The organism is Priestia megaterium (genome assembly GCF_041941685.1).
Classification (GTDB): Bacteria; Bacillota; Bacilli; order Bacillales; family Bacillaceae_H; genus Priestia; species Priestia megaterium_C.
The window spans coordinates 1,906,787-2,022,129 of record NZ_CP130958.1 but is presented as its reverse complement, the minus strand read 5'-3'; the positions used below and the strand labels follow the sequence as shown (position 1 = coordinate 2,022,129).

Annotated in this window: 95 protein-coding genes and 11 pseudogenes (1 of these 106 cut by a window edge); 22 read left to right on the top strand and 84 right to left on the bottom strand. The window is 36.1% G+C overall.

The window, feature by feature from the left end; translation table 11 throughout:
• Window positions 1–283 precede the first annotated feature (283 nt).
• The 5 genes from Q5794_RS10360 to Q5794_RS10340 form a co-directional block, all read right to left on the bottom strand.
• Window positions 284–712, bottom strand: a complete 429-nt coding sequence (locus Q5794_RS10360) for an SMI1/KNR4 family protein (protein ID WP_053487199.1) — start codon at window positions 710–712, stop codon at window positions 284–286.
• A gap of 5 nt (window positions 713–717) precedes the next feature.
• Window positions 718–2,322 (bottom strand): pre-toxin TG domain-containing protein, encoded by a 1,605-nt coding sequence (locus Q5794_RS10355; RefSeq protein ID WP_374989071.1) that lies wholly within the window; start codon window positions 2,320–2,322, stop codon window positions 718–720.
• A gap of 44 nt (window positions 2,323–2,366) precedes the next feature.
• Window positions 2,367–2,843, bottom strand: a complete 477-nt coding sequence (locus Q5794_RS10350) for a T7SS effector LXG polymorphic toxin (protein ID WP_374989070.1) — start codon at window positions 2,841–2,843, stop codon at window positions 2,367–2,369.
• Between the two features lie 553 nt (window positions 2,844–3,396).
• On the bottom strand, window positions 3,397–5,553 hold the full coding sequence (locus tag Q5794_RS10345) for a DNA topoisomerase (RefSeq protein ID WP_374989069.1): 2,157 nt from the start codon (window positions 5,551–5,553) through the stop codon (window positions 3,397–3,399).
• A gap of 116 nt (window positions 5,554–5,669) precedes the next feature.
• Window positions 5,670–6,968 (bottom strand): GIY-YIG nuclease family protein, encoded by a 1,299-nt coding sequence (locus tag Q5794_RS10340; protein WP_214987200.1) that lies wholly within the window; start codon window positions 6,966–6,968, stop codon window positions 5,670–5,672.
• A 121-nt stretch (window positions 6,969–7,089) separates the two neighbouring features.
• Here Q5794_RS10340 and Q5794_RS10335 point away from each other — a divergent pair, with 121 nt between their 5' ends.
• A complete protein-coding gene (locus Q5794_RS10335) occupies window positions 7,090–7,320 on the top strand; it encodes a helix-turn-helix domain-containing protein (protein WP_057273015.1) in 231 nt (76 codons plus the stop codon).
• A 149-nt stretch (window positions 7,321–7,469) separates the two neighbouring features.
• On the opposite strand, the gene bshA is transcribed toward Q5794_RS10335, so the two are convergent.
• Together bshA and Q5794_RS10325 are read right to left on the bottom strand one after the other, a co-directional pair.
• Window positions 7,470–8,615, bottom strand: a complete 1,146-nt coding sequence (gene bshA / locus Q5794_RS10330) for an N-acetyl-alpha-D-glucosaminyl L-malate synthase BshA (RefSeq protein WP_211080016.1) — start codon at window positions 8,613–8,615, stop codon at window positions 7,470–7,472.
• Between the two features lie 247 nt (window positions 8,616–8,862).
• Entirely contained in the window at window positions 8,863–9,747 is an 885-nt protein-coding gene (locus tag Q5794_RS10325) for a LysR family transcriptional regulator (RefSeq protein ID WP_214987201.1), read from the bottom strand.
• Between the two features lie 91 nt (window positions 9,748–9,838).
• Between Q5794_RS10325 and Q5794_RS10320 the strand changes: the two genes are divergently transcribed.
• Window positions 9,839–10,750 (top strand): DMT family transporter, encoded by a 912-nt coding sequence (locus Q5794_RS10320; RefSeq protein ID WP_214987202.1) that lies wholly within the window; start codon window positions 9,839–9,841, stop codon window positions 10,748–10,750.
• Between the two features lie 153 nt (window positions 10,751–10,903).
• Here Q5794_RS10320 and Q5794_RS10315 read toward each other — a convergent pair.
• Window positions 10,904–12,060 (bottom strand): IS3 family transposase gene (locus Q5794_RS10315; protein WP_374989068.1). Its coding sequence is split into 2 segments (ribosomal slippage): window positions 10,904–11,790 and window positions 11,790–12,060, totalling 1,158 coding nucleotides; the frame shifts between segments, so codons are not numbered across the junction.
• A gap of 388 nt (window positions 12,061–12,448) precedes the next feature.
• On the opposite strand from Q5794_RS10315, the gene Q5794_RS10310 reads away from it, so the two are divergent.
• On the top strand, window positions 12,449–13,120 hold the full coding sequence (locus Q5794_RS10310; protein ID WP_214986884.1) for an NAD(P)H-dependent oxidoreductase: 672 nt from the start codon (window positions 12,449–12,451) through the stop codon (window positions 13,118–13,120).
• A gap of 381 nt (window positions 13,121–13,501) precedes the next feature.
• Here Q5794_RS10310 and Q5794_RS10305 read toward each other — a convergent pair whose 3' ends face one another.
• The 3 genes from Q5794_RS10305 to Q5794_RS10295 form a co-directional block, all read right to left on the bottom strand.
• On the bottom strand, window positions 13,502–13,861 hold the full coding sequence (locus Q5794_RS10305) for a hypothetical protein (protein ID WP_214986885.1): 360 nt from the start codon (window positions 13,859–13,861) through the stop codon (window positions 13,502–13,504).
• Between the two features lie 446 nt (window positions 13,862–14,307).
• Complete coding sequence (locus Q5794_RS10300; protein WP_285229687.1) at window positions 14,308–14,442, bottom strand: hypothetical protein; 135 nt, start codon at window positions 14,440–14,442, stop codon at window positions 14,308–14,310.
• Window positions 14,443–14,934: 492 nt separating this feature from the next.
• Window positions 14,935–15,480 (bottom strand): DedA family protein, encoded by a 546-nt coding sequence (locus tag Q5794_RS10295; protein ID WP_214986886.1) that lies wholly within the window; start codon window positions 15,478–15,480, stop codon window positions 14,935–14,937.
• Between the two features lie 745 nt (window positions 15,481–16,225).
• On the opposite strand from Q5794_RS10295, the gene Q5794_RS10290 reads away from it, so the two are divergent.
• Window positions 16,226–16,426 carry a hypothetical protein gene (locus Q5794_RS10290; RefSeq protein WP_214986887.1) on the top strand — a complete coding sequence of 67 codons (201 nt, stop codon included), beginning with the start codon at window positions 16,226–16,228 and terminating at the stop codon, window positions 16,424–16,426.
• Between the two features lie 221 nt (window positions 16,427–16,647).
• Here Q5794_RS10290 and corA read toward each other — a convergent pair whose 3' ends face one another.
• A complete protein-coding gene (corA, locus tag Q5794_RS10285) occupies window positions 16,648–17,607 on the bottom strand; it encodes a magnesium/cobalt transporter CorA (protein ID WP_374989067.1) in 960 nt (319 codons plus the stop codon).
• Between the two features lie 1,346 nt (window positions 17,608–18,953).
• Here corA and Q5794_RS10280 point away from each other — a divergent pair.
• The 4 genes and pseudogenes from Q5794_RS10280 to Q5794_RS10265 all read left to right on the top strand — a co-directional run.
• Window positions 18,954–19,520 (top strand): membrane-spanning protein, encoded by a 567-nt coding sequence (locus Q5794_RS10280; RefSeq protein WP_214986889.1) that lies wholly within the window; start codon window positions 18,954–18,956, stop codon window positions 19,518–19,520.
• A 20-nt stretch (window positions 19,521–19,540) separates the two neighbouring features.
• Window positions 19,541–20,113, top strand: coding sequence for a hypothetical protein (locus Q5794_RS10275; RefSeq protein WP_214986890.1), 573 nt, complete (start codon window positions 19,541–19,543; stop codon window positions 20,111–20,113).
• A gap of 213 nt (window positions 20,114–20,326) precedes the next feature.
• Window positions 20,327–22,018: pseudogene (locus tag Q5794_RS10270) on the top strand (DUF6044 family protein).
• Window positions 22,019–22,030: 12 nt separating this feature from the next.
• Window positions 22,031–22,954: pseudogene (locus tag Q5794_RS10265) on the top strand (glycosyltransferase family 2 protein); the annotation flags it as partial.
• A 58-nt stretch (window positions 22,955–23,012) separates the two neighbouring features.
• On the opposite strand, the gene Q5794_RS10260 reads toward Q5794_RS10265, so the two are convergent.
• From Q5794_RS10260 to Q5794_RS10225, 8 genes and pseudogenes are all read right to left on the bottom strand, one after another.
• Entirely contained in the window at window positions 23,013–24,194 is a 1,182-nt protein-coding gene (locus Q5794_RS10260; RefSeq protein WP_374988656.1) for an IS256-like element ISBame1 family transposase, read from the bottom strand.
• 603 nt (window positions 24,195–24,797) lie between these two features.
• Window positions 24,798–25,076, bottom strand: a complete 279-nt coding sequence (locus tag Q5794_RS10255; protein ID WP_374989211.1) for a GtrA family protein — start codon at window positions 25,074–25,076, stop codon at window positions 24,798–24,800.
• Window positions 25,077–25,491: 415 nt separating this feature from the next.
• A complete protein-coding gene (locus Q5794_RS10250; protein ID WP_374989066.1) occupies window positions 25,492–26,265 on the bottom strand; it encodes a TerC family protein in 774 nt (257 codons plus the stop codon).
• Window positions 26,266–26,458: 193 nt separating this feature from the next.
• The gene (locus Q5794_RS10245; protein WP_214986894.1) at window positions 26,459–27,004 is read right to left on the bottom strand and encodes an undecaprenyl-diphosphatase; all 546 of its coding nucleotides are present in this window, start codon (window positions 27,002–27,004) and stop codon (window positions 26,459–26,461) included.
• Window positions 27,005–27,227: 223 nt separating this feature from the next.
• Window positions 27,228–27,779, bottom strand: a complete 552-nt coding sequence (locus tag Q5794_RS10240) for a YhcN/YlaJ family sporulation lipoprotein (RefSeq protein ID WP_214986895.1) — start codon at window positions 27,777–27,779, stop codon at window positions 27,228–27,230.
• Between the two features lie 212 nt (window positions 27,780–27,991).
• A pseudogene (locus tag Q5794_RS10235) lies at window positions 27,992–28,382 on the bottom strand (DUF2238 domain-containing protein).
• A 282-nt stretch (window positions 28,383–28,664) separates the two neighbouring features.
• Complete coding sequence (locus tag Q5794_RS10230) at window positions 28,665–28,838, bottom strand: hypothetical protein (RefSeq protein ID WP_214986896.1); 174 nt, start codon at window positions 28,836–28,838, stop codon at window positions 28,665–28,667.
• Between the two features lie 919 nt (window positions 28,839–29,757).
• Window positions 29,758–30,228: a hypothetical protein gene (locus Q5794_RS10225; protein WP_251034089.1), complete on the bottom strand. Its 471-nt coding sequence runs from the start codon at window positions 30,226–30,228 to the stop codon at window positions 29,758–29,760.
• A gap of 409 nt (window positions 30,229–30,637) precedes the next feature.
• Here Q5794_RS10225 and Q5794_RS10220 point away from each other — a divergent pair, with 409 nt between their 5' ends.
• Complete coding sequence (locus Q5794_RS10220) at window positions 30,638–30,967, top strand: four-helix bundle copper-binding protein (protein WP_192997767.1); 330 nt, start codon at window positions 30,638–30,640, stop codon at window positions 30,965–30,967.
• Window positions 30,968–31,112: 145 nt separating this feature from the next.
• Here Q5794_RS10220 and Q5794_RS10215 read toward each other — a convergent pair whose 3' ends face one another.
• From Q5794_RS10215 to Q5794_RS10205, 3 genes are all read right to left on the bottom strand, one after another.
• Window positions 31,113–31,706 carry a YdhK family protein gene (locus Q5794_RS10215; RefSeq protein ID WP_192997766.1) on the bottom strand — a complete coding sequence of 198 codons (594 nt, stop codon included), beginning with the start codon at window positions 31,704–31,706 and terminating at the stop codon, window positions 31,113–31,115.
• Window positions 31,707–32,033: 327 nt separating this feature from the next.
• A complete protein-coding gene (locus tag Q5794_RS10210; protein WP_192997765.1) occupies window positions 32,034–32,363 on the bottom strand; it encodes a ferredoxin in 330 nt (109 codons plus the stop codon).
• Window positions 32,364–32,367: 4 nt separating this feature from the next.
• A complete protein-coding gene (locus tag Q5794_RS10205; RefSeq protein ID WP_192997764.1) occupies window positions 32,368–32,529 on the bottom strand; it encodes a hypothetical protein in 162 nt (53 codons plus the stop codon).
• A 369-nt stretch (window positions 32,530–32,898) separates the two neighbouring features.
• On the opposite strand from Q5794_RS10205, the gene Q5794_RS10200 reads away from it, so the two are divergent.
• Window positions 32,899–34,128: an IS110 family transposase gene (locus Q5794_RS10200; protein ID WP_374989065.1), complete on the top strand. Its 1,230-nt coding sequence runs from the start codon at window positions 32,899–32,901 to the stop codon at window positions 34,126–34,128.
• Between the two features lie 147 nt (window positions 34,129–34,275).
• Here Q5794_RS10200 and Q5794_RS10195 read toward each other — a convergent pair.
• From Q5794_RS10195 to Q5794_RS10165, 7 genes and pseudogenes are all read right to left on the bottom strand, one after another.
• Window positions 34,276–36,692 (bottom strand): annotated as a pseudogene (locus Q5794_RS10195) (heavy metal translocating P-type ATPase).
• 82 nt (window positions 36,693–36,774) lie between these two features.
• Complete coding sequence (gene copZ / locus Q5794_RS10190) at window positions 36,775–36,981, bottom strand: copper chaperone CopZ (protein WP_192997762.1); 207 nt, start codon at window positions 36,979–36,981, stop codon at window positions 36,775–36,777.
• Between the two features lie 17 nt (window positions 36,982–36,998).
• Entirely contained in the window at window positions 36,999–37,331 is a 333-nt protein-coding gene (locus tag Q5794_RS10185; RefSeq protein ID WP_226897699.1) for a metal-sensitive transcriptional regulator, read from the bottom strand.
• 153 nt (window positions 37,332–37,484) lie between these two features.
• Window positions 37,485–38,327, bottom strand: a pseudogene (spoIIP, locus tag Q5794_RS10180) (stage II sporulation protein P); the annotation flags it as partial.
• 184 nt (window positions 38,328–38,511) lie between these two features.
• The gene (locus tag Q5794_RS10175; RefSeq protein ID WP_374989064.1) at window positions 38,512–38,994 is read right to left on the bottom strand and encodes a TVP38/TMEM64 family protein; all 483 of its coding nucleotides are present in this window, start codon (window positions 38,992–38,994) and stop codon (window positions 38,512–38,514) included.
• Window positions 38,976–39,656, bottom strand: a complete 681-nt coding sequence (locus Q5794_RS10170) for a response regulator transcription factor (protein ID WP_214986902.1) — start codon at window positions 39,654–39,656, stop codon at window positions 38,976–38,978. Before Q5794_RS10170 ends, Q5794_RS10175 begins: the two co-directional genes overlap by 19 nt.
• 1 nt (window position 39,657) lies before the next feature.
• On the bottom strand, window positions 39,658–41,034 hold the full coding sequence (locus tag Q5794_RS10165; RefSeq protein ID WP_214986903.1) for a cell wall metabolism sensor histidine kinase WalK: 1,377 nt from the start codon (window positions 41,032–41,034) through the stop codon (window positions 39,658–39,660).
• A 194-nt stretch (window positions 41,035–41,228) separates the two neighbouring features.
• On the opposite strand from Q5794_RS10165, the gene Q5794_RS10160 reads away from it, so the two are divergent.
• The gene (locus Q5794_RS10160) at window positions 41,229–42,848 is read left to right on the top strand and encodes a multicopper oxidase family protein (protein WP_374989063.1); all 1,620 of its coding nucleotides are present in this window, start codon (window positions 41,229–41,231) and stop codon (window positions 42,846–42,848) included.
• Between the two features lie 80 nt (window positions 42,849–42,928).
• Here the strand turns inward: Q5794_RS10160 and Q5794_RS10155 are convergent, their stop codons facing one another.
• The 5 genes and pseudogenes from Q5794_RS10155 to Q5794_RS10135 all read right to left on the bottom strand — a co-directional run bounded on the left by Q5794_RS10155 (window position 42,929) and on the right by Q5794_RS10135 (window position 46,797).
• Entirely contained in the window at window positions 42,929–43,417 is a 489-nt protein-coding gene (locus Q5794_RS10155; protein ID WP_214986950.1) for a PCYCGC motif-containing (lipo)protein, read from the bottom strand.
• Between the two features lie 151 nt (window positions 43,418–43,568).
• A complete protein-coding gene (locus Q5794_RS10150) occupies window positions 43,569–43,868 on the bottom strand; it encodes a hypothetical protein (protein ID WP_374989062.1) in 300 nt (99 codons plus the stop codon).
• A gap of 669 nt (window positions 43,869–44,537) precedes the next feature.
• Window positions 44,538–44,867: pseudogene (locus Q5794_RS10145) on the bottom strand (DNA topoisomerase III); the annotation flags it as partial.
• 265 nt (window positions 44,868–45,132) lie between these two features.
• Entirely contained in the window at window positions 45,133–46,431 is a 1,299-nt protein-coding gene (locus Q5794_RS10140; protein WP_374989061.1) for an arsenic transporter, read from the bottom strand.
• Between the two features lie 15 nt (window positions 46,432–46,446).
• Entirely contained in the window at window positions 46,447–46,797 is a 351-nt protein-coding gene (locus tag Q5794_RS10135; protein ID WP_374989060.1) for an ArsR/SmtB family transcription factor, read from the bottom strand.
• A gap of 462 nt (window positions 46,798–47,259) precedes the next feature.
• Between Q5794_RS10135 and Q5794_RS10130 the strand changes: the two genes are divergently transcribed.
• Together Q5794_RS10130 and Q5794_RS10125 are read left to right on the top strand one after the other, a co-directional pair.
• Window positions 47,260–47,769: a hypothetical protein gene (locus tag Q5794_RS10130; RefSeq protein WP_214986906.1), complete on the top strand. Its 510-nt coding sequence runs from the start codon at window positions 47,260–47,262 to the stop codon at window positions 47,767–47,769.
• 72 nt (window positions 47,770–47,841) lie between these two features.
• Window positions 47,842–48,543 carry a hypothetical protein gene (locus Q5794_RS10125; RefSeq protein WP_214986907.1) on the top strand — a complete coding sequence of 234 codons (702 nt, stop codon included), beginning with the start codon at window positions 47,842–47,844 and terminating at the stop codon, window positions 48,541–48,543.
• A 144-nt stretch (window positions 48,544–48,687) separates the two neighbouring features.
• Here Q5794_RS10125 and Q5794_RS10120 read toward each other — a convergent pair.
• The 6 genes and pseudogenes from Q5794_RS10120 to Q5794_RS10095 form a co-directional block, all read right to left on the bottom strand.
• Window positions 48,688–49,462, bottom strand: a pseudogene (locus tag Q5794_RS10120) (YibE/F family protein).
• Window positions 49,459–50,451 (bottom strand): YibE/F family protein, encoded by a 993-nt coding sequence (locus Q5794_RS10115; protein ID WP_214986908.1) that lies wholly within the window; start codon window positions 50,449–50,451, stop codon window positions 49,459–49,461. Before Q5794_RS10115 ends, Q5794_RS10120 begins: the two are co-directional and overlap by 4 nt.
• Window positions 50,452–51,168: 717 nt before the next feature.
• Window positions 51,169–51,489 carry a 2Fe-2S iron-sulfur cluster-binding protein gene (locus Q5794_RS10110; protein WP_214986909.1) on the bottom strand — a complete coding sequence of 107 codons (321 nt, stop codon included), beginning with the start codon at window positions 51,487–51,489 and terminating at the stop codon, window positions 51,169–51,171.
• A 74-nt stretch (window positions 51,490–51,563) separates the two neighbouring features.
• Window positions 51,564–51,743, bottom strand: coding sequence for a hypothetical protein (locus Q5794_RS10105; protein WP_057243893.1), 180 nt, complete (start codon window positions 51,741–51,743; stop codon window positions 51,564–51,566).
• A gap of 292 nt (window positions 51,744–52,035) precedes the next feature.
• Entirely contained in the window at window positions 52,036–53,343 is a 1,308-nt protein-coding gene (locus Q5794_RS10100) for an MFS transporter (protein WP_374989059.1), read from the bottom strand.
• A gap of 383 nt (window positions 53,344–53,726) precedes the next feature.
• A complete protein-coding gene (locus tag Q5794_RS10095; protein WP_328245025.1) occupies window positions 53,727–54,284 on the bottom strand; it encodes a YdhK family protein in 558 nt (185 codons plus the stop codon).
• A 228-nt stretch (window positions 54,285–54,512) separates the two neighbouring features.
• On the opposite strand from Q5794_RS10095, the gene Q5794_RS10090 reads away from it, so the two are divergent.
• Window positions 54,513–54,941: a hypothetical protein gene (locus Q5794_RS10090; protein WP_129708364.1), complete on the top strand. Its 429-nt coding sequence runs from the start codon at window positions 54,513–54,515 to the stop codon at window positions 54,939–54,941.
• Window positions 54,942–55,079: 138 nt separating this feature from the next.
• Here Q5794_RS10090 and Q5794_RS10085 read toward each other — a convergent pair whose 3' ends face one another.
• The 17 genes and pseudogenes from Q5794_RS10085 to uxaC all read right to left on the bottom strand — a co-directional run bounded on the left by Q5794_RS10085 (window position 55,080) and on the right by uxaC (window position 76,517).
• Window positions 55,080–57,497, bottom strand: a complete 2,418-nt coding sequence (locus Q5794_RS10085) for a heavy metal translocating P-type ATPase (protein ID WP_374989058.1) — start codon at window positions 57,495–57,497, stop codon at window positions 55,080–55,082.
• A gap of 85 nt (window positions 57,498–57,582) precedes the next feature.
• A complete protein-coding gene (copZ, locus tag Q5794_RS10080) occupies window positions 57,583–57,789 on the bottom strand; it encodes a copper chaperone CopZ (protein ID WP_214986913.1) in 207 nt (68 codons plus the stop codon).
• A gap of 14 nt (window positions 57,790–57,803) precedes the next feature.
• Window positions 57,804–58,136 carry a metal-sensitive transcriptional regulator gene (locus Q5794_RS10075; protein ID WP_013056612.1) on the bottom strand — a complete coding sequence of 111 codons (333 nt, stop codon included), beginning with the start codon at window positions 58,134–58,136 and terminating at the stop codon, window positions 57,804–57,806.
• Between the two features lie 112 nt (window positions 58,137–58,248).
• A complete protein-coding gene (locus Q5794_RS10070) occupies window positions 58,249–58,929 on the bottom strand; it encodes a response regulator transcription factor (RefSeq protein ID WP_328245021.1) in 681 nt (226 codons plus the stop codon).
• A gap of 1 nt (window position 58,930) precedes the next feature.
• A complete protein-coding gene (locus Q5794_RS10065) occupies window positions 58,931–60,307 on the bottom strand; it encodes a sensor histidine kinase (RefSeq protein ID WP_374989057.1) in 1,377 nt (458 codons plus the stop codon).
• Between the two features lie 379 nt (window positions 60,308–60,686).
• A complete protein-coding gene (locus Q5794_RS10060) occupies window positions 60,687–61,106 on the bottom strand; it encodes a universal stress protein (RefSeq protein WP_214986916.1) in 420 nt (139 codons plus the stop codon).
• A gap of 226 nt (window positions 61,107–61,332) precedes the next feature.
• A complete protein-coding gene (locus Q5794_RS10055) occupies window positions 61,333–61,530 on the bottom strand; it encodes an IDEAL domain-containing protein (protein WP_013056608.1) in 198 nt (65 codons plus the stop codon).
• A 380-nt stretch (window positions 61,531–61,910) separates the two neighbouring features.
• Complete coding sequence (locus tag Q5794_RS10050; protein ID WP_374989056.1) at window positions 61,911–63,407, bottom strand: CoA transferase; 1,497 nt, start codon at window positions 63,405–63,407, stop codon at window positions 61,911–61,913.
• Window positions 63,408–63,650: 243 nt separating this feature from the next.
• Window positions 63,651–63,896, bottom strand: coding sequence for a DUF2164 domain-containing protein (locus tag Q5794_RS10045; protein ID WP_192997742.1), 246 nt, complete (start codon window positions 63,894–63,896; stop codon window positions 63,651–63,653).
• A 118-nt stretch (window positions 63,897–64,014) separates the two neighbouring features.
• Window positions 64,015–65,379, bottom strand: coding sequence for a glycoside-pentoside-hexuronide (GPH):cation symporter (locus Q5794_RS10040; RefSeq protein WP_214986918.1), 1,365 nt, complete (start codon window positions 65,377–65,379; stop codon window positions 64,015–64,017).
• 84 nt (window positions 65,380–65,463) lie between these two features.
• The gene (locus Q5794_RS10035) at window positions 65,464–67,419 is read right to left on the bottom strand and encodes a beta-galactosidase (protein ID WP_374989055.1); all 1,956 of its coding nucleotides are present in this window, start codon (window positions 67,417–67,419) and stop codon (window positions 65,464–65,466) included.
• A 608-nt stretch (window positions 67,420–68,027) separates the two neighbouring features.
• Window positions 68,028–69,425, bottom strand: a complete 1,398-nt coding sequence (locus tag Q5794_RS10030) for a glycoside hydrolase family 28 protein (protein ID WP_374989054.1) — start codon at window positions 69,423–69,425, stop codon at window positions 68,028–68,030.
• A gap of 42 nt (window positions 69,426–69,467) precedes the next feature.
• Window positions 69,468–70,957, bottom strand: a pseudogene (locus Q5794_RS10025) (UxaA family hydrolase).
• A 12-nt stretch (window positions 70,958–70,969) separates the two neighbouring features.
• A complete protein-coding gene (locus Q5794_RS10020; RefSeq protein ID WP_374989053.1) occupies window positions 70,970–72,433 on the bottom strand; it encodes a tagaturonate reductase in 1,464 nt (487 codons plus the stop codon).
• A gap of 116 nt (window positions 72,434–72,549) precedes the next feature.
• On the bottom strand, window positions 72,550–73,563 hold the full coding sequence (locus Q5794_RS10015) for a LacI family DNA-binding transcriptional regulator (RefSeq protein ID WP_374989052.1): 1,014 nt from the start codon (window positions 73,561–73,563) through the stop codon (window positions 72,550–72,552).
• 102 nt (window positions 73,564–73,665) lie between these two features.
• Window positions 73,666–75,048 carry a glycoside-pentoside-hexuronide (GPH):cation symporter gene (locus Q5794_RS10010; protein ID WP_214986922.1) on the bottom strand — a complete coding sequence of 461 codons (1,383 nt, stop codon included), beginning with the start codon at window positions 75,046–75,048 and terminating at the stop codon, window positions 73,666–73,668.
• Window positions 75,049–75,095: 47 nt separating this feature from the next.
• A complete protein-coding gene (gene uxaC, locus Q5794_RS10005; RefSeq protein WP_214986923.1) occupies window positions 75,096–76,517 on the bottom strand; it encodes a glucuronate isomerase in 1,422 nt (473 codons plus the stop codon).
• A 511-nt stretch (window positions 76,518–77,028) separates the two neighbouring features.
• On the opposite strand from uxaC, the gene Q5794_RS10000 reads away from it, so the two are divergent.
• Both Q5794_RS10000 and Q5794_RS09995 read left to right on the top strand, forming a co-directional pair.
• On the top strand, window positions 77,029–77,223 hold the full coding sequence (locus Q5794_RS10000) for a twin-arginine translocase TatA/TatE family subunit (protein ID WP_057243906.1): 195 nt from the start codon (window positions 77,029–77,031) through the stop codon (window positions 77,221–77,223).
• A gap of 109 nt (window positions 77,224–77,332) precedes the next feature.
• Window positions 77,333–78,424, top strand: coding sequence for an AI-2E family transporter (locus Q5794_RS09995; RefSeq protein WP_016763781.1), 1,092 nt, complete (start codon window positions 77,333–77,335; stop codon window positions 78,422–78,424).
• A 334-nt stretch (window positions 78,425–78,758) separates the two neighbouring features.
• Here Q5794_RS09995 and Q5794_RS09990 read toward each other — a convergent pair whose 3' ends face one another.
• Complete coding sequence (locus Q5794_RS09990; RefSeq protein ID WP_214986924.1) at window positions 78,759–79,109, bottom strand: VOC family protein; 351 nt, start codon at window positions 79,107–79,109, stop codon at window positions 78,759–78,761.
• Between the two features lie 365 nt (window positions 79,110–79,474).
• Here Q5794_RS09990 and Q5794_RS09985 point away from each other — a divergent pair, with 365 nt between their 5' ends.
• The 3 genes from Q5794_RS09985 to Q5794_RS09975 all read left to right on the top strand — a co-directional run bounded on the left by Q5794_RS09985 (window position 79,475) and on the right by Q5794_RS09975 (window position 82,942).
• Window positions 79,475–79,735, top strand: coding sequence for a hypothetical protein (locus Q5794_RS09985; protein WP_374989051.1), 261 nt, complete (start codon window positions 79,475–79,477; stop codon window positions 79,733–79,735).
• 422 nt (window positions 79,736–80,157) lie between these two features.
• A complete protein-coding gene (locus Q5794_RS09980; protein ID WP_374989050.1) occupies window positions 80,158–80,904 on the top strand; it encodes a hypothetical protein in 747 nt (248 codons plus the stop codon).
• A gap of 898 nt (window positions 80,905–81,802) precedes the next feature.
• Window positions 81,803–82,942 carry a hypothetical protein gene (locus Q5794_RS09975; protein WP_374989049.1) on the top strand — a complete coding sequence of 380 codons (1,140 nt, stop codon included), beginning with the start codon at window positions 81,803–81,805 and terminating at the stop codon, window positions 82,940–82,942.
• Window positions 82,943–83,516: 574 nt separating this feature from the next.
• On the opposite strand, the gene Q5794_RS09970 is transcribed toward Q5794_RS09975, so the two are convergent.
• From Q5794_RS09970 to Q5794_RS09945, 6 genes and pseudogenes are all read right to left on the bottom strand, one after another.
• Window positions 83,517–84,221, bottom strand: coding sequence for a FadR/GntR family transcriptional regulator (locus Q5794_RS09970; RefSeq protein WP_013056598.1), 705 nt, complete (start codon window positions 84,219–84,221; stop codon window positions 83,517–83,519).
• 219 nt (window positions 84,222–84,440) lie between these two features.
• On the bottom strand, window positions 84,441–85,814 hold the full coding sequence (gene gudD / locus Q5794_RS09965) for a glucarate dehydratase (protein WP_374989048.1): 1,374 nt from the start codon (window positions 85,812–85,814) through the stop codon (window positions 84,441–84,443).
• Between the two features lie 35 nt (window positions 85,815–85,849).
• On the bottom strand, window positions 85,850–87,223 hold the full coding sequence (locus tag Q5794_RS09960; RefSeq protein ID WP_192997785.1) for an MFS transporter: 1,374 nt from the start codon (window positions 87,221–87,223) through the stop codon (window positions 85,850–85,852).
• A 119-nt stretch (window positions 87,224–87,342) separates the two neighbouring features.
• Window positions 87,343–88,808, bottom strand: a pseudogene (gene gucD / locus Q5794_RS09955) (alpha-ketoglutaric semialdehyde dehydrogenase GucD).
• A 39-nt stretch (window positions 88,809–88,847) separates the two neighbouring features.
• Window positions 88,848–89,780, bottom strand: a complete 933-nt coding sequence (gene kdgD, locus Q5794_RS09950; RefSeq protein ID WP_041816538.1) for a 5-dehydro-4-deoxyglucarate dehydratase — start codon at window positions 89,778–89,780, stop codon at window positions 88,848–88,850.
• Window positions 89,781–89,936: 156 nt separating this feature from the next.
• Entirely contained in the window at window positions 89,937–91,856 is a 1,920-nt protein-coding gene (locus tag Q5794_RS09945; protein ID WP_214986928.1) for a sigma-54-dependent Fis family transcriptional regulator, read from the bottom strand.
• Window positions 91,857–92,065: 209 nt separating this feature from the next.
• Between Q5794_RS09945 and garD the strand changes: the two genes are divergently transcribed.
• A complete protein-coding gene (gene garD, locus Q5794_RS09940; protein WP_328246578.1) occupies window positions 92,066–93,601 on the top strand; it encodes a galactarate dehydratase in 1,536 nt (511 codons plus the stop codon).
• A 69-nt stretch (window positions 93,602–93,670) separates the two neighbouring features.
• Here garD and Q5794_RS09935 read toward each other — a convergent pair.
• The 10 genes and pseudogenes from Q5794_RS09935 to Q5794_RS09890 all read right to left on the bottom strand — a co-directional run bounded on the left by Q5794_RS09935 (window position 93,671) and on the right by Q5794_RS09890 (window position 105,463).
• A pseudogene (locus Q5794_RS09935) lies at window positions 93,671–94,704 on the bottom strand (DUF3231 family protein).
• A gap of 339 nt (window positions 94,705–95,043) precedes the next feature.
• Complete coding sequence (locus Q5794_RS09930) at window positions 95,044–95,622, bottom strand: HTH-type transcriptional regulator Hpr (RefSeq protein WP_192997734.1); 579 nt, start codon at window positions 95,620–95,622, stop codon at window positions 95,044–95,046.
• 232 nt (window positions 95,623–95,854) lie between these two features.
• A complete protein-coding gene (locus Q5794_RS09925; RefSeq protein ID WP_214986930.1) occupies window positions 95,855–97,069 on the bottom strand; it encodes a cystathionine gamma-synthase family protein in 1,215 nt (404 codons plus the stop codon).
• Window positions 97,070–97,525: 456 nt separating this feature from the next.
• Window positions 97,526–98,575, bottom strand: coding sequence for a 2,3-butanediol dehydrogenase (locus Q5794_RS09920; RefSeq protein WP_098314579.1), 1,050 nt, complete (start codon window positions 98,573–98,575; stop codon window positions 97,526–97,528).
• A gap of 54 nt (window positions 98,576–98,629) precedes the next feature.
• The gene (locus Q5794_RS09915; RefSeq protein WP_214986931.1) at window positions 98,630–100,507 is read right to left on the bottom strand and encodes a sigma-54-dependent Fis family transcriptional regulator; all 1,878 of its coding nucleotides are present in this window, start codon (window positions 100,505–100,507) and stop codon (window positions 98,630–98,632) included.
• Window positions 100,508–100,771: 264 nt separating this feature from the next.
• On the bottom strand, window positions 100,772–102,067 hold the full coding sequence (gene lpdA / locus Q5794_RS09910; protein WP_374989047.1) for a dihydrolipoyl dehydrogenase: 1,296 nt from the start codon (window positions 102,065–102,067) through the stop codon (window positions 100,772–100,774).
• Window positions 102,064–102,162, bottom strand: coding sequence for an FAD-dependent oxidoreductase (locus tag Q5794_RS09905; protein ID WP_374989046.1), 99 nt, complete (start codon window positions 102,160–102,162; stop codon window positions 102,064–102,066). Before Q5794_RS09905 ends, lpdA begins: the two co-directional genes overlap by 4 nt.
• 4 nt (window positions 102,163–102,166) lie before the next feature.
• Complete coding sequence (locus Q5794_RS09900) at window positions 102,167–103,393, bottom strand: dihydrolipoamide acetyltransferase family protein (RefSeq protein ID WP_374989045.1); 1,227 nt, start codon at window positions 103,391–103,393, stop codon at window positions 102,167–102,169.
• Window positions 103,394–103,417: 24 nt separating this feature from the next.
• Window positions 103,418–104,452 carry an alpha-ketoacid dehydrogenase subunit beta gene (locus Q5794_RS09895; RefSeq protein WP_374989044.1) on the bottom strand — a complete coding sequence of 345 codons (1,035 nt, stop codon included), beginning with the start codon at window positions 104,450–104,452 and terminating at the stop codon, window positions 103,418–103,420.
• Between the two features lie 18 nt (window positions 104,453–104,470).
• Window positions 104,471–105,463 carry a thiamine pyrophosphate-dependent dehydrogenase E1 component subunit alpha gene (locus Q5794_RS09890; RefSeq protein ID WP_374989043.1) on the bottom strand — a complete coding sequence of 331 codons (993 nt, stop codon included), beginning with the start codon at window positions 105,461–105,463 and terminating at the stop codon, window positions 104,471–104,473.
• A gap of 474 nt (window positions 105,464–105,937) precedes the next feature.
• Here Q5794_RS09890 and Q5794_RS09885 point away from each other — a divergent pair, with 474 nt between their 5' ends.
• A complete protein-coding gene (locus Q5794_RS09885) occupies window positions 105,938–107,272 on the top strand; it encodes an ArsB/NhaD family transporter (protein ID WP_192997783.1) in 1,335 nt (444 codons plus the stop codon).
• Window positions 107,273–107,352: 80 nt separating this feature from the next.
• Here Q5794_RS09885 and Q5794_RS09880 read toward each other — a convergent pair whose 3' ends face one another.
• From Q5794_RS09880 to Q5794_RS09865, 4 genes are all read right to left on the bottom strand, one after another.
• Window positions 107,353–108,729, bottom strand: a complete 1,377-nt coding sequence (locus tag Q5794_RS09880) for an NCS2 family permease (protein ID WP_374989042.1) — start codon at window positions 108,727–108,729, stop codon at window positions 107,353–107,355.
• Window positions 108,730–108,818: 89 nt separating this feature from the next.
• On the bottom strand, window positions 108,819–109,016 hold the full coding sequence (locus Q5794_RS09875) for a ferredoxin (RefSeq protein WP_214986935.1): 198 nt from the start codon (window positions 109,014–109,016) through the stop codon (window positions 108,819–108,821).
• Between the two features lie 170 nt (window positions 109,017–109,186).
• Window positions 109,187–109,513 carry a Na-translocating system protein MpsC family protein gene (locus Q5794_RS09870; RefSeq protein WP_214986936.1) on the bottom strand — a complete coding sequence of 109 codons (327 nt, stop codon included), beginning with the start codon at window positions 109,511–109,513 and terminating at the stop codon, window positions 109,187–109,189.
• A gap of 37 nt (window positions 109,514–109,550) precedes the next feature.
• Complete coding sequence (locus Q5794_RS09865; RefSeq protein ID WP_214986937.1) at window positions 109,551–110,987, bottom strand: NAD(P)/FAD-dependent oxidoreductase; 1,437 nt, start codon at window positions 110,985–110,987, stop codon at window positions 109,551–109,553.
• Between the two features lie 391 nt (window positions 110,988–111,378).
• On the opposite strand from Q5794_RS09865, the gene Q5794_RS09860 reads away from it, so the two are divergent.
• Window positions 111,379–112,281, top strand: a complete 903-nt coding sequence (locus Q5794_RS09860) for a heme A synthase (protein ID WP_192997725.1) — start codon at window positions 111,379–111,381, stop codon at window positions 112,279–112,281.
• A 45-nt stretch (window positions 112,282–112,326) separates the two neighbouring features.
• Here the strand turns inward: Q5794_RS09860 and Q5794_RS09855 are convergent, their stop codons facing one another.
• The 5 genes and pseudogenes from Q5794_RS09855 to Q5794_RS09835 all read right to left on the bottom strand — a co-directional run.
• The gene (locus Q5794_RS09855; protein ID WP_035335612.1) at window positions 112,327–113,211 is read right to left on the bottom strand and encodes an SDR family oxidoreductase; all 885 of its coding nucleotides are present in this window, start codon (window positions 113,209–113,211) and stop codon (window positions 112,327–112,329) included.
• 348 nt (window positions 113,212–113,559) lie between these two features.
• Window positions 113,560–114,054 (bottom strand): universal stress protein, encoded by a 495-nt coding sequence (locus Q5794_RS09850; RefSeq protein WP_053487177.1) that lies wholly within the window; start codon window positions 114,052–114,054, stop codon window positions 113,560–113,562.
• Window positions 114,055–114,201: 147 nt separating this feature from the next.
• Entirely contained in the window at window positions 114,202–114,498 is a 297-nt protein-coding gene (cyoD, locus tag Q5794_RS09845) for a cytochrome o ubiquinol oxidase subunit IV (protein WP_374989041.1), read from the bottom strand.
• Window positions 114,499–115,098, bottom strand: coding sequence for a cytochrome o ubiquinol oxidase subunit III (gene cyoC / locus Q5794_RS09840; RefSeq protein ID WP_214986939.1), 600 nt, complete (start codon window positions 115,096–115,098; stop codon window positions 114,499–114,501).
• Between the two features lies 1 nt (window position 115,099).
• A pseudogene (locus tag Q5794_RS09835) lies at window positions 115,100–115,343 on the bottom strand (cbb3-type cytochrome c oxidase subunit I); it runs 1,669 nt beyond the window's last position.

The following is a 115,343-nucleotide window of genomic DNA, read 5'->3' as shown; positions in this document are numbered from 1 at the left end:
AAACATATTATAAAACTCCAGAAAATTTCATTTTCCACGCTGACAGTGTTGTAAACTACATAAATTGGAGTGTTTTTATTTCTCGTTAATTTATTTAAAAACGCTATATCACGGACTATTTTTCTACATTTGAATATAATGAATTTATATTCTTGAAATGAATAGTTCGTCTTCCTAAGAGTGAATCTTCTTAACAATATCTACCTAAAAAAACCATTGGCTAAGGCTTAGCCAATGGTTTTTTTGTTGGGTTCTTTATTTTACCTATTATTTAAGCATTGTATTATTCTAAATCAATGTAATACTCATTATCATTAATAAATTTCTTTAAAAAATCCTCTAATGAGTCTGCTATCTGAGTGTCAAAATAAAAAACTGGATTATTGGGCAATTTTAAATCTAACGATATATATATCCCCTCATTCACTTCAAAGAAAATAAGTTTATCTTCTTCATCCAGTTCCTCTAAATCTGGATCGAATTCAAAAACTCCTTCTCGTAATTTGACATTTGCTACCGTTCCTGGTCCCATAATTCTATTGATTGCATTATTACTTGGCTCTTTAATGAACCCATATCCAACTTCTAAATATAACTGTCTTAAATCATCGGGAAAACGGATACCCATTCTGTCTTCCGCTTTTAAAATCTCCTCTTCAGATAAATTATAAATTTTATTTTCTCCATTATTAATAAACTTAAAATCCGCCATTATTATTACCTCCTAGGGAATAACATTCTTGATGGTGCTCCTTTTCCATGAATCCCCTGCTGATGCTCGTCAGGGTATTTAGCAGGATGAATATTCCACCATTCATGAGGACCAGAAAAATTGTTTTCTATAAGATGATGAGCATCGTATGGTTGACCAATATGTCTAGCAATTTCTCCACTTTGATCATATACTTCCTCTGTATATCGTGGCCACTTTTGATTGGTTTTTTCTTCCCATTCTTCAATTAACTTGTTTTTTAGGCTTGTAGTAAATCTACCTCTATGCTTAGCTGTTTCTTTAGGTGTTAATTTTTCAAATTTATTATTTCTTAAGGATTCTTTTAGAAATTCCACCTGTATTTTGTGAACCTTTAACCTTGTTTTGGATTCAACATCCTTTAAATATGCTTTTACTAAATCAGGATCAAACACTGACGTACCCTTCATTGAATCATTCTGCTTATTAACTGTAACTGATTCTACTACCGGTACTTCCAAAGCTTGAACGTTCCCGCTTCCAGCTTCGTGAACAAGATTTGGACCACGAGTAAACTGCCCTGTCTCTTTATTTCGATAACGTTTAGCGTCTTTATCATACCAAATTTCAATATCATTAATAAACTGCATGGTGTTTTTCGCTGTACTCTTCAAAACATCTCGTACAGTTTGCTTAGCAAATTCTGTACTCACACCAACTGGTACTTCCTGTGGCAAAAATCTTGGTACTTTTGTATCTAATACAGCATCATACATCTTTTTAGCTTTATCAATACCGACTGCTGGCATTTTTCGTATTGCAAGGTGATTGTCTTTTCCATATTGAGTCACTTTACTCGTACGAACAACGTTGCGCATATCATTGAACTTTTTGGTGACTGCCTGTGCACCTTTTTCAACAAGCTGAGTGGATACCTTAGAAGTAAGCACACCTCCTGCTGCAATTCCAAATGCTTGAAACAAACTAGTTTGCTGCTGCTCTTTTGTAAGTTTATTTCCTAATACGTCTTTTCCGGTTGTATATTCGTACATTCCATTCGTTAAGACAAGTCCATACAGCCCTTTTTCCGTTTGTTCAAGTGTCTTAAAAGCTTTCGGTGTTTGGTAAATGGCCATGGCACGATGCGCAGCACTCATTCCTTTTGCAGTTTTATAGACAACACTGCCACCTTTTATAGCTCGTCCTGCCCAGCCTACGAAAGGAATAAATCCAGCTGCCGCCATGGCTCCAGCTGTCACTCGTTGTGTAGCAGACAGTTTTTTGTGTGTAACCGGATCGACTCCTTCTGTGGCACGTTTAAAATCATAGTATCCCGTAATTTCTTCTGCAATGTCTAATCCTTTTTCATACCATGGTTTATTGGCTTGAATTTGTCGTTGCTTTTCAGCTTCAATACCTGCTTTTCTTTGTTTAACCTCTTGTTTTTGTTCAGCTTTTCCTTCTACATAACCTGAAGCTACTTTATCAATTTGCTGCTGTGTTTTGTATGCCTCGCTATTTTTGTAAGCTTTGGCATCAAAAGTGAGCTGATAAGCACTGCCGCCTTGAGAAGTTAGCTGTTCCAACCCAGTTACGCTGAATTGCACAGATTCATAGAGGTGATCTAACATTCCATATTCACTTGAAAGCTGATTATCTAGTTCTTGTACTGCGGTTATGGTATCTGTTCTTTTTTCTCAGCTGCACTTAAATCTTCCTCAAAACTATCTGTGGAAAACGGTGTAATATGTATAATATCTTCTATACTGTTTAAAATCGTTTCAAGCTCAGCGTGCTGCTGTTCAACCATTTGCTTAGAGCGATCATTAGCAACAGTTAGCTCCTGTTCTAAAAACGATACATCTACAACTGTATCTCCTTTTAATTTAGCTTGCTCTGCATAATCTGCAATACTATTAAAATAGGCTTGATGTGACGACACCAGGTTTCTCCAATGTGTGACAATATCCACTTGTAATGTATAAAATCCTTTGATACTATCGGCACCGTTCCCTTGAAATTCGTTATCTAGTGTAGCCGCAGCATGAAGAGCTTTTTTTAATTCATTTAGCTGCTCATCAAATGCTTTGTACGCCTGGACCCTGTCTTTTGCATAAGTTAAAAGCGTACTGGCTTCATATACTTTTCCCATTATATACCCTCTTTTATCTCATGATTAATGCATCTCTAATGCGAATTTTTCCTCTATTATCCATTATAAAATTACCAATAAACTATCTAAATAGGATAATAAGCCCTTTTAAGAGTTTGTTGATGCATTAAAAAGGATATAACTGCAAAATAAAAGAGGATAGTCATAGGTATAAATGTTTATCTTAAATTTATATCACGCATAAAAATATTATAAAAAAGACTTGGGGCGTAATCAGTATATTTTTTTAGCTTTATAACGATAGATGCGATGTCATTTACTCGCTTCTTAACCATTTTAAAACATCAATAAAATTCCTATTTAATACCTGTTATGAGCTTTTTCACTATTAGGTGGATAATTTCCTTAGTTAAATAGGTACAAAAATCCTGCATTAGGATTCGCTATATAGTTAAATAGAATCCTACCCAGTTATAAAAAATTTATTTTCTATTTTTCACGTAATCAATGGTATATAAAGGAGAAAAGAATCCTTTTAACTAAAGGATTCTTTTCTTCTTGAGCATACCTTACCATGGGGGATGGGATATAATTATTTATCAAATTCCATCTTCCAACTAAAATACTCATTATCAGCATTTTTTTCATATCTTAAGTTCGCATCAAATTTGTTTCCTTTTTTACTAGTCAAGCCTTTCACAGGAGCAATACCATTCTTCAATAATGTCTTTACCATAGTCTTAGTAGGCTTCTTTTTCATTGTTGCTAAGAACTTGTCATTCTTCCAAATAACAAACTTGCAGCCATTTTTCCAATTACTACAGCCAAATCCTTTTTGGCCCTCAATTACAGCATGACCGCAAACTGGACATTTGCCCATTATTTCGTTCGGTTTACGCTGAGAAGCTACTTCGTTAATTGTAACTTCTTTCTCATTTTTGATTGTTTCTACCGCCTTTGTAGTAAAATCAAAAATCAACTGTAAGAACTCATCTTTTGTAAAGCTTCTTTTCTCAATATCATTCAATGATTTTTCAAGACGACCTGTGAACTCAAGATTAAATAAATCTTTTATAGGGAATGTTTCTATCAACTTTCTTCCAAGCTCCGTACAAAGTAAATTCTTATTCTGCGTTGTTATATAACCAACATCTTTTAATTTTTTTATCGTTTCAGCTCTTGTTGCAGGTGTACCGATACTAAATCCACTTAAAATCGCATTTAGGCTTTCTTCATCCGTACCTTCTCCATCGTAGTTCTTTCCACATGTCTCCATAACTCGAAGCAGCGTTCTTTCTGTATGCTGCTTAGGTGGCTTTGTCACGTGTGTAGTGATTTCATGCTTCACTAAATCTACGTCATCATTAACTTGTACAAGAGGCAGAATCGTATCCTTAGATTGAACTTTCTCTACTTTCTTCCATCCTTCTACGAGCTGAACTTTTCCTTTAGAGATAAATAACCCTTTTAAATCCGCACCAGTAATTTTCGTCTCAATTCTTGTTTCCTCATACTCAGCTACAGGCATGAATTGCATAATGAATCTATTTTTAATGGCTTGATAAACTTGTTCTTCATCAGTTGATAGCTTTTTAGGTTTCAAATAAGTAGGTACAATTGCACTATGGCTCTCTACTTTAGAGTTATCAAAAATTCTTTTTGATTTAACAAACTTCACTTCGTCTTTGTATGGTAAATCTTCTGTTAGCGTTTCTAGAACCTTTGCGGTCTTACCTACCAGGCTTTCTTCTAGAGCTACACTAGCCGTACGTGGATATGTGATGAATTTTTTCTCGTACAGAGATTGCGCTACTTTTAACACTTTATCAGAAGTCCAACCCTTGTATTTATTCGTAATATAACCTTGTAAGTTAGATAAATTGAATAAAAATGGCGGATATTCCTTCTTTTTTTGTACCTGCTTATCGCTTACAATTCCTGATTTATCAATCAATTTTTGTTGAATCTCTTCTAAGGTTTCTTTACTTTTAAATTTTTCTTCTTTACCTTCAATATATGTTCCTTCATACTCTTGTTCATCTTTTGTCTTAAAGGTTACTTGGAGTTTATAATAGTTCTCTGGAACAAAATTTTCAATTTCTTTATCTCGATCATAAATGATTTTTAAAGTTGGCAATAAAACTCGACCAATGTTTAAGGCTTTCCCTTTACCTTTCTGGTATTTGAGAGTAGCAACTGATGTTAAGTTAATCCCAATAACCCAATCAGCCCATTGACGGCTAACACCAGCGTCCTGTAAAGGTCTTAATTCTGTATTTAGCTTAATATTTTCTAACCCATTCATAACCTCAGCCGGTGTCCATTCGTTTAATAAAAGTCTATAAACAGTTTTATCGGTCTTCAGATTATAGATAATACTATCTCCTATGACTTGACCTTCACGATCATAGTCACAAGCCGAGATAATTCCATCAACATCAGGTCTCCTCATCAAGCTTTGGATGATTTTCAGCTGTTTTTTAGCACCTGTATCAGGCTTTTCTCTATCACGAGGATTGCTTTTCACTTTATACTTAAAGACTTGCGGAATAAATGGGAAGTTTTCCATTTTCCATGTGGACATCTTATCGTCATAATCTTTTGCATCATATAATTGAAGTAAATGTCCAAATGCCCATGTAACAATGTAGCCATTTCCTTCGAAGTAACCGTCTTGTCGGCCTTTTATTTTTAGTGCATCTGCAATGTTTTTCGAAACAGATGGTTTTTCTGCAATAATTAACTTCATTTAATTAATCACCTTACGTTTAAAATTTCCAAAATAAACTTACTCAGTTTTATCATTTTATCATATAAAAGCTTATAGCAATATAAATGGGTAGAAAAGTACTCTAGGTGAGGTAGTTACACATCTAATTTGTAATTAAGTATTTTCATAAAATCAGCATCATTTTTATATTCGTCATTTGTGAAGTACTTCAATTCAGATTTTGTAAGTAAAAACCATTCTGTAGAATTAAAAAGTGGGTGGCGTTGTTGTTTGAATTTTCTTTTTAGATATGATTCCAAGTTAAGAGCATTTAAGCTCTCTATTACTTTTATTTCATTAAGCTTTTTCGTAGGAAAATGCTCATTATAACTTTCTGTAGCTTTTAGATATCTATTGGCTAAATTCTGTTTAGTGACCCCTACTTTAACCGTGTTATTTTCAGGGCTGCCATACACATATAAAAGATGATACATACCATGTGTCTTTATTAATTTAAAGTTATACTCTATCTGATTAAATGACCTAAGCATTGTATAAATTTCACCAGGAAAAATTCTATTGATAATAAATTTTTCGAAATTAATATAATTTTGTTTAGCCATTACTTTCATCTCATTATGAAATTTCCTAAATGAATAATTTCTTTGTATTTTCTTTTTATTTTTTAATATTTGATAAAGAGTCCCCACCTCTACAATTCTTTCGTTGTACTTTTCAAAACGCTTATATAAGCTAACATAGTGCAATTCCTGCAGAAGACCTTCAATATATCTCACATCTCCAACCTCAATGGCTCTTGCATTCCAGCTATACCCTTCATAAAAATTCTGCCATTTTTCAAGATACAAACCAATCTTTTCAAGAATTCTCCTTGCATCAAAATCTAATTTAAAATTGTTTTTATAGAAACAACTTTCGTACTCAGCTAACTTCTCTTTAATCTCATAAATGATCTTCACTCTTCTAACCTTTTGGTTTCCCATAACGAGTAATTTCTTAATCAGTAATAGTACCTTTTCCACAATGTTTATTATGTATTTTCTATGTTTATATTTAAAATCATTTTTACTTGAACTGTAATACTCAGTAAGAACCATTAACCTCGATAAATCTTTTCCTTGATTGTTAATTCTTTCAACATATGAACGATTTAAATTAATTAAACGATCATTTTGATATTTTAATCTATTTAATTGCTCTATAAAATTTTCATTTTCTACTTTATATATAGTTAAACTTTTGTTTACTTTTTCATATTCCTTCTCTATATTACTAACGTCTACTTTTAATTTTTCATTCTTTATTTCTACCTGACTAAGTTTATTTTTTGCAATGTTTAGCTCGTATCTAATTAAATCCTTGGCTGTTTTCTCAGTTAAAAACCTTTCCTGAAAATAATTAATGGCTTCTTTCATTTTTCTATAAAGATGCACTCTACTAACCCCCTTCTATTACATATATTTTATAAAAAAACGCTTATGTAGACTATAGTCTGTAGAACAAAACTTACTGCTCTTTAAGAATAGTTTTATAGACTTTTAGGAGCGTGGTTTCTTGGACATTGAGCAAGCATTTGGAATCGTAATAAAGAAATATCGTCTAGAACGTTCCATGAGTCAGGAAAAATTGGCTTTTGGATCAGATTTAGACCGTACTTTCATAAGTCTTTTAGAGAGAGGAAAAAGAAAGCCTACCATTAATACATTGTTTTCCATTTCAAATGTATTAGAAGTGAAACCATATAAAATAGTAAAAGATGTAGAGAATCTTTTGCAGAAAAAATAAAATTCAAACTGACGACTTATTAATAAAATAAAAAGAAGCAGCTACTGGAAGCTGCTTCTTTTTATTTTTTAAAACTTTAATGCAATTTATTTCACACTATTAGCTCTTCCTCTTCAAACTAAAGAGGCGTTGCTTTTTCAGAAAAACTACTATACTTGTTCACTTCGTCTAATTAAGTTGAAATAAAGATCTTCATATTGCTTTACGATGAGGTCGGCTCTAAATTTTTCATTTGCAACTTCAATAGATCGGTCTGAAAAACACTTATGTATATTGTCATTCGTTAAAATATAAATGGCTTTATCGGCAATGGTATTTATATCGCCTAGCTCACAAATAAACCCAGTTTCTCCATCAATAATAACCTCTGGTATTCCTCCAATATTGGTACCTATGCAAGGAACCCCACAAGCCATCGCTTCTAAAGCAACGAGTCCGAAACTTTCTTTTTGAGAAAGAAGTAGCATTAAATCACTCATAGAATATAGTTCTTCCACGTTACTTTGCTTACCAAGGAATAGAACCTTACCTCTTAAGTTTAGTTCACTAACGAGGTCACAAATAATCGTCACTTCTGGTCCGTCTCCAACAAGTAAAAGCTTAGCTGGTATGCTCTCTGCAATTTTTGCAAAGGTTTTTATAATATCAGTAACACGCTTTACTGCTCTAAAATTTGACACATGAATAATGACTTTCTCTTCTTGTGGGATACCATATTCTGCTTTCAAATAAGTTGAATCTATTTTTTGATAAACTCGTTCATCAATGAAATTATATATAGCTTCAATGGGCTTATCAGGCTTAATTAGATCATAAGTTTGGGAGATTAATGATTTAGAAACAGCTGTTACAGTATCCGATTTTTCAATTCCAAATCTAATAGCGTCTGTTAGAGATGGATCCTCTCCTAAAACAGTAATATCTGTGCCATGTAAAGTTGTCACAATTTTCACATTTCTCCCACTTATTTGCTTAGCTAATATAGCACAAACTGCATGAGGAACAGCATAATGAACATGTAAAATGTCTAATTCTTCTCTATTAATAACCTCAGCCATTTTATTGGCTAATGCAATATCATAAGGTGGGTATTGAAATACAGAATATTGACTGACTTCAACCTGATGATAATAAATATTACAATTTCTTTCCTTTAATCGAAAAGGGAGACTAGAAGAGATAAAATGAATTTTATGTCCTTTTTCAGCTAACATTTTTCCCAACTCGGTTGCGACTACTCCTGAGCCACCTACTGTTGGATAGCATGTAATTCCAATCTTTAGTTTCATATTCATTTTGCTCCTCCTATTTACTCTTTTATCAATTTATTTCATAAAAAGCTCTTTTGGCTTTAGGAAATCGATTTATATTTTATTTCATAATGAATTTTAGAGACATCATTAAATATATATATGAATGATGTTTATTTATATAACTCAGTTATGGATTAGTGAACATTCATTTTTTTCTTACACCTCTAGCTCATGCAGAACTAACTTGACCTTTTAATATGGAAGATTTATATGTATATCCCCTACGAATCTAGTTAACATAATGAGAATCATAGGAAGAGACCATGATGTTAATGAACTCCTTGGTTGCAGGTGTTACTTCATTAAAAGAGTGTGTAATTATACCAATATGGCGAGTTATTCTTGGACTAATTTCTTTTATGATTAAATTATGAGACACAGAGGAGAGTGTGAAATTTGAAATAATCCCTATGCCTAAATCATTTTTAACCATACTGATTAAAGTTTCAGCACTTTGAACCGTTAAGCTTTCTTTAAGCTTAATATTATTGTTTTGGAATACTTTTGAAATAGCAATCTCGTGTCCTCCTTTACAAAAGATGATATCAGCTTGATATTTTTTCAAATTAACCATTTTTTCTTGACTTAAGTTATGATTATCTGGAATTATTGCCACCATATAATCTTTGTTTAGTATTTTATATTCATATGGTTCAAAAGGAGATGCAACTATCCCCATATCAACAGTTCGATCTTCTACCCATTTTTTTATTTGATTGGAAGTCCCTTCAATTAATTCTATATTTACAAGTGGATATTTTGCCCTAAATAACGCAAGAGTCTTAGGTAAGATATTTGTAGATGCAGCAGGGAACGAGCCCACTTTAATTTTCCCACTAAGAAGTTTATTTTCTTGATTAGCGACTTGATATATTCTGTTCTCGATACCTTTCATTTGTCTAGCCAGTACCAAAATTTCTTTTCCTACTTCAGTAAGCATTAATCCATTTTTTTTATCCCTGATAAATAACTTTATATTTAAGTATGTTTCTAAGTTCTTTACTGCTTTACTTACGGCTGGTTGTGAAATAAATAGTTCTTTAGAAGCTTCTGTAACACTCATTTTTTCTGCGACTTTCATAAATAATTCTAGATTGTTCATGTTCATAACCATTTAGTTATCACCTTATTAAAAATAATGTATTAGAGTTATATTTGATTGTACCATATTATGTAATTACATATAAAAGAAAGGAGAGCATATAATGTTTAAAGTTTTTTTGGGAATAATCTCTGTTACTCTTATTTGGGGATATACATGGGTTACAATGAAAATAGCAATTAGCGATATCCCACCATTTTTATTTTCATCTTTACGTTTATTAATAGGGGCAATTCCCTTGTTTATCATTTTAATTATTCAAAGAAAAAGACTCTTTATAGATAAAGGGAATTTTAAGAACTACTTGATAATGAGTTTGTTAATGTCTTTAGGATACATGGCAATCCTGACTTATGGTATGCAATTTGTAGACTCGGGGAAAACGTCTGTTTTAGTCTATACAATGCCTATATTTGTCACAATTATTAGCCACTTTAAATTAGATGAAAAAATCAATATTTATAAGATGGTTGGATTGATATTTGGACTACTAGGTCTTTTATTTATTTTAGGGTTAGAAATTACTAATCCTGATTCAAAAGTGATATTCGGTGAATTATTAATTTTAATGTCAGCTCTTAGTTGGGGATTAGCAAATGTTTTTAGCAAAATTAGATTTAAAAACATAGACGTTATTCATATGAATGCTTGGCAACTTATTATAGGGGCATTATTTTTATTCGTTCTCTCTTTAATATTAGAACCAAACTATCCAGTCGAATGGTCTAATAAAGCATTATTATCATTATTATTTAATGGTTTGTTTTCAACAGCTTTTACTTTTGTAGTTTGGTTTTGGGTACTAAAAAAAATAAATGCTTCGAAAGCCTCAATGGCATTAATGTTTGTTCCCCTGTTAGGTATTATATTTGGATCGCTACAACTCGGGGAAAATATAACAATTAGTATTGTTGTTGGATCATTTTTAATATGCGCTGGTATCTTTATGAATACTTACAATTTTAAAAATACTAGAAAGATAAAGAAAACAAAACCGTTGAAAACTGAATCTTAATTAAGTAAAGTGTCTATTTTGAATAACACTCAATTATTTGAGCAAACTACTCAAGACGCCACGAGGCATCTTAAGATCCCTATTCTTTTAGCAGAAAAAACTACTGACTCCAGGGACTGACCCCTGATTTCGAGACAGGGATCAAAACATCTTTTAAACAGCCAGTTGTCGGTATTGTACCGGTGACTGGTTGTTTAGTTTCGTTTGAATACGGATATGGTTATAATAAGTAATGTAGCTTTCGACAGTTTGTTCTACGATGGCAGTCGTAGTACATGTTAACTCGTCGAGGTAAAACGTTTCAGACTTTAGGCTGGAATGAAACGATTCAATGGAGGCATTATCTGCAGGTGTCCCTTTGCGGGACATACTCATGATGATGCCTCTTTCTTTGACTTTTCGTTGATACGCATATGATGTGTAAACCGAACCTTGGTCGCTATGCAACGTACATCCCTGAGGTAAAGAAGGGAGTTGACTTAATGTATCTAAAACAAACTCTACGTTTTGACAATCACTCACTGAATACGCAATGATTTCGCCATTAAATAAATCTTGAATACTTGAAAGATACAACTGTTTAGGTCCAAAAGGCAAGTAGGTAATATCGGTAACCAGCTTTTGAAGAGGGCGCTCTGCTCGGAAATTACGGTTTAACACGTTTTCTGCAACCTGATAAGGTTGTCCTGTTTGTTTCCGTTTCTTCCTTTTAACTCGGCATTGCCAACCGTATTTCTGCATGACACGCTGCACTGTTTTATGGTTGATATGCATGGTTTGATTGAGTAACGCTGTAATTTTTCGATAGCCATATCGAAATTTATGTTTACGGCACTGTTCACCAACTTTTCCTTCTATCCATTTCTTTCTCTTTGTCTCTTCTCCTTGCTCATTTTTCCGCCAACGATAATAAGTTGATCGAGGAATACTCAGACACTGACAGATTTGAGAGATAGGCAGTTTCTCTTTTAATTCTTCTACTAAGTTCAATACAACTTCTGGTACCACTCCCTTTCCAACTCTTTGTACTTTTTTAAGACTTCAATCTGTTGTTTTAAATATCGATTTTCAGCTTCTAACTTTGATGGAGTATCTTGAGAATGAGCCCCTTTTCGAGGGGTGTATGTTTGCCCAACGGGCTGTGCCAGGCGATAGGATTCTCCATTTCTATGCCACCTCATCCATGTTTTGAGCTGTGTATAGTTGCGGATCTGTAAAGTTTCCATAACTTCTCTAATTGGTACTCCTGCCAATCTCATTTCAATTGCTTTTAATTTCACTTCTACTGGATAGCTAACTCTTCTTCCCATAGAAAAAACACCTCCAAGTTATTGTTAGGTACTACATACCCGTTTTTTACTTAAAGGTGTTTTTTTATTTGTCTCACTCTATGGGGTCAGTCCCTCCAAGCAGTAGTTTTTTCTCTTTTTAGGCTGTATATCATATACAAAGTTAGTTACCATAATGTGAATTCTAGGCACAAAGATAAGTAACACCTTACTATAAGGCGTTATTTATGGTAAGTGACAAAAAAGTCGTTTGAAAAATAATAAAGTTGTTAAAAAATGCGGATTATTCTCTTCAACAATCGGGTCATATAAAGAAATAAAGATTATTGAACTAACTGGCAGGGTAATAAAATGCTTTTGGAGAAATATGGTTTGGTAAAGTATTACTAAAAAGGAAGGATGATTCTACATGATAGGAATAGAGAGTAAAAAACAGGAGATTTTAAAAGCTTACCAGTTCAGACATGCTTGCAAGGAATTTGATACCAACAAAAAGATTTCGGATGAAGATTTTCGCTTTATTTTGGAGACAGGTAGATTGTCTCCAAGTTCAGTTGGTTTAGAGCCGTGGAAGTTTGTAGTGATCCAGGATGCAGCGCTTCGCGAAAAATTAAAACCTGTATCCGGCGGTGCCCAAGGACAACTTCCTACTGCCAGCCATTTTGTAGCTATATTGGCCAGAGGAAAAGAAGGCTTAAGACATGATTCCGTTCACGTAATCAAAATGATGAAAGACATTCATCACATGCCTGAAGAAGTTGTACAAAATCTTTCCGGTTTCTACAAATCCTTCGTCGAGACAGAACTCGAAGATAATGACCGTCTCATTTTTGAATGGGCAAGCAAACAAACGTATATAGCATTAGGAAACATGATGACAGCTGCAGCTCAGATCGGTATTGATTCCTGTCCAATAGAAGGTTTTGATAAAAAGCAGGTAACCACTATTTTGCAAAATGAGGGTATCATTGAAGGCAACGATTTCGGTGTAGCCTGTATGGTCGCTTTCGGATATCGGAAAGCGAATCCAAAACGTCCAAAAACAAGACAAAATCTTGATGAAATTGTTGAGTGGCGATAAAACTGTAGATGATACTTCTCAACATCAGGGGACATGTTCAGAAGGCATGTCTCTTTTAATGTCATTTTAAAATAAGTTGAAAAATATCCATAAAATGAAAAATGGAACGGAGAGCGAAAATATCCTACGCATTTTAAAGATACGCATCTAAATCGTGTTTAATAAATTGTTCCATATTGTATATATGCCTTAAAGGCTATAAGAGCAGGCTTAAGCCTGCTTTTTCTTTTATTCATGAAACAAAATGTTTCAAATTTTAAACATAAACGTTTCATAAGCTATGAAATATTAGAGAACACCATGTTCACTTCTACTTAACATAATTCATGTTACAGGAACCTTTACTGTAAACAAATCATAATAAGTCTTAAACCTCTATACTTATGAAAGATTTTCATTTAGGAAAGATAGTTCTCGATATACTTTTTTTCTCAATGCGTTATATTGTTGTAAATTTGTATCTGCAAAGGCTTCTTCTCGGCTAGAAAGAATATCATCATATTCAATTACTTCGGGAAATTGTTCTTCTGTAAAGTCATACCGTATACCCTTGAGTTTATTATAAAAATGCCAACCACCTATACAATTAGTTTTTACTATTTCTCCCCCCAATAAATCATTTACTACTAAAGCAGTTACACCGCATTGTCCATTTGCCGGGTTTTCTCTCGTCCACTTGGAGCTAGATTCAAGTGACCAAGACCTATGTAATGCAACTCTTATATTTTCAATACTCATCATGATTAAGGTATCTCCTTTAATAAAAATTTAACTAAAATTATATAACAAGAAACCCCTGTTTTAATCAACATAATGTACCTTATCGGAAACCAATAACAAAAAACCTTTAGATACTTATTTCTAAAGGCTTAAAGGTACATTTTTTATTTTTTTTACTTTACTACCATGTTATTTCTTCTTTATCTGTTAGTTTTACAAGAAACGGAAAAAAAACAACAAAGAGTATAGCAACTATTCCACTTAAGTAGCCTATTCCTATTAAAGGGCCAGCATCTTTAAAAGAAACAAATTGTCTTGTATTACATTTAGGACACTTCTTACCGTTTTTAGAAAAGCCCAGTAACCATATGCTCTTGGCATTCCATTTTTGTTTACAATGATTGCAACAAGCCATCTATATGTACCACCATTCTCTTAAAATCACATTCCTATGTACAAAGATCTTATCAGTTTTTATTAAAACGCTTATTTTGTTTTCTAACATTAATAGCTTTCCAAACAAACAAGCCTATAGAAACTAATAAAATTAACCAAAAAATTTGGAAAGATATATCTGCCCAATTAATACTCGATGTATTCATATTATCCCCTCCTGATAATATATACGAATGAGTTCCATAAAAGTTACATATTTACATTATTTATACAAATATATCTTTAAAAACCTATTGTATACTACATTATTGTTAACATAATCACTCTTCAAGGAAGCAAGAAAGCAAAAGAACCCTTGTGGCAGTAAGGGTTCTCGATGAGGATATTTTCTCGTTCATGCAGCTTTTTATACATCTTTGACATACTAACGCTTTAGTAGGAGACGAACGAGAAAAAAATGTATAAAAAGCGCATGTTTTATACATATGCTATTCCTTATAAAAATATAATACTATTTGTTTGCTAAAGTTTTTCATATTTAAAGAAAGTTTGAACCTTAATAAAAAGTTAGATCTTACTCTAGGACATTCTAAAATCCTCTATAGACTTTTTATAATTTTACCTTATTCAGTATTTCATTCAATAGATAACTTAACTGAAAGGGAAAATAATTGAGAACCTTTCGTTCCTCTAGCCAATCATCTCGCTTTTAGAATCTTTCTTTTTTGACGGCGACTACGCACTTTCCAGCCTACATATCCAGCAGTAATCATTACAAAGCCAATAAGAATTGGCGATTGATAGCCTGCAATTGTTTCAATTATGAGCTCAGGATCGCCACTATAAAAATGACCGATACTCAAAAACAGAAAGGTTGTCGGAGCAATTCCAATTATGGTTAATAACGTATATAAGCGAAGATTCATATTTGACATACCCGCTAAGAAAGGAACAACATTCCCTAAATGAAGGGGGCTTGAAATTGCTACACTCCAGATACCATATTTGCTAAAATTAGCTTTAACTTTTTCCAGTCCTGCTTTTTTCGCGGGACTTAACCTATTCTCCAAGGAATTTCCTAATTTAAATCTAATAAAATAAGGAATGTAACTACCTACAGCATATAGGAAGCTTCCTAATAGCGAAATTCCACCAATTTCAAACCAGGACAAATCTAAAATAAAACCTACTGTTACAATAAAAAATGTGCCAATAAAGGGAAATGCACTCCCTTCAATAAACATGGAAAGAAGCACACCACAGATACCCCAATCTTCTACAAGGCTCTATATTGTTTCCATCATACTTTTCACTCCAACTATTTTTGTATGTATTTAATTAATTATAGAGAAGCCTTAAATGTTCAAACAGCCACCTAAGAAGCAATTTTAGCTACTTCTTAGGCCGTAGAAGGAGGTACACAAAAACTTGAACCATGTACAGTTATAGGAATGCTCAAGATCTTTTTTGCTCAAATACACAAATAAGCTCTCTCAAATATCATGTATACCTGTTGTCTGTCTGCTGAAGACGAGGTGTTCATCTACAACAACTAGTTCATCTAACCAAGTTGCGCGCGTATTCTCCATATCGTCTTTTATATGTTATGAAGTTGAATTTTAGCGTGGATTTCGGATTCTATAACCTAATTCATGGACTATGACATAGTCTAAAAAGTTGTACCTTTTTAGATAAACAGTAAAAACAAGGTAATTACCCATTAGTTATCAATTGACTTATAGAATCGATTTACGTTACCATTGAACAAACATAATACTCTAAAGGGGAGTAGCTGTACAACAAAAGTCGTCATTACGAAACAGGATGTTTCCGGCTTTGTTGGCAATCTTAATTGTTAGCAAGACCTTTGCCTACGTTTTTAGTTAGGTGAAGGCTGTGTTTATACATCAAGCGCTTTTATCTACTGAAAAGATAAAAGCGCTTTTTGTTATTTATAGATTTAAAATGATTATGAGGAGTGATTAAATCATGTTCAAGAAACTATTTGATTCACTAATGAATAATAAACATAAGCGTTATAGTAGCAGTGATTACAAAAGAGGAAGATCAAAACCTTTTAAGAGTTATAGTAGTAGCGATGATTATAGAAAAAGCCGTGATCATCATGGAAGTTATGGACATCATCATTATAAAAGAAAAAGAAAGAGTGGAAGTTTCTTCAGTAGTTAAATAAGAGAAAGATACAACTGGGAGTATTATATAAAAAGAATAAAGACAAAAACCACATCTCCAAGAGATGTGGTTTTTGTTTCACTTTATAGCTCAATACATAAAGTAAGCAAATTGATAACCATTGAGTACATACTAGCATAATGAAAAAGCAGTGGCAAATCGTAGATGGCAGCTTTTTATTTTTAAAAATTTTTAGAAAGGCTTCCTTCTAGCCCTTCCTACTTATTTACATTAAACCAGCCTTTTTGTTTAAACCATAGAATCATACCGATTGTCATTAGAGTCATAATTCCTAAAACAATATAATATCCGTAGTGCCAGTGAAGTTCAGGCATATGATCAAAGTTCATCCCATATAACCCTACCACAAAGGTGAGAGGGATAAAAATAGAGGAGATAATTGTTAATGTCATCATAATGGAATTCATCCGATTGGCGTTAAGTGAAAGGTAATTATCTCTCATATCTGATGTCATATCTCGATTGGCTTCTACCATGCTTGTTAATTTTATCAAGTGGTCATAGATGTCATTGAAATAGGCTTTCTGCTCCGCAGGTATATATAAACGTTCAGAATTAATAATTCGATATAGCAAATCACGCATAGGGAGAATGGTTTTTCTGAGCTTTAATAAATCACTCCGGATATCAAAAACATCATTCATTAGTAAAGCAATTGATTTTTTAGCATCTCTGCTTTCAATTTCATTTAATTTATCCTCAATTTCATACACAATCGGGAAGTAATCATCCACTAATTGGTCTAGAACCGCATAAGCAATATAGGAAACTCCTTTATTAAATCCATTAGGATGTTGTAAAAGGCGTTGTCGTACTGTTTCAATACTGAGTACTGGTTTAAAGTGAAAGGTCACTAAATAATTTTCTCCAATAAATAAGTCTACTTCTTCAACATCTAACGTGTTGCTATTTAAATAATGAAGAACTAAAAAGCTGTAACCCTCATAATAATCAAGTTTAGGACGTTGTAATAAGTGAAGACAATCTTCGATAGCTAAAGGGTGAAAGTGGAAAAATGTCTCTAACACTTTTGCTTCCTCTTCAGCTGGAGAGGCAAGATCTACCCAAAACCACTTAATTGAAGGGTCAGATAATTGATTAAGGGGTACATCTTCTTTGACGTGTAAGTCTTGTGTAATAGCGATTGTTCGAATCATGCTGCTACCCTCCATGTGATTAATGAGACTATACTGTATATTATGTTACATAAAATAAACGATTAATCCCACTGCTAACAAGGTAATGAAATCTTTCTGATATTTTCTTTTCTTTTCTTCACTTGTATTTTTATTTTTTCCAAAATATTTATCTGTAAAAATAATAAAATAAAGGAGGAGGAAACTAAGGATGATATCCAGTATTAAGAAATGATTGAGGATTAAATAAAATTGTAAACAAAAGACACTGATTAAGAGCCAGTGTCTTTTGTTTATGTAAGGAGATTAAGTTTGTAGTATTGCTAAAAGAATTCAAAGGTCTATTAGAAATCCTCTTATGTACCATTCATATACTTTCCTAAAAATCTTTATTTAGAAGATAAAAATTATTCTCTTTAAAAAAACTGTAAGAGGATATAAACCATCCATAAAAAACAGGCCACAATAACTTGTTTTTCTATGCAAAGAATAATTGTCCATAGTATCACTAAAATTAAAATAGGAATAGATAACTTTCTTATCATCCACACCTTACCTTTCTTCACTATTCTCTTATCTATATTCATGAAAACGTAGTGAATTGCCTTTTTTGTGCAAAAAAAGGACGCCTATTATGGCGCCTATATCCAACGAAATAGTTTGGAAAAGGGTAAAGCTGTTAACTCTAAGAATTAACATGATCTTATTTGGTTTTTCCCCTTTTTATATGCCTTCCCTTATCATCAGAATAGCATGATTTAAATAGATCTATCCGACATTTCATGCACAATTGCGTAGGTTTTTCTCTTTCCACTTCATAAGTTCTTGCGAATTTGAGTAAACTACGTAAGACGCTGTGAAGCTTCTATTTGGAAATCCTCACTACTTCTTGAGTTCACAACATGCTTCATGAGAAAGCTACTGATCCCTGTTCAGTAGCTTTCTCTTTTAAGTTGAATATAATATACATCTTTAGTTAACATAATGGTGTTTTTTGGAATATATCAAATATCTATGCAAAAAAATATTGCAAATTTGCTATGCAAAGGTTGCATAGCTGCTGCAACCTTTGAGTAAACTACTCATGATGTCACAAAACATCGTCCAAACAATAAATGTAGCAGAAAAACTCCCTTCCAATCGAAGGGAGCTTTTCTGCTTTTTAAGCTGTTATTTTCTCTTTTGACATAAAGAATGCTCTTTTGTTCTCCATCCATTCCAGTACAACTTTTAAAGTTTTTTCAATAAGAGTATATACATTTATTATTTATCAAAAAATATAGAGAAAACTGGATTCCTTGTAGCTTAAGAGCTAGCTATATAGTTTTTATTCGAAGAAGAACCTTTTTGACAAATGGGGTGGAAATTTGAAATCAAAAATAATCTTAATTCTTAGTATATCTTTTATTGTATTTATGATTTTTTTACTCTTTTTTTATCTAATCAAAGGAGATTCTTCTCGTTGGCAGGTAGCATTAGGAGGCGTATTGGTAAGTGCATTACCAATTTTTTTGTTATTTACGAAGGTTAATCCTTTCCCAATTTCTCTTATAGTTGGATATTATATTTTTCTTTTTAGTTCACTATTTTTAGGATCAATTGAAGACTTTTATAATCGCTTTAAATGGTGGGATGCTGTTCTACACTTTTACAAAGGAATCTTCATGGGATTCGTAGGGATTTCTCTTTATAAGCTATTTATAGCTACACGGATACAAGCTAGAATTTCCAAATGGATTATCTTTTTATTTGTGCTTTCAATCTCAGTAAACGCTACAGTTTTATGGGAAGTTTACGAATTTTTGGGTGATTTAACTTTTACTCACACTATGCAATCCGGAGGAAATACAGATACTATGTATGACATCATTCTAGGTATGATATCAGGTCTTTTAACTGCTATTTATTCTATGAAACGAAGAGAAAAACTATAAATAATATAGGAGGTGTTGAAATGAAACGTAAGTTGGTTATATTATTTAGTTTGATTTACGTCATTTTCATGGGATGTTTAGCAGTATTTTACTCTTTGAGTGATGAATCCTTTAAGACCCTGGTTTCGATAGGTGGTTTTGCATGCGGATTAATCCCACTTTTATTAGCTTGTTTTACTAAGCTCAAGTTTAACTTGCCTATTATTATTTCCTACTTAGTTTTTTTATTTTGTTCACAGTACCTAGGTTCAATTTTAGGTTGGTATGGATTAGGATGGTGGGATACATTTTTACACTTAATAAGTGGAGCTATTCTTGCTTTTGCAGGAATTGCTTTATATGAACGACTAATATATCGAAGTGCAGGAGAGTATATATCAGCATGGTTTGTTTTTCTATTTACCTTTTCTTTTGCTGCACTTGGAGGCGTCATTTGGGAAATTTACGAATTTAGCTCAGATCAACTTTTCGGAATGACTTTACAAGGCGGTGGAAATAAAGATACGATGATTGATTTAATTGCAGATACTTTAGGAGGCCTTCTTATAGGAGCAGGGGCAGGATGGCACACAAAGATAAAAAGGTCTAATTAAAGTTAACTAAACGTCAAATATTCTATGCATATGGTAAAACTCCTTAAGGATTAAGGAGTTTTATTCGTATGGTCTCATGATGATTTCAAAATCTTTCTCTAACATACATTTTCGTTATAAGGATGGGAATATTAACAAACAAATATTTTGGATGAGTAGAATCGCCAAAAAGAATCAATACGCTTTAAAAATAATTCAATGGATGTGTAATGGATGTCAGTTGCTACAACAGGAAAGAGAAAAGAGAAAATTTATATCATTAGTGCACTTGTACTACTTTTTCTTTATTTTCTTCCTATGTATGTATTAGGAGAAAATGCTCACATACGTGTTCATGATAATTTAGATTCTAATATTGCCTGATATAAGGTGCTAGCTGAAAGTGGTCAGATACTTGGGGGCCTTCACTCTATAATCCCTCAGGTTATCAATGGATTACCGCGTGATGCGTTCGGGACGGCATTCAGTGGAATTGTTTGGCTTCATGCTCTCTTTCCTTCCATGACTGCTTACGCTTTAAGCCAAACGATTACTCGGTTAGTTGCTTTTTGTGGAATGTATTTACTATTGAAGAAGCACTTTATTAAACACGAAGATGCCCACTTTGTTCGTATTGGTGTTTCACTTGCATTTGCACTTACTCCATTTTGGCCTTCAGGCATGTTAAGTACATTAGGCTACCCTCTTGCTTTATGGGCATTTTTGAATATTCGTTTGGGAGATTTTTCATGGAAGGAATGGGTGGTTCTTTTCCTTTTACCCTTTTACTCAAGCTTTGTACTTGGCTTTTTCTTCTTTTTAGTAGCGATTTCTTTTTTATGGATTTATGACTTAATTAGAAAGAGAAAGTGGAATTGGCCATTTCTATTTAGCCTTATTTTTATGACATCCCTTTACCTTTTAATTGAGTATCGCCTTGTCTATTCAATGATTATCTCAGAACAGCCAAATCATAGGATGGAATTTATATCTTCTCGACATGATTTTTGGCACTCTATGCGCCTTTCCCTTAAAAACTTTCTTATAGGGCATACACATGTTATGACTGTTCATACGCATGTTATTCTCCCAATATTATTTTTGACCCTTATTTTATTAGCTTTTAAGAGGAAGATAAAACATAACAAAATATTTATTTTTTTATTTCTTTTAAATGTTGCTTTATCGATATGGTACGCTTTTTGGTTTAATAATTTATGGATCCCTCTCAAAGAAAAGATCAGCTTTTTAAATACATTTAACTTTGCGAGGTTTCATTTCTTACGAATTATTGTTATTTACCTTAGTTTCAGCTTAGCCTGTTACGTTCTATGGTCATTAGGAAAGTTTTGGAGGCAACTAGCTACTTTAGCAATTATAAGCCAAATCATAACACTTCTCCTGTTTAACGAAGAACTTCTTTATGGCCATTACTTTCACTCTCCTTCTTTTAGGGAGTTTTATGCTACAGAACAATTCAACGATATAAAAGAATATATAGGGGATCCTCAGGGTTCGTATCGCGTAGCAAGTATTGGAATTCATCCAGCTATTTCACAATACAATGGGTTTTATACCCTAGATACTTATAACAATGTATATCCCCTTGAATATAAGTATAAATTTCGAAAGATAATAGCCAAAGAGTTAGACAAAAATAAGCAGTTAAGAAAATATTACGATGAATGGGGAAGCCGTTGTTACCTCTTTGTTGATGAACTTGGTAAAACATACGAGTTCAGAAAAGATCAGAAAAAAGAAGTACGTCATCTGCAGTTAAACACCACTCAATTTAAAGAAATGGGTGGTCGTTATATCTTTTCATCGGTCCCTATTTTGAACGCGAAAGATAATAATCTTTCGCTCTTGAAGGAATTTAATCATAAAGAATCTGCATGGAAGATTTACTTGTATCAAGTAATATAGGAGGTATAAAAATTGAAGCCAACGCTGCCCTTAGTAACCATAGTGGTTCCATGTTATAACGAACAAGAAGTATTAAAAGATACTATTACGCAACTATCCTCTGTTTTAGATGATTTGAGGAAAGAAGAGTTAATTTCAGCTCATAGCAAGATATTATTTGTAGATGACGGTAGTAAAGATCGTACATGGTCATTAATTGCGATGGAGAGTACAATTAATAGCTATGTAACAGGACTAAAGCTATCATGCAATGTAGGAGGACATCAGAAGGCGCTTCTTGCCGGACTCGAAAAAGCTACAGCTAAATCGGACTGTGTCATTTCGATTGATGCCGACCTGCAAGATGACGTTTCTGTTATTCGAAGTTTCCTCTTAAAGTATCATGAGGGGGATGAAATTGTATATGGTGTACGCGATAGCAGGGAAACAGACACTTTTTTTAAACGAAATACCGCGTTATGCTTTTATCGCTTTATGCAAAAATTAAATATTAACCTTGTTTATAACCATGCAGATTATCGTCTAATGAGCAAGCGAGCTATTGAAGAACTTTCGCGTTATAAAGAAGCAGATTTATTTTTAAGAGGAATTGTTCCTTTGATTGGATTTAAATCCTCAAAAGTGACATATAATCGAAAAGAGCGTCTAGCCGGGGAAACCAAATATCCTTTGAAAAAGATGGTTTCATTCGCCTTTAATGGCCTCACCTCATTTAGTGTAGTTCCAATCCGAGCCTTTACTTTTTTAGGTTGCGTGTTATTTTTTATAAGTGTGATGACAGGTTGTTATGCGTTTATTCAAAAGTTATTAGGTAACACGAGTATAGGCTGGACCTCTCTAATTATCTCTATTTGGTTGTTAGGTGCTATACAGTTAATAAGTATTGGAGTAGTAGGAGAATATATTGGAAAGATATTTATGGAAGTAAAAAAGAGACGGGACCGTCAATAATTTTGTGTAAATACGAATTTCCTTTTCTTATAGACGTTACTCACTAGTTTGTTTTAAACATCATTTGTAGCTCTGCGCGAGCTTGATCAAAACCAATGTGACATCTTGTGGCAAAGCGCTGATTATACTGGTCAAATTGAGAAACGAGGAAGCGTTCAAGTGACTCTTCGTTTGGGAATTGTTCCTTACGCTTACTATATTTCTTGATTTGTTTATTAAAAGATTCAATGAGATTGGTCGAATAAATACTGCGCCAAATAGACTTAGGAAAGTGATAAAACGTGAACAAATAAGGGTTATTGAGCAATGGTTTTGTCACTTTTGGATACTTAGATTTCCACTTTTCAATAAACGAATGCAGGGCCTGTTGGCCCATTTCAAGGCTTTCTGCACGGTACACAGATTTAAAGTCTTCACAGATTTCAGCTCGATCGGATACACGAACTTTATGAGCAATCGTCCGTGAAAGATGGACGCAGCATGTTTGATAAGAAGAAGCTGGATAGATAGAAAAAACACTGTCTGAGATTCCTTTTAACCCGTCGGAAATAAACAACAGAATCTCCTCTACGCCACGAGATTTGATGTCTTCTAAAAGTTCTTTCCAGACAAAGGCGGATTCGTTAGGAGCGATTGTATAGCCAAGCACTTCTTTTGAACCGTCTTCGCGAATGCCAACGGCAATATAGACAGCTTCTTTAGACACTGTATCCCGTTTTAAAGCAATATATGTAGCGTCTAAATAAACGCACGCATAGCGTGCACACAACGTTCGATCTCGGAATGCTTCTACCTGTTCAGACATCACCTTTGTCATATTTGAAATGGTTTGAGGTGTGTAATGGTGACCATACATGCGCTCCATCAAATGGGCAATTTCAGCAGTCGTTACGCCCTTTTGGAACATATGAATAACAAACGCTTCAAGCGTATCATTGGCTCTTTTATAAGGAGCCACCGTCTGTTGCTTAAAGTCGCCATTCCGATCACGAGGAATAACGAGATGAAGTTCTCCAAACTCTGTGTGCAGTGTGCGTTCGTACGAACCATTTCGTGAATTCCCGGTATTAAATCCAATACGGTCATATTTTTCGTAGTCCAAAAAAGCTGTCAATTCGCTCGCTAAGAGCGTATTAACCGCATTTTCTAAGTGAGAACGGAAAATTTCCGTCACATCTTCTTTTTGGACTAGAGCTTGAACAAGATCTGTTGTAAACTGATTCATAGGAAGACCTTCTTTCTTTGAATTGGTTGTGGTGACTTAATTCTACAAGAAAAGGTCTTCCTTTTTGTATTTATTCATTTACACAAGATATTTTACGCTCTCAAAGAGACCTCCTTATGCGGTTGATATTGACTTATATACAGAAAGATTAGGAGTGTCAACGTTCGCAGAAGAAAGTTTATTAAATAAAGAAGAGTTCAACTAAATCAGCTTCTTTATAATAAAGTGTATAGATTATATATACCCATTCCACTTCTTTCTTTTTTATAACTATTTTTTGTGTTAATTTCTCTCTAATATGATATTTTTTATTTTTACGTCACAATTTGATACCATGGATTTTTAGTTTCATTCTAGGTTTTGTTTTAGCACTTATTAAATAATTTGTATTAATCTAAGACAAACAAGCACTTCTACAAAGATATGCTTGTTTAGTTATGCAATGAAGCTCCTATCTGTTTATAAAAAATTAAAGTATAGCTATTTTACTGTATCTTACATTTTTTCCTTTAGACTACGTTAATCACTTATTTTATCTTTTTAATGGTTTAAAAACCCAAAACCTAGTACCTATATAGTTTAATCCAACGCTTACAAGCGTTACTAAAATCTTGCTGTAAGGAAGTGGTATATTAAATTTAAGTGAAACAAAGTTAATAAGAAAGATGTAACAATTAAAGTAAAAGCATTCAGCAAAGTAAACTTGAGAAATTCATGCCTCTTTCTTTTCCCCTGTTGTTGAAACGTCCATGTTCTATTTAGAAGATAACTGTTTAGTACACCGCACCCATAAGATATGCATTGAGCTATTATATAATATACGCCTAAATAAGATAAGAAAGAAAAAACGAAAAAATCAATAGCTGTATTTAATCCCCCCACGATACAAAATTTTAAGTAATGAATGCTTTCTTTATTGGCAACTTTCAAATTAAAGAGACCTCCCTTACTTTAAATTTATATGGAACTTTAACCTTAACTTATTTCTATAGTGCATACTAACTCCAAAAAAAGCTTTAATTCAGTTTATAGAATTTAATTACCCTTCTTCTTTTGTGCAATAATTCCAATAAAAAAGTGCATTAAGCCTGTTTAGGTTAACGCACTCTATAGCCACATATGAACTACAAAAATCCACTTTTTTTATAGAGCGCGAACATGCTTTTAAATGCTAACACTTTAGCTCTTTTTGGTGTAAAAAAGATAATTGATGATATATGCTTCTCATAAGATGATGAAACATAATAATGCCTAATAGAAATCTGGTCTATGTCTGTACATTGTTCTTAATTATGTTCTAAGCTGAAGGTTTCTTTAATGACTTATTGCTTGGGGCAAACCAACCGAATAGAGCTATGCCAACTAATACTCCATAGAAGATTAGTGTCCAGATCGTACTATGTGGAAAATGAGGGTCTAGAACACCTATATCCTTATGTGCAAGAGTAATAACAGCAAGTTTGACACCTACCCAGGCGACAATGGCGTAAGCCGTAGTTTCTAATGCAGGACGCTTTTCAAGAAGTTTCACAAACCAGGTCGCTGCAAACTTGATTAAAATAAGACCTGCAATACCTCCAAGAACCACAACTGCAAACTGTCCTCCATCCATACCACCGATTTCACCAAACTGTGAATCTGGAAGACCAAGGGCTAGAGCGACCGCAGCTAAAATCGAATCAATTGCAAATGCGAGATCAGCTAACGCAATTTTTCCTACTGTAGGCCAGAACCCTTTTGCAGCAGCCTTCTTTTCATCATCATTATGAATATTCTCATTGGTTTTCCCAAACCGAGCCTTAATGATATGCTTTAAGCCTAAATATAGAAGATAAGCTGCTCCTACCGCCTGTATCCACCAGACGTGTGCGATAAATGAAATGGCAAAAAGAGCTGCAAATCGAAAGATAAAGGCCATAAGAATTCCGTAATTAATCGCTCTTTTTTTCTGATTGTCGGGTAAATGTTTGGCTATAACTGCTAGTACAAGAGCATTGTCGGCTGATAATAAGCCTTCTAAGCCGATTAGAATTAACAATGCCCAAGCGTATTCGAGCCATATAGATTCCATCCACCTTCCTCCTTTCTAAAACGCAACCTGTTATGCTAAAGGTTTTTTCTACAATAGAATGACCATATATGCCAGAGATAATCCTAAAGAATAGGACTTTCACTATTTTAACACTACTCCTCTGTAAACGAGTTATTAAAATCTCAACAAAAAACCAGGTTCTTGAATTTTTGTATATAGCTTTAGGAATTTATCATTTACGTATTAGAGCATAACACTTTTGGGTCTTTCGGTTCATTATTTTTAGAGAACCAAAAATTTTCTCAACGATAATACTTGTCAAGCTACCAACAAAGAGGCTTCGGATAATATCAGAAGGATAATGATGCCCTACCCAAATCCTTGAGAATCCTGTTAACAATGATACTACCCACATAACTGACCCAATGACACGTTCATGTAGAAAAATAGAAGTGGATACAGCAGTTGCAAGCAACGTATGTTTACTTAAGAATGCGGAGTTCATCTTTGAAGGAATAAGGATACCGACACGGTGCTTTATAAAAGGACGAGGCTTAAAATAAAAACATTTAATTAACATGTCAATCAACAACGTAAAGGCCGCAGATATTAAGGCATATCTGATCACTTTTCTTTGCGAATCGCCTCGAAACCACATCGACATTAACACAAAAGCGAATAGATAACGTACCTTATTTGAAACTAATATCATCAGCATATCTAGTACAGAATAGCGACCAGCCAGTTGATTAATTCTCCTGAATATTTTATAATCCATCCTGATTTTCTCCTTCAATTTTAGATAGACAGACTCTTCTCTCCTAATGAAGAATCCATTACATGATCAATGCTTTTATAACAGCAAAAAGGAACCAAAAAAATAACTATCAAGTTATTTATTACAATAGAGACAGAAGCATAGATGAAACCTCCTTAATCTATAAGGAGGCCTCTCTTTTTAAAACATAAAAAATTGCTTTTTTATATCTCATCATTTTTATTTAACGATTGTTAGGGAATACTCTTCGAACGGTTTCAGTAAAGTCTTCAAATAGACCATTTCTTGTTGCATCTTCATTAATTCGGTTTCCGTACCCTTCCATACGATTTACGAAATCAGGATCGGATGACACATACACATTTCGAATATCTCGATCTGTAGCTTTTACTTGATCTGAAATTTTCTTTTTTAAAGGGTCGGTTACTTCTCCGTTTGCTTCATTCTTTAAAACAACAGCCACGTATGCATTTCGGTTTGTAACAATCACATTCGCAGTGTCTACTTCATTTAATTTAGCAATACGATCTGCAGCTTTATCAGCTACCTCTAATCGTGATTGATTATTATTATCTACATTATTATTCTCATCACCGTCGGGTTGAAATCCCACGTCTCGTAGATCATTGTTGTCACGATTATTTTGAGATTTTTGTTCAGACGGTTCTTCAGTTGGATCAGGCTCAGCTTCATCTTTTTTATCATTACAACCAAAAAGAAATCCTACTGATAAAATAGCTGATAAGAGTCCCAGGACATATTTTTTTGTCTTCATTCTTTCTTCACTCCTTCTAATAGTAATATATGTATTAAGGTTTACATTGTTTTTTAAATAATTACAGGAAATACCTTGAAAATCCAAGGAGGAATAAACTTTTGTATATTGAGCAAACTACTCATGATAGTAAGGTTTCACTCTTGAAAGTTTTATACGTAACAGAAAAAACCACTAATTAGTGGTTTTTTCTGTTTTTTAATTAAATTCTTTTAGAGACGGTTATGTAGCTTTAAAAGGATAAGTAAAGCAAGAGTTTTACCAACTAAGGTAAGAGGCACATTGTGCATCACACATGTCACCTTGCATACCTAAAAAGCGTTTAGTTATTTTTCCTTTCCTTGTTATTTTAGAAGATAACCATTCGATGATTTCGTACAAGGAGGCGATCGCAAATGAAATACTTGTAGAGATGATATAAGAGAGAGTAGTGAGGCGAAATTTATTGTATGTTGCAAAGACAATCATTAATCCGATAACGGCAGGGCTAACTTTCAATATCCATATCAAATACCATGCAAGCTTGATAAATGATCAAATAAAAACTGCAGTGACAATCAATAGTAAAAATAGATGAAGTGTTCTATTTTTGTCTCTTCTCAATTTTTTCACTCCTACAGAGAGAGTTTTTACTTGCAGTATTTGAAAAAAATAATTCTATATACAGAGTACTTAGAGCTATTTTTCTTAGAGATGTAGAGACAGTACCTCTAATAATGAAATTACCACCTCTGACCATATGTTCATCTTTTACATTGCATTTAATTTTACCTGGTTGCAACTTAAAAGGATTTCCTCGCCTTCATTTTATAAGAGAGAAAATCCTTTTATATTGTATAATCCTTTATTTTACGTAAAAGGATAGAAACAAATACTGAAATTCAGTTATTGACCATTTGTTGTCGATTGAGAGCTTTGGCTCTTCATATCTTGACTACCCATACCAGAGAGAGGAACCATATTTTGAAGTTGTCCACCACGCCCTGTCATCATACTATAAGCAGCTGCACCGATTCCGATAGAAGCAATTATAGGCAATACTTGTATGTTATTTTTCACGATCTAATCACCTACTTTCATTAAATTAAACGTATGCGCATCTATAGGTTCTCTGCTTTTACCTTTTTTCACACTAGCAAATCATTCATGCTTTTGCACCAATTAGTAAATGCTCATCGATTTAGAAGGCCAGAAAATTCATTGAAAAAAGGACACAATGGTGGATTGGAGATATAATGTTGGTTTCTTACTAGAAAAGTTTCCAAATATAGATGTGGAACTTATAGAGAACAGAAAACATCATTTATTAAATGAAGAAGAGCTGATAAGAGATAAAGTGTTTTTTTTCTATCCATCGCTACTTAACAGATGATGTGTAAACGATGATTCCGAGAACAATGAATGTGCTATATATATATTATTGGAAAGAAAGGGTTTTTATTTTGTTATCGATAATAATTACTCTAACATCTTGTAATAGATTTAAATATCTCGTCCGTAAAAGTATACGTTTGCGGACTTTTCTTTCGGATAGAAAATCTATCATTATCATCGTTCATTTAAGTTTAAAATTAAATTACGAACGTCTACTAAAAATCACACACTTTTACGAACTTTTTAAATGGAATAATAGTGAGCGAAACACATACAGGAGGACTGATTTCAGTCCTCTTTTATTAGATTTCCATCTTTGCCCATCCAAGGCGGTATTTGCTGTTTTTAGGACTGTAAGTTAGTTCACTTAACAAATATTTCGGGTTCAAAAATAAGTAAAACCCCCTTTCAAAAAAATATTCTTTTGAAAGGAGGTTTTTATATAATTAGAAGATCGATCAATAAGCAAAGTATGGCTAAACTTATGTGTGTGTTTAAACACGTATATTATATATTTATTTATGGGACAAGAAATAAAATCTGTAGATTAAAGAACTCTACGGATCTTATTTTTTTAGGTGTTTAATAAAAATTCCCCATAGATTTATAATCTTTCTAACTGCTTCCACCAAGTATCAATAAGCCCATGCCAATTGTAAAAGAGAGTACTTCGTGGAGCCCTTGAAATCCGACCAAAATCAGGTTCATTAAAAACTTCACTACCTATTACATGAATGGCATCATGAAGGGATGAAGTTTGTAAAAAGCGTCCTAGCCCATCAGATGAATTGAAGGATGACAGGTTTCTAACAATTCGATTTTCAGCATCTTGAAGCTCTCTTGTCCATTCAGGATGTCGTTTTATTGCAGAAGGAATTGAACGCCAAGGTTCTACGAATCTTGGATTTAACCCTTCGTTACTATACCATTCTAAAGCCACTTTTATAAAATTCCGGTGAAATGAAAGAAATTCTACTCCATCACCTGAACGCAATTGTCCCATATTCATATGTTGCCTATGCCATCTAGCATGTGAATCGAGGAAAATTCGTGGAAAATTCTGTATGATAGTCATTGTTATCTCCTTTATTCAATAGTCTTCTATATAATATGTGATTATAATGTAAAGGTTTGTATCATTTAACTATTATTAAATAAAAACAACAGGATAAACTAGCTGGATGATAGGGTGTTACTATAGTCGTTTTATAAGTTATTGTTAACATTTTCCTACGTCCTAGATAACTTGCCTAAATTCTATTTTTTATTCATTAACAAGTGTATTTACCAAAGGAAGCTTTTAAGAAGTGGATGGCTCATTTATTGTGTTTGATATAAATAGTACATTGTTCAAAATAAAGGTTTTGAAATATTGTATTACCTCATAGATAGCTTTCACAAAACAATATACCCTACCATGGTTTAATAAATTAAACATTAGTCTATTGTAATAAAGAGAGAAATTTTAAAGGAGGAAGTTTAATATGTCACATGAAAATTACCAATCAGTTATTAAAACATTACATGAATGCATGACTGCATGTAATCATTGTTATGATGCATGTTTGAAAGAAGAGAATGTTAATATGATGGTGGATTGTATTCGTCTTGATCGTGAATGTGCAGATATTTGTGCATATTTAGAACAAGCCTTAGGAAGAGGAACCCCTTTTGTTTCTGAATTAGCTCAAGTGTGTGCTCAAATTTGTGAAGCATGTGGAAATGAGTGCAAAAAACATGATCATGAACACTGTCAAAAGTGTGCGGATTCTTGTTTAAAATGCGCAGAAGAATGTAGAAAATTAGCAGCATAGAGAATAGAGGAAATTAACGATAGTTGTTTCCCCTTTTATTTTAAATTAAAGATGTAAAGAGCAAAAAACTGCCCCTAAAAACCGTGTTTTTAGGGGCAGTTTTTATACCAGATATATCTTACATTTAATAACCTTTGAGTATATTTTATTTAGCTGAAAGTTCACTTTCTGTAACCCACTTGTGATTTGTTACTTTTTCTCCACCAGTTGTTGGTGTGTAATCGACCATATAGACAGTAGTTTTTTCAGCTGAATCGATAGTAGCCTTGGCACCTTTCATACCTTCCATGTGATCTGCTTCTAGAGTAACTTCATCTCCTTGTTTGAACGTTTTACCATCAGCATCTTTAATTTCCTCATGAATGACCCATTTATGGTTTGTGACTTTTTTTCCACCAGTTGTTGGTGTATAAGAAACTGTATAAACTGTGGTATCGTAAGCCCCAACAATTGTTGCTTTCGCTCCATTCATACCTTTCATATGGTCTGCTTTAATAACTGCTTGGCTTCCTACTTTATATTTTGGGTCCTTAGCTTCTTGTAATCCTTCAGGAACTTCACCTGAAGTAGAATGATTCATTTCTGAGTGATCCATTTCTGACTTATTCATGTTGGAATGGTCCATTTCAGATTGATGTGATTCCTTCTTAGAATCTGAATCACTACCATTGGAATTATTTCCACACCCACTTAGTCCTATAATTGTAGCTACACCAAGAATAAAAAGTTGCTTTTTCATTGTGATCCCTCTTTCTGAGCAACAGAATTTGCTCTTTAATAAAATAAAGATATACATTGGCAGATGTAAGACTAAAAGAAAAATATATAGATCTTTTAATAACTAATTTATCTTTTCTTACATCCCCCTACATTCATTAATCTATATCAAATATAATGAGCCGATTTTTATAAAAAGCTCATTTTTCACATTGTTTCTTTAGCATAAATAAATTTTGTGCAGTTTTTGTGCAGTTTTTATGAAATTTATAATAAAATTAATGACTTTTCCTTTTCTAAGATGTAAATAAAAAAAGAGTTTAGCTAGAGAAAAGCTAAACTCCTTTTGCTATTCTGTTTTCTTTTCAATAAATTGGTTGTCTTTATAATCTAAAAGGAGCTTTTCCTCTAGAGGAAGAGGATTATTTATCTCTTGAATGAGCTTTCTTCCAGACTCTTCATCCATTTCTTTATACCAGATACCATCTGGATACAAAATTGTAATAGCTCCATTTTTACACTGACCGTTACATAACGTTTTAGTAGTATGAATGGACTTAGTACAACCACTTTTTTTTATCTCGTCACGAATTGCGTCTGCAACTTGTTCTCCACCATTCTTGATACAACTTTTCCCATTACAGATTAGCACATGTTTCTGTACTCCTTGCATGTTCATTCCATCACACCCTGACGTCATCTTTTTTTTCAATCTGTATCGGGTGAGAAATCGATTGATGATTTTGATGTTCACCCATTGGTTCCTTATTGAAACTCGCCCAAATATTATAAGCAGCTATGACAACAAGAAGGTATAGGATGGCTGAAATAATCCATTTTTTCATTTGATTACACCCCTCGTATATTATATTTAAGCTCTATTTCAAGCTTAGACTTTCTCTACAATGAGAGCCATTTAAATAAAACGCTTGGACGTCTCAAGATATTTCTAGATAATGATCTTAGGATCATTTGGGACAATTCTTCTCGCCCCTGTGGATCTACCACATTATAAAGAGTGTTTCTCAGTGAACGCGCGGGACATCCTACTCGCAGGCTGAGCAACCTGACCCTCGAACCTAGATGATAGTGGCTCTAGGGCGGCTTTCGATTCAGGATAAGCTCTTATACACGAGGTTGTTGGTCGGCGTACACACTAGAGATATCTCGAGACGTCCAAGAAAATGATTCTAAATCGAAAGGAGGTCTCTTACGTGAGATTATTTGTTGGTCTAGATGTAAGTTCGTTTGATATGAAAGTTTGCTTTTTGAATGAAGAAGGAGACAAAATAGATGCTTTTTCGGTCAGTAATGACTTACCAGGAGCTACCACACTAAAAGAAAAATTATTACAGTGTGTCACTGGTAAAGAGGTAGAAATGCTTAAAATAGGCCTAGAATCAACATCTGTTTACAGCTTTCATCCTTCTATGTTTCTTCATCACGATACAGACTTACAGCGCTTTGGAGCAAAGGTATTTCTCCTAAACCCTAAGCAAATCGCAAACTTTAAGAAAAGCTATTCTGATATGGATAAAACAGATGAGCTTGATGCCTTTGTCATTGCCGATTATTTACGATTTGGACGTAATCAAATGTCAATCGTGAAAGAGAGCCAATACGTGGCGCTGCAGCAATTAACAAGAACTCGCTATCAACTCGTAAAGATGTTAACAAAAGAAAAGCAGCACTTTCTTCAATATCTAAGTTTTAAATGTAATACATTTTCACAAGAAGTAGATTCTTCTGTATTTGGCAACGCTATGATGGAACTATTTCTCGAGAAATTCAGTTTAGAGGAACTCGCCAATATGCCTTTAGAAGAACTCGCTGAGTTCCTACAGGAAAAAGGCAAAAATCGCTTTGGTGATCCAAGATGTATAGCATCGTCCATTCAAAGAGCTGTAAAAGCTTCTTATCGTTTGGATAAGGTAGTCGAAGATTCCATAGATGTCATTTTAGGTACATCAATCACAGTTATTCGTACGTTTCAACAGCAAATCAAGGAATTAGAAAAGTCTATTAAGAAAATTATGGCTGGATTAACACAAACACTTGAATCCATTCCTGGAGTGGGTCCTGTATTCGCTGCCGGTATCATCGCTGAAATTGGTCAAATCGAAAGATTTGAAGATGAAACCAAAATCGCTAAATACGCCGGAATATACTGGAGGAAACATCAATCTGGTCGTTTCACAGCTGAAGATACTTCATTATCTCGCACTGGTAATCACTACTTGCGTTATTACTTAGTTGAAGCCGCCAACTCAGTAAGAAGGCATGTATCAGACTATCAAGAATATTACATAAAAAAATATAATGAAGTACCAAAACATCAACACAAACGTGCACTCGTTCTAACCGCAAGAAAATTTGTGCGATTGGTGGATGCGCTACTACGCAGTCACCAACTCTTTACGCCAGAAAGGTGCGTGAAAATATGACATAAAACTTGTCATCGCTACCTTTCAAATTATTTCCAGTAAATTACATTAGTTACTGGTCTAGTTTCGTGATGCTTTTTTTAAGTAAAATGCCCTTTGATAACTTTAGATTCTTTTATTTTTCAATTGACATAATACCGCAGGTCTTTATAATTTCACTCTTTGTAATCTTAGTGCATTCAGAACGACAGAAACAGAACTAAAAGCCATTGCTGCGCCTGCTAACCAAGGAGCTAATAAACCAATCGCAGCAATCGGTATACCTAATGTGTTATAACCAAATGCCCAAAATAAATTTTGCTTAATGTTTTGGATTGTCTTTTTACTCATAAAGATCGCATCAGCAATGCTATTTAAATCTCCACGCATTAGCGTAATATCAGAAGCTTCCATTGCTACATCTGTACCTGTGCCAATAGCCATCCCTATATCTGCTAAAGCTAAAGCAGGGGCATCATTGATTCCATCTCCAACCATTGCTACTTTTTTACCTTGTTGTTGGAGTTTTTTCACTTCTTCTGCTTTGCCTTCAGGCAATACTTCAGCGATTACATGTTCAATACCTACTTGTTGAGCAATTGCTTGGGCCGTTTGCTTATTATCTCCTGTAATCATAATCACTTCTAAGCCCATCTCTTTTAATCGAATCACAGCTTCTTTTGAAGTTTCTTTGATGGTATCGGCTACAGCAATTAATCCTGCATATTGACCATTAATAGAAACCAACATAGCTGTTTTTCCTTTACGTTCTAACTCAATCATGTTTTCTAAATCATGATTAATTTGGATATTATTCTGGTTCATTAGTTTACGTGTCCCAACTAATAACTCTTTCTCATTTACGACAGCTTTGATTCCAAAACCGGGAATAGCTTCAAATGCTGAAGGATTAACGAGTTCAATTCCTTTCGCCTTTATTCCTTCAACAATTGCTTGAGCAAGAGGGTGCTCAGACTGTCTTTCAGCTGAACCTACTAACTCTAAAAATTCCTGTTCTTCAAATCCATCTGCTACAAATACATCGGTCAATTCAGGGGTACCGTTTGTGACTGTACCTGTTTTATCTAAGATAATGGTATTAATTCTATGAGTAGTTTCTAAGTGTTCTCCACCTTTAAACAAGATACCAAACTCTGCTGCACGACCTGATCCTGCCATAATAGAAGTTGGAGTTGCTAACCCTAATGCACATGGACAAGCAATTACTAATACTGCGATTAATTTTTCTAGTGCTGAAGCAAAATCACCTGGTTGAACCCAGATATACCAAATTAAAAAGGTTACAATTGCAATACCAACTACAATTGGAACAAATATGCCGGAAATTTGGTCAGCTAATCGTTGAATAGGTGCTTTTGAACCCTGAGCTTCTTCCACTACTTTAATAATTTGCGCTAAAGCTGTATCTCTTCCGACCTTTGTAGCTTTCACTTTTAAAAATCCATTTTTATTAATGGTTGCTCCAATAACTGTATCTCCAACCGTTTTGTCTACTGGAACACTTTCTCCTGTCAACATGGATTCGTCTAAAGCAGATTGACCTTCTACAATTTCTCCATCTACCGGTACCTTTTCACCCGGTTTTACATACACGATATCTCCTGATTGTACTTCTTCAATAGGAATTTCAACTTCTTCACCATCTCGTAAAACAGTTGCCGTTTTCGCCTGTAGGCCCATAAGTTTTTTGATGGCCTCAGAAGAACGGCCCTTAGCACTTGCTTCAAATAACTTACCTAATATAATAAGCGTGAGTAATACGGCACTTGTTTCATAATAAAGTTCAATCATTGGAGCGTTTGAACCTATTGATTTGATTGAAACATATAAACTATAGAAATACGCTGCACTCGTTCCTAAGGCGACGAGAACATCCATATTGGCACTTTTATTACGAAGCGCTTTGAAAGCCCCCACATAAAATTGTTTACCTACAATAAACTGCACTGGTGTTGCTAGAGCTAATTGAACCCAAGGGTTCATTAACATGGTTGGCAATGGAATAAACGAAGTAAACGAAAAGTGACTAACCATTGCCCATAACAAAGGGAAACTTAGAATAAGTGAAAACCAAAACTTCCCTTTTTGCTTTGCAATTTCCTTTTCTCGATGATTCAAACCCTCTTCTTTTTCTTCTGACTTTAATGTAGCACCATATCCAAGCTTCTCTACTCGCTGAATCATGTCTATTGTACTTACCTGGGAGGGGGTATATTCTACAGTAGCTGTCTCTAGGGCAAAGTTAACTGTTGCTTTTGAGACTCCCTCTAATTTATTTAATCCTTTTTCAATTCGGTTTGCACAAACTGCACAAGTCATACCTGTAATACTAAATTCATCTTTTTCATTTACAACGTCATAACCCAACTTTTGAATTCTTTGCTCAAAATCTTGAGTAGTTGCTTTTGATGGATCGTATATTATAGTTGATCTTTCTAACGCAAAATTTACGTTAGCATCTTGAACACCTTCAATTTTTTTAATCCTTTTTCGATACGATTTGCACAAGCTGCGCAGGTCATGCCACTAATTTGTAAAGTGGTTTCTTTTTGCTGTTCGCTCATTTTATAACCTCCTATTATACCCCTACTAGGTATATTCGATACCTAAAGGAAGCGTGCGTAAAAATTCGCACGCTATTTTAATTTAGGCTACTTCATAACCTTGGTCATCAATCGCTTCTTTAATTGACTTTAAAGATACTTTGTTTTGATCAAATTCAACAGTTACCTTTGCTTCGCTTAAATTTACTTCTACGTGTTGGACACCATTAAGTTCACCAACACTACCTTCAACAGATTTCACACAATGACCACAAGACATTCCTTTTACTGATAATGTTACTTTTTCCATTATTAACATCTCCTCTTTTATTTCATTAATCGTTTAATTGTAGTTAATAGTTCATCTATTACTTCTTGATCGCCCTCTTGAACGCGCTCGACTATACAGTGTTTAAGGTGTCCTTCAAGTAATATCTTACTTACACCATTTAAAGCAGATTGTACGGCTGCAATTTGAGTAATTACATCATCACAATAAGTATCTTTCTCAATCAATCCTTTGATACCTCGGATCTGTCCCTCGATACGATTTAGTCTACTTGCTAGGTTTTTCTTAACTTCTGGTGAGTGATGACTTTTACGTTCACTATTTATAGAGCAACAACTATCATTGTCAGTAATTTTCTCTAATTCATCCATTCAATCAACTCCTTCTTAATTATATTATACAGTACCCCCCTACCCTATGTGAAGGGGTAAACGCCCTTTTTTTAAAAAAATTTAAAAATACCCTGAAAGTGAGGTAAAAGATTTCCAGGGTAGGGCGTAATATTATTATAAAAAATATCTATATTATTGATTCGTAACAGCTTCTGCTTGCCAGTAATAATCTGCTATTACTTCTGCTAAAGCATCTGTTGTCCGATACATTTCTTCCATGGTATTATCAACTCCACCAACTTCTATAATAATGGAGTGGGTCGATAAATCCTGATTATATACGCCATTTCCTTGAGTTTTATTTTTTTCAAATATACCTCTGGATATCCCAGGATAATTCTTCTCTAAAAGAGTATTTAATCCTTTAGCAAACTGTAGGTTTTTTTCATAGTTCTTGTATTCCGTGCCAATAATAAAAAATAATCTCGCATAGTTTTTACCGTTAATTTCTTTTGTTGTTATTGATCTTCTTTGCGAATCCCGATGTAAGTCAAAAAAGAAAGTTAAATTTCTGTTTTGATTAGTGGATGTTTGTAAAATTTCTCGAGTCATTTTATATGAGCTACGATAATCCAACCCTTTTGATTCTAATTCTTTTACAACATCTGTTGTATTTACTTCCGTTCCAATCCCCTTTTGTTCTAACTGTTCACCTAATTTTTTGCCTACCAACATAATATTCACTTTAGAGTCATGAGCATTATCTGGGTTGTCTTCTCCTTTTAAATAAGGCAAAAAAGATTCGCGGCTATGTGTATGATAAATGAAGGCTACTTTCTTACCTTCTGTAGTCTTTAAAGGCTCTTTGTGTTTATAATCAGTACTTTTGTCCGTTTTTTCTATTTCTTGTAGATCTTCTTTAGATAATTCTCTCTCTTTTAATAATACATCCATAGGAGGAGAAGATTCGACGGGAAGGTTACTGTAGTTTGTTCCTTCACCCGCGACTATTATCTTTGTATCAAACGTTTTAAAGCCAGGTACTTCATGGGTTTAAAATTAATATTGCTATTAGAAATAAACAAATTGTAATAAAAGCAGCTACTGATCGCTTTGTGTACCGATCTGGTCGATCTAATGCTCTTCTTTTCCTACTGTTTTTCATGAACATCCTCCAGTACATTAGGATTGTTCTGTTAATCTAAGGAGCAATAATAATTTATCTAGTTGATTTTTTACACCTTACAACATAGAAAATTAAAATTAGTGCTAATGCTGCTAAAATTACTTTTCCTTCTAACGTTAGGTTTACTACTTGATATGTTGAATAGGATTCTAAGACTATGGCAGGGACCTTCCCCAATGTACTGGCTAAGAAGAATATTAAAAAGCTCATATTTCCAACAGCTGAAAGGAATGTAACCAATCCGGAAGGTATATAAGGTAATAAGCGCAGACTTATGACTAAATAAAAAGCTTCTTTCCCTGTAGTTAATAAGAGTTTATCTAGTTTATGGTGATTCTGCGTTTTGTTTCTTAACCAAAAACCAAATATTTTCAAGTTTGCAGCTGTTAGAAACACGCTAGGTATAACGTCTAAAACACTTATAACAATGTTTAGGGACAGGCTAATTAATATTGCTGTAAGTTCATTTGTAGATAACCACTCAACAACAACTTGCTCTAATTGCTGTCTACCCATTTATAGCCTAATCCCCACACAGTTTGAAGATGGTCATCTACAGGAAAGTTTGCTTTACGTAGTTTATCCCTTACATTTCGTACATGTGAATCGATTGTTCTTCCTTCAGTTTCAGCATCGTATCCCCATACTGAAGTTAATAAATCTTCACGACTAAACACTCTATTTGGGTATTGTAAAAGTAATCCTACTAATTTAAACTCCTTTGGAGTCACTTGTATTTCTTGATTTTCATATTTTAAAAAGTGATTTTCTCGACTCCATAACAACCCTTTATAGTTAATTTCTTCACTTTCTGTTGAAACTCTCCTTAATACTGCTCTAAGACGAGCGATTAGTTCTCCTTCACTAAAAGGTTTAACGATATAATCATCAGCTCCTGTATTTAAACCCTTTATTATATCAACGGTTTGATTACGTGCGGTTAGCATTATTACTGGAATTTTGGAACTACTTCTAACTTCCTGGCATATCTCCCATCCATCTTTATCGGGCATCATAATATCTAACAGCATTAAGTCAGCTTCATTTCCTTCTTCTAGATAGTTTAATGCTTCAATTCCAGAATCAAATTTAATACATGTAAAACCATTTGGAGTAAGATAAAGTTCAAGTAAATCTAACATCCTTGATTCGTCATCAACTAACAAAATAGTTGGCATTCTAAACATCCTCTCTTAACAAAATTTCAACCATAGTGCCTTTTCCTACTCCACTTTCTAATGTGACTGCGCCTCCATGAGCTTCCACAATTTCTTTTACAATAGATAATCCTAAACCATAACCTCCACTTTTCCTTGAGCGTGATTTTTCTACTCTATACAATTTATCAAAGACATAAGGAAGATCGGCCGAAGGAATTCCTATCCCTTGATCTTTAAAGGTAATCGTAACTTTCTTAGGTAGTTCTCGCACTATTACTAAAATTTCGGTTCCATTGTCAGAATACTTCAATGCATTATCTAACAAGTTAACAACAACTTGCTGGAATCTTTCAGGGTCAATATTTACCTCAATTTCTTGTGGGCAATTTAAATGCAGTTGAATATCCTTTTCTTTTAAGGCCAAATCAAAATGCTGAATTATATGATGTAAATAGGAGTATAATTTTACATTCTGTTTTTGAATTAAAAATGTATGTTGATCAAGTTGAGCAAGTTGAAATAGATCTTTAACTAGTTGAGATAACCTTTGTGCTTCCTCTTCAATGATATTAAGGTATTTATTTCTTTCCACTTCACTGTTTGATTGGCGTTTGGCTACATCGGCATACCCTTTTAAGTACATAAGGGGGGTTTGTAGTTCATGTGATATGCTACTTAAAAATTCGTTACGTTCTTCCTTTAAACGATGTAGTTCATTAGCAAGGGTTTGAATGGATGTTCCTAACTGGCCCAATTCATCCCTTGAATGTGCACCCAGCTTAACAGAAAAATCTCCTTGACTAAGCTTTTGGGTTGCCTGTTTCATTCTTATAAGAGGAAGTGTTATAAATTTAGACAACGCAAAAACAGTGATAATTGAAAATAACACTGAAATAACTCCGACTATATAAAAATGATGTTGAAGCCTAGCTATCATGTCCTGTATATCTTTAGTATTTTCGAACATGTACACAGTTCCGACATTTTTTTTATTTAGTCTAATCGGAGAGGCAGTTGCAATATAGGGTTTGTTTTTCCAATTTCCTTGCATAATTTCCCCTTTATACCTAAGCGAATAGCCTTGCCATTGTTCTACGGCTTCTCTAGCTCCTTTTACTAAAGGAGTAGAAGTCCGTATGATTTTTCCATCTTCATCTGTAATAATTACATCTGTCTCTGCTTCTGATTCCATCAAAGCGACATGGCTTAGGGTAGCAGAATCATGGTGTTTTTCTAATACTTCACGATGGCTGTTCCCTCGTAGTCTTAAACTTTCTAATTCCTCTGAAATTCTCGTGCCAGCCAGCCCAGTATATAGATAAAAAAATAACCCAACCTCAATCAATAGAATAAAGACTAGAAACAATAAGCCAAGTTTTATTGAGAGTCTATTCATGTTTTCACGTCCTTTAACTTAGCCTTCAATAAATTTTAGAGAAAATATGTGAAGAAAGTGTGCAGATTGGTTATTACTTCAAAATTATCTTTAGACAAATTTCGTAAGCCATTAATTATTTACAATATCTGCAAACATTCTGCACAATTATAAATTACATTATAGACATATTAAGTTATTATGGAGGTGCCGTAGTGAAAAAAATATGGCTGACTTTAATGTTTTCGGTATTAGTTGTAATTGGAGTGGCGTGTTCTAATAGTGAAGGCAGCATGAAAGAGCATGACATGTCTAATATGAATGAAGAAGACATGAGCAATCACGATATGTCCAATATGAATACGGGCAAGGGAGAAGAGAGTAAGAAAGAAAAACTTCCTTCTACTCAAGCAACACAGATAAAGACAGGAAAGGAATTTACACTAACAGCTAAAGAAGCTACACATGATTTTGGTAATGGAACGAAACTACCTGTTTGGACATACGATGGCTCCGTACCTGGATCTCAAATTCGGGTTAAACAAGGTGATAAAGTTAAAGTTAACTTAAAAAATGAATTATCTGAACCTGTAACCATCCACTGGCATGGGCTTCCTGTACCAAACAGTCAAGATGGTATTCCAGGGGTCACCATGAACGCTGTACAGCCTGGTAAAACATTCACTTATGAATTTACAGCTTTTATTCCGGGAATATATTGGTACCACTCTCATCAAGATAGTGTAAACCAGATAGATAAAGGCTTATACGGGACGTTGATTGTAGAAGGAAAAGATGAAGAAAAAGTGGATAAAGATTACACACTTGTATTAGATGAATGGATTTCATCAGGTGTGAGCAGTATGGAAGGTATGGATCATAGTTCCATGACAAGTGAGAAAGATACCAAAGGTACAGATGACTCAACTGAAAGCATGGATGGGATGAACATGAACATGGAAGATGACATGAGCATGTACGATCTTTATACCATTAATGGAAAAAGTGCAAAAAATATGGAAACCCTAAAAGTTACAGAGGGAGACACTGTGAAACTTCGTTTAGTAAATGCAGGATATATCTCTCATAAGATACATGTGCATGGATATGACTTTAAAATTGTCTCAACAGACGGGCAACCAATTAATGACCCTGCTATTATAAAAGATCAAACGGTGACAGTTGCTCCAGGTGAGCGATATGATTTAGTATTTAAAGCTAACAACCCTCGAACATCGTATATTGAATCTCATGATGATACTGATGCTGCTAAAAATATGGTTGCTAAAATTGTTTATAATAATTCAGAGAAGACAAACGATAAGCAAAATCCAAAAGAGTCTTTACCAAACATTGATATCACCAAATACGGCAAAACAGCAAAAGGTGATTTTTCTCTTGATAGCAAATATGACGTTGATTATACAATGAATCTTGGTACAGCGATGAAAGACAATAGCATGGTTTATACCATTAATAATAGAACCTATCCTAATACTGAACCACTAGATGTAAACGAAGGCGATTTAGTTAAAGTAACGTTGAAAAACACATCTAAATCAGCTGATCATCCAATGCATTTACATGGACATTTCTTTCAAGTGTTGAGTAAAAACGGAAAGCCAATAGAAGGTTCACCACTGATGAAAGATACGCTTAATGTTAAACCAGGTGAAGAATATGTTGTAGCATTCAAGGCTGACAATCCTGGAAACTGGATGTTTCACTGTCATGATTTACATCACGCTTCTGCCGGAATGGTCACAGAAGTAAAATATAAGGGCTATAAATCTTCTTTCATACCAGATTCAAATGCAAATAACAAACCCGAATAAAAGAATCCCCAGGCAGCAATATTGTCTGGGGATTCTTTTATGATAAATCATAATATTGTTTATTATAGAGGAACTCGAACTTAAATTTCAGGAGTAGGTGTCGGTTTTGCATATCCACTTTTATATTTTTCATCAATCGATTGACGAATTTGTTTAATTGATTTGCCGGATTCTAAATCAGAAACTGACTGCGCTGCAATCTCAAGACAAACCCCACATTTTGTTCCATGGTCATCCCATACTACCTTTCCATCTTTTTTATTCTCAAGTATGAAGCAATCATAGTTATTTTTATGTCCTGCCGATTCCCCACAGCCACAGTAGCATGGAATATTCTCTAGTAGCTCTTTATTTTGAGCAGCATTTGCATAAATGGTTTGCATCTCTTCTGGTTTATCCTTCAAAAATTTAGGTAAAACCTCATTACTTGCTGTTTCTTCCCTAATGTCACCACTAACGTGTTCGGAATGTTGTTGATGCTCTTTCTCTATAGCATTTGTTTTTTCCTTACTAGCCGTTTCTTCACTTGAACTTGAACAAGCTGTAGAAACTATGCTTACTATTAACATGATTAATACAACTAAAGACTTTTTATGCAATTAAGACACCCTTTCCTACTATTATATTAGTAACTAACTCTATAATAGTAAGGAAAAGTTCAACCTACAAGGTATATCCATCATTCTTGTCCTTTTTAAAACAACTCATAACAAAATCCCTTTAATGACCGTGAAACAGTGAAAGGGAATACTGATAAAAGTAAATAATTAATACTCCTAAACCTATAAGCATCCATACATGTAGACGTCTAAAATGAGTTATAGCCTTGCCTATTACTTCATGAAAGCTAACGAAGGACAATGTACCGATTGCTCCCCCAGTCGATAAAGCTTGTAATTTAAGTGAGGAAGCTTGTACGCTTTCTCCAATTAATAAACTACCACCTAAGGATAGAGATAAGAAGGCTACAATTAGTAAAAAGAATAATTGAGGTACTTTTGCTACAGAAAGAACAGTCATGATTGCCATGCCCTCTGGAATCTGGTGTAAAATGGTGGCTACAAACACAGAAGTTGTCTGAAACAGACGTTGTTTCTATTACGCTTTTTTCCTTCTCTCTTTTCTGAATACATTTCGTTTTAATATGCGGTGCTGTATCAGCTGTAACATTAGCATAATAGCAAGAAACAGTATCTGAAATTGTTTCGTCCTCAGTGTGCTCTAAATCGGTTACTACATACCTTTCATGATCCTGTATCGCTTCGATAATCCGTATATCATTAAATTCCTCAAAGCCTTTATCGCCTCCACGAACAATTAACAGGATATGATAACTTAGATCTGCTCTTTTAATAGCAACAGCTATATCTTCCGGTTCTGAGAGATTACAATTAAATACTGTGCAAAGCTCAAACTTTCATTTATAAGTAATCAAAAAATACTTAAAATTATATTTTTTTGTTTCCATTTTTTAAATTTATTAAACCTTTTATGGAAGCGAATTTAATTTTATTATGGATTGGAGGCTTACACTCTCTTCTGCTAAATTTTAAATTTATATTGGAATCTGATGAATAATGTACGCCTCTAACAATTATGTACATGAAGAAAACAGTAGATAACCTTTTATTTTTCAAGAGATTGGATAAAAATATTAATTATGTGCATCTATATTTATAGAGATAAGTCTGAATCTCCCGCATGTATAATTTCTGTGACCGTGGGCTTTTTAAGCAGCTTTTTTACCACTTGAAACTGCTTCGCTTTTGAGCGCGTCACTTCATATTGAAAACGGTCTGGAATCATCGGCAGCGTGTCAATTGACCACTTTTTCCACTCCGGCTTATAATCTTCCGGACTCACAAGCTGACATAAATGCCCGACTGCCCACGTTACATATGCTCCGTCTGTAAACACTTCATTCGGTGGAATCTCTAAATAGCCCTCGTGACGCTTCGGCTTAAACTGTGAAGCTAGCGTCGATCCTTGATCCGGCTTTTCTGCAATAATTAACTTCATGTATCTAATCACCTTACATTTCAAATTTCCATGTAAAACTTATTCACTTTTATTATTTTATCATAGAAAGAGCTGTTGGAGTATGAATGAGGAGAAAAGTAGTTTAGATGAGGGATACCTATCTCATTTTAAAAACGTGTCGCTATCCGTTATACCTTTTCAATAAAAAAGCTGTAGATCATTTTCTACAGCTTCGATACACATCTGAATTTTTCTGGCAACAGCCATTATCATATCGACTAAAACAAATCTCCTTTAGGACGTGCTATGAAATAATCAATAACCAAATATACAAACCAATAAGCGTAATAAACAATGTCGGAATCGTTAAGATAATACCTGTTTTAAGATACGTTCCCCATGAAATCTTCACGCCTTTTGTTGAAAGAACATGAAGCCATAAAAGCGTCGCTAAAGACCCAATCGGGGTAATTTTCGGACCTAAATCCGATCCAATGACGTTTGCATAAATCAATGCTTCCTTGATTGTTCCAGCTACGTGTGTTGCATCGATTGCTAGTGCATCAATCATAACGGTTGGCATATTGTTCATAATCGATGAAAGAATAGCCGCAGTGAATCCCATACCAATTGTTGCTGCAAACAGTCCATGACCAGCCGTTGCTCGGATCACGTCAGCCAGAATTTCTGTTAAACCAGCATTACGCAAGCCGTATACAACAACATACATGCCGATAGAGAAAAAGACAATCGCCCATGGAGCTCCCTGTAACACTTTTTTTGTATGAACCGCTTGGCTTTTTTTGGCCATCATCAAAAACAGAATAGCAATAATACCTGCAATAATCGAAACAGGGACGCTAAAGAATTCTCCAATTAAATAGCCTAGCACTAACAAAACCAAGACAATTCCAGATAACCGAAACATCTTTTCATCTTTGATGGCATCCACTGGCTTCTGCAAATCTGCTACATTGTACTTCTTAGGAATTCTTTTGCGGAAATACAGATATAAGACCATAATACTTGCAAACAGAGAAACCAAATCTGGAACAATCATGCGTGATGCAAATTCAGAAAAGCTAATACCAAAGAAGTCGGCTGATACGATATTTACTAAGTTACTAACAACTAGGGGCAGCGACGTTGTATCTGCAATAAATCCACTTGCGATAATAAACGGAAAAACCATTTTATCGTCGAACTTTAATGCCCGAACCATGGCTAGTACAATGGGTGTTAAAATCAACGCTGCTCCGTCATTAGCAAATAGCGCTGCTACAACGGCTCCAAGAAGAGACACGTAAACAAACATACGCACGCCGTTCCCTCCTGCAGCTCTAGCCATATGAAGCGCTGCCCATTCAAAGAAACCAATTTCATCTAAAATTAAAGAAATAATAATAATAGCAATAAACGTAAGAGTCGCATTCCACACAATGCTGGTTACCTCAAGAACGTCTTGAAAATCAACAACGCCTGCCAGTAAAGCAAGCATAGCCCCCCCGCAAGCCGACCAGCCGATTGATAAATTCTTCGGCTGCCAAATGACAAAAATTAATGTTACTAAAAAAATCAATGATGCTAGTACAACTGATGCCACTTTTTAAACCTCCAATTATTCACAACAACTAATACGCAGTCCTTGTTTTTCCAGCTCTTTTAAACGTTCATCCTGACTTGGTACAGATTTAAGTACGCCCAGAACAAACTCATAGTACTGGCTTTCTTTATTAAGAGAATAAAAAACCCATTGCCCTTTTCTTCTTTCCTTCACAAGTTCAGCATCTCTTAATTTTCGTAAATGCTGACTAATTGACGGTTGGCTAGCTTGATAGATATCTACGAACTCACACACACAGCATTCATTGTTCTCTATTAATTTCACCATCGAAAGCCTTGTTTTATCTCCCAATAATTTTAAGATTTGGGCTGCCTTTTCAATACTATCTATAGGTTTTGTGCTCATTAATGAATACCTCCTACTCCCTTTCAGTTGATAGATAATAATGTGCTTATGTATTAATGCTCATTACTATAATTGATTTCTAAATGTTTTACAATTTTTTAGTAAACTAAAAGTGATTTAGTAGTTGTCTAAGGATTTAAAGAATTTATTTTTTCCTACTAATCTAAACCAAATCTAGCACACAATACTATAAGTATATTTTCTCGTAAAAACGCTCCTAATGTCCTTGGACAAACATACATACTTATTTTGTCTATTAGCATAAAATATAAAGAAAAATAAGCAAGGATGATGATAAAAAAACATTATTCCTATTATAACCCGCAAGATGGTAAATATTATGTAGACAAGCCTTACTCTCTTAGAGACAATAAAGTATCTCCCTCTGCTTCCCCTAAAATCCCTTTGAAAAACACAGCCGACAGAGCTTTTAAAATCCCTGTATTCCTCAGCCACCCTTCTATGCTTAATGCTACCCAAACAAAATTTCTTAATCGTTTAATTGATGAAATTGAACGTGCTCTTCTTTTCCCTCGTACACTGCCTGATACAGAGCAATATCCTAATAAAACGATCACAAGCGTTCGCCGAATGATACTCTCTAGCTATGAGTTGATCGCGGTGAATATGCAGCAAGTCTTCGCCAATTATACCATGACGAATATTCCCGGCGGTACACCTCCGCCACCATCATGGGAAGGTGCCCCTTTTTTACAAATAGAGCCAAGCATGGGTTACCAACGAGGCCTGCCTTTACTTCTTATCAAAGAATCAGGTGTCAATAGTATAGGCGTCTGGAATCCATCAGTAGTTCCTTTCTTTATTATTGAATGGGATTCTGCAAAGCCGCTTGATGAGTTTTTTAACCGTGTTGAATGGAAAGAAATATTTCAAAACTGGGTGGCTCAAGTGCGAAATGGCTACTTTATTCAAACACAGCCTTCCTATCGATACGGCCCGGATGATCTATAGAAATCACTTCAAACGAAGAGCACTTTCGAAAGCTATTTCTATAAAACAAGTTGGAATGCGAGGTGAATATAATTGACTTTAATTAATAGTGGGACATGCGTAGGAGTTCTATATCGAGCTAATGCCGGTGCATCATGCAAAAACGGGTATTGTGTTCATAATGGAAGATTAGTAGGCGGCGTCATAAGCTCAAATGCTGGCACCTTAACGGTTACAAGAATCATCGATAACACAAAGTTACAGACCTATAATGATATTCTTCTGAGTCACCGAGCCGTAAACAAAACGACAGGGCAAGTCACGCAGCAATATTTGTATTTTAGAAGAAATCAATTGGAAAAGGTAGAAGTCACGCCTTATACGCAATATAGTGACCCTAGCTGTCAAAGAGAGAATCATTATAATATCCCTGATGTTATCTATCCTGGTGAATGTGTAGGAATCAGATATCGGATAGGAGATGAATGGCATATAGGAAATGGGCGATATCTATATTGGACAGGCCAAGTGAATCACTGTATATTTGATGAACGTCCGCAAAGTACAAATAGGCAATTTTTACGGCAGATTTGGTATGCACATTGGATACTCGATCCAAAAAATGAACGAAATATTATACACCAAAAAACTTCTCGAGGACCTGGATCTCCAAGAGCTGAACGTAGAATTTATGTGTTTAAAAATCTGCTTCCTGCAAACGGTGAGACCGTCCTTGTAAAAGCTGCTTCTCCTGTAAATTCTGCTTCCTGGCCTTTTCGTATTATCTATCAGTGAGAAAAATAGAGAATAATCCTTCGTTCAACTATAACTTCCAGCCTCCATCAAGTTTTTTTCAACATTCCACAAATATTGTGAATGCCCATCCAAATATTACTGACTACCAGTTGGATGGGCATTTTCTTATAATTTTTCTATTTTTTATTTGTACATATGGTTCGCTTTTCTCTTTTTTGTAAGAAAATAGAGGCACTAATCCACGAAGTAATTGGAATAATAATGGCTACACCAATGCCTCCGCTTAAGATAGAAATGACTTCTGCACAAAAGGTTTTTGAATTGATAATATCTCCAAACGAATACGACAATCTCTTAAACCATATAATTAAAGTTAAATATCCCCCTACAAATGCAAAATACAGTGTATTGGTTGTGGTGCCTAAAATATCTCTTCCGATTTTCAGTCCTGAATTGAAGAGATTTTTTTAGTTACGGACGGATCATGAACAAATAATTCATTCATAGAAGATGAAATAGATAGCGAAATATCAATGATCGCTCCTATGGCTCCCATAATAATTGTACAAATGGCTATTTTAGCAAAGTCAATTCCAACGTAAAGTGAAAAAGCGTTAATTTCTTCTTCTTGTTCTTCTCCAAACCCTTGAATCATGGCATGATGTTCAATGATAAAAATAAAGAGTACTAAAACGGCTAAGGTAATAATCGTTGAAACAAACGCAGCAATCGTTTTATGATTGAATTTATTAATATAAAATAAATTAATGCAGCTAATGATTGTACAAGCGATTAACGTAACAATAATCGTATTTTTTATAGACAGCATAAAGAGAATGGTTAGAAAAATAACGCCAAAATTCAAGAACAAAGCAAGGAAAGATCTAACCCCTTTTTTTCCGCCCACAATACTCATAAGAATAAATAAAATAAGAGCAAGCAATAGTAAAACGTTCACTTTCTGTTCCCCTTCCTAAAAATAAAAAGAATCGAAAGATAGAGTGTAATTGGAATCGTTAGCACAATGCCAATACTGCCAGTAAGAGCACGGATTAACTCTAACGAGAAATTCATCGAAAACGTGTATCCTAAAGGAGAGCCGTTTTTTAAATAAAGAAGAACCATTGGAATTGTTCCACTTATATATGAAAAAAATAAAATATTCGTCATGGCTCCCATGATGTCTCCGCCAATTTCCTTGCCCGATTTTAGTAAGTCTTTGTGCGCTATCTCTTTATTCTTTTCATATAGTTCATAGACAGAAGAAGTAATCGTAATAGCTACATCCATGACAGCTCCTAAAGATCCAATTAGTACCTCACTCATAAATATTTTTTGAGGAGGAATCGTCACAAACTCCATTCCTTCATAATGAAGACCATTAGAATCTGTTAGCTGCATGACGATGTATGCAATTAACAGAGAAACAAACGTACCTATTAAAGTTGAAATAATTGCTACATGCGTTTTTTCTTGATTACCGCTTACTAATAACAAAGAAATAACCGTAAAAAGAACGACAGCTACAATACATACAGCTAGCAAGCTCACATTCCCTAGTGCTAAATATACATTGAGGGCCCCGATTAAAAGGACAATATTAATAAATAAGCTAATGATTGAATAAAAACCTTGCTTCCTTCCAATAGCCAGCAAACTTAATATAAATAAACCCGCGACAGCGGTAACCTGCTTGTCCCGCTTTACTCCTTCAATCGTCCCATTTAGAGCATGCTGTGAATTCTTTTCTAAGGAGACAAAAAGATCTGTTCCGACAGTATACTTTTGATCATAAGCACCTGAGTATGAGTACGTGTTCTCTAAATGAATAAGCTTCCCTTTGTATTTTCCGTTCATGATTTTAGCAACAATTTTTTGAGAATATACGGTATCTTTGTTGTGATTTAAATCAGTAGATTTATTATGTTCTACAACATTCGTCTTCACTACCTCCGCTATCGGTTTTTTATAAAGCGAATAATTGTGGTTTGTTACTATTAGCGCTATACATAAACAGCAAATTCCTAGTATATAGAGAAAGATTTGTTTACGAGATAATTTATTAGACTTTTGCTTCGAAAAAAGATTCCTTATATGCTGGGAATACAGAGGTGACATCACATAATTCCTTTCTGGTTATTATTTGAACGCCGGGCTTTTGAACATGAAGAGACTGCAAAGAGATCTAAATTCTTTGCAGTCTTTTCATTCGTTTATCGTGAGCGCTATACAGCAAGACATACTGCAGGTACACAAGACGCTCAAACCTACTGTTTTTTCATTCTGTACTGTACCAGAGAAAAATGAAATTATAGTGAAAACATAGAACGATTTATCCAATTCACTAATTTTTTATGACGATCTTATATAATTATAGGAGTATACAAGCAAATAGAAATGGACCATTCCGGATTAAGTACTATAAGGAGTATCACATTCACAACATATGTATAAATGACGATTAAAAAATGCCTTCATAATCACTCTTTTGAGTGATTTACTACTTCTCTTACAGAATGCTAAAATTTAAAGGAATCATTCCGTAGGTATTTTACTTGAACAAGAACAGCTTTTTCTCCCCGCAGCTGTTCTTGTTATTTTTTAATAAAAATGAAAAAAGCAGCGTGCTGGACATTCCACACGCTGCTTTTTGCGATCACAGGACTACTCTGCGGGTCGAGGTCCTGCTTCTCGTCCTGAGTTCTCTACCGTTAATATTGGCCGAACGGTGATATCTTCATTTACACGAATTTGACATGATAAGCGCAAGTGATCTTCAATTGAACTTTCTGAGTATGCATTTTTCTCTACGTGTGTTAAATCACAATATTCACCTTCAAGCACTTCTACCCTGCAAGTCGTGCATTTAGCTTTCCCGCCGCATCGATGAAGAATATTTATACCGTTGTCTTCGAGTGCCAAGACAAGCTTTTTTCCTTTTGCCACTTCAAAACTTCCGTATCCTAAAACGGTTACTCTTGGCATGTATCTCCCTCTTTCCCTCTACTGTGTACAAGCGATTTAAATTACACTATATGCAGTTTCTTTTTATTGCATGCCTAAATCCAATTAAGAAGACCATCGTTTTGTAATATGGCAACTAAAACGACAATCCCAAGTATAATAACAGGTATCAGTGCTTTTAAAATTTGATACTTAGATAATTCTATACGTTGAGGCTCCTTTAACAAATGACTTTGATTTAACTCAGTATTGTTTTCACTTTCTTTATGATTCATGTTCCTCTGCCTTTCTATTTTTTATAGTGCGGTTCATATCTACTTCTGCTGACATCACAAAAATAGACACAGAATTTCTTCATAAAAACCATCTTAACCTTTTTAAGAACATGCTATACTAACAATTCTATTTTAAAACAAGTCCCTTCATATGTTTCAAACAAACAAATTCATCTTGTTTCTCCTTTTAATAGCGTCAGATCAGAAGATTAGACTTTTTCACATCACTAAGTGCATGAGCAAGGTCGTTATTTATAATCAAAAGTAAAATCCCATAACGAGTCATGGGATTTTACTTCGTACGTTGGTTTTTTGGAATTTTAATTTGTTTAATATCTCCCAGCACATAAATATAGAAAATTAAGCCTAGCAACAATACAATTCCTGCTACAATAAAGCTTAGATTAAAAGAACCAGTTTTATCTAATAGATATCCCGTTAAAGCTGTAGCTATAATTCCACCAAACAAATTATTAGCTAAATTAACAATAGAACTGAGAAGAGAAATAGAGCCTGCAGGCGCAATTTCAGCAGAAATTGACCAGCCGATTGGTGCCGTTGCAGATATACCTGCCAGCCCAATCGAGATACAAATCATCGCTACTACAACACTATTAGTTAAAATAGAGCCTAAAAAAACAAACCCTAAGCATAATCCTACAACAATGATCGTGCGATATACTTTTTGACTGTTATATCCTTTTTTTATGAGGTAATCAACAAGCCAACCGCCAACTAAAATGCCAGCAAATGTAGCAATTAGCCAAGGTACTGCCGTAAGCAGACCCGATGACATGATATCCATACCGTATTTTTCTTTTAAAAAAGTTGGCAGCCACGTTAACAGTAAATTAAACGTATATCCATAGCCTGTAAACCCAATCGTTAGCCCCCAAACTTTTCGATTCGTAAATAATACTTTTAAGGTATGTAAAAATTTTGATGTTTGTTCATCGTTCGCATTTAAATTATTTTCTTGAATATACTTCAACTCATCATCTGATATGCGTCTGTGCTTTTCTGGTTTTTCGTAATAAAACCAAAACAGCAGCGTAAACAGCACGTTTATAATTCCAATGGATAAAAATGCTGTGCGCCAATCAAATTTAGTGATGAGAAACGCTACAAGAGGCGCGCCAAGTACATTTGAAAATTTGGCCGCTGAATCAAACAAAGAATTTGGTAAGCTTCTTTCGTTTGGAGGAAACCATAGAGACGTAGCTTTTGACGCTGCTGGAAAAGCTGAAGCACTCATTATTCCTATTAAAAACCGGACGATATAGAGAAGAAGTTTTCCTTGCAAAAATGCCATCGACATCGTTAATAAACTCCAAATCACCATACCCACTCTTGTTACCCATGCTACTCCGAACCGATCAAGCAAGCTTCCGGCAGGTATTTGCATGATCGTATAAGAATACGTATAAATAGAAAAGACAATTCCGAGCTCTGTTCCCGTTAAGTGAAATGCATCTTGTATTGCAGGAGCGGCCACTGACACCGCTACACGATCAAAATAATTTAAAATAATCATACTGCTTAACAAAGATGAAATGAACCATCTTGTGCGTCCTGTTCGCTTTACTGTATGTTCACTCATAGCTAGCTCCTTTCATCAGTAGTTTGTTCGTTTTATTACCGTAGCATTCTACTTAATATCACAACTTCTTTTGAAAGAAACATGCGTTTTCTTCATCCATCATGTAAGAAATCCCTCATGATAAAACATAAAACAAGAAGTAAACAAAAAGAGATTGCGTCATAACTAAATCAATCCAAACTATAGACAAACAGATAGGGGAAAGAAGATCTTATGAACCACTGGTTATACCGCTAGAAGCCATCACCTACATGAAACCTGCGTTCACCATAACAATGAAAAAATCCGAACGAGTTGGATTCTCAATCAAGAATCTCGATTCATCGTTCGGATCTTCCTTTACCTAAAATACTTTTGTACCAGCCTCTTTTTTCGCTAACAGTCTATTTGGCTGAAAGTTCACTTTCGGTTACCCACTTGTGATTTTTTACTTTCTCTCCGCCTGTAGTCGGTGCGTAGTCTACCATGTATACCGTTGTTTTTTCGGCTGAATCAATCGTTGCTTTTGCCCCTTTCATACCTTTCATATGATCTGCTTCAAGCGTTACCTCGCTACCTGGCTTTAACTGCTCGTTACCCGCATCTTTTATTTCTTCTTGAATAACCCACTTATGATTTTTCACTTTTTTTCCGCCAGTCTTTGGCGTATACGAAACGGTATAGGCCGTGGTGTCGTAAGCACCAACAATCGTTGCTTCAGCCCCGTTCATGCCTTTCATATGATCTGCTTTTATAACGGCTTTATCTCCAACTTTATATGTTGGATTCTCAGTTTGCTTTAATCCTTTTGGAACCTCTCTTGAACTAGAGTGATTCATCTCTGAGTGATCGTGCATGGATTCGTTTTTGTTAGCTGAAGGCTTTTCATGACTAGAGTCGTTTCCGCATCCGCTTAGTCCAATAATGACAGATGCACCAAGAATAAATAGCTGTTTTTTCATAACAGTCCCTCTTTTCCACATAATAAATTTTAAAATAAAAATCATTTAATCACTAGAAACAACTTATCCTTGCCTGCTCTTCTTCTTTTCTTTATTGTAGCCAGACTTTGTGCAGATTTTGTGAAGATGAAGGTAATTGGGTACGAAAAATTCCTGTGCCTAAAAAAGGCCTTCGTATGAAACACTTACCACAAGGAAAAAGTATAAAAATAAAAGGAGGAAAGAAACATGCTAAAAATACGCTTTGCTCTATCCTCACTCTTACTTACGTTTAGCTTGGTGATGGGAGCCCCCTTTGCTTCCGCACACTCCACGCTCTCATCTAGCGTACAAAAGATAGAAGTAACGTCCATTAAAATGAAAACGCTCAAAACATTTATCGATGAACAAGATATGAATGCATTCACCAATAGTATAAAAAAGGCACAGCATATGAAAATTCTCTTAGATGAAGAATCTGCTGGGAGCATTGATTGCAAAATGACCATTACCTATGGAGATGGTTCTAGCCGTCATTATTTCATTTGGATTATGGATGATGGACGTGATGTATTAATTGCTCAGCAAAAGCATCCAGAAGACCTTCATCTTAAAGGGTATGAATTGAATCAAAAAAATTCCTTGCACCTAACAAAGCTGCTAAAGAATATTCTTTAGCAGCTTTGCTTTTAGATCACTTTCACCGAGAATGGCTCGATGACTCTAATATTTTTTAGTTTATATTGCCCACATAGCATATACTGCTATGACTGCGAGCACGTACAAAATAGCTGAGACGATCCACTTTTTCATATCTTATAGCCTCACTCTCTGCAATCGCAGTGCATTTAATACAACCGATACAGAACTAAAGGCCATCGCGGCTCCAGCGACCCAAGGGGCTAACAGCCCAACTGCTGCAATTGGAATACCAAGCGTGTTGTAACCCATTGCCCAGAATAAATTTTGCTTAATATTAGAAATCGTTTTTCTACTCATTTCAATCGCATCTGCAATGCTCATCAAGTCTCCTCGCATCAGCGTAATATCAGCGGCTTCCATCGCTACATCCGTTCCTGTTCCGATGGCCATTCCAATATCAGCTAACGCAAGTGCAGGCGCATCATTAATACCGTCTCCCACCATTGCGACTTTTTCACCTTGCTGCTGAAGCTTTTTCACTTCTTCTGCTTTGCCTTCTGGCAACACTTCTGCTATAACGTACTCAATACCCGCTTGCATCGCAATAGCCTGAGCTGTTTGACGATTATCACCTGTAATCATCATCACTTCTAAGCCCATTTCTTTTAACCTGGAAACTGCTTCTTTAGAAGTCGCTTTGATGGTATCTGCAACAGCAAGCATGCCGGCATATTTTCCGTCAAGAGCAACGAGCATAGCCGTTTTTCCTTCTCGTTCTAAATTTGTCATTTCTTCTAAGGCTGTATCAATATTCACTTTATGTTGGTTCATAAGCTTTCTTGTTCCCACTAACAGCTCTCGCTCTTGTACAGTTGCTTTTACTCCATACCCTGGAATAGCTTCAAAAGATAACGGATCTTGAATCTTTATACCTTTATTTTTTATACCTGCTACGAGTGCTTGAGCTAGAGGATGCTCCGACAAACGCTCAGCCGATGCAACTAACTGTAATAGATCATTTTCTTCGTAGCCTTGTGCAATACGTACATCGGTTAACTCGGGGGTTCCATTTGTAACAGTTCCCGTTTTATCTAAAAGAATCGTATCGATTTTATGCGTTGCTTCTAAATGCTCGCCGCCTTTGAATAAAATACCAAATTCTGCTGCGCGGCCCGACCCCGCCATAATGGAAGTTGGAGTAGCTAAGCCCAACGCGCATGGACATGCAATCACTAGTACGGCAATAAGCTTTTCTAAAGCCGGTGCAAATTCGCCAGGCGCAATCCAAATATACCAAACAAAGAAAGTAAGAAGAGCAATTCCAACTACAATTGGCACGAATATACCTGAAATATAGTCAGCTAATCGCTGAATAGGAGCTTTAGACCCCTGCGCTTCTTCTACTACTTTAATAATTTGCGCAAGCGCCGTCTCCCTGCCAACGTTTGTAGCTTTTATTTTTAGAAAACCATTTTTATTAAGTGTAGACCCAATTACTTTATCTCCAATGTTTTTATCTACCGGTACGCTTTCACCTGTCAGCATGGACTCATCTAAGGCCGATTGCCCTTCAATAATCTCTCCGTCTACAGGTACTTTTTCACCAGGTTTAATAAAAATAACTTCGCCTTTTTGCACTTCTTCCACTGGAATTTCAACTTCCGCTCCGTCTCTTATTACAACGGCCGTTTTAGCCTGTAAGCCCATCATCTTTTTAATTGCTTCTGAAGAACGGCCTTTGGCATTTGCTTCAAATAATTTTCCTAAAAGAATAAGCGTAATCAATATAGCACTCGTTTCATAGTAAAGTTGAGCTGTATGAGCAGGTGAGCCAAGCGATTTAAGAGAAGAGTATAGACTGTAGAAATAAGCTGCGCTTGTACCTAGTGCTACTAAAACATCCATATTGGCGCTTTTGTTACGCAGAGCTTTAAATGCGCCTACATAAAATTGCTTCCCTACCACGAATTGAACAGGCGTAGCTAAAGCGAGCTGAACCCATGGATTCATCAGCATATGAGGTAAAGGAATAAACGATGTAAACGTAAAATGGCTAACCATTGCCCATAATAACGGTACGCTTAAAATAAATGCAAACCAAAACTTTCCTTTTTGTTTACTGAGTTCTTTTTCTCGGTGGCTTTGCTCTTCTTCTCTTTCTTTCGACTTTAGCTTTGCTCCGTATCCAAGCTTTTCAACTCGCTGCGTTATATCTTGCGGAGCTATTTGAGAAGGGCTGTATTCGACAGAAGCCGTTTCTAAAGCAAGGTTAACACTTGCCTTTGTCACGCCTTCTAATTTGTTTAACCCTTTTTCAATACGAGTCGAACAAGCGGCGCACGTCATGCCCGTAATAGCAAACTCCGCTTTTTCACTTACAACTCCGTACCCAAGCTTTTTAATTTTTTCTTCAAAGGCCTGTGGACTTGTTTTAGACGGATCAAATATGACAGTAGATCTTTCTAAAGCCAAATTCACGTTTGCTTCTGTTACACCTTCTATTTTTTTTAATCCTTTTTCAATTCGGTTAGAACACGCTGCACATGTCATACCCGTAATTTGCAAGGTGGCTTCTTTTTGTTTATCACTCATCACGTTTCCCCTCCTGTTATATACCCATAAGGGGTATATATTTTTCCTAAATCAAGCGTGCGAAGGTATTCGCACGCGATGCTGTTTATGCTACGTCATAACCTTGGTCATCAATAGCTTCTTTAATATCTTCAATCGTTACTTGACTAGGATCAAATGCAACTGTTACTTTTGCGTCTTCTAAGCTTACTTCTACGCTTTTAACGCCATTAAGTTCGCCTACGCCACCTTCAACAGCTTTGACACAATGACCGCAAGACATTCCTTGTACTGATAATGTTACGTTTTCCATTTCTAGCATCTCCTTTATTTCATTAATCGTTTAATGGTTGTTAATAATTCATCTACTACTTCTTCATCACCATCTTGCACACGTTCTACAATGCAATGCTTCAAGTGACCTTCAAGCAAAATTTTACTTACACTATTTAAAGCAGACTGCGCAGCTGCGATTTGAGTAATCACGTCGTCACAATACGTATCTTTTTCAATTAATCCTTTAATTCCTCGAATTTGTCCTTCAATTCGATTTAATCGGCTTGTTAGATTTTTTTTCACTTCTGGAGAATGGTGACTTTTTCTTTCACTATTTATCGTACAACATTTTTCTTCACTATTCATGTGATTCGCTTCGACCATCTAACATCCTCCCTTCATGACTTCACCATACTATACCCCCTACCCTATGTAAAGAGAAAAGGTGGCTTACTTTATCTTTTCACCAATTTCGATAGCTATGCTCATATCATTTTCAACTAACATCAACCCACTTATAGCCTATTCCCCATACGGTTTGCAGGTATTCGTCTACAGAAAAACCCGCTTTTCTAAGCTTATCCCTAACATTTCGCACATGGGAGTCAATAGTACGATCTCCAATCTCCGCCTCATATCCCCACACTAACACAAGCAAGTCGTCCCGGCTGAACACACGATTTAAATGCTGAAGAAGTAACCCCACTAATTCAAACTCTTTAGGCGTCACTTGAATGTGCTGATTTTTATATTGTAATACGTGGTCTTCCTTGTTCCATACTAACCCTTTATAGGTGATTTCATTCTTTTCTTTTAAGGAACGTCTAAGAACCGCACTGATGCGTGCAACCAATTCTTCTTCGCTAAACGGTTTAGTAATATAGTCGTCTGCCCCTATATTTAATCCTTTTACTACATCTAACGTTTGGCTGCGGGCTGTGAGCATAATGACCGGTAGATCAGACATTTTCCTTATTTTTTGGCAAATCTCCCACCCATCTTCGCTTGGCATCATAATATCTAATAACATCAAATCTGCTTTGTTACCTTCATAAAGATAGCGCAGCGCTTCTGTGCCTTTTTCAAATTTTATACATGTAAATCCGTTTGGTAGCAGATAAAGTTCTAGTAAATCCAGCATCCTTGCTTCATCATCTACTAATAAAATAGTGGTCATCCTATCCATCCTCTCTTAATACAATCTCTACAGTCGTTCCTTTTCCCATCTCGCTTGTGATTGTTATTTCTCCTTCATGAGCTTCTACAATCTCCTTTACAATTGATAAGCCTAATCCGTAACCTCCGCTTTTTCTCGAGCGAGATTTTTCCACTCGATACAGCTTATCAAATACGTAAGGCAGATCTTTTTCTGGAATGCCTATTCCTTGGTCTTTAAGAGTTATTGTCAATGATTCAGCTGATTTTTTTACAATTAAATCAATTTTAGCCCCTTCTTTTGAATATTTCATTGCGTTATCAAGTAAATTGATAATCACTTGCTGAAATCTTTCAGGATCTAGTGAAAAGTAAAGGCCTTGAGGGCAGCTTATGTCCAGCTCCATCTCTTTTTCTTTTAAAGCTAAATTAAAATGCGCGCATATGGTGTGCAAATACGTAGCCAGTTCTACTTTTTGTTTTTGAATAAAAAATGTGTGCTGATCCAGCTGCGCCAGCTGAAACAAATCTTTGACTAACTGTGAAATTCTTTCCGCTTCTTCTTCCACAATGGCAAGATATTTATCACGTTCTTGCGGTGTATTAGAAGGCCTTCTCGCTACGTCTGTATAGCCCTTTAAATACATCAAAGGAGTTTGAAGTTCATGTGAAATGCTGCTTAAAAATTCATTTCTCTCTTTTCTTAACCGCTGCAGCTCATTCGCTAGCGACTGAATGGACATTCCTAATTGTCCAAGTTCATCTCTTGAATGAGCACCAAGCTTTACAGACAAATCTCCTTGACTCAGCTTCTCCGTTGCTTTTTTCATCTTGATTAAAGGAGCGGTTATAAATTTAGACAGAGCAAAAATGGTCACAATCGAAAATAAAACGGAAACAGCTCCCGCTACGTAAAAATGATGCTGTAGTCTCGCAATCATTTCGTGAATATCATTTGTGTTTTTGAACATATAAACCGTGCCGAACTGCTGACGGCCTTTTTCAATAGGTGATGCTGTGGCGATATAAGATTTGCTTTTCCAGTCGCCTTGCATAATTTCACCTTTGTATGTAAGAGACTTTTCTTTCCATTTCTCTACTGCTTTTCTTGCACCTTGAATTAAAGGCCTGGACGAACTGATAATTTTTCCTGTTTTATCTGTTATGACAACATCAGTTTCTGCTTCAGATTCCATCAGTGCAACATGGTTAAGCGTAGCCGAATCATGATGCTTCTCTAATACTTCCCGGTGACTGTTTCCTCTTAAACGCAAACTTTCTAATTCCTCCGAAATTCGTGTGTTGGCAAGACCGCTATATAAGTAAAAAAAGAGAGCCGCTTCAATTAGTAAAATGAACATTAAAAATAAGAGTCCGAGCTTAATAGAAATTCGATTCATTTATTCACATCCTTTGCTTTCATTATAGAAGTAATAATTGAAGAAACTGTGCAGAATAAAGCATACATGATTAAATAACCATTATTCTCTGACAGTTTACCACAGGTATCTGACAGCTTAGCGTATAAAATACGTTTATCATACCGTAAATTCCGAACTCGCTAAGCACGCAGCACTACATAATCCAAAAACAAAAAAAAGATGGAGACATAACAAAATCCCTCCAATCCAAAGCTAGAAGCATCTATATAGAGGAAACCTACGTTCACCATATCAATAAAATCAACAAAAAATCCGAACGAGTTGGATTCTCTATCAAGAATCTCGCTTCATCGTTCGGATTTTCCTTCAACTAAAATACTTTTGTCCCAGCCTCTTTTTATTTAACAATGATAACAGGACATTCTGCGGATTGAGCAACTTCGTGACTTACACTTCCTAAAAATGTCTCTTTAACAAAGCCCTTTCCTTGACTTCCTATTATAATGACGTCTTGTTGATTGCCATGTGCGTATTCGATAATTTTCTTTGAAGCGGTGCCTTCTAAACCGTATGCCTCATATGGAATACCTGATTGAGTTAAATGATTGTGAGCTTCAGATAAAATATCGCGGTTTTCTTCTTCTATCAGTGCGTCTAAGTCAACGCTAAAAACAGGCTGCTGCAAGTGAATTCTTTCCTTAATATGTACAATTGTCAGCTTATTAGCATTTACGCTTTTAGCTAGTTTACTTGCATGTTGAAGAGCACGAATAGAAGGTGCCGAACCGTCAAAGGCGACTAAGATTTTGTTATACATATAAAGAACCCTCTCTCTTTTTGTTCTTTCATGATGCGTTACCATCTAGATGCTGTAGATGATAAAGCAAAAAATAATAAAGTAAGAGACTTCTTGATTTTTGCTTTATCATCCATACTATACTTTTACCGCTTTCAGAAAAAACAAAACATTTATCCGTTTTTCCTCATATAAAAAGCCTTTGCTCACTAGAAGCAAAGGCTGATTGTTTATGTTAGTAGGTTATTTAACAAACTTCTTTTAACTCTTCAGTTAAACGTAAAAAAGTTTCTTTATCTCTTTTTTCTAAAGACTGATCAATTTGTAGTAAAAGCTGTGCTTTTTTAAAGTCACGAAGAGATTTGTTTAGCACTAGTTGAGCTGCTGTCGCGTCTGATACTTTTACTTCTTCTTGTGTCATTTTGCGGGACGTATAGTTTTCCATTACAAGTCAACTCCTCATCCTTTTCGCTATTATATAAGAAATCATATAATTATTCAAATATTTTTTCTTATTTTTCATTTTAAATTTGCCTCTCAAAATGAGGTTTGGACATACCCAAATCATTTTAATCCAAAGGCGAGCGAATTGGATTGAATTGATTTCCGTGCAAGGCTTCGCTTTCCGCGGGCGGCCGGTGAGGCTTTTCCCGCAGGAGTCTTCGCCTTGCCCTCCAATCAACAGCTAGAAGCAACAGAATATACAAAATCCACGTTCACCATCACCATGAAAAAATCCGAACGAGTTGGATCCTTTATCAAGAATCTCGATTCATCGTTCGGATTTTCCTTCAACTAAAATACTTTTGTCTCAGACTCTTGATATCACAACCACTCTGGACATGAAGAACCTCGAGGAACCAGAACTGTCTTATATTTCCCTGGAGTTTCCGACATTTCGATTTGTTCTGTAAGCCCTTGGTACAATCCTAAAGGTGTTTGGGCTGTAAAGAGATCCGGTGCAACGTACTCATGCTTCTCTGACGAACCAGCTGTTTGATGAGCGTACGCTTTCTCATAGATGCCCATTGATAAAATCCATAAAGATACGCGATCCAATGATACACGCACGCGGTAGCTGCCTCCTTCTTTTGCTCTTCTTTCTAGTGCCATTAAAGCACCGACTTCAAGCAGCCAAGAAACCGCATAATCATTTACCACTACAATAGGAGGCAGCTTAGGATTTTCTGGCGATCCTTCTAACGCCATGACTCCCGTTACGCTTCCCGCTGTTTGGTCAAACCCATTTCTTTTCGCCCAGTCTCCTTGCGTTCCATGCAGGTTAACGGTGCAGTGGATGATTCCAGGTTTTAATTCTGCACACTCTTCAGCTGTTAGACCGTATCTCTCTAGAAATCCGTATCGACGGTTCGCAAAAAAGATATCTGCTCCTTGTAGAAGTTCAACCATTTTTTCTTTTCCTTCTTTTTCACCGATATCGAGCGTTGAAGAGCGCATACCTACATTAGATGTAGCGTAAATCGTATCATGCTCCCAATCAGTTGGCTTCCAAATATTTAAGACGTCCGCACCGTGTAAAGCGAGAGCTCGACCAAATCCTGCTCCTGCAATAACATGACCAAGACCTAATGCTCGAATACCATCTAGCGGCGTTTTAGGATCTTTTGAAAATGGAATCGGCTCACTTTCTCCAATCTTTTCAATTTCAATTAAAGGAAGCTGTGCTACTTCATCATACCTAGGCTCTTTCATAAACTCTTCAATTGTTCGCACAACAGGCATGATAACTCCTCGCTCTGCTGCAGCTTTTTCTAACTCTTCTGCATTCCATCCGCGAATAGCTTTTGCAACTGCATCAGGGTCTTCTATACAATTTAACAGCTTTAACGTTTCATGTTTAGAGCGCGGATAGGGATTCAGCGGCATTACCCATTTGTCATCTTTTGTTTGATAAAAGCGAAAGCCTAATGGATTATAAGGATCATTTGCTTTACTCGGGGCATACCCGTTAAGTTTTTCCCATTTTTTATCGTAAAAAGGTGATAATCTTCGGATTGCTTTTCGCAGATCTATATGAATATCTTGACCTTTTCCTCCGCGTATTCTCCAAATTTTTGAGAGAGCTACTGATTTAGCAACTAGTGCAATAGCTGCTGCTGAGGCAAGGCGCAGCGTACTAGGAACAATCGGATCTTCTCCGTAAAACGTAATGTTTCCTCCGCTGTCTTTTGCTGATAAACCGACTCCTTGAAGCACATTTTCCAGCTCTTGATAGAGATCAAAATCCCTATTATCCGTTAAACGATTTTCATTTGCTTTCACAATAGATTTTGTTAGCTGATCTTTCGTAATGTTGCTCACGTATAGTCCCTTCTTTCCTAATATAATTACCTCATTATGTCCCTGCTTGCCGAAGTTATGCCCTCATCGAGTTAAATCAAAACACTCCAAACTTAACCTTTACGTTAACGTTAATATTATCTTAAAACGAATGTATCATATATCACCTATGCGAACAAATAATTTGTTTCATAGACAAACAAAAGCGCTTTATGTTTTTGTACATAAAACGCTTTTGTCCTACTTCAAATTTTCTTTTTTGAACTACTTTTCGATTGGTTTTTTTAATGCATGTAAATTTTCTTCTCCAGAAAGCATGACTTGGTTCATAATATCTTCTGCATCTTTAATTGCTTGGTTATAAAAGTGAGGGCCGATATGTTCTTTAATAAACTCTAATACATTTTCTGCTGCAAATTCACTGATTTCTTCATCTCGTTCGTTATAAAAAAACGTTTGAATTTCATTGAGCATTTTATCTTTATCTTCTTTTGAAAAATTAATAAACATAAACAAAACTCCTCTTTACATTGATATCTGTCTACCTGACATCATAGCAAGAGGAGCTGAGAAAATGCAGTCTTTTTTTCTTGTTGTTTTTGTGTACAATGCTTATGCTAATTTTTAATTAGCTAGACACTTTCATAGCCAGTTTTTCTTTTATGCGGCTTGAGCGCTTTTTCATATCCTGTAAAATTTCTAGATATCTCTTTTCCGTCAACTCATATTTTGCAAGTGGGACAAGTGATAACAAGCAAAGAATCCCGGGAATGATTGTAAAGATTAAAGCAATCCAAATAAGTGTGCTGTGTGACTGAATTTGATTTGGCACGTATCCTACCGCTGAAAGGATGTACCCGCCTACTGCTCCACCCACTGCTGAAGCAACCTTTGTTTTGAAAATATTTGTAGAAAAAACCATTCCTTCTGCTCGGTTCCCCGTTTTCCATTCGCCATATTCTACACAGTCAGCGAGCATAGATGTTTGAGCAATGTTGCTAACTCCACCGCCGAAAGAAGCTAAAAAGCTTAAAATCATCACCGGCATAACGTGAAAACCGGTTACAAACATTGTAAGAGTGGCTACAGCATTTAGCGCAATTCCCCCTATTGCTGCACGTTTCTTTCCAAATTTATTTGAAATAAAAGGAGACGCGATCGCCCCTACAATTTGTGCTGTAAAAAATAAGGTTAAGTAAAGAGACGCGATGTTCTCTGCATTTAAATTATATTTAAAATAATAAATAGAAAACGTGGTTCGAATTGTTAAAATCGTTTCAACTAAAAGCATTGAGAAAATCAAGTAGCGCAACGGTTTATTTTGAATAAATAAGTTCCAAACTGCTTTTGGCGTCTGCTTTTCCTGTCTTTTTACGGTATAGTTTTCTTTTACTCCTGAAAATGTGATGATCATTGTAATCATTAAGATACACGCATAAATAAGACTAAGCATAAACCAGTTTCCAAAATAATGAGCTAGTGGAAGAGTTAATAAACTAGCAAACAAGGACCCTACTGCTGCAATGGTTCTAGGAAAAGCTACTACTTTATTTCGTTCTTTTACATCTTGTGTAATCGTTGCTGAAAGCGACCAATAGGGAATATCCATGATAGCAAAACTTGTTCCCCACGCGATATAAGTGATATAAGCATAAATTAATTTTCCTGTATGAGAAAGATCAGGACTAATAAAACACGCGACTGTAGCAACAGATGCAAAAAATCCGCCTATTAACAGGTAAGGCCTAAACTTACCAAATCTCGTTTCTGTATTATCAACAATCATTCCGATAATAATGTCTGCAATTCCATCCCATATCCTAGCAATAAGAAATAAAGTTCCTACGGCTGCAGCATTTAATCCTACGCTATCTGTATAAAAAATCATTAAATATGTACTTGTTAATGCATAAATAATATTGTTTCCAAAACTCCCCATTCCGTATGATAATACGGTTTTTAGAGAAACTTTTGACTGTACCCCCATGCTCATATAACTTAACTCCCTTCTCCTATAAAACGCTTTCATATCATTGGTGACTAGAATCTCATTGCTTTATGAGATTCTAGTCTTCTATTACGGCTGTATATTTTCCACAATTCGACTTTCGTAAGGCTGCAGAACAATATCTTTAAATACTTTTACTTCGGGCGTATGGTTCATAAGGAAGTAATAACTCTTCTCTCCAAGCTTGCGAGGATATACTTCAATTCCATCTTCACTTTCTCTATGCTCAATATGCTGTTGTTTTACAATATCAAGCGCAATTTTTTCAAACGTTTGCTCCTCAATTCCACAGCCTACATAATAAACCGTTCCGCGACCAAACTGATTTTTTGTTACAGCCGCTTGATTATAAAATGGATCATCATACTCATACAGCACTTCAGCTGTTACAGGTGTGATAATGTCTCTCCACACGGAAGCTCTTGCTTGTTCTCCTTCATACAGTCCTACCCCTTTAATAGCTGCTTTTTGAGTAGAAGACAGTGCTTCCACTTCATGAATTTCAATCCCTGTTATTTCTTTTACATATCCGGGCAGTGTCTGCTTAAAGTGAATGTTATTTTGTTTATCTTTAATACCGGTTCTAAAAGTAAAAATAATCACGCCGCCGTTTTCAGTAAATTCAGTAAATCTCTTACCTAATTCTTCATCAATTATTTGCAAAGCCGGAACAACCAGTACTTTATAGCTTGAAAAATCTCTTGCAGCAGGAATAACATCAATAGGTGTATTCAGCTTATAAAACGGTGTATATCCTCTAAGAAGCTCTTGCGTAAAGTCAAATCCTTCACTTTGCTGCTGAAAGCGCCATGACCATATATTTTCATAGTCATACAAAACGGCAACATCGGATTTAATATCAGACTCAAGTACATGTTCGTAATGAACGATTTCACTAAATAACGACTGAACTTCTTTGTAGCGTCTTCCATAATGATTATCATGACCTACAACTCCATAGCAGTACTGCTCGGCTCCTCTTGTCATTCCGCGCCAACGGAAATACAGCATATTCGTACATCCATGAGCAAACGCTTGATAAGACCACATTTTTGCCTGATTAGGTCGCGGAAGATAACCGATGACATCATGACCTTGAGCGCCCATTAATTCCTCTACAATCCAGAAGTTTTTATGTAACAAACCTCTATTAAAATCATGCCCTAGTGCAATATGAGCCGGGGTAATCGGCTCAGTTTGACCGCCCCATACCGGATAATTATCATAAGATACAAAGTCCATTACTTGGAGGTTTTCTTCATGATCAAACCATTTATCAAAAAACCCTCCTGATACGTTCGTTGTCAACAGCTGGTGATCACCTTTATATTTCTTCACAATCGCTGTTTGTTCGTGAGCATATCTGTTTAATGAAAAAGAGCGAAAGCGCGCCCAGTCTAGCTTTAACGAAGGGCTGTGTGTCGTAATTGTTTTTACAGGCATGGGCACTTCAGTAAACTCGTTATATGTTTGTCCCCAGAAAATAGTGCCATACTTTTCATTTAGCTCATTAATATCTTTATATTTTCTTTCCAAAAACTGCTGAAACTCTTTATGACATTGTTCGCAGTAACACAAGTCACTGCCTTCATGGCCAAATTCATTGTCAACTTGCCATGCTACGATTGCTTCTTCTGAGCAGTAGTGCTTTACGAGTTGTTCTGTAATCTGGGCGCTATACTTCCGGTAAAGAGGCGAATTAAAACAATATTGACGTCTTCCTCCAAAGGCTCTGACCGCCCCGTTTTCATCTTTTGATAAAATAGAAGGATGCTGCTTCGCAAGCCAAGCCGGAAAAGTGGCAGTAGGCGTACCAAACATAACATCAATATTCTGTTTTTTAAGCTTATTGATAACGCTATCAAAAAAGGAAAAGTCATAGTGCCCTTCTTTAGGCTCCATAAGGTGCCAAGCGAACTCTCCTATTCTCACCATGTTTGATCCTAGCTCTTTAATACCTTGGATATCTTCTTCTATCATATTCTCTGGCCAATGTTCAGGATAATAATCGACACCGATGTACATTTTTCTCTACTCCTATCTATTTCTTTGTTTCATTAAATGAACGATTTGCTGTTAACTGTTAAGGTCTACTCGGAAACGGTGATCAAAAGCAAAAAAATCACATTTATTTTCTTCATAAATAAATCTCTGTTCAACTTTCAAGATACATACTTCCTAATCTTTTAAAACGCTTACAAGTTTATTTTATGAACTTTATTCAAAATATTCAATGGTAAAAATTTAGAGAAAAACATCCTTTTTTTGCTCTTTATTAAAATAAAGAATAAAACGCTTACAAAGACAAATGTTTTTATAATTCTTTTATATATCTTCCCTCACACTTCCCATATCCACATTTAGGTAATAAATTGCTTAGAAAACAATCGTCAAAAGTCATTTCTTTCATACATGTTATCTATCAATTAGTAAGAGTCATTTGACTTATCTATAAAATAGTAAAAATTACAGGGCAGGTTTTTACCATTATTAACACATTAAACCTACGTTCGCCATCACAACAAAAAAAGACCGCACAATTAATCAATAATCTCGATTAATTGTGCGGATACTTCTTCGGCTAAAATACTTTTGTTCCGCCTTTTACTTGCAGCTGATTATAAACACACATTTTACCGGTTTGTGTTCATGCAGCTTCCATTTATACAAAGCTCTTCAAACACAGGATCCTTTACATTTTCCATTAATAATGGTGTTGCAACATGCTGGAAATTAGAATGACGAATCGTTAGGTTTGTGACCGGAGAACGTTCATAGGCTCGAATCCATAAGCCGTATTTGCCTCCGTTGCTTTGCAAATTTTCTATGTTGATATTACGAACGACGGGCGTAAAATTCCCTGTGTCTCCTTCTTCATAGTACATGTCTATTTGAATCACTTCACTGCCTACGCTTTTGACCGTATTGTTGCTAAAGTGGATATCTTCAATCGTTCCGCCGCGAACTGAATTTGTTTTAATACGCAGCGCCCGGTCTAGATTGGGACTGTCCATAACATTGTGCTGAGCAAATACGTTCTGGACGCTTCCTGATATTTCGCTGCCGATCACAACGCCCCCGTGGCCATCTTTCATTTCGTTTCCTTCAATAATAATATTTTCACTTGGTACGTTGATTCTTCTTCCATCTGCATTACGCCCCGACTTAATCGCAATACAATCATCTCCATTGTCAAAATAAGAATCTTTAATAAGCACATTTTTACTCGATTCAGGGTCTACTCCATCATTATTAGGACCGAGACCTATAATTTTTACATCATCAATTAAAATGTGCTCGCTTAAGACGGGATTGATTTGCCACATTGGCGAATTTAAAATGGTTACACCTTTTATCATGATATTTTTACTGTGATAAGGCTGAATAAAACTAGGTCTCAAATAGTGCTCCTTACCAAATACGCGCTCTTTAACAGGAACTTTCTCTTCTGCCATTTTAAACAGCAAATCGCGATCTTGCTGTTGATTCGGCTCGCCTTCTTTCCATCCAAACTCCTTTTTTCCTTTCCAGGGCCACCAATGTTCGTTATCCCCCTGTCCATCTAACGTACCTTCTCCTGTAATCGCAATATTTTTTTCGTTGTAAGCATAGATAAGCGGTGAATAATTATATAGCTCCACGCCTTCCCATCTTGTTAAAACAGCAGGTAAGTATTTTTCAGGATTTTGACTAAACTTAATCGTAGCTTTTTTCATTATATGAAGATTTACATTGCTTTTTAAATAAATCGCACCGGTAACATAAGTTCCTGGTGGGACAACAACGCGCCCTCCTCCTGCTTTGTTAGCCGCTTCGATTGCCTTTTTAAAAGCAGCCGTTGAATCAGACTTTCCATTTCCTGCTGCTCCGTACCGCTTAACATTGAACGTACGGTTTGGAAATGAAGGAGGCTGAATTTGTTCTTTAACTGCTGTTATTTTTTCACTTGCTGAAAGAGCTTCCCCTTGGGCAGAAAAAGGTAAAGCAAGCATAAGAGTCATCACAAACAAAGAAAGCACATATTTTTTCACTAGCTCTTCTCCTTTCGTTTAACAATCTAATAACCAACTTATTTATAAAGTAACGCCTGTTTTAAAAATGGCCATTTCTCTAAAATCATTTTTTTCATTATTTACAAGCTCTCCGCTAGAAACTCCAATCATGTACTCAATAAAGTTTTCTAACGTAGCCTCTTCTGTTTCGCCTTCAACCAGCACTCCTCCATTAAAATCAATCCAGTGCGGCTTTTTGTTATAAAGAGCGGTGTTTGTGGAAATTTTCATAGTGGGCACAAACGTTCCAAACGGCGTTCCTCGTCCCGTTGTAAACAGTACAATATGACACCCTGAAGCGGCTAAAGCAGTTGAGGCAACTAAATCATTTCCAGGAGCACTTAGTAAATTTAAACCGTTAATTTGTAAACTGCCTCCGTACTTTAACACGTCTACGACTGGGGCCGTGCCTGCTTTTTGAGTGCAGCCAAGTGATTTATCTTCTAACGTCGTAATGCCGCCTGCTTTATTCCCGGGAGAAGGATTTTCATATACGGGCTGGTTATGATTGAGAAAATATGTTTTAAAGTCATTAACCAAATGAACAATTTTATTAAAAGTTTGTTCATCAACCGCTCTTTCCATGAGCAGGGTTTCCGCACCAAACATTTCAGGCACTTCTGTTAAAACTGTTGTGCCTCCTTGAGCAATAAGCCAGTCGGAGAATTTGCCGAGCAGCGGATTTGCTGTAATACCTGATAACCCATCTGAGCCACCGCATTTAAGACCTACTTTCAGCCTTGAAATATCAACGTCTTCTCTTTTATCGTCTTTAGCAGCAGCATAAATTTCTTTTAGCAAAGCGACTCCTGCCTCAACTTCATCTTCGACGTCTTGAGATTGTAAAAACTTCACTCTGCTTTCATCAATTGTACCTAGCGCTTGTTTAAATTCTGTTAAGCTATTATTCTCACATCCAAGTCCTAATACTAAAACTCCTCCAGCGTGTGGATGCTGTACCATTCTCGCAAGCATGGTTCTTGTATTAAGGTGATCGTCACCGAGCTGAGAACATCCGTAATTGTGTTTTAGAACGGTTACATGCTCAAAAGGCGAGAGATCCCCTATTTCTTTTTGAAACTGTTTAATCATTTGTTCGGCTATACCATTGACGCATCCTACCGTTGGAACAATCCAGAGCTCATTTCTAATTCCAACATCTCCGTTTTTGCGGCGATATCCTTTAAACGTTAGCGATTGTTTTTTTCTTTAGGAGTTGCTAACTTTTGATGAAATTCATATTCGTTAACATTATTTAAATTTGTTTTTGTGTTATGCGTATGCACCCATTCACCAGGTGAAATAGAGTGAGTCGCATGCCCGATTGGAAAGCCATATTTTATAATGTTGCCGCCCGCTGAAATTGACGTAAGAGCTATTTTATGGCCCCGTTTCACTTCTTCTTTTAGAGAAATTTCTTTTCCATCAACCATAAGGTTCTCTTGTGCTAAAAAATCTCGTAAAGCTACTGCTACATTATCTTCCTGATGAATACGAATTACTTCTTTCATATGCTTCACCTCTTACTGTTTAGTTGCGGTTACATGGAGAATTTCTTTCATTGCCTGTTTCATTCCAAAAGTTTCAATAGCTAAGACTCCATTTGTTACGGCTCCTGTTAAGCTAGGAATCATATTTAAATCCTCTCCCCAATGCTCTTTATATCCCAGCACTTCTTTTACAATGTAAGAAATGCTTTTTTCAGTACCGTCATACGTATTCCAAAGAGATTCATACATTTCTAGAACTGCAGGGTCATCTGATAGTTCAATTTTTTCTCCTTCTCTTTTCCCTTTATAAAAAGAAATGAGGGCACTGAGAGAAAATGTAAGCAAGACAGGCAGCTCTCCTTTCTTTTCAACGTACTCTTTAAGAGTTGGGATGTTTCGCGTTTTAAACTTTGTCATGCTGTTCAAAGAGATGCTCATTAATTCGTGATGAATAAACGGATTTTGAAAGCGTTCTAATGCAGATTTAGCAAATGACAAAGACTCTTCTTCCGAAACTGGTAAACTAGGAATAATTTCTTCATATAGACACTTTCGAATAAACGTTCCAATTTCTTCATCTTCGACTGCTTCTCTGACCGTATTTAGTTCCGCTAAATACGCAACAGGCATCATAGCAGTATGAATACCGTTTAAAATTCTGACTTTCTGCAGCGCATACGGTGCAATGTCGTTCACAAATTTCACATGTAAACCAGCTTCTTCCGCGGGAAACTCCTCTTTCACCCACTCTGGTCCCTCAATAACCCATAAGTAAAATGGCTCTGCAATCACAAAAAACTCATCTTCATAACTCAGTTCATTGAGCGTATTTTCATCATTTGGATAACCTGGCACAATTCGATCAACAAGCGTGCAGCAAAAAGCGTTTGCTTCGTGTATCCACTCGGTAAACTTCTTTTCTAAATTCCATTTGTCGGCATAGCGTAATACTATTTTCTTTAACAAATCCCCGTTTCGCTCCACTAATTCACAAGGAAGAATAATAAGCCCCTTTGTGGGGTCTCCTTGAAAAGCTTTAAACCGCTTATATAGAAATGCCGTGACTTTACCTGGAAAACTCTTTTGCGGTGCATGTTCCAAGCAGTCTTCTTCTAAAAATGCGATACCTGCTTCTGTTGTATTAGAAATAAGAAATCTTAGCTCTTCTTTCTCCGCTAATTGCATATACGCCTCATAATCTTCATATGGATTTAGACCGCGGCTAATAGATTCAATTACTTCGTGTTCTTTGACTGCTTTACCGTCTTGAATTCCTTGAAGAGAAGCCGTAAACAAACCGTCTTGCTTATTCAATTTACCTGCATTTCCCGTGATTCTTGGATTGACAGCTACTATACTGCCTTTAAATGCATTGCGTTTGTTCATTTGATGAATTTGCCAATCAGCAAACCCTCTTAGAAATACGCCTTCTCCAAACTGCAGAACTTTTTCTGGGTATATACGTGTGTTAGCTTGCACCTGACGGTTTAACTTCATGTTAGCATCTCCTTCTTTGCACGCATTAACATTGTTACTTTTATAGCTTTTTATATTATTTTAATTCTAAAAATGTTAACGTTAACATTTTTGGGCCGGTTATACTAAATAACCGGCTACATAGATGAGCGTGACTTTACAGACTGGCGAACCATTAATTCGGTATTAATTAAAACTTTATTTTGCAGCATATTTTTGTCATCTTTGTTCATTAATGATAAAACTGCTTCTGCTCCGGTCATGCTGATTTTCTCGATTGGTCTTTTAACGGTTGTAAGTGAAGGAGTAGTGTATTTGGCTAATTCAATATCATCAAATCCAATAATTGAAATATCATTGGGTACGTTTAGCCCAGACTCGAATGCGGCATTCATAGCACCGATTGCCATATCATCATTTGAACAAAAAACAGCAGTAGGCGGTTGCTTCAACCTTAACAGTGCTTTCATTCCTTCATATCCGCTTTGCATATCGTAATTTCCTTGAATCATATACTCTTGGCGAATGGAAACATTATGATCAATTAACGAGTTAAGAAATCCTTCTTTCCGCTGCTGAGTTGATTTGAAGCCTTCTATTCCTTCTATGATTGCAATATGTCTGTGACCTAATTCAACCAAATACTCGCCGGCTTTGTAGGCTCCTTCTTTGTCATTAGACAAAATATTAATAATTGATGAATCGTCAACTTGGCGGTTGAGCACAATCAACGGGATGCCTTTCTCTACTACGTTATATATAAAAGTGTTATCACGGTCGCTTTGACTCATTAAAATAATCGCATCAAAGCGTTTATTATTGATATACGTATAATCATCATAATCGTCAATACCTCTTACAAATAAATTATACTGAACATCAATTACTTTACTTACCCCTCTAATACTATCCACTAAAAAACTTGGTGACGTACCGTTTGCCATGCTCGTAAAAAACAGTCCAATTGTATGAGATTTTTGAAGTACTAAATTTTTAGCATGATAATCAGGAATATAGTTAAGCGTATTTGCAATATCCAAAATTTTCTTTTTTGTTTTTTCTTTAATAAGCGGACTATTGTTTAATGCACGTGAAACCGTTGTATGTGATACGTTTGCTAGTTTTGCAATATCCTTAATTGTAACACCCATTTCATTTACCTTCCTTTAATGAATCAGTATCGATTTTTATTATAAGGATATCACAACTTAGTAGGAATAATAAGCAAATGGTGAATGTTATGACAGTTTTGACTAAGACCTAGCATGAATATCTTGGACAATCTCCGCGTGTTTCTTATCCGTTAGCTTATACATAAAACCAATAATCACTGCAGCAATGGATAAAGCAATAGCAGGATATAGTAACAGCAAACTTTTAATCCCCACTAATGTACCTGCCTTTTGTGCCACGTTTGGGATATAGCCAACTAACCCTAAACCAATACCTGATAAGAAGCCGGATAGCGACTGAGCGAGCTTTCGAGAAAAGTTGAACAGTGAATACGTTGTGCCTTCTTTTCTTTCGCCTGTTTTCCATTCACCATAATCAATGATATCTGATACAAATGCCCATGTAATCCCGTTAGGAATGCTGATACCTATAAAAGCAATACTTGCTAAAATCGTAAAAATTACGACGTTAGAAGGCATAAAGAAATTTACTGTGTCCGCTGCAATACTGATTCCTAAGCCAATCATTGCCGCCTGCTTTTTTCCAAATCGGCTAACAAGCTTTGGCAGCATAATGACTCCTAGAAAGGATGAGCCAATAATAATAAAGTTCATGTAAGCCATCAGTTTAACATTTCCTAAATTATATTGTGCAAAGTAAATAAGCATAGCTGATTTAATATTGTAAGCTGAAATGGTAAATACCGTCATAAATACTAAAATTAAAAGAGGTTTGTTACTTACAAACGTTTTAAAAATAGACTTGGCTGATAATTTTTCTTTTGGACTCTCTTTTACGACAATGCGTTCTTTGCAATTGCGATAACATACATAAAAAGCGATGATTCCAATGACCGACATAATTCCCATGACAACGGGATAACCGATTTTTTCATTTGGAAATAACAGAATGAGCGGTACAACAGCAATACTGGTTACAAACAGTGCACCTAATGATCCTGTTTGACGAAAAGCAGCAAGAGACGTGCGATCAGAAGTATTTTGAGTCATGGATGCGCCTAGCGATCCGTATGGAATATTGACAAATGAATAGCCAATTCCCCAAATCATATAAGAAGCGTACGCATAAATTAATTTACCCGCCGGTGAAAGGTTTGGAGAAATAAAAGTCAGTATGGTTAAAATGGCCAACACCATACTTCCGAACAGTAAATACGGCCGGAATTTCCCTTTAGCACCTATGTTTTTTCGGTAATCAATGGACGAGCCAACAATTGGGTCACAAACTGCCGCAAATAACTTACTTACTAGAAAAATTCCTCCCGCAGCTGCGGCAGGGATGCCTGCCACATCTGTAAAGAACTTCAACAAATACAACTGCCCTAAATCAAACATGAAACCGTTACCAAAATCACCCATACCATAAGATATTTTTTCTTTTACACTAAGATTTTTCTCTTCTACTTTTATTTCAACCTTTCTTTCTGTTGCCACAACACTCATGGTAATCCCCCTTCTCCCCTTGCAATTCTTTAAACTGTTTTGCGTCTTTAATTTTGCAGCGTGTAGGCTGGGAAGCTAAAGTAGTCTTTAGCATTTTCATAACATATTCCTTTTACAATTTGCTCAAGCAACTGTTGGTCGTTAGGTACTTCCCCTTCTTCTACCCAGGTACCGATTAAGCTGCATACTAGTCTTCTGAAATATTCATGCCTTGTATATGAAAGAAAACTTCGGGAATCTGTCAACATACCGATAAATCGACTAAATAACCCAACGTTTGATAACGCTTTCATTTGTTCTAACATACCTTCTCTTTGATCATTAAACCACCAAGCTGTGCCGAGCTGCAGTTTGCCAGGGATGCCGTCTCCTTGAAAGCTGCCAATTATACTTGCTAATACATAATTATCTTTTGGATTTAACGAATATAAAATCGTCTTTGGCAAACTATTTTGTACGTCCATTTGATCAAGAAGTTTCACGAGAGGCTCTGCCATTTGTCCGTCATACATCGAGTCGTACCCTGTATCCGGCCCTAACTGGTGAAACATTTTTGTGTTATTGTTTCTAAGAGCATGAAGGTGAAATTGCATTGCCCAACCTAGCTCATTATACAGCTTCCCTAAAAAGATTAACGTATATGACTTGTATTTACTTTCTTCTTCAGTACTTACGCCTTCACCTTTTAAGGCTTTTAAGAAAATCTCCGAAACTTCTTCTTTCGAAGTCTTCGTATATACCATTTTGTTTAGTGCGTGATCAGATAAACGCCCTCCCATGGAATGGAAAAAACGAGCTCGACTTTCAAGAGCTTTTAACAAATCCTCATAGGTGTGAATGGAATGATGTGAACAATCTTGCAGCTTTGCAATCCAGTTCTTAAACCCTTCTTGATTGATTTCAAGCCCTTTATCCGGACGAAAGCTTGGAAGCACTTGGGTCTCAAACTCTTGCACATCTCTTAGTTTCATATGATACTCTAATGAATCTGTTGGGTCATCCGTTGTACAAATAACTTTTACGTTAGAACGTGTAATAAGATCTCTTGCACCAAACTTACCGCTGCGTAATTTCTCGTTTGCTTTTTCCCAAATAAACGGTGCCGTATGTTCATTTAATATTTCATCAATATCAAAAAAGCGCTTTAACTCTAGATACGTCCAATGATATAGCGGATTCCCAATTGTCATCGGAACTGTTTTAGCCCACGCGAGAAATTTTTCATAGTCACTCGCTGATCCTGTTATCTTTTCTTCTTCAATTCCGTTGGCTCTCATCAGTCTCCATTTATAGTGATCTCCATCTAGCCAAACGTTAGTTAACGTTTTAAACTGTTTATTCTCATAAATTTCCTGAGGATTCAAGTGGCAGTGATAATCAATAATCGGCATATCTTTTGCGTAAGTATTATACAAGTGTGCGGCTGTTTCATTTGTTAATAAAAAATTGTCATCCATAAATTTTTTCATTCTCATTCACTCCTTCACTTTTTGTTAACGTTAACAAAATTATATAAATTAATAAACATTCTTATTTATAGATAACTATATTAATAAGATATAATCTTCAATACCAAAAATGTTAACGTTAACATTTTATTTAATTCTATTACTTATTTCTAAATTTTACAACAATTCATCTTTATATTTTTCAATTTTTTTCTCTCTTTATTTTCATATACTGATTCTTCATTTAAAAAAACCAGGATTTATGACATGTTTCTATAAAAATTAAAGCAAGTTTTTTACATAGAGCTTATACAAGGTTAATAAGGCGAACGGCTGTCTTTAATGCTATAATTAATTTCGCATGCAAAATATCACTACTAGCATTTAAATCATACATAGCCGCTGCACCTTATTTTCGTATCATTTAAAATAAAGGAATTTTAAAGAGAAAAGTGAATAGTATAAACATGCACTTTATTTACTATCTCTTTTTAATTTTCATATATTCATTGCTTTTAAAGGAGAGGATATCATGCCAGGAGCAACAAGCATGGTCGTAATCGGGATTACTGCCTTAATTGTATTTGGACCGAGTAAATTGCCGGACATAGGACGAGCATTTGGACATTCCCTGCGAGAATTTAAAAATGCGGCGGAAGGAATTATACAGGATGACGACAAAAAAACTCCAGAGAATACCACTGAAGATAAAGAGGAAAAATCCTAATTTTTATGTAAATGAAAGTTATACAGACTAAAAAGCCCACTTTTCACGTGCAGTGGGTTTCTTTTTTGATGTATGATAGTAAAAAATAGTAAAGAAAGAGGGTAACTTTTTGTTTAAATCGAAACTGCATTTTTGGACATTAGAACTATTAATGATTGCTTTACTGATTTACATTTGTAAACATATTTCGTTTGTTTTCCTACCAATCGGTGTGTTTATCTCCACTTTGTTTTTCCCTATTCTCGTAGCGGGTTTTCTTTTCTTTTTATTCGAACCAATTGTGTCATTTCTCACAAGAAAAAAAGTGCCAAAAACACTGGCCATTTTATTATTATACGTTGTTTTTATCGGCGTAATTGCTTCTATTGTAGGCGGTGTGGGACCTACTTTATCTAAACAATTAACTGATTTGGCTAAGAATATTCCGTCTTATATTGTAGAAACGAGAGAGTACATAAATGATTTATCTAACTCAAGATGGTTTAACTGGCTCGTTGAACAAAAATATGTGTCGCTCGATCATATTGAAGAGTCACTTTTAAACTACGCGTCTACTTTACCTACGAATCTCACAAACAGTATTTCATCTGTTTTAAGCGTCGTAACAAATATTACACTTACGGTTGTAACCGTTCCTTTCATTCTTTTTTATATGCTTAAAGACAGCCATAAACTTCGTAAAAATACGCTGCGTATGGTTCCTGCTTCTTACCGAAAAGAAACGTTACGTACAATGAAAGAAACAACAAATACGCTAGCTACTTATATTCAAGGCCAAATGCTCGTTTGTTTGTTTGTCGGTATTAGTACATTCATTGGTTACCTCATCATCGGGTTGCCTTATGCATTAATACTCGCCCTAATAGGAGCCCTTACTAATATTATCCCGTACGTCGGCCCTTTTATTGGCGTAGCACCCGCTTTAATCGTAGGTTTATTATACTCTCCTACAAAAGCGATATTAGTAATTATCGTCGTCGTAATCGTTCAACAGCTAGATGGAAACATTATTTCTCCGCTGGTAATTGGAAAGAAATTAAACACTCATCCTTTAACGATTATTATTCTATTGCTTGTTGCGGGTAATATTGCAGGAATACTCGGAATGATCTTAGCGATTCCGGCTTATGCTGTAACAAAAACAATTGTGATAAATATTGTAAGAATGATTCAATTTAGAAACAAATCTGTCAAGCTGTAAAACGCAAAAGCAACCCAATAAAGAGGCTGGTATAAAAGTATTTTAGTTGAAGTTAAATCCGAACTATTAATCTGATTAATGGTTCGGATTTTTTGTTGTCATATTGAACATAAGTTTCGTGCAGCTGCTTCTAGCTGTTGATTGGAGGGCAAGGCCAAGACTTCTACGTGAAAAGCGGAAGGACGAGGAGGATCATCGGCTGCCCGCGGAAAGCGAAATCTTGCACGGAACTCAACAGCGGTGTCACAAGCGCTTCAACTCCTTTATCCCATTTGTTTGTCTTTAGATTGAGGTAATTTCGTTATGTCTTAATGTCTTTTATCTTCCCATGGATTCAGCACTGACACACCATCAGATGATTTCCATCCGGATCTTTAAATGTAAACCAATGATTGTGTTGAATTCCTGTCGTTAGCTCTACTTGTTTCTGTTTCATATATTCATAAGCTTCTTGGATATCGTTTGTATTCAAATGAAAAGCTGGCGTTTTAAAAAGCGTATTTTTTGAATACGTTTTGCTATCTAATACAATTCCTGTTCCATTCATAGGTATCACATATAAATGATCATATAAAATGTCTCCATCTGCTATCAAACCTAGTATGTCACAATACCAGTCTCGTGCTTTTTTTATGTCCTTTACAGGAATAAAAACTGTGCCTACTTCATTTAATATAGGGTTCATTTATGACCTCCGGTATGGGTTTAATAGTTTTACAACGTATTCTCTTTTAATCGCTGATATCCTTTTATTTTGAGATACTTTCTATACTCGGTAGCAGAATTAGCGGTCTTGCGGACACGGTTATCCTCCATACATAAGCTACACGGCAAATGTATATATTTCATGACCAAATGTAGATTACTAAAAAAGAAAATGAGAAAATCTCCCCCTTCCCCTGCTTTGCACGTGTATAATGAAAAATAGACTATAAATAGTAGCCTTCTTTTGTTTGTAGCATCGAACTTTCGTGCATTACAATAGATTTAAAGCCACTATCCAGCTAAGAATTAAAATGACTAACTTAAGGTTAAGGAGGTTAGATGTGTATGGATTATTCATCTTTACTCATACGCGAAGTCATTGATAGAGTATCTAAATTACGCCTCTTATCTGTTTATAATGAAAGTATAAAAGGTGATTTAGAAAGCACCATCCTCCCTCTTTATCAGCAGCACTTTGAAAATAAAGATGTAAACGAAGCGTTGAGGATTTTAAAAAAAGACTTTCTCAATCGTACGAAACGCAGATGGTTAGATGCTGCTATACGCGACTATGAGCAAAAAAACCTAAGAAGAATAAAGAGCTGATTGGAGAATACAAAGCGCTAACGGCTTATTATAAAACGAATGGAAAAGAACTCTTTTGCAAACAGTTTGAAAACGTATCATCTCCGGAAGAAGTCATTGATAAACGAATTGGTATCCTACGTGAATGGAGTCAAGAAGATAGCTTCTTCTTAACGGATTATCCTTATATTCATCAAAAAACTAAGACCCAGCGAGAAAAAGCAATCCATACGGATATATCTATTATTATTGGGCTGACTATACTGGACCCAAGCTTCCAAAACGGAAATCATAGTATTATTGAGAGCCCTTTTTCAACTGTAGAGAATCCTTTTTTCTCTAACTCAAGAGCAAAGCTTCTCGTCGAGCAACCCCTATTAGAGAAAGAAGGAAAAGAATATTTCTTAAGTACTTATAACTCTGAAGACGGGACAGATTACGAATTGTTAATAGAAAAAGAATACGCTGAAGAAAATGGAAATAAAATTAGTGATTTAGATCGGTTTGATTATAAAGTGTTTTTAGAGATCATGAGCCAACGCGACGAATTGTTCGCTACACAAAAAATTATTAACGTAAAAATTGGTGACCTTGTGAAAGCACTTTATAAAACAGATAGTAAGCGCAACTATCAGATGATAGAAGAAAGAATTACAAAAATGAAGCACTACAGCATGACAAAAATACAGCATAATAAGAAAATTGCCTATGGTATTTTTGACTTTGTGGATATTACTACGATGCCGAACGGAACGCGAATTGCTGAAATTCACGTCAATGAAGTGATATATAGAGACTATATTCAACGCCAAACGGTGCGTATTTATAAAAATAAAGTTGAAAAATTAAGTTTAGACGCCGCTTATCATTTGCTATTCGTTATGCAAAAAGAGCGTCTCATTTGCTATGAAACAAAATCTTCATACAATGTCACAAGAGATTATTTATATTTTTCGACAAGAGTCCGCTTTCGAAAAAGACGAAAAAAAGAAAACCTTGTCGAAATTGAAACAGCCTTAGATGAGCTAGTCGAACAAAAACTAGCTGTCCAATCTTATAAAAGAGTAGGCCAAGTGTTTCAGATTACCTTTATTCCTGTGGGAGAAAGTGAAGTAAAAGACTTATTAGCCGGTGATTACGAATATGCTCCCCTTTCTATTTATCAAAACGTAACAAGTTCTATAGGCTAAAAAAGAATGCCCTTATAATCTTTATAAGGGCATTCTTTTTATCTATCTACTATTAATCACTGCATTTTTTGCTCCACATTTCCGTGCAAAAGTGTTTTTTTGCTCCAATTCTCCATGTAAACATATTATTTCCCCTGCTAATATAGCTATTAAACTTCACCTTCCTTATCATTTTATGAACTTTTTATGTCTAAAAAAGCATTTATAATTGTTTTTTGCTCCAGATCCCCGTGCGAATGTGCTGTTTTTCTTTCTATACTGCATTTACTATAAGTTTGGCTCCAATCTTCCGTGCAAATATGTCACTTTTACATAAATTTTCTTGTGACAGCAACTTTTTCTCTTCATTTTCTCCAATTTTTGCTCCACATCTCCGTGCAAAAGTGTTTTTTGCTCCAGATTTCCGTGCAAACATGCCACTTTCTTAAAAAAACACTATTTTCGCTGCAAATGTTTGTTTATCTCCTCTGAAAATGTGAACTTTTTGTGTCTTAAAGAGGGCATTTTTCTTTTTTTTGTCCCTATTTTCCGTGTAAATGTGTCACTTCCTTGCCTGAATCATTACTTTTATCATTTTTGCTCCAATTCTCCGTGCAAATATGTCATTTTTACATCAAATTTTTTTTGAATTTGTCGTATTTTGTGTATTTCATCCGTCATAATACGACATTTAGCTTAAGAATGCTGTTTTATCAACGTTTATGAAATATAACGCTATTTTTGCTCCACATCTCCGTGCAAATATGTCACCTTGTAAATAGGTGTTTCATCCCTTGGTATCACTAGTCTTCTAAAAAAATGCACCATTTCCCCGTGCAAATATGTCATTTTACAGCCTATATGACTGTGTCTATACTGTAAAAGACGACGTATATAGTTTTGGAAAGGAGGTAACTACATGAGTGTACAAAAGCTGTCACTAAAACGGCACACCCTTATAGCAAACAAGCTGCTGATTGTCATGAGCGGCTTAAACAGAAACACTAAACGAGACAATAGCTATTACTATGAAAAACATTCATTTGGTCTTGCAAAAAACTTTGTAGATATAAAGTGGACAGGTTCTCTGATGAAGCAAATTTTAGCTTACGTAGCCAAATGTAACAGCCAGGGTCATATTTCAATTATTTCTGAGCAAGAACTGGCTAATACAATCCAATGTTCCGTTCGGACCGTTCAAAATAATAACAGGCTTTTAGAAGACTATGACATCATTCGCTGGGATCGTTTATGGGGAGACTATATTCAAGTTTCTTTAAACAACTATTTAGAGGATTTTTTAGATTTACATATAAAAGAAGCTGCTGATGTTCAAAACATATCATATAATCCTGAAATGCTTGATGAAGATCACAATACCTATACTTCAAAAGGTGGTTATACTTCTGTTTCGATGGAAGTGATTTATCAATTGCTGGCTATTAAAAATATCAACATGCTGCGTCTGGCTTTACGTGCGTTGTACGTATACGAATCTGATGTAAACGTAAAGAAAGATTCAGAAGCACTTTTATCTTACACCGAGGTAAAACACATTCTTCCAAAATACATTGGCTATAAAGCTGCTATTAAAGAAATGGCTAGTAAATTGAGTGCAATTTTCCGTATCGATGTGCTAGAAAAAGATGATTGTGTCAAAACATTATTAGAAGAAAAGCAGCCAAGAAAATCAATTATTGAAAAAGTCAAGGATGGTTTTATTTTAAGCTTTAATTTAACTGGTGCTCATGATAGTAAAAAACAAAAAGAAATCGAAAAAATCCGTGGAGAGCATGCATTTGCTCAGTTTAAGAATTTCTTTAAATCTTTTGGCCATTATTCAATTAAAAAGGAAGATATTCATTCCATTGTACATGAGTTTGGTTTAGATATAATCGAAAAATCATTAACGTCCGTTCAGCGTTACTTACAACAAACTTACATAGAAGAAAGTATGGATGCATTTCGCTCTCTTGTGCATGAAATGGAGTCAAACTTCTTTACGTATATCCGCAAAATTGCCAACGGGTATTATCAGGCAAAAATTTACGCTCTATAATACTCTTTTTTGTTATGCCTTTTTTTACTCATTTCTACTCTATTTTCCTTCCATTCTTTCTTTCTCTTTAACTTACTAAAACATAAATATCTCTCAGCTATAATAAATCCCTTTAAATGATAATGATTTTCGTTTTCATGAAAAAAATCAACTAAACGAACAAAAAATACAATAAATAAACGTTATTTTCCGAACTACTGCGTAGAAAATATGGCTGTTATAAAAAAATCCTATATTTTTTCGTGAAAATTCTTGTAGCTAAGTGCAGTTTTTTTGATTCCTTAATTCCCTTTAAACTCAATCAGCAAAAGGCTTTTACCAATATAAGTTTTAACAATGTTTTTAATGTTTTTAATGTCTTTTTAATCTCTTATAAATATATAGTAATTTCTATAAAACAATGGACAGCAAATAAACAGCATTTATATATCCGAATACATTAAATTAAAATATATAACTCACTGAAAAAAGCGCTCCCCTAAAATAGAAACGCTCTTTCTTACTTCATGTATCTGTATAACTTCATAAAAAAACACACAAAACAAATTCTTTACATCTGCTTTGTGTGTTTTTTTTATTTAGTAGGATTATATTGTTTAAGAACTTTATCACGTACATATTTAAGATGATGATACATTTTCTTGAATGCATCATCGGGGTCATGATTAGCTAACGCATTATAAATAGCGGTATGATGTTCTACAGTAAGTGCTGGTTCTCTAAAGGTAATTTCGCTATCTGTTTTTTCATGAGTGAAGAGCAGGGAATTAATCATACCTTCTACCACTGGATTATCCGCGCTAACAGCAATAATTCGATGGAATTCCTTATCCGCTGCACCGTAATTGTTATCTGTGCTCTTTTTTATTTCCTCGATCGTTTCTTTTAACTGTCTTAATTGATCATCGTTTATTTTTTCCGCCGCCATGGTTACTAGGCCCAGTTCTAGTGCCATGCGCGCCTCCACTACTGCAGGTAAATTATCGATTGATAACGCTAACATAACGGAAAAAGGATGTGCTCCTATTTTGTTATTAAAATACGTACCTCCACGAGTTTTTCGTGTAATTACACCAAGTACTTCTAATGCACTCAAGGCTTCTCTCAATACAGGGCGACTTACATTCAGTACGTCTAATAACTCCATTTCAGTTGGCAGCTTATCTCCTGGCTTTAATTGCCCGCTGACCAATAACTGAATAATACGGTCGACTACTTGTTTTGCCAGCGTATTACGATTAACGGATTCAAATGACACTTTTTTAGTCGAACCACTCATCTTCATCCACCCTTTTCTGAATATTGTTTATTTGTAAGACTAATTATATCATATAGAGTTTTTTTATGTATTACCAACCACTACTTCTTAACTATTCTTATTTCTTATCTACATAGGATTATGTATTAAACTGCTCGTTATTATAAAAAACAGAAGCTCGAACAAAGACGTAGAATTGTTCGAGCTAAAAGCACCCTGTAATTATTTTCGAAAAAATTTTTAACGTACCAGACAAGGACGTTTATTATCAAAGCTCCAATTTTTAATTAAATACTGCATAGCTTTTGAATCATCACGTGCTCCTAATTGCATTTTCTTATATAGCTGATGTGCTTGCTCGATTCGTTCTAAATCCACCTCTATGCCAAGTCCTGGTTTTTTAGGTACTGCTACTCTTCCTCCCTCAATTTTAAAAGGATCTTTTGTCAATCGCTGACCATCTTGCCAAATCCAATGCGTATCAATAGCCGTTATTTTTCCAGGAGCGGCAGCAGCCACATGAGTGAACATGGCCAGTGAAATATCAAAATGATTATTTGAATGTGATCCCCATGTAAGACCCCATTCATGACACATTTGAGCCACACGAACCGAGCCTTGCATCGTCCAAAAGTGGGGATCTGCTAGAGGGATATCCACAGCGTTTAACTGAATAGCGTGACCCATTTGACGCCAATCTGTAGCAATCATATTTGTAGCAGTTGGCAGTCCAGTTGCTCTGCGAAATTCCGCCATTGTTTCTCTTGCTGAATATCCATTTTCGCTACCGCAAGGGTCTTCTGCATAGGCCAATACATGATGTTTATTTTTACATAGTTGAATAGCTTCTTCCAAAGACCAAGCCCCGTTAGGATCTAAGGTAATTCGAGCTTCAGGGAAGTTTTCAGCTAATGCTGCTACCGCTTCTATTTCTTGCTCACCTTTAAGAACACCGCCTTTTAGTTTAAAATCGTTAAATCCATACTGCTGATGAGCTGCCTGTGCAAGTTTTACGATTGCTTCGGGAGTCAGAGCTTCTTCATGGCGAAGTCGAAACCACTCCACTTTTTCATTTTCACCACTTAGATAGTCCAAGTCAGTTTTTTTGCGATCTCCAATATAAAATAAATAACCTAGCATTTCAACATGTTCCCTTTGCTGGCCTTCTCCTAATAATGCTGCAACTGGTACATTAAGAAATTTCCCTACTAAATCTAATAAAGCTGCTTCCAGTGCAGTAACGGCATGAATGGTCGTCCGTAAATCGAATGTTTGAAGTCCTCGTCCTGACATATCTCGATCTCCAAATTTTTTACGTACTGTATTTAAGATGTTATTATAATTTCCGATTGATTGATCTACTACAAATGTCTTCGCATCTTCAAGCGTTTGACGAATGTTTTCACCTCCAGGTACCTCTCCTACCCCTGTGCTTCCAGTACTGTCTTTTAAAATAACAATATTTCGAGTGAAAAAGGGACTATGGGCACCGCTGAGATTAAGCAGCATACTATCATACCCAGCCACTGGTATAACCTGCATATCTATAATTTGAGGCGTAGTCGACTTTTTTTCGTTTTGAATTTCACTATTTGTAAGAACATAATTATTCATGCTTTTCACTCCTGATCTAAGTTTTTTGAATCCGCTTACATATTGAGCGTACTTTCATCCTTTGAGGAGATATTCTTCAGTTCTACTCGTTTAATTTCTCCTACTAAAAGAAGATAACAGAGAATAGCTATAAGAGCGTTAGCGCCCACAAAAACCAATGCTCCATTAAAAGAGCCTGTTGCATTGACAATGTATCCAATAATAATAGGCGTTGTAATAGAAGCAACGTTCCCAAATGTGTTAAAAAGCCCGCCGCTTAAACCGGCTATTTCTTTAGGGGAAGTGTCAGCAACAACAGCCCACCCTAATGCCCCAAAGCCTTTTCCAAAAAAAGCAAGTGACATAATTACTACAACAATCCATTCAGCATCTACATAATTGCAAGCAACCATGCTACAGGAAAGCAACATGCCAATAACGATAGGTGTCTTACGTGCAAAAGTTAATGAACGACCTCTTTTTAAAAAGAAATCAGATACAATTCCCCCTAACACCCCTCCTAAAAATCCGCATATGGCAGGTAGAGAAGCAATAAATCCAGCTTCCAAAATTGACATTCCGCGTGCTTGAACTAAATAAACAGGAAACCATGTTAAAAAGAAATACGTGAGCGTCGTAATACAATATTGTCCAATATAAACACCTAACAACATTCTGCTTTTAAGAAGTTGTTTAATTTGATTCCATCCTGGGCCAGTATTTTTCTTTGTTTCTACTTTTTTATCATCCATATCAATGAGCCCGCCGCCCTGCTGGATGTAATTTAATTCTTCTTTTGTAATGCGAGGATGTTTGCTTGGACTGTAGATCACTTTCATCCAAACAGCAGCTAAGATTACTCCTAAGACACCCATAATAATAAATACAAAATGCCAGCCGAACCTGTGAGTAAGCCATGCCATAATAGGCGAAAATAATACTAGTGCAAAATACTGAGCCGAATTAAAAATCGCAGAGGCTGTCCCACGTTCAGATTTTGGAAACCAGGCTGCTACAATACGGCTATTTCCCGGAAAAGAAGGGGCTTCAGCTAACCCAACCATAAAACGAAGCGTAAATAAGATAATTATAGCAGCACCGCCACTAAAAAAACCGATAAATCCTTGAAAAAAGGTAAAAATAGACCAAAAAAATACACTGCATGCAATGATTGTCTTTGATCCGAATTTGTCTAAGAACCAACCTCCAGGAAGCTGACCAATTACATAAGCCCATCCAAATGCTGAAAAAACATACCCCATTGAAACTGAATTTAAGCCTAATTCTTTTTGAACAGAGTCTCCTACAATGGACAGCGTCGCTCTATCTGCATAATTAATCGTTGTCAAAACAAAAAGCATAAATACGACAAACCAGCGTACATGGCTTTTCTTGCTGCTTCCCGCTTCCAATTTTGGTTTAGCTTGCATAATCACCTATTCCATCCCCCTCTTATTGTTTTGTTCTTTTCCTATGTTTATCTCTCTTAAAAAGGAGGAATTTTCCTCCTTTTTAAGAGAGTAAAAGGTTCATAATACAATAAAGGTATTTAACTTTTTATAAAAACAGTTTTAGTAGCTGTGAAAAATTCTTTAGCAGCCTCCCCTTGTTCTCTAGAGTGAGAACTTGATTGTTTCATGCCTCCAAAAGGTGCCTGAAGTTCAACGCCTGCGCTTTCCGAGTTAATTCGAATAAGCCCAGCATCCATTTCATTAATAAAAGAAAGCATATGAGAAATATTTGTAGTGAAAATAGAAGCACTTAGCCCATATTGAACATCGTTAGCTAGTGCTAATGCTTCCTCGATGGATTCTACTTTCATCAATGCTATTACGGGGCCAAAAATTTCTTCTTGTGATATCGTCATATGCGATTCTACGTTTTCAAAAATAGTAGGTTCTACGTAAAATCCATTTTCATATTCCCCGTCAGTCAACTGACGTCCTCCGTATAAAAGAGTTGCACCTTCACTTTTTCCTTTTTCAATATATGACAATACGGTCTGTAACTGATTTTCGCTTGCACATGGTCCCATCCACGTGTCTTCGTTTAACCCTTCTCCAACGGTAATTTCCTTCGTTTTTGCTAATAGTTTTTGTTTGAATTTTTCATATACCTCATGCTGAACAATTACCCGACTAGTCGCAGTACATTTTTGACCTGTGGAACGGAATGCACCGCTGATCGTACCTTCTACTGCTAAATCTAGATCTGCATCCGCCGCTACAATTACCGGGTTCTTCCCCCCATTTCTAACTGATATTTAGCTCCTCGAACGAAAGCCTGTTGACCAATTTGTTTGCCTACTCGATCGGATCCTGTAAATGTAATCGCATTAATTTCTGGATGTTCAGCAATAGCTTGACCAATGATTGATCCAGAGCCCGTAATCATATTTACTACACCCGCTGGAATTTCTGCTTCTTCAAAACATTCGATAATCTTAGCGCACGTAATAGCTGTTTCAGTAGCTGGCTTAATTATGACAGTATTTCCGTAAACAAGTGCCGGAGCTATTTTCCATATAGGAATAGCAATAGGAAAGTTCCATGGGGTGATAACTCCAACAACGCCTAACGGTACTCGAGATGTAAACATCAATGCTTCAGCATCGGTAGAAGGAATTACATCTCCCATTTTTCTCATACCTTCCCCTGCATAGTATCGAAGAATAGCTATTCCGCGAGCTGTTTCTCCTTTTGTTTCAGCCAAGGTTTTTCCCATTTCACGTGTAGCACATTCCGCAATTTCATCTAGTCTATTTTCCATAATATCCGCAGCTTTGTGAAGGTACTGTCCGCGAGCTGCGCCTGACAAGCGCTTCCATTTTTCTTGAGCTTGTTTAGCTGCTTTTATCGCTAGATTTAAATCTTCAAGAGTTGATTTTTGTACATATCCTACAGCCTCTTTCTTATTGGCTGGGTTTAGACTCTCCATCATCTCTTGAGACGATGATGGAACACCTTTTCCGTTAATAAAATTTAAGTATTGTTTGTCTTGAACACTAATTGTCATATGAACTCTCCTTTTTATAAAGCGTTTACATTTTATTAATTAAGATAAAACTTGTTTAGAGGATTTAGGATATTGATCAAATGCTTGTGTTAAAATCTTTTCAAGCTGTGCGTAATGTTCTTTATCTACTGAAACAATAGGAGGCCTTACTCTATCTGTAACAGGTAAACCTATAATTTCCATCCCTGCTTTAATCAATGAAACAGCATATCCTTTTTTTTGCTTGCGAATATCGTTAATTGGAAGGATTATATTTTGGTAGAGTTCACTTAGTAACTCTTGATCGTGACTTAATAAAGCGTTGTAAAACATTCTTGATATGTGCGGGACATAGTTAGAGATTGCTGAAGAATAAGAATTAAATCCAATTGGAGCGTATGCTGGCATCGTTACTTCAGCCATCGGCATTCCGTTTAGCCAGCCTAGTCGTTTTCTTAAAGACTGGGTTAATTCTATATTTAATTCCATATTTCCATATCCGTCTTTTAATCCTACTAGTTGGTTTAATTCTGTAAGTTTTTCTAAAGTTGGCAACTGTAAAATGGCATTGTCTCTTTGATAAACAATTGCGTTTAAATTTGTATGCTCAATGATTGCTTTTAGATAGTTGTAAAGGCCCTCTTGTTCTCCTTCAATTAAGTATGGAGGTAAAATTAAATAGCCGTCTGCCTGTTTTTCCTCTGAAATACGAGCCCATTCTAAAGCTGTAGAAAGATTACCGCCCACACCTGTGTAAACGGGAACTTTTCTGTTGACGACAGATATAGCTACTTCTAACATTGCTGTATATTCTTTTGTATTTAAGGATTGAAATTCTCCTGAACCGCAAGCGATGAAGATAGCCTCTAACCCTTCGTCTAATAAAAATTGAATATTTGCTTCTAAAGCTTTTTCATCTAATTTTCCTTGGTTATTAAGGGGAGCGACGGGAAAACCTAAAATTCCTGTAGGTGCTTTTCTATTCATATTCACATGCATATCCTCCTATAAATTTTCAGATAATTTTTACATTTTTATTGTAAGACAAATTAAATTGTTTGTCAATAAAATAAATAAGCTTAAATTATTAAATAAAAAATTTTAAAATAGAAACGAAAAACACCTCTAAGAAAGAGGTGTTTTTCGTTTCTATTTATACGCCTTTTTTATTTCAATTCCATAGTTTCTTAACTTACGGTAAAGTGTACTTCGATCAATTCCTAACAATTTAGCTGCTTGAGATATATTGGAATGAGTTTCTGTTAAAGCAAGTAAAATTTGCTCTTTTTCAGATTGAAGATGATTGGTGGTTTCTGCTTCTTCACCGATGTAATTTGTTTCAAAAGCATTTTCGTTTAGCTGCTCTTTCATATCCTGATCCGAAACTACATTATTTTTACTGATCACTACTAACCTTTCAATAAAATGCATCAATTCCCTTACATTTCCTTTCCATTTATAGGTAGTTAATTGTGAATAAGCTTTTTCTGTAATCTCTATATTTTTCTTTTGATAGAGATTCGTATAATAGACTAAAAAATGCTGAGCAAGGTAACGAATATCACTTTTTCTTTTACGGAGCGGTGGAATATTTATAGTTAAGACCTTAAGCCTGTAAAGTAAATCCTCTCGAAATTTGCCTTTTTCTACGACTTTTAATAAATTTTTGTTCGTTGCTGCAATAACTCTTACATCTACAGGAATATATTTATTATCACCTAAGCGCATAACCTGTTTTTCTTGTAAAACTCTAAGTAAGCGGGATTGTCCATATGTATCCATCTCCGAGATTTCATCCAGAAAAATCGTTCCTCGGTGCGCCATTTCAAACAAACCTTGCTTTCCTTTCCTTGTCGCTCCGGTAAAGGCCCCTTCTACATATCCAAATAACTCACTTTCCAGTAAATTAGGCGGAATAGCTGCACAATTAACAGCAACAAAAGGACCGTTTTTCCGCAAACTTTCTGCATGAATACTCTGAGCAAATAATTCTTTCCCGGTGCCGGACTCACCAAAAATTAAAACGGTTGCATCTACAGAAGACACTGTCTGCCCAATCCGTTTAGCTTCACAAATTTCCTTAGAATGCCCTAAAATATCAGAAAATGTGTAGCGTGTTTCAAACTTTCTTGACAGTACTTCCCCTCTAATTTTAGCTTCCATTTCTTGAATACTTGTAATATCCTGAAAAGTTATCATTGCTCCGATAATGTCTTTCTCCACTTTAATTGGAGCAATATTAAATATTAAACTTTTGTTTTTGATTTTTTTGATTATACCTAAATGCTCTTCTCCTCCAAAATAATTTTTAATAGGTAAAAAGGGCATAACAGCATCAATCTGCTTCCCTAGCACTTCTTGCCTTTTTAATTCTAGCAAGTGCTCAGCAGCATGATTAAATACTTCTACTTTTTTATTTCGATTAATACTAATAATTCCTTGTATAGAATAATCAATAAGGGCTTTAACTGTTTGGGAACGCTCTTTTTCAATTTTTCTTCCTAAAGAAATCTTTTTAGCTTCTAAAAGCGCTGTCCGAACGGCAGAATTTCCAGATTCAATAGAAATTGCCTTAAAGCCTTTTCTAAGTGATAAAGTTGTTGTTTTCATTCCTCCAATAACAATATCTGTTTCTCCTGAGGAAAGTTGCTCAATATAAGTCGGAATATCTTCAACTGAATCAAGAAGATAAATAGAAAGGTTGATACCCAAAATATCTGCTAAAATTTCCACATCATTTTTCATATTCTGAAATGCGAGCATGGCCACTTTAGGATTTTCTAAGTTTGTTACCTGCTTGCTTTTATAAAAGGCTTGAGCTAAATCTTGTCCTGTAATTGGAATTTCGACTAGAGGAATTCCAATTACAGAATCAGTAATTAACCTTGCAGTCCCTCCTCTGCAAACGATAACATCACAGCTGGATTCTAATTTATTGGCGAGTTTTACAGCGCGGCTTAACCTTGCAAGGTAGATTTCAACCTCTCCTTGCAACCCTAACTCTTGAATTACTCTTTTTCCTTGTAAAAACAGTTGTTTATCTGGGGCAATAAAAGCAATTTTTGACATATTCTTTTCCTCCTGATTAGTTAGAATATTCTAGTTATTATAACGTATTGGTACAACAATTGTTGCTTTATGTACAACAATTGTTGTATATTTCATCACTTTTCTTCGGTACAAAGGCTTTTTTACTCGTTAAAACACTTGGCATGCTTATTGCAATAAAAATGAACATGTTTAGAAAGAAACTAAAAACGATTAAGGAGAGATAAATCATGTCTTTGCAAATCAATCAAACAGAAAAACCCCTTTATATCAAAGTAAATGAAAACGATAATGTTGCTACGATTGTAAATTCAAAAGGATTATCGAAAGGAACTGTGTTTCCATCTGGGTTAGAGCTAAAAGAATATATCCCTCAAGGACATAAAGTTTCATTAAAAAACTTTGAGAAAGGTGACAAAATTATTCGCTATGGAGAAGTTATCGGAGCTGCTTCCTCAGCGATTTCTCAAGGAACTTGGGTAAAAGAATCATATGTTACCCTACCTGATCCCCCTATTTTAGAAAAGCTGCCTTTGGCAACTAAAGTTTCTGCCCCTTTATCTCCTTTAGAAGGATACACATTTGAAGGTTACAAAAATACAAATGGAAGTGTTGGCACAAAAAATATACTTGGGATTACGACAAGTGTTCAATGTGTAGTAGGAGTACTTGATTATGCGGTTAAAAAAATCAAAACAGAACTTCTTCCTTCTTATCCAAATGTAGATGATGTAGTAGCTTTAACTCATAATTATGGCTGCGGAGTTGCCATTAATGCACCGGACGCCATCATTCCGATTCGTACATTACAAAATCTTTCTATTCATCCAAATTTCGGCGGTGAAGTTCTAGTAGTTGGCTTAGGGTGTGAAAAGCTGCTTCCTGAACGTTTGAGTCCACAAGAGATTTCAGGAAATATAACACGCTTGCAGGACCAGGCGGGTTTTAAGCAAATGATTGCTACGATTATAGAGATGGCAGAAGAAAAATTAATTAAACTAAATAGCCGGACGCGTGTAACCTGCCCTGTGTCTGATTTAACGGTAGGTTTACAATGTGGAGGAAGCGATGCCTTTTCCGGTGTTACTGCCAATCCAGCAGTTGGATATGCGGCAGATTTACTAGTAAGAGCAGGCGCTACTGTTTTATTTTCTGAAGTTACTGAAGTTCGAGATGCTATTCATTTGTTAACGCCACGAACAATTAATAAAGAAGTTGGTCAATCCCTGATTAAAGAAATGAAGTGGTATGATCAATATTTAAAAAGAGGCGAAGCAGATAGAAGTGCAAATCCTTCACCTGGAAATAAAAAAGGCGGACTTGTAAACGTAGTAGAAAAAGCACTTGGCTCCATAGCTAAAGCGGGAACAACTCCAATTGTCGAAGTTTTATCGCCTGGAGAAAAACCGACTAAAAAAGGCTTAATCTATGCAGCAACTCCGGCGAGTGATTTTGTATGCGGAACATTACAGTTAGCTTCTGGAATGAACATGCATATTTTCACAACAGGGAGAGGAACTCCATATGGCCTGGCAATGGCACCTGTTCTTAAAGTATCTACTAGAAGTTCATTAACTGAGCAATGGCATGATTTAATAGATTTAGATGCGGGAAGAATAGCACAAGGAGAAGCAACCATTGAGGAGGTTGGTTGGGAGCTCTTTCACTTAATTATAGAAATTGCAAGCGGCCATAAGAAAACATGGAGTGATTATTGGGGGTTGCATAATGATTTATGTCTGTTTAACCCTGCTCCCTTAACTTAACAAGATAACGAGAACCTGGCTTGCGCTGTTTCTAAACAGGTTCTCGTTACTTTATGACAAGTTGTATAACTAATTGGAGTTTAAATGACCTCTGTCTACTGCTTCTGGCGGTGTTTCCATCCAGCCGTTTTCCATCATAATATCCACGGCCTCCTTTACAAACTTTGAGATGTTTGTCATTGATTTTCCGTATAAAAGCGCTAGATCATGCCTTCCATTTACGGCTACTGAATTTCCAAAAGCCCTCATTTTCATTGAGAACATATCCATTTTGTGAAACAGCATCAATTTATCCGAAAATGGTGAAAAAGTCGAAGTAGTAATTAAATGATCAAGAAAGGATGGCGCTGGTAAATTATCTAGATGAAGTTTTTCAATATAGCGTTCTACCGCTTTATTTGTCAGATCTTCACCTTTTACAAATAACGCACGGATTTTTTCACTTTTAACAACTTGACTAAATGCCAAAATTAAGGCTTTGCTTGTCACATTATTCTCGATGTTATCATACAGATGAGCAATTTCTAATGCATGCAAAGGTCGAACATCTCCTATAAACCCGCTTAAATAATGAGTATTAGCGATGTTCACTTTTTCTGGTGCGGGAATAATTGGCGGCTTAATAATAAATCCTTTGTCCATTAAGATTGCCTTTATTTGCTCCATCAGTTCCATTGTTGCTTTCATACAATACGTTAAAAACGTCTTTACATCTTCTCTATACATTAGGGGCAGTGCGATACTGTAAATGCTTAATCCCGCTTAAGCAGCATATTTTAAATAATGCACGTAAAATTCATCTTCAAACAGCTTTGGAGCGCCTAGGTTCACGTCTTCTTGCGTAAATCCATACGGAATTGGCACATTCTCTTTTGTGAAAATTTCTTTTACGTTACTTTGAAATTCTTCCGTTAAACCTTTTGCATGCTGTAACAGCTTTTTTATATCGGGATCTTCAACGTGTTCAAGAAAATAACTTAAAATATACGAAGACATGCTGTTGCCCATATAGGTTGCCCAAAGTTTGCCCATTTCGGGGGCTGTTAATTTCTCTTTCACGCTTGTTTTTTTGAACCTATTTTAATTGGTTTGATTGTTTCCATCTATAATCTCCTAATTCGATTTGTTCTTAGGTTGGTCTTTTCTATCTTATCTATTCCTCAACTTTTGCCCTTTGTTGGAAGAGTTAAGAATCTCAGGTGAGATATGCAGGCTTAAGCATTTTAATCTACAGTCAGACCTATTCACGGCAACCACTCCTTCTTTCCGGGAAATTTACTACTGGTAGCTTATCCTAAATTTCTCATAATATAATTGAGAATCATTATTCCAAAAATAAAAAAGAGCTGTTTTATACGTCGTATTTCTCACGTATAAAACAGCTCCGCCTGTTATTCACGTATTTTCATGAAGCCCTATTGTCTGCATATTATTCACTGTGTTCAATTACTAGTTAGCTGGACTTCTTTATTATCTTCATTTTCTTCTATTCCCGCTTCTTTTATATTCACAAAAGGTTGATCAGCAACGGTCACAAGCTCGCCGCCGCAAACATGGCGAACAACGGTTACTAGCTCTGGAAAAGCGGGGAATTTGCCGTATAACGTTTTTAAAGGAAGTGCGCCTTTACATATCTTACTGTTATGTGGTTCATACCCTTTGAGCGTATCAAGCAATAATTGTTCTCCGCTTTCAGTCAATTTGATGTAGGTGTTTCTTTTATCATTTTCTCTTTTGGACAAATGCAGATATCCTTGATTTTCTAATTTTTTCGAAAAATTAAACGCTGTAGAGATATGCATAGCTCCTAAATTAGCTAACTCTGACATAGAGATTTCTCCCGTGTTACTAGCTAAACATAAAATATGATGCTCATTTACGTTTAGTCCATAAGGTTTCACCCATTGCTCCCAGTCATCTTCCGCAGCTCTCCAGATGGCTTTACTTACCTGCATTAATTTTAATCCAAACAATGATGCATCTTTTATTGTGTATTCACTTTCTTGTTCTTGTTTCGACATACTATCATTCCTTATTTGTAGGCTGTTGTAAGTTAGTTTATTTTTAAAACGCGTAAAAACATTTTTATTTCATCTAATTTATCAGTATACCTACAAAATCAGACGAAAAAATACACGTACAGTTTAATTTATTAGCTTTAGTCCACAAAATTTCTACAATTCTGAAGAAGTGTCTACCAACTAAAAAGAGGTACTTACTTTATTTTTATTAAAAAAAGTAATACGCGTCTTTTTAATTACTAATAGATGATGCGGATTCTAAGTGAGCAAATGCTTGTTCTAAGTCTGCAATTAAATCTTCCGTATCTTCAATTCCTACAGATATGCGAACCAGTCCTTCAGATATTCCAAGGGCTTTACGTTCTTCAAGCGTACATTCTACGTGACTAGTCGTTCTTGCTGGTCCATAAATTGTTTCAACCGCTCCTAAATTACCGGCTTTATTTGCATACGTTAACTTTGGCAGCAAAATTTTAATAGCTTCCATTTCTCCTTTTAACACAAAGCTTAATATTCCGCCAAAGCCTTTCATTTGTTTTTTGGCAATATGATGATGAGGGTGTGTTTCCAATCCAGGATAATAGACTGCTTCAACAGCTTCTTTCTTTTGAAGAAATTTAGCAATTTCCAAAGCGCTTCGTTCTTGTTGACGTATACGTAATTTTAACGTTTTCATTCCTCTTAAAATAAGATACGCTGACATGGGATCCATGGTCGCGCCATTGATCTCACGGTAGTGATACACATGCTGCATTAATTCTTTAGAGCCGCATACTACCCCGCCTAAGGCATCCGCATGTCCGCTTAAAAATTTTGTAGCGCTATGGATGATAAGATCTACTCCTAATTGAAGAGGGTTTTGATTAATTGGTGTCGCAAACGTATTATCAATAATGACGACTGCCCCTGCAGATTTTCCTGCTTTTGCTATTCTTTCAATATCAATAATTTTCATCGTAGGATTTGTAGGTGACTCTAAATATAGCACTTTACATCCTTTATTTACTTCCGCTTCAATTTCTTCATGATTTCCCGTATTACATAAGGTTACTTCAACTCCGATGTTAGGAAGGAACTCAGTGAAGATTTTATTTGTTCCTCCATATGTATCTTTTACCGATACGACGCGGTCTCCAGGTTTTAAAAAAGTGTATAATGTGCTGCTAATAGCCGCCATGCCGGAGGAAAATGCGACCGCTTCTTCTGCTTCTTCAAGTATCCTTACTTTTTCTTCAAAAGCTTTAACCGTAGGATTACTCATGCGATTATACGTATAGCCTGGTTTGTTTCCTAACGCAACTTCTTGCCATTCGTCTACATCATCATAATTGTAAGCTACGCTGAAGACGACAGGAACTTGAGTGGCATTATAAGCAAGTGATTCTTTTTCTCCTGCCCATACCGCTTTTGTTCCGTCTTGTACATTTTTAAACTGTTTGTCTGTCATTTACTCATCACCTCTGATTTTATTAATTAGATAATGATTAGATTATATATTGTATACAATATACTGTATATAGTACAGAATAATCTGATAATAAAATAACCATACTTACCTTATTAAATTTAAAGAGGTTGAGACATAACGAAATGAATCTAATCTAAAGACGAACAAATAGGATACATGAGCTGAACCGCTTGTGACACCGCAGTTGATTTCCGTGCAAGACTTCGCTTTCCGCGGGCGGGCGCTGAGCCTCCTCGTCGCATACGCTCCTGTGGGTCTCACCTGTTCCGCTTTTCCCGCAGGAGTCTTCGTCTTGCCCTCCAATCAACTGCTAGAAGGACGTAAACAAATCGAACCTACGTTCACCCTAACAAAAAAAACGAACCACTAATCAAAAATTTTGATCAATGGTTCGTTTTTACTTCGTCTAAAATACCTTTGTCCCAGCCTCTTTTTTTATTCAGCTTTCACCAAAATTTTCACCTGTTCTTTTTCTTTTAACAATGTCTCAAAACCTTCTTCAATTACATTCTCTAGCTTGATACGTTTTGTCACCAGTTTATCAGCAGAAAAATAGCCTTTTGCCATTAAACTAATAACCGCTGGAAATACATCGCGGTAGCCAATAATACCTGTTACTGTACGCTCTTGTAAAACGATTGTTTGGGGATGAATGGACGCTTCTTTTTCAAATATGCTAACAATCATTGTCTCCCCACCACTTTTGGTAGAATTAATGGCTTGAGTTAAAACTAAGGGAACACCCGTCACTTCATAGGAAACATCCACACCTCCACCTGTGCGCTTATGTACTTCTGCTACGGGGTCGTATTCTTGCGGATTAATCACAATCGCCCCAAGTTCTTCAGCTTTCTGTCTGCGCTGTTCCGATAGTTCGATCGCATAAATTTCAGAGGCACCCGATGCTTTTAACGCTTCAATAACTAGCAAACCGATTGGCCCCGTCCCAAATACGGCGGCTTTATCTCCTACCTTTAGTTTGCTTTGACGCACAGCATGAAGAGCGACAGCTGAAGGCTCTACGAGAGCTCCTTGCTCGTAAGACACCACTTCCGGTATTTTATGAATCATTTCTACCGGTATGGAGGCATACTCAGAAAAACCTCCCCCACCTCCGGCAAGACCATAAAACCCCATTTTATTACAAAGATTATACTTTCCTTGTTTACAGTTTTCACACTCTCCGCATGCATAGATAGGTTCTACCACTACTCTGTCCCCGACTTTTACATTCGTAATACCTTCTCCGATTTCTACAACTTGTCCAGAAAATTCATGCCCCAGCACAACCGGCGCTTTATCTTTGCTTAATGGATGGGGTTCTTCTGTAGGAATAAAAATGGGTCCTGCCGTGTACTCATGCAAATCACTTCCGCAAATTCCACACCATTCTACTTTAATTTTAACTTTCCCTTGAGAGACAGTAGGTTCTGCAATATGTTCTAATCTTACATCTTTAACGCCATGCCATCTTAATGCTTTCATTCTACTCATCTCCTTTCCTTATTTAAAAATTTAAAACAGCTACGAACTCTCAGCTTACAAATTGAATTTTTTTAATCTGTTATAAAATGTACTTCTTGGTATATCTAACAGCTTAGCGGCAAGTGACACATTTCCCTGTGTTTTACGTAAAGCATCCATCATTAAGTCTTTTTGAACTTTTTCACGAAATGTGAGTGCGGGTAGGGACATAGAATCATTGTTTTCTATTTCTTGTGAAGTATCAGAGTGAGAGATGTTCTTCTGGCCACCAAGATTTAAAGAACTCAAATCATTCAATATCTTCTCTTTTTCTGCTTCTGTTTTAAGCGAGATCTTCAAGCGTTCAAGTACATTAAATAATTCTCGAATATTGCCGGGCCACTGATAATCTATTAATTTATCTACTAATTCCTTGGGAAAATTCATATTCCAAGCATTCTTTTGACAAAAGTATCGCATCAGATGTGGAATATCTTCTTTCCTTTCTCGCAAAGGCGGAACATGCACGGGATACACGTGAAGCCGGTAATATAAATCTTCTCGAAACTTCCCTTCACTGACAAGTTGACGAAGATCTCGATGAGTAGCGGTAATAATCCGGATGTCTACCGGAATTTCCTGATTGCTTCCAACAGGTGTTACCTTGCGCTCTTGCAATACTCTTAACAAAGAAACTTGCATAGAATGAGGAAGTTCACCTATTTCATCAAGAAAAATCGTACCGTGATTAGCCTGCTCAAACTTTCCTTGATATCCTTGACGCCGTGCTCCTGTAAATGCTCCTTCCACATAGCCAAATAATTCACTTTCCATAAGTTCTTTCGGAATGGCACCACAATTAAGAGCAATAAAAGGTCCGTTTTTACGTGAACTGTTTTCATGAATTGTTTGAGCTATTACTTCTTTTCCAGTACCTGTTTCCCCTAAAATATAGACCGTTGTATCCGTAGGAGCCGCATGCTTTATTTCTTCTAGTGTTTGCTGAAAGGAACGGCTTATGCCTGCTTCTCCTTTAAAAGAAAATGATTGAGCAGGGATCTGTGTAGTTGTTTGGTTATGGTGCGCTTCCTCTGATAGATAAATAATCTTTCCAATAGAATGACCGTGTCTTTTTGAAATGACAGGCACTTCCATCACTATACGAAATCCCTGTTGTACAATCGTATTTAACTGCAGGCCTGACCATTTTGGTATACATTCTCGCACGGTTTTGCTTGCTCCCACAATCACTTCTTTGTAATTGCAAAGCAGCAAGAGCTGTTTGCTATCAACAAAATTCATAGAAGCATGAACCAACTCAATTTCGTCTTTGTGCATTCGAATGCTTAACTCCCGCTCAATTGTATACGCAATGGACGTAACCATTCCAAGTGTATAAGGGTGAGCTCTGTTTACAGGACAAGAAATATTAATAATCCCAATTAAATTTCCGTCGTCATTTCGAACTGGTGCTGCTGAACAGCTCCATTGATGCGAAGCAATTGAATAATGTTCTGTACCCGTTATCATAATGGGCTCTTCCGTTTGTAGAGCCGTACCGATTGCATTTGTGCCTACTTCTTTTTCTGTCCAACAGGCACCTTCCACAAAATTAATTTTCCTTGCTTCATTCAGTGTAAGTCTATTTCCTGTAATAGATAAAATATAGCCTTCTGGGTCAATTAATAAAGCAACCATTCCTAAGTCCGCCGCTGATTGTCTGATTCTTTCTAAGTGCGGCAAAGCCGTCTCAAGAAATAAAGAGTTCATTTTTTTTCGAGAATGAAAGGCTTCATTTCTTAAAATCGATCTGCCTTTATCTAGGTAAGGATTAACATCTGCGCTTTTACAACGATGCCATGACTTTACAATAATGTCGTTTAACCTTGAAGATTCAAGTGCTCCTTCGTTTACAAAACGTTTCCATGTGTTTAAAGAAAGTGTGGATTCCATTTCTTACCTCTCCCCTATAAACTTAATTGAATATAGTAAATCAAGGCTTGTTACCATTATTATAAATCACAAAGAAAACGTTATCATTACCAAATGATAGATTTTTAAACTCACATTATGTAAAAATTAATAAAGAAACTAGACGAGGATGCAGGAAAACTCCTATACCGCTTCCGTGATTCCTTCATCCTCTAGTTATCTTTTTGAATCATTCATTTTTACTTTTCATCCTCAAAGAGTTTAATAACTTGGGCATCTGCGTAATCAGGAGTGAACGGCCTGACCCGCCGACTGCAAAAGAGCTTCGTGAATGGCTTCAGATAATGTAGGGTGGGCAGCGATAAAGTCTTCCATTATATCTGTGGTCAACTCTCCGTGGAGCATAATGGTTCCTTGTCCAATTAACTCTGTGGCATGTGAACCTACAATGGAAAGCCCAATAATTTCATTAAACTGCGGTTCTACGATTACTTTCACTTTTCCAACGGACTCATTGGCAATCATCGCTTTGCCGTTTGCTGTAAACGAGAATTCTCCGACGCGAATATCGCCGTATTCTTGTCGGGCCTGCTTTTCTGTCACACCGACACTTGCAATTTCAGGGTGAGTATAGATGCAGCGTGGTACAGCTCGGTAATTCACGCTCTTATCTTTTCCACATGCGTGCAAAGCAGCAACTGTGCCTTCATGAAAGGCTACATGAGCAAGCTGAATTCCGCCAACTACATCTCCACAAGCATAGATATTAGGTATATTCGTTTGCATATGCTCATTAACATTAATTCCTTGTTTGGAAAAATGTACGCCAACCTGTTCTAAACCCAAACCTAGCACTCTAGGTTTTCTTCCAATTGAAATTAATGCATAGTCAGCTTGCAGTTCATGCAGCTCCTCTTTATGTTTAAATAGAGCCGTTTTATCTTCTGGCTGCATTTCTGTTAACGAAGAGGATGTATAAATTGCTACGCCTTTTTTCTCTAATTCTTCCTGTAACGTAAATGCGATGTCGGCATCTTCACCAGGAAGCAGCTGATCTGCCGCTTCCACAATCGTTACTTTTGCGCCCATTTGACTGTAAATGCTTGCAAATTCACATCCAATTACACCCCCTCCTACTATTAGAAGAGTTGAAGGGATAGCAGGCAGCGACATTGCTTGTTTACTGTGAATGATCCACTTTCCATCAAAAGGAGCAAATGGCAGGCTAGCAGGTTCTGAACCCGCAGCAATAATAAACTGTTCAGCCTCTACCTCTTCTAAGTGATTTTCGTTTCGCACGGCTAGACGATGATTTGTCAAAAAAGAAGCTTCTCCTTTCATGACTTTAATACTGTTCTTTTTCATCAAATAGCCAATTCCCCTGACCAAGTTTTTAACAATAGCTGTTTTATGATGCTGAACACCATCCCAATTAATTTTCACTTGTTCTAAAGGAAGAGTGATGCCGAATTGCTCAGCTTTCTTAATTTTCTCATAGGTTTCCGCGCTTGCTAATAATGACTTCGTTGGCATACAGCCTTCATTTAAACATGTTCCACCTAAATCTTTTTGTTCGATCAACGTAACTTTTTTCCTTGCCGGGCGGCGGTAATTGCCGCCACATATCCTGCAGGACCGCCACCAATGACAACTAAAGTTTTCACGGGATGCACCATCTTTCTATAAGAGTAGTAAAATAGGCTGTTCTAAGTATTGTTTAATAGTTCCAAGGAAATTAGCTGCAGGTGATCCGTCCAGTACGCGATGATCAAACGTCAGGCTTAAAGGCAGCAGGTTTCTTCTTTGTAATTCGTCTCCTTGATACATCGGTACATCTTCTGTAGCTCCAACACCAAGAATTCCTGTTTCAGGCGGGTTTAATACAGGTGTAAAATACTCTACTCCGTAAGCACCGAGATTAGTAATAGTAAATGTGGAACCTTGCATTCTATCAGTACTCAGCTGGCCTTGCCGAGCATCCGCTGCTCGTGTTTTGATCTCTGCAGCTAATTCAACTAACGACATCTTTTCAGCATGTTGCATAACAGGAACAACTAACCCATTTTCTAAAGCTACGGCCATTCCAAGATGAACATGATTATAGAGATGAATTTCGTTATCGCTATAGGCACTGTTCATTTGTTTATGTTCTTGAAGTGAAAGAACAACAGCTCGAGCAATAAAATCAGTTAGAGATATCTTCACCCCATGGCGTTGCTGGGTCACATCTTTAATTTCTCGCTGAAGAGACAGCAAGTCCGTCACGTCAGCTTTCATATTAATCGTTAATTGAGCACTGTTTAATAAACTGTTATGCATTCGACTTGCAATGACTTTTCTCATGCCCGCTACTGGAAGCGTTTCTTTTTTTAGAGCTTTATCTATTTCTGCTGGTGGGTGACTCGCTTCTGAAGCTCTTTTCGCCAGCACATTCTCTACATCTGCTTTGGTGATTCTTCCTTTTGGTCCTGTGCCTTTAATCGTTTCAATATTAAGGTTTTCAGATTCTGCTATTTTCCGTGCAATTGGTGAAATGCGCACAGTTTCTTTATTCTTTTTTGATGTAGCTGCGTTTGCTGGTGGCTCTTCTAAAGAGATAGCAGCCGCTACCTCGTTTTTAGGCGCTTGCAGCTCATTTGCTGAACGGTTCTGCTCAGTGAGCTGCTCGTTTGGCTTTCCAACATAACAGATAATCGTTCCAGGAGGCACTCCTACATCTTCTTGTACAAGAATATCAAGAATCACACCGTCCTGCGGCGCTTCAATATCCATTTCGATTTTTTCAGAATTAATGCTTGCAATCATATCTCCTTTTGAAACGGAGTCTCCAACTTTTTTGTTCCACGTCGAAACGGTTCCTTCTTTCATTGCCATACCTAGTTTTGGCATTACAACCTCTGCAGCCATTTGCTTCCTCCTCCTTTTCTTTAATTACACGCTTAGAAGCGATTTATCTCCTAGTAACTCCGATACAACTTCAATTACTTTTTGTGGTGTCGGCAGATAAATATCTTCTAATGGAGGTGAAAACGGCACAGGTGTATGTGGTGCTGTAATTCGTTTAATAGGTGCATCAAGCATGTCAAATCCTTTATCAGCAACTAGCGCAGCAATATCTGTTGCTATGCTGCATCTTGGATTGGCTTCGTCAATAACAATTAATCGATTCGTTTTTTCGACAGAAGAAAGAATGGTCTCTTCATCAAAAGGTGATAGACTTCGCGGATCGACTACCTCTACGTCAATTCCCTTATGAGACAGTTGATCTGCTGCCGTAAGTGCAGTATTTACTTGTTTTCCAATCGCTACAATGGTTAAATCTGTTCCTTCGCGTTTCACGTCAGCTTTCCCTAATGGAATCGTATAGTAGCCTTCTGGAACCTCTCCTTTCATGTTGTACAATGTTTTGTCTTCAAAAAAGATAACCGGATCATTGTCTTCAATTACTGCTAACAATAATCCTTTTGCATCGTAAGGGTTAGAAGGCACCACTACTTTAATGCCAGGAATACTAGTGAACAAAGCATACAAGCTCTGAGAATGCTGAGCTGCAGCCCTAAATCCTGCTCCATGAGTCGTTCGAATCGTGACGGGCACGTCAGCTTTTCCTCCAAACATGTATCTAAATTTCGCGCCTTGATTCAGCACTTGATCCAGGCAGCAGCCAATAAAGTCATTAAACATTAATTCTGCAACCGGTCTTAATCCTGTAGCTGCCGCTCCCATTGCAGCTCCTATATAAGCTGCTTCTGAAATAGGCGTATCAAGAATTCTTTCACGTCCAAATTCTTGTACAAGTCCCTTTGTCACTCCAAGGACCCCGCCCCACGCCTCATCATCTTGCAGGTGGTCAATTTCCGCTCCGCCAGCTACATCTTCTCCCAAAAGAATTACATTCTCATCTTTTCGCATCGCCAGTTTCATTGCTTCATTGATAGCTTCAGACATACTTAATTTTCTAGTCATTTTCTTTTCCCCCTTTAATTAGTAAGATACATAAACATCCGTTAATAGTTCCGAAGCATCAGGATAATCGCTTGTTTCTGCTAGCTCAACTGCGCGTTTTACTGCTTTTTCTACATTACCTTCAATATCTCTGAGCTCTTTTTCTGTTACTACTTGTTCTGAAAGCAAGTAGTTTTCAAAAAGAGCAATAGCATCTTTTTCCTGGAGATGTTCTTTCTTTTCACCTCCTGATTTATACGTTTGAGCATCGCCTTCAAAATGTCCGTAATTTCGATACGTTACACATTCAATTAACGTTGGCCCTTCCCCTCTGCGTGCTCGTTGAATAGCTTCTGCAGCTGCTTCATAAACTGCCATCACGTCTTTTCCATCCACTCGTACCCCTGGAATGTTATAAGATGCGGCACGGTCTGCAATCGCGCTGCAGCTCGAAGCATAAGAAAATGGAGTTGCCTCTCCGTAGCCATTATTTTCAGCAACAAAAACAACCGGCAGTTTCCAAATCGCTGCTAAGTTAATTCCTTCATGAAACGTCCCCTCATTGCCCGCTCCGTCTCCAAAAAAGCAAACGCTTACATCTTTTGTCTTTTTATACTTAGCAGTTAAAGCAGAACCGCATGCAAGCGGAAAGCCTCCTCCTACAATTCCATTTGCCCCTAAAATTCCTTTATCTAAATCCGCGATATGCATGGATCCGCCTTTTCCTTTGCCTAACCCGGTTACCTTTCCAAAAAGCTCAGCCATCATTCCATCTAAATCGCCGCCTTTAGCAATACAATGACCGTGTCCGCGATGAGTACTCGTAATACTGTCACTGTCATTAAGGTGGGCGCACATTCCAACCGCTACCGCTTCTTCACCTGCATACAGATGAACAAAACCAGGCAGTACCCCTTTTGCGAAAATTTGATGTACTTCATCTTCAAACTTTCGAATTTCTACCATTTTCTGATACATCCAGCTGGCTTTTTCTTTCGTAAGCTTTTCTGTTTTGTTTTGAGCAGTTTTCATTATGGTAAGCCTCCTCATTTGATTATCAAACTTCACTTAACTACCATTGCAAGTATCGTGCCAATAGTAAAATCGCTTTATACTAGCGATCTATTGTTGTATTTGGCCTCATAAAGTTAGACAAAATTGTACACTGTTCCAATTTTGTCTAACTTTGTCCGATCTCAGGGGAACCAATTATGTAAACTGAATTTAAGGTGCATAATAAACGTGCAGGATGAAAATCGCATTGAATAATCAACAAGAAAGCTTTTATATAAATATGATATAATGCTGAAGGAATCGTCTTCATTTTGAAGAATACTAAAGCTCCTAAAGGAGGTTGGTTAAAGCAAAACGGGCTTTATAGAAGTTTTACCGTAAAGTTGGATGTAAATTAAACGATGAAAGATGAGGTGAAAACCTGGAAAACATCCAAAGTTTTTGTCATCTACACTTCGTGATGTCTAGATGATATATCGCCAGGTTACTGTTATGCACAATGCAATTCAACACATTACAAGTTTTCATGTATACGCAGCCATTATTATATTTATCATTACATATTTTTTGATTATGACCGAAAAGATCAACCGCGCTTCGGCAGCTCTTTTAGGTGCTATATTGATGATTTTGTTAGGTATTGTTGACTTTAATAAGGCCATTATGGAACACATTCAGTGGGAAACGATTGTCCTTCTTATGGGTATGATGATTTTAGTCGGCATCACAAACAAAACAGGCGTGTTTCAATACGCAGCCATTAAGTCTGCTAAAATCGCTAAAGGTGATCCTGTTCGCATTCTAGTTATTTTATCGATTTTAACAGGCGTCGGATCAGCTTTTTTAGACAACGTAACAACCGTGTTATTAATTGTGCCCGTTACATTTTCCATCACTACTATTTTGAATATTAATCCCTTTCCGTTTCTTATATCAGAAGTGCTGTTTTCAAATATTGGAGGAACGGCAACTTTAATAGGCGACCCGCCTAATATTATGATTGGGGCAGCGAACCCTCATCTTGATTTTAATGCTTTTTTATTAAATTTAACTCCTGCAGTACTGATTATCGGTGTTGTTACGCTGGGGATTCTTGTTCTTATCTATCGTAAAAAGTTAAAAGTAGAAGATAGTAAAAAACAGGAGCTAATGAGTTTAAATGAAAAAGATTATATTCAAGATTCTGTTTTAATGAAAAAATCGTTAACTGTATTAGTCTTAACGATTCTAGGTTTTACCCTGCATTCCGTTTTACATATCGATGCCGCCATGGTAGCCATTACGGGTGCAGCTGTATTATTGGTAATTGGATTAAGAACTCATGACGAAGTAGAAAGTGCGTTTGATTCTGTTGAGTGGACAACGATTATTTTCTTTGCTGGTTTATTTATTCTTGTCGGAGGGTTAATCGATGTAGGCATTATTAAAAAGCTGGCTGCTGGCGCTTTAAACGTTACAGACGGAAATATTGCACTGTCAGCCTATCTCATTTTATGGATTAGCGGAATTGCTTCAGCTGTTATTGACAATATTCCTTTTGTTGCTACAATGATTCCGCTTATTCAAGATATGGCTCACGGAATGGGAATGAGCCCTGATTCTGCTCAAATTAATGTACTATGGTGGTCACTAGCTCTAGGAGCATGCTTGGGAGGAAACGGTACGTTAATTGGAGCGTCTGCCAATGTAATTGTAGCTGGCATGGCGGTGAAAAAAGGACATAAATTTTCGTTTATGGACTTTTTGAAAATTGGAGCTCCAATCATGCTCGTATCCCTGTTGATTTCAACGGTATATATCTTCCTTCGCTACCTTTTATTTCTGTAAGGAAAGAGCAATTAAAATCTACACGAACAGCAAAAAAGACTTCTCAGTTGAGAAGTCTTTTTTGCTCTAGATATATCCACTCAAGACGCCCAAACGAAGTTGATAATAAAAGCGGCGCTAATAATGTACATAATCCAGTGAATTTCCTTGGCCTTGCCGGCTAGCAATTTAACGAATGTATAAGATAAAAACCCTAGCGCTAAGCCTTCGCCGATACTAAACGTTAACGGCATCAAAATAATGGTACAAAAAGCAGGTACAGCATCTGTTATCTCGTCTAAAGGAATGTTTTTAATTTCTGTTAACATCAGAGCTCCAACCATAATTAAAATAGGCGCTGTAGCAAAAGCAGGAATAATGCTAATTAATGGCGTAAATACAATACTTACTAAAAACAACATGGCAACAACCAGTGCTTTAAGACCCGTTTTGCCTCCTTCTGCAATTCCCGCAGCATTTTCTACATATGCGTTCATCGCAGTAGATCCCATAGCAGCACTGGCTACAGTCGCAAGAGAATCAGCCATAAGCGCTTTATCTAATCCTTTAATTTCTCCTTTTTCATCCATTAATCCAGCTTTTTTAGACAGTCCAATCATCGACCCTAAATTATCAAACAGCTCCACAAGTGTAAATGAAAAAATAATAGAGAAAAGACCATAATGGAGAGCTGATTTAATATCCATTTGTAAAAAAGTTTCCGACATGCTTGGCATTGAAAACGATACGACGCTGCTGATGTTTTTAGGAGCTTCTACTATGCCCAGCACCATGCCGGCAATTGATACTAGCAAAATGCTAATCAGAGCAGCTCCTTTGATTTTTCGAGCAGTTAATACCGTTACGGCGATAAAACCTACTAAAGCAAGGAATGGGCCCGGTTTTGTAAGCTGACCAAGGGCTACTAAATTTTCTTTGTTGCTGACAATAATTCCTGCTTGCTTAAAACCGATAAAAGCAATAAATAGACCGATTCCAACAGAAATAGCACTTTTTAAAATAGCGGGTATCCCTTCAATAATCTTCTTGCGTAAGCCTGTTATGGTTAAAATAAAAAACACAACTCCTGAAATAAATACGGCTCCTAAACCTGTTTGCCACGTTAACCCTTCACCCAATACCACTGTATACGTGAAAAAAGCGTTTAGCCCCATTCCTGGTGCTACTGCAATAGGCATGTTCGCCCACAGTGCAAACAAAAGAGTAGCAAACACAGTGGCAAAAATCGTCGCCGCAATTGCTGCTTCTTTTGGAATGCCTGCATCTGCTAAAATCGTCGGGTTAACAAAGATAATATAGCTCATCGTCACAAAAGTAGTAATTCCAGCAAGAATTTCTGTTTTTACATCTGTTTTGCGTTCGGTTAAGTGAAACAGCTTATCCAACCATGAAGGGTTAGGTGCTGATTTTTTTGTTAGTTCCATATGCTGAGCTTCAACTTTTTCATTTATCGCCACTTGCTTTTCACTCCTTTAAGTATCGATTTGATCTTCTTTTAACTAGTTTTTACAGACTGTTTATAAAATGGTTCAGAGGCTATCTTAATTCATTCTGTTGGACACCCCTCCTGTGCGTTTGCTAACTCTTCTTCTAACTCTTCCCTTATCGCGTCTGTACCTTTGTTATAATCAGCAAAAGCCTCTGCTAGCCCTTCTTCGTCATAGTTAAAAATTTCTGGAGCAGCTGCCCCGCAGGCTCCACAAGTAATGCATGTTTCCTTATCAACAAGTGTATATGTAGCCATTCCCCCTCTCTTTTTTATAAAAATATCTATAAAAAAAGCCGTGAAAACAGAAGGGAATCCTTCTATCTTCACGGCTCTTTGCTTCTGTAAACAGAAGATAAGCATCCGGCTTTTACGTGTTTTGCACAACAAACGATTTCATCGAACGTTTTGCAATTTATATAGAGAAGTTATTTAAAGCAAATAACCGTACAAGAATTCTCTGTAACAGGATCATAATCTCTAAATAAAGAAATGACCTGGATATCAAAGAAAAGCTCCACTTTTTCCTTTAGCATTTTTTTATATTTAGTCGACAAAGCGGCATCAAGAGACATCACTAATTCTCTATATTCTTCACTGAGGACTTCTAGTGCCGGCATTCTTTTTGATTGAGCTAGTATAAAAATTTTATTATCAATAATATCTATTTTTTGAGTATTCACGCCTACATTAAAAATTTCTTGGCGAATTTGAGTATACAAAGTAGCTATCTTCTTTTTAGAGATCGGCTCCATATGCTTCACCTTTTTCATTGTTAAAAATATGTTTTTGCTATATTGTTTTCACTTGATTATTGTCCTTTGACCAGCTGCCGACAAATTCAGGCTCATCATAGTCAAAGAAATTGGTTAAATTCTCATGGCGGTTATCAATAAAAAGCTGATTGGCGACTTCTGAGACGAGCTTTGGTATCGCATATTTTAGCCCTGAAAGAGCGGATGCAGAAATTCCACAGCTAATTAAAGCGGAATAATTAAAAGCAAAAAGGCCATATACCATTTTTTGACCTTCCCTATCGCGATTTAAAAAAGCAAAGCCGTTACTGAGGTAAGGATGGGCATCCAATACTGGGTTGGCAATTTCATGCGGTGCTTTGTAATGATCCTTCCAGCGGGCGATGTGTCTTTCAACAAGTCGCAATTCTGGACGCAGAGCAGGATCTGTTAGAAGCCCGGTGCTAATAATTAAATAGTCAAACATAAACGTTCCCTGAGGAGCGGTTACAACTGCTTTGTTGTGTTTTTCCTCGACATCGAGCCATGGGGCATGTACGTGCAGATGAAAACCTGGCCATGAGGAAGCGCGTCCAAATGTATCATTCGTAGGCGGCTGATTGTATTCGAAAAAATGAGCCATCACTTCATATTTTTCAGCATCTGATAGAGCATGGAAACGTTCAATCATTCCTGAAGCTTCCATTTGTCTGATTGGATTAATACGGGGAAGTTCTTTTCGTCGAACAAATACATGAGCTTCAGCAACCCCTTCGGAAAGCGCATAGTTGGCGTTATCAAACGCGGAAGCTCCTCCTCCTAAAACAGCTACTTTTTTGTTCTTCAACGTAGTAAAATCAATGGTTTGTGAAGTGTGAGAATAAAGATGAGGCGGCAATTTTTCAGAAATCATAGGCGGAACATGCCATTCTCCTCCTCCTTGAATTCCTGTAGCTAGTATAACTTTACGTGCCATCAGTGTAGGACACACGGCTCCATTCCCTTCAATATGCAAACGATGGATACCTGTTTCTGCAGGCTCAATTAACGTTAATTTTATTTCATTTGCCACAGGAAGGTTAAGAATGTTCCGGTACCAGCGCAAATAATTCATCCAGTCTCCTCTTGGGATTTTGTCAAGAGCTTCCCAGCCTTCTGAGCCGAATTGTGCTTCCCACCACGCTTGAAACGTAAGCGAAGGCATACCTAAATCGATAGACGTTAAGTTTTTGGGCGTTCTTAGCGTAATCATTCGCGCATACGTTTCCCACGGACCTTCTAAACCCGAACGGTTTTCATCAATAACAAGAATATTCGACACGCGTTCTCGCAGCAAGCCAAAGGCCGTTCCTAAACCGCTTTGACCTCCTCCAATAATGATTACATCGTATACGTGTCCGCTCTTAGGGATAATTGGCTGTACCTCTGTTGGTTTCCTGAAGGAAAGGTAAGAAAGATCGGTTTCTACTCTTTTATTTAAAGCTTCTAAGCTCATCGTTATCTCTCCTTTCAATAAAGTTTCTCCATGATAAAAAGTTTATTTTGTACCTAACACAAAATGATAGGTTTTATAACATAATTTGATTTATATTTATATTATCACTTTTGGAATATGATTGTATCTCCATTCTCTCTAAAGTTTTTTTTGCAAATTGTATAAAATCACTAATATATTTTTTTTATATCTTATGTATGGAACCATATTTACATCGTTTAAAAGGAAAAAACCATTACAAAGTTTAAGGAAGAAAGCTTTTCTGACATCAATTTTAAAGAGAGCGTGTGTAAGTTTGTGACAGTTATTTGTTAATTACGCTCTACTACTTGACTATCGTATTCATCAAATCTATAGTCATAATTAGTAACTCAGCAAAGGGAGTCAACGTATGAGAAATTTATTTAAAATAACAGCTATATTTACAACGATTGTCATGTTTATTTTGATGATTGCCGGCAGCCTTGTAACAACCACAGGATCTGGATTAGGATGCGGAAACGAGTGGCCACTGTGTAACGGGCAGTTAATACCGGAATACGCAGTAGCAACAATGATTGAATATACGCATCGTTTGATTACCGCATTTGCAGGTCTTCTTGTTTTAGCATTTTCTATTTGGGCTTGGATTCGTTACCGCAGAAACCGTGAAGTGAAAATTTTAGCGATTATGAGTATTGCATTTATCGTTATTGAGTCATTACTCGGGGCTTCTGCAGTTATTTGGCCTCAGTCAGCTGAAGCGCTAGCGCTTCATTTCGGTCTTTCGCTTATTGCGTTTACCGGCGTATTTTTACTTTCGATGTTTGTTATTCAAAAGGACCGTTCGGATCATTTTATTAAAGGAGCGGTTACAGGCAAATTTAAATGGCTCGCATGGTTTACCCTTATATTTACCTATTGCGATATTTATTTAGGTGCATATGTGCGTCACAAAGGTGCAAGCTTAGCATGTACAAGCTTTCCTGCTTGTTATGGCAATACGCTTATTCCAAAACTTTCAGGAACAACAGGTATTCATTTTGCCCACCGATTTGCTGCTCTTGTGCTGTTTGTTCTTATCATTTGGATTATGGTATCTGCCATCAAACAGTATAAAGAAACCCGCCGTGATATTTACTACGCGTCCATCATTGCGGTTTCTTTAACCATTGCTCAAATATTCAGCGGTATCTTTGTTGTCATGTCTCGTTTAAATGTCTTTGCTACGCTGTCTCACTCGGCATTTATTACAGCGTTATTCGCTACGCTTAGCTACATTTGTGTACAGACTTTAAAAGGTAAAAGACAATAAACTCAAAAAACACGTGCAGTTCATAACTGCACGTGTTTTTTTGAGTTAAGCTAGTTCTATTCCACCTGTAATCCCGTAAACTTGAGCTGTTACGTAGCTTGCATCCGTTGAAGCTAAAAATACGTATACATTTGCTAACTCTACCGGCTGACCAGCACGCTGCAACGGTGTATCTTGTCCAAAGCCTGGGATAGCGTCGCTTGGCTGCCCTCCAGAAATTTGCAGCGGCGTCCAGATAGGTCCTGGAGCAACGGAGTTGACGCGAATACCTTTTGGAGCTAATTGCTTGGCTAGTCCGCGAGTGAATCCGTTAATGGCAAACTTTGTAGCTGCATAGTCTAATAAATTAGGACTTGGGCTATAGCCTTGTACAGAACTTGTTGTAATAATAGAAGCACCTGCCGGTAAATAAGGCAGCGCTGCTTTTACGGTCCAATATAAAGAGAATACATTTACTTCAAAGGTTTTGCGCAGTTGGTCCGTTTCTAAATCAGCAAGATCTTCTACTGCCTGCTGTTTGCCAGCTACGAGCGCTAGAACGTCTAAACCATCTAATTCTTTATAAGCTTTTTCTACTAGCTCTTTGCAAAAAGATTCTTCGCCTACATCACCAGGTATGAGCACGGCTTTTCTTCCTTCTGCTTCAATAAGCTTTTGTACTTCTTCTGCATCTGCTTGCTCTTGTGGCAAGTAATTAAGCGCAACGTCTGCCCCTTCTCTTGCGTAAGCGATCGCTGCTGCCCGACCAATACCTGAATCTCCACCCGTCACAAGAGCTTTTCTGCCTTTTAATTTACCTGCACCTATGTAACTATTCTCCCCGCAGTCTGGAATGACATTCATTTCTTTTTGTACACCAGGCGGTTCTTGATACTGTTTTGGATAGTCTTCATGGAAATATTGAGTTAATGGATTGTTTAGTTTTGACATATTCGTCACTCCTTTATGAATGAATCCTTAACCAACTAAGGAAAAGTTTTCTATATACTTGTTCTTCCCGTCTGCTTCTTTAGTAAACATGTTTGATGTGCTCTATTATCCTCACTTTTCTTTCATTACCCTTCCCCTTCAATCAACAGCTAGAAACAACTGCATACATGAAACCTACGTTCACCATCACAATAAAAAAATCCGAACGAGTCGAATTCTCTATTAAGAATCTCGATTCCTCGTTCGGATCTTCTTTCAACTAAAATGCATTTATCCCCCCTCTTTAAATAAATGGTGAGAGCTTTGTATTTTGCTGTGAACAATAAGCTTTCTTTCTCTTCTGTCCTGCTACTCTGTTAGTTCCACTTGTAAAGGCTTTGATTCTTCTTCGGCTTCTTTAGGAGTGCGAACGATTAACACATCACATTTGGCATAGCGTAAAATATGCTGAGATACGCTTCCGATTAAAATGCGCTCTACGGCGTTTAACCCCGTCGCACCGCATACAATTAAATCAACGTGCTTATCGGGAGCAATTTTTTTAGATATTTTTGTTTTAGGAGAACCGTGTTCAATTAATGTCTCGACTTTCGTTACTCCAGCCTTAATAGCTAGGTTACTATAGTTGGTCAAAAGTTCTTCAGCAAATTTCTCTGCATCTTGAAAGCGTGTATCCGTATAGAATGCATAAGGTGATGGACTTAACGCCTGTATGTCGATAACGTGACAAACTATCAAATGAGCGTTATTTTTTTTCGCGCTGTTAACTGCTTTTTTGAATGCCCACTCTGCTTCTACAGAACCGTCTACTGCTACGAGGATGTTACGATAAGCCATATTCATCATAATCTCTCCTTTGTCTTTCGTTTATAAAGAACTTTCCTTGCTACACTTTTATTTTACTTCTTGCGCAAACGAAAGTATGTGATTTTTATCACAAGGTAGAGAAATTAATAAAAATGGAGCCGTGTGTAGTGCACGGCTCCATTTTTATTGAACTTGAGAGTTAAAAGTCATTATCCAAATCGATCCTGCTACAATCGTAATAACAAAAACGATTCCAAGTATTAAAGCCATCACATTATAACGTGGCTTCTCTCCGTCTTTAATATGCATGAAGAAAAACAGTTGAATGAAAAATTGAAGCACGGCCATTCCTAGAATACTAGCTAGTAATATATTTTGAGCAAATACATGGTTTAATACCAGCATCAGAGGAATAACGGTTAAAATAATCGAGAAAATAAATCCTATTGTATAAGCTTTTAACGACCCATGGTTCTCCATCTACATCACCCCCATTAAATACACAACTGTGTAAAGAAAGATCCAGACAGCATCAAGAAAATGCCAGTATAAGCTAATAATCGTCACTTTTCGCTTTGTTACAGAGGTAATTCCGTATCGTTTTAATTGGATTGTAATTGAAATCATCCAAATGATGCCGACAGAAACGTGCAGCCCGTGCGTACTAACTAGCGTATAGAAAGCTGTAAAAAATGCGCTGGTGGAAATGGTTGCTCCTCTATGAACCATTGTTTGAAATTCATGAATTTCAAGGCCAACAAAGCACATACCTAAAAGCAGAGTTACGATTAGCCAGCCAATTAAAAGCTTTATTTTTCCCTTATGCATGCTCAGCACAGCTAATCCGCTCGTAAAGCTGCTCGTTAATAAGATAAACGTTTCAGAAACAAATCCTGGAACTTCAAAAAATTCCTTTCCTGTAAGGCCTCCCGCAGTATGATTAACAAGAACGGCATACGTAGCAAATAATGCTCCAAATAAGATGCAGTCCGTTACGAGGAAAAGCCAAAAACCCATAACTTTGATTTCTTCATCATGTTCATCATGATGTTCTTCGTGGTGCGCTGTCGCATAGGCCATGTCAGCCAACCCTCCCTACTGAATCTTCTGTATGTCGAATTTCATCCACCGGAATATAATAGTCCGAGTTGTATTGAAAAGAACGAGCTAGTAAACAAGCTCCGACTCCTGTCAAACCGAATATCGCCATCCGCACCCAGTGGAACGTTAATCCAAAACCAGCAATGAACCAGAAAACCGACATGATAAATGGAATACCTGAATTCTTAGGCATATGAATTGGAGAAAAAGCAGCTGTTTCCTTC

What these genes read in the sequence shown, in the direction of transcription:
- Q5794_RS09990 (WP_214986924.1), bottom strand. Translation starts at nt 79,109, where the DNA reads ATGAACCCTATATTAAATGAAGTAGGCACAGTTTTTATTCCTGTAAAG.
- Q5794_RS09875 (WP_214986935.1), bottom strand. Translation starts at nt 109,016, where the DNA reads ATGGCTACATATACACTTGTTGATAAGGAAACATGCATTACTTGTGGA.
- Q5794_RS10320 (WP_214987202.1), top strand. Translation starts at nt 9,839, where the DNA reads ATGTTTAAAGTTTTTTTGGGAATAATCTCTGTTACTCTTATTTGGGGA.
- Q5794_RS09855 (WP_035335612.1), bottom strand. Translation starts at nt 113,211, where the DNA reads ATGTCAAAACTAAACAATCCATTAACTCAATATTTCCATGAAGACTAT.
- Q5794_RS10300 (WP_285229687.1), bottom strand. Translation starts at nt 14,442, where the DNA reads ATGAATACATCGAGTATTAATTGGGCAGATATATCTTTCCAAATTTTT.
- Q5794_RS10020 (WP_374989053.1), bottom strand. Translation starts at nt 72,433, where the DNA reads ATGAAGTTAAACCGTCAGGTGCAAGCTAACACACGTATATACCCAGAA.
- Q5794_RS10295 (WP_214986886.1), bottom strand. Translation starts at nt 15,480, where the DNA reads ATGTTTATTGAAGGGAGTGCATTTCCCTTTATTGGCACATTTTTTATT.
- Q5794_RS10220 (WP_192997767.1), top strand. Translation starts at nt 30,638, where the DNA reads ATGTCACATGAAAATTACCAATCAGTTATTAAAACATTACATGAATGC.
- Q5794_RS10225 (WP_251034089.1), bottom strand. Translation starts at nt 30,228, where the DNA reads ATGACTATCATACAGAATTTTCCACGAATTTTCCTCGATTCACATGCT.
- Q5794_RS09870 (WP_214986936.1), bottom strand. Translation starts at nt 109,513, where the DNA reads ATGGAGCCGATCTCTAAAAAGAAGATAGCTACTTTGTATACTCAAATT.
- Q5794_RS09895 (WP_374989044.1), bottom strand. Translation starts at nt 104,452, where the DNA reads ATGACTAGAAAATTAAGTATGTCTGAAGCTATCAATGAAGCAATGAAA.
- Q5794_RS10155 (WP_214986950.1), bottom strand. Translation starts at nt 43,417, where the DNA reads ATGTTAATAGTAAGCATAGTTTCTACAGCTTGTTCAAGTTCAAGTGAA.
- Q5794_RS10175 (WP_374989064.1), bottom strand. Translation starts at nt 38,994, where the DNA reads ATGGGTAGACAGCAATTAGAGCAAGTTGTTGTTGAGTGGTTATCTACA.
- Q5794_RS10260 (WP_374988656.1), bottom strand. Translation starts at nt 24,194, where the DNA reads ATGAATCAGTTTACAACAGATCTTGTTCAAGCTCTAGTCCAAAAAGAA.
- Q5794_RS09850 (WP_053487177.1), bottom strand. Translation starts at nt 114,054, where the DNA reads ATGAATATGGCTTATCGTAACATCCTCGTAGCAGTAGACGGTTCTGTA.
- Q5794_RS10065 (WP_374989057.1), bottom strand. Translation starts at nt 60,307, where the DNA reads ATGAATCGAATTTCTATTAAGCTCGGACTCTTATTTTTAATGTTCATT.
- Q5794_RS10310 (WP_214986884.1), top strand. Translation starts at nt 12,449, where the DNA reads ATGATAGGAATAGAGAGTAAAAAACAGGAGATTTTAAAAGCTTACCAG.
- Q5794_RS10360 (WP_053487199.1), bottom strand. Translation starts at nt 712, where the DNA reads ATGGCGGATTTTAAGTTTATTAATAATGGAGAAAATAAAATTTATAAT.
- Q5794_RS09885 (WP_192997783.1), top strand. Translation starts at nt 105,938, where the DNA reads ATGCACAATGCAATTCAACACATTACAAGTTTTCATGTATACGCAGCC.
- Q5794_RS10170 (WP_214986902.1), bottom strand. Translation starts at nt 39,656, where the DNA reads ATGCCAACTATTTTGTTAGTTGATGACGAATCAAGGATGTTAGATTTA.
- Q5794_RS10325 (WP_214987201.1), bottom strand. Translation starts at nt 9,747, where the DNA reads ATGGTTATGAACATGAACAATCTAGAATTATTTATGAAAGTCGCAGAA.
- Q5794_RS10275 (WP_214986890.1), top strand. Translation starts at nt 19,541, where the DNA reads ATGAAACGTAAGTTGGTTATATTATTTAGTTTGATTTACGTCATTTTC.
- Q5794_RS10000 (WP_057243906.1), top strand. Translation starts at nt 77,029, where the DNA reads ATGCCAGGAGCAACAAGCATGGTCGTAATCGGGATTACTGCCTTAATT.
- Q5794_RS10045 (WP_192997742.1), bottom strand. Translation starts at nt 63,896, where the DNA reads ATGTTTATTAATTTTTCAAAAGAAGATAAAGATAAAATGCTCAATGAA.
- corA (WP_374989067.1), bottom strand. Translation starts at nt 17,607, where the DNA reads ATGATTCGAACAATCGCTATTACACAAGACTTACACGTCAAAGAAGAT.
- Q5794_RS10100 (WP_374989059.1), bottom strand. Translation starts at nt 53,343, where the DNA reads ATGAGTGAACATACAGTAAAGCGAACAGGACGCACAAGATGGTTCATT.
- uxaC (WP_214986923.1), bottom strand. Translation starts at nt 76,517, where the DNA reads ATGAAAAAATTTATGGATGACAATTTTTTATTAACAAATGAAACAGCC.
- Q5794_RS09985 (WP_374989051.1), top strand. Translation starts at nt 79,475, where the DNA reads ATGGATTATTCATCTTTACTCATACGCGAAGTCATTGATAGAGTATCT.
- Q5794_RS09890 (WP_374989043.1), bottom strand. Translation starts at nt 105,463, where the DNA reads ATGAAAACTGCTCAAAACAAAACAGAAAAGCTTACGAAAGAAAAAGCC.
- Q5794_RS10345 (WP_374989069.1), bottom strand. Translation starts at nt 5,553, where the DNA reads ATGAAGTTAATTATTGCAGAAAAACCATCTGTTTCGAAAAACATTGCA.
- Q5794_RS10010 (WP_214986922.1), bottom strand. Translation starts at nt 75,048, where the DNA reads ATGAGTGTTGTGGCAACAGAAAGAAAGGTTGAAATAAAAGTAGAAGAG.
- Q5794_RS09945 (WP_214986928.1), bottom strand. Translation starts at nt 91,856, where the DNA reads ATGTCAAAAATTGCTTTTATTGCCCCAGATAAACAACTGTTTTTACAA.
- cyoD (WP_374989041.1), bottom strand. Translation starts at nt 114,498, where the DNA reads ATGGAGAACCATGGGTCGTTAAAAGCTTATACAATAGGATTTATTTTC.
- Q5794_RS10250 (WP_374989066.1), bottom strand. Translation starts at nt 26,265, where the DNA reads ATGGAATCTATATGGCTCGAATACGCTTGGGCATTGTTAATTCTAATC.
- Q5794_RS09900 (WP_374989045.1), bottom strand. Translation starts at nt 103,393, where the DNA reads ATGGCTGCAGAGGTTGTAATGCCAAAACTAGGTATGGCAATGAAAGAA.
- Q5794_RS09975 (WP_374989049.1), top strand. Translation starts at nt 81,803, where the DNA reads ATGAGTGTACAAAAGCTGTCACTAAAACGGCACACCCTTATAGCAAAC.
- Q5794_RS10035 (WP_374989055.1), bottom strand. Translation starts at nt 67,419, where the DNA reads ATGTACATCGGTGTCGATTATTATCCTGAACATTGGCCAGAGAATATG.
- Q5794_RS10215 (WP_192997766.1), bottom strand. Translation starts at nt 31,706, where the DNA reads ATGAAAAAGCAACTTTTTATTCTTGGTGTAGCTACAATTATAGGACTA.
- Q5794_RS10135 (WP_374989060.1), bottom strand. Translation starts at nt 46,797, where the DNA reads ATGAGCACAAAACCTATAGATAGTATTGAAAAGGCAGCCCAAATCTTA.
- Q5794_RS10130 (WP_214986906.1), top strand. Translation starts at nt 47,260, where the DNA reads ATGCTTAATGCTACCCAAACAAAATTTCTTAATCGTTTAATTGATGAA.
- gudD (WP_374989048.1), bottom strand. Translation starts at nt 85,814, where the DNA reads ATGAATAATTATGTTCTTACAAATAGTGAAATTCAAAACGAAAAAAAG.
- Q5794_RS10205 (WP_192997764.1), bottom strand. Translation starts at nt 32,529, where the DNA reads ATGAAAAAATGGATTATTTCAGCCATCCTATACCTTCTTGTTGTCATA.
- Q5794_RS09930 (WP_192997734.1), bottom strand. Translation starts at nt 95,622, where the DNA reads ATGTCGAAACAAGAACAAGAAAGTGAATACACAATAAAAGATGCATCA.
- Q5794_RS10040 (WP_214986918.1), bottom strand. Translation starts at nt 65,379, where the DNA reads ATGAGCATGGGGGTACAGTCAAAAGTTTCTCTAAAAACCGTATTATCA.
- Q5794_RS10105 (WP_057243893.1), bottom strand. Translation starts at nt 51,743, where the DNA reads ATGAATCATAAAGAAAGTGAAAACAATACTGAGTTAAATCAAAGTCAT.
- Q5794_RS10210 (WP_192997765.1), bottom strand. Translation starts at nt 32,363, where the DNA reads ATGAACATGCAAGGAGTACAGAAACATGTGCTAATCTGTAATGGGAAA.
- Q5794_RS09915 (WP_214986931.1), bottom strand. Translation starts at nt 100,507, where the DNA reads ATGGAATCCACACTTTCTTTAAACACATGGAAACGTTTTGTAAACGAA.
- Q5794_RS10110 (WP_214986909.1), bottom strand. Translation starts at nt 51,489, where the DNA reads ATGCCAAGAGTAACCGTTTTAGGATACGGAAGTTTTGAAGTGGCAAAA.
- copZ (WP_192997762.1), bottom strand. Translation starts at nt 36,981, where the DNA reads ATGGAAAAAGTAACATTATCAGTAAAAGGAATGTCTTGTGGTCATTGT.
- Q5794_RS10090 (WP_129708364.1), top strand. Translation starts at nt 54,513, where the DNA reads ATGCTAAAAATACGCTTTGCTCTATCCTCACTCTTACTTACGTTTAGC.
- Q5794_RS09960 (WP_192997785.1), bottom strand. Translation starts at nt 87,223, where the DNA reads ATGCAAGCTAAACCAAAATTGGAAGCGGGAAGCAGCAAGAAAAGCCAT.
- copZ (WP_214986913.1), bottom strand. Translation starts at nt 57,789, where the DNA reads ATGGAAAACGTAACATTATCAGTACAAGGAATGTCTTGCGGTCATTGT.
- Q5794_RS10015 (WP_374989052.1), bottom strand. Translation starts at nt 73,563, where the DNA reads ATGGGTGTTACAATTAAGGATATTGCAAAACTAGCAAACGTATCACAT.
- cyoC (WP_214986939.1), bottom strand. Translation starts at nt 115,098, where the DNA reads ATGGCCTATGCGACAGCGCACCACGAAGAACATCATGATGAACATGAT.
- Q5794_RS09865 (WP_214986937.1), bottom strand. Translation starts at nt 110,987, where the DNA reads ATGAGCTTAGAAGCTTTAAATAAAAGAGTAGAAACCGATCTTTCTTAC.
- Q5794_RS10075 (WP_013056612.1), bottom strand. Translation starts at nt 58,136, where the DNA reads ATGGTCGAAGCGAATCACATGAATAGTGAAGAAAAATGTTGTACGATA.
- Q5794_RS10095 (WP_328245025.1), bottom strand. Translation starts at nt 54,284, where the DNA reads ATGAAAAAACAGCTATTTATTCTTGGTGCATCTGTCATTATTGGACTA.
- Q5794_RS10150 (WP_374989062.1), bottom strand. Translation starts at nt 43,868, where the DNA reads ATGACTGTTCTTTCTGTAGCAAAAGTACCTCAATTATTCTTTTTACTA.
- Q5794_RS10290 (WP_214986887.1), top strand. Translation starts at nt 16,226, where the DNA reads ATGTTCAAGAAACTATTTGATTCACTAATGAATAATAAACATAAGCGT.
- Q5794_RS10070 (WP_328245021.1), bottom strand. Translation starts at nt 58,929, where the DNA reads ATGACCACTATTTTATTAGTAGATGATGAAGCAAGGATGCTGGATTTA.
- bshA (WP_211080016.1), bottom strand. Translation starts at nt 8,615, where the DNA reads ATGAATATGAAACTAAAGATTGGAATTACATGCTATCCAACAGTAGGT.
- garD (WP_328246578.1), top strand. Translation starts at nt 92,066, where the DNA reads ATGTCTTTGCAAATCAATCAAACAGAAAAACCCCTTTATATCAAAGTA.
- Q5794_RS09925 (WP_214986930.1), bottom strand. Translation starts at nt 97,069, where the DNA reads ATGACAGACAAACAGTTTAAAAATGTACAAGACGGAACAAAAGCGGTA.
- Q5794_RS10350 (WP_374989070.1), bottom strand. Translation starts at nt 2,843, where the DNA reads ATGGGAAAAGTATATGAAGCCAGTACGCTTTTAACTTATGCAAAAGAC.
- Q5794_RS09970 (WP_013056598.1), bottom strand. Translation starts at nt 84,221, where the DNA reads ATGAGTGGTTCGACTAAAAAAGTGTCATTTGAATCCGTTAATCGTAAT.
- Q5794_RS10085 (WP_374989058.1), bottom strand. Translation starts at nt 57,497, where the DNA reads ATGAGTGATAAACAAAAAGAAGCCACCTTGCAAATTACGGGTATGACA.
- Q5794_RS10060 (WP_214986916.1), bottom strand. Translation starts at nt 61,106, where the DNA reads ATGTATAACAAAATCTTAGTCGCCTTTGACGGTTCGGCACCTTCTATT.
- Q5794_RS10245 (WP_214986894.1), bottom strand. Translation starts at nt 27,004, where the DNA reads ATGGATTATAAAATATTCAGGAGAATTAATCAACTGGCTGGTCGCTAT.
- Q5794_RS09905 (WP_374989046.1), bottom strand. Translation starts at nt 102,162, where the DNA reads ATGGTGCATCCCGTGAAAACTTTAGTTGTCATTGGTGGCGGTCCTGCA.
- Q5794_RS10240 (WP_214986895.1), bottom strand. Translation starts at nt 27,779, where the DNA reads ATGAAGACAAAAAAATATGTCCTGGGACTCTTATCAGCTATTTTATCA.
- Q5794_RS10165 (WP_214986903.1), bottom strand. Translation starts at nt 41,034, where the DNA reads ATGAATAGACTCTCAATAAAACTTGGCTTATTGTTTCTAGTCTTTATT.
- Q5794_RS09920 (WP_098314579.1), bottom strand. Translation starts at nt 98,575, where the DNA reads ATGAAAGCATTAAGATGGCATGGCGTTAAAGATGTAAGATTAGAACAT.
- Q5794_RS10055 (WP_013056608.1), bottom strand. Translation starts at nt 61,530, where the DNA reads ATGGAAAACTATACGTCCCGCAAAATGACACAAGAAGAAGTAAAAGTA.
- Q5794_RS10185 (WP_226897699.1), bottom strand. Translation starts at nt 37,331, where the DNA reads ATGGATGAATTAGAGAAAATTACTGACAATGATAGTTGTTGCTCTATA.
- Q5794_RS10305 (WP_214986885.1), bottom strand. Translation starts at nt 13,861, where the DNA reads ATGATGAGTATTGAAAATATAAGAGTTGCATTACATAGGTCTTGGTCA.
- Q5794_RS10355 (WP_374989071.1), bottom strand. Translation starts at nt 2,322, where the DNA reads ATGTTAGATCACCTCTATGAATCTGTGCAATTCAGCGTAACTGGGTTG.
- Q5794_RS09860 (WP_192997725.1), top strand. Translation starts at nt 111,379, where the DNA reads ATGAGAAATTTATTTAAAATAACAGCTATATTTACAACGATTGTCATG.